Source organism: Luteimonas abyssi, assembly GCF_001482195.1.
Classification (GTDB): Bacteria; Pseudomonadota; Gammaproteobacteria; order Xanthomonadales; family Xanthomonadaceae; genus Luteimonas; species Luteimonas abyssi.
The window spans coordinates 2,093,451-2,185,100 of record NZ_KQ759763.1; the positions used below are offsets into that span (position 1 = coordinate 2,093,451).

At 68.8% G+C, this 91,650-nt stretch carries 89 protein-coding genes, 5 tRNA genes and 2 pseudogenes (1 of these 96 cut by a window edge); 36 read left to right on the forward strand and 60 right to left on the reverse strand.

The genetic code is table 11. From position 1 onward, the window contains the following. From nuoE to tpiA, 8 genes are all read right to left on the reverse strand, one after another. Positions 1-181: the start of an NADH-quinone oxidoreductase subunit NuoE gene (gene nuoE / locus RG19_RS08730; RefSeq protein ID WP_058834940.1), read on the reverse strand. It extends 347 nt beyond the left edge of the window; 181 of the gene's 528 nt are visible here — the first part of the coding sequence; the start codon lies at positions 179-181; the stop codon falls past the left edge of the window. Next, on the reverse strand, positions 178-1,485 hold the full coding sequence (locus RG19_RS08735) for an NADH-quinone oxidoreductase subunit D (RefSeq protein WP_058834941.1): 1,308 nt from the start codon (positions 1,483-1,485) through the stop codon (positions 178-180). The genes nuoE and RG19_RS08735 overlap by 4 nt, the downstream gene beginning before the upstream one ends. Next, positions 1,482-2,237 (reverse strand): NADH-quinone oxidoreductase subunit C, encoded by a 756-nt coding sequence (locus tag RG19_RS08740; protein ID WP_058834942.1) that lies wholly within the window; start codon positions 2,235-2,237, stop codon positions 1,482-1,484. The genes RG19_RS08735 and RG19_RS08740 overlap by 4 nt, the downstream gene beginning before the upstream one ends. Beyond that, on the reverse strand, positions 2,234-2,818 hold the full coding sequence (locus RG19_RS08745) for a NuoB/complex I 20 kDa subunit family protein (protein WP_058834943.1): 585 nt from the start codon (positions 2,816-2,818) through the stop codon (positions 2,234-2,236). Before RG19_RS08745 ends, RG19_RS08740 begins: the two co-directional genes overlap by 4 nt. Further along, positions 2,809-3,165, reverse strand: a complete 357-nt coding sequence (locus tag RG19_RS08750) for an NADH-quinone oxidoreductase subunit A (RefSeq protein WP_058834944.1) — start codon at positions 3,163-3,165, stop codon at positions 2,809-2,811. Before RG19_RS08750 ends, RG19_RS08745 begins: the two co-directional genes overlap by 10 nt. Positions 3,166-3,488: 323 nt before the next feature. Further along, positions 3,489-3,574: transfer RNA gene (locus RG19_RS08755), tRNA-Leu, on the reverse strand. A gap of 55 nt (positions 3,575-3,629) precedes the next feature. Then, positions 3,630-4,103 (reverse strand): preprotein translocase subunit SecG, encoded by a 474-nt coding sequence (secG, locus tag RG19_RS08760; protein WP_058834945.1) that lies wholly within the window; start codon positions 4,101-4,103, stop codon positions 3,630-3,632. A 14-nt stretch (positions 4,104-4,117) separates the two neighbouring features. Next, on the reverse strand, positions 4,118-4,870 hold the full coding sequence (gene tpiA, locus RG19_RS08765; protein ID WP_058834946.1) for a triose-phosphate isomerase: 753 nt from the start codon (positions 4,868-4,870) through the stop codon (positions 4,118-4,120). Positions 4,871-5,009: 139 nt separating this feature from the next. Between tpiA and RG19_RS08770 the strand changes: the two genes are divergently transcribed. Next, positions 5,010-5,813, forward strand: coding sequence for an SDR family NAD(P)-dependent oxidoreductase (locus tag RG19_RS08770; protein WP_058834947.1), 804 nt, complete (start codon positions 5,010-5,012; stop codon positions 5,811-5,813). A 469-nt stretch (positions 5,814-6,282) separates the two neighbouring features. Here RG19_RS08770 and RG19_RS08775 read toward each other — a convergent pair whose 3' ends face one another. From RG19_RS08775 to prmB, 13 genes and pseudogenes are all read right to left on the reverse strand, one after another. Further along, positions 6,283-7,236: an isopenicillin N synthase family dioxygenase gene (locus tag RG19_RS08775; protein ID WP_058834948.1), complete on the reverse strand. Its 954-nt coding sequence runs from the start codon at positions 7,234-7,236 to the stop codon at positions 6,283-6,285. 11 nt (positions 7,237-7,247) lie between these two features. Further along, a complete protein-coding gene (glmM, locus tag RG19_RS08780) occupies positions 7,248-8,597 on the reverse strand; it encodes a phosphoglucosamine mutase (protein WP_058834949.1) in 1,350 nt (449 codons plus the stop codon). Beyond that, positions 8,594-9,472, reverse strand: coding sequence for an acetyl-CoA carboxylase, carboxyltransferase subunit beta (accD, locus tag RG19_RS08785; RefSeq protein WP_058834950.1), 879 nt, complete (start codon positions 9,470-9,472; stop codon positions 8,594-8,596). The genes glmM and accD overlap by 4 nt, the downstream gene beginning before the upstream one ends. Before the next feature lie 159 nt (positions 9,473-9,631). After that, the gene (gene trpA, locus RG19_RS08790) at positions 9,632-10,444 is read right to left on the reverse strand and encodes a tryptophan synthase subunit alpha (protein ID WP_058834951.1); all 813 of its coding nucleotides are present in this window, start codon (positions 10,442-10,444) and stop codon (positions 9,632-9,634) included. Then, complete coding sequence (locus RG19_RS08795) at positions 10,441-10,767, reverse strand: hypothetical protein (protein ID WP_058834952.1); 327 nt, start codon at positions 10,765-10,767, stop codon at positions 10,441-10,443. The genes trpA and RG19_RS08795 overlap by 4 nt, the downstream gene beginning before the upstream one ends. A 5-nt stretch (positions 10,768-10,772) precedes the next feature. Next, entirely contained in the window at positions 10,773-12,002 is a 1,230-nt protein-coding gene (gene trpB / locus RG19_RS08800) for a tryptophan synthase subunit beta (protein ID WP_058834953.1), read from the reverse strand. After that, entirely contained in the window at positions 11,999-12,676 is a 678-nt protein-coding gene (locus RG19_RS08805; protein ID WP_058834954.1) for a phosphoribosylanthranilate isomerase, read from the reverse strand. The genes trpB and RG19_RS08805 overlap by 4 nt, the downstream gene beginning before the upstream one ends. Next, a complete protein-coding gene (gene truA / locus RG19_RS08810; protein ID WP_058834955.1) occupies positions 12,673-13,455 on the reverse strand; it encodes a tRNA pseudouridine(38-40) synthase TruA in 783 nt (260 codons plus the stop codon). Before truA ends, RG19_RS08805 begins: the two co-directional genes overlap by 4 nt. A gap of 248 nt (positions 13,456-13,703) precedes the next feature. Then, complete coding sequence (locus tag RG19_RS08815; RefSeq protein ID WP_058834956.1) at positions 13,704-15,734, reverse strand: FimV/HubP family polar landmark protein; 2,031 nt, start codon at positions 15,732-15,734, stop codon at positions 13,704-13,706. A 136-nt stretch (positions 15,735-15,870) separates the two neighbouring features. Continuing rightward, positions 15,871-16,896: an aspartate-semialdehyde dehydrogenase gene (locus tag RG19_RS08820; RefSeq protein ID WP_058834957.1), complete on the reverse strand. Its 1,026-nt coding sequence runs from the start codon at positions 16,894-16,896 to the stop codon at positions 15,871-15,873. Between the two features lie 96 nt (positions 16,897-16,992). After that, a complete protein-coding gene (locus RG19_RS08825; protein ID WP_058834958.1) occupies positions 16,993-18,021 on the reverse strand; it encodes a 2-hydroxyacid dehydrogenase in 1,029 nt (342 codons plus the stop codon). After that, the gene (aroC, locus tag RG19_RS08830; RefSeq protein WP_058834959.1) at positions 18,014-19,114 is read right to left on the reverse strand and encodes a chorismate synthase; all 1,101 of its coding nucleotides are present in this window, start codon (positions 19,112-19,114) and stop codon (positions 18,014-18,016) included. Before aroC ends, RG19_RS08825 begins: the two co-directional genes overlap by 8 nt. A gap of 82 nt (positions 19,115-19,196) precedes the next feature. Beyond that, a pseudogene (prmB, locus tag RG19_RS08835) lies at positions 19,197-20,108 on the reverse strand (50S ribosomal protein L3 N(5)-glutamine methyltransferase); the annotation flags it as partial. Positions 20,109-20,209: 101 nt separating this feature from the next. On the opposite strand from prmB, the gene RG19_RS08840 reads away from it, so the two are divergent. Further along, positions 20,210-20,848 (forward strand): SCO family protein, encoded by a 639-nt coding sequence (locus tag RG19_RS08840; protein WP_058836510.1) that lies wholly within the window; start codon positions 20,210-20,212, stop codon positions 20,846-20,848. 10 nt (positions 20,849-20,858) lie between these two features. After that, positions 20,859-21,725 carry an archaetidylserine decarboxylase gene (gene asd, locus RG19_RS08845; protein WP_058834960.1) on the forward strand — a complete coding sequence of 289 codons (867 nt, stop codon included), beginning with the start codon at positions 20,859-20,861 and terminating at the stop codon, positions 21,723-21,725. Positions 21,726-21,792: 67 nt separating this feature from the next. Here asd and RG19_RS08850 read toward each other — a convergent pair whose 3' ends face one another. After that, on the reverse strand, positions 21,793-23,328 hold the full coding sequence (locus RG19_RS08850; protein ID WP_058834961.1) for a transglycosylase SLT domain-containing protein: 1,536 nt from the start codon (positions 23,326-23,328) through the stop codon (positions 21,793-21,795). A 136-nt stretch (positions 23,329-23,464) separates the two neighbouring features. Here RG19_RS08850 and RG19_RS08855 point away from each other — a divergent pair, with 136 nt between their 5' ends. The 3 genes from RG19_RS08855 to greB are packed head-to-tail and all read left to right on the forward strand — an operon-like array spanning position 23,465 to position 26,057. Then, positions 23,465-24,988 carry a helicase HerA-like domain-containing protein gene (locus tag RG19_RS08855; RefSeq protein WP_058834962.1) on the forward strand — a complete coding sequence of 508 codons (1,524 nt, stop codon included), beginning with the start codon at positions 23,465-23,467 and terminating at the stop codon, positions 24,986-24,988. Next, the gene (locus tag RG19_RS08860; RefSeq protein ID WP_082672571.1) at positions 24,988-25,539 is read left to right on the forward strand and encodes a copper resistance protein NlpE N-terminal domain-containing protein; all 552 of its coding nucleotides are present in this window, start codon (positions 24,988-24,990) and stop codon (positions 25,537-25,539) included. Before RG19_RS08855 ends, RG19_RS08860 begins: the two co-directional genes overlap by 1 nt. Further along, positions 25,539-26,057: a transcription elongation factor GreB gene (greB, locus tag RG19_RS08865; RefSeq protein WP_058834964.1), complete on the forward strand. Its 519-nt coding sequence runs from the start codon at positions 25,539-25,541 to the stop codon at positions 26,055-26,057. The genes RG19_RS08860 and greB overlap by 1 nt, the downstream gene beginning before the upstream one ends. Positions 26,058-26,207: 150 nt before the next feature. Here greB and RG19_RS08870 read toward each other — a convergent pair whose 3' ends face one another. Together RG19_RS08870 and rimO are read right to left on the reverse strand one after the other, a co-directional pair. Continuing rightward, a complete protein-coding gene (locus tag RG19_RS08870; RefSeq protein ID WP_058834965.1) occupies positions 26,208-26,729 on the reverse strand; it encodes a type 1 glutamine amidotransferase domain-containing protein in 522 nt (173 codons plus the stop codon). A gap of 64 nt (positions 26,730-26,793) precedes the next feature. Beyond that, the gene (gene rimO, locus RG19_RS08875) at positions 26,794-28,179 is read right to left on the reverse strand and encodes a 30S ribosomal protein S12 methylthiotransferase RimO (RefSeq protein ID WP_058836511.1); all 1,386 of its coding nucleotides are present in this window, start codon (positions 28,177-28,179) and stop codon (positions 26,794-26,796) included. A 256-nt stretch (positions 28,180-28,435) separates the two neighbouring features. Between rimO and RG19_RS08880 the strand changes: the two genes are divergently transcribed. The 7 genes from RG19_RS08880 to RG19_RS08910 are packed head-to-tail and all read left to right on the forward strand — an operon-like array spanning position 28,436 to position 33,653. After that, positions 28,436-29,107, forward strand: a complete 672-nt coding sequence (locus tag RG19_RS08880; protein WP_058834966.1) for a dienelactone hydrolase family protein — start codon at positions 28,436-28,438, stop codon at positions 29,105-29,107. A gap of 2 nt (positions 29,108-29,109) precedes the next feature. Beyond that, positions 29,110-29,526, forward strand: a complete 417-nt coding sequence (locus tag RG19_RS08885; RefSeq protein WP_058834967.1) for an HIT domain-containing protein — start codon at positions 29,110-29,112, stop codon at positions 29,524-29,526. 14 nt (positions 29,527-29,540) lie between these two features. Beyond that, positions 29,541-30,251 (forward strand): 5-oxoprolinase subunit PxpB, encoded by a 711-nt coding sequence (gene pxpB, locus RG19_RS08890; protein WP_238376613.1) that lies wholly within the window; start codon positions 29,541-29,543, stop codon positions 30,249-30,251. Further along, positions 30,244-31,224 carry a 5-oxoprolinase subunit C family protein gene (locus RG19_RS08895; RefSeq protein WP_058834969.1) on the forward strand — a complete coding sequence of 327 codons (981 nt, stop codon included), beginning with the start codon at positions 30,244-30,246 and terminating at the stop codon, positions 31,222-31,224. Before pxpB ends, RG19_RS08895 begins: the two co-directional genes overlap by 8 nt. A 10-nt stretch (positions 31,225-31,234) precedes the next feature. After that, the gene (locus RG19_RS08900) at positions 31,235-31,999 is read left to right on the forward strand and encodes a 5-oxoprolinase subunit PxpA (protein ID WP_058834970.1); all 765 of its coding nucleotides are present in this window, start codon (positions 31,235-31,237) and stop codon (positions 31,997-31,999) included. Then, positions 31,996-32,703: a DUF969 domain-containing protein gene (locus RG19_RS08905; protein WP_058834971.1), complete on the forward strand. Its 708-nt coding sequence runs from the start codon at positions 31,996-31,998 to the stop codon at positions 32,701-32,703. The genes RG19_RS08900 and RG19_RS08905 overlap by 4 nt, the downstream gene beginning before the upstream one ends. Further along, complete coding sequence (locus RG19_RS08910; RefSeq protein ID WP_058834972.1) at positions 32,700-33,653, forward strand: DUF979 domain-containing protein; 954 nt, start codon at positions 32,700-32,702, stop codon at positions 33,651-33,653. The genes RG19_RS08905 and RG19_RS08910 overlap by 4 nt, the downstream gene beginning before the upstream one ends. Positions 33,654-33,716: 63 nt before the next feature. On the opposite strand, the gene dcd is transcribed toward RG19_RS08910, so the two are convergent. Further along, entirely contained in the window at positions 33,717-34,292 is a 576-nt protein-coding gene (gene dcd, locus RG19_RS08915; RefSeq protein WP_058834973.1) for a dCTP deaminase, read from the reverse strand. A 109-nt stretch (positions 34,293-34,401) separates the two neighbouring features. Then, on the reverse strand, positions 34,402-35,250 hold the full coding sequence (gene apbC / locus RG19_RS08920; protein ID WP_058836512.1) for an iron-sulfur cluster carrier protein ApbC: 849 nt from the start codon (positions 35,248-35,250) through the stop codon (positions 34,402-34,404). A gap of 179 nt (positions 35,251-35,429) precedes the next feature. On the opposite strand from apbC, the gene RG19_RS08925 reads away from it, so the two are divergent. The 6 genes from RG19_RS08925 to rnfB all read left to right on the forward strand — a co-directional run bounded on the left by RG19_RS08925 (position 35,430) and on the right by rnfB (position 42,686). Continuing rightward, positions 35,430-38,255: a TonB-dependent receptor plug domain-containing protein gene (locus RG19_RS08925; RefSeq protein WP_058834974.1), complete on the forward strand. Its 2,826-nt coding sequence runs from the start codon at positions 35,430-35,432 to the stop codon at positions 38,253-38,255. A gap of 178 nt (positions 38,256-38,433) precedes the next feature. After that, a complete protein-coding gene (locus RG19_RS08930; RefSeq protein WP_058834975.1) occupies positions 38,434-38,865 on the forward strand; it encodes a DUF2147 domain-containing protein in 432 nt (143 codons plus the stop codon). A gap of 204 nt (positions 38,866-39,069) precedes the next feature. Further along, a complete protein-coding gene (gene metG / locus RG19_RS08935; protein ID WP_058834976.1) occupies positions 39,070-41,163 on the forward strand; it encodes a methionine--tRNA ligase in 2,094 nt (697 codons plus the stop codon). 13 nt (positions 41,164-41,176) lie between these two features. Further along, on the forward strand, positions 41,177-41,473 hold the full coding sequence (locus tag RG19_RS08940; protein WP_058834977.1) for a hypothetical protein: 297 nt from the start codon (positions 41,177-41,179) through the stop codon (positions 41,471-41,473). Positions 41,474-41,482: 9 nt separating this feature from the next. Next, positions 41,483-42,073 carry an HAD-IB family hydrolase gene (locus tag RG19_RS08945; RefSeq protein ID WP_058834978.1) on the forward strand — a complete coding sequence of 197 codons (591 nt, stop codon included), beginning with the start codon at positions 41,483-41,485 and terminating at the stop codon, positions 42,071-42,073. A 196-nt stretch (positions 42,074-42,269) separates the two neighbouring features. Continuing rightward, positions 42,270-42,686: an Rnf electron transport complex subunit RnfB gene (rnfB, locus tag RG19_RS08950; protein WP_082672572.1), complete on the forward strand. Its 417-nt coding sequence runs from the start codon at positions 42,270-42,272 to the stop codon at positions 42,684-42,686. Between the two features lie 120 nt (positions 42,687-42,806). Here the strand turns inward: rnfB and RG19_RS08955 are convergent, their stop codons facing one another. The 6 genes from RG19_RS08955 to RG19_RS08980 all read right to left on the reverse strand — a co-directional run bounded on the left by RG19_RS08955 (position 42,807) and on the right by RG19_RS08980 (position 50,411). Beyond that, positions 42,807-43,805 (reverse strand): TraB/GumN family protein, encoded by a 999-nt coding sequence (locus RG19_RS08955; RefSeq protein ID WP_058834979.1) that lies wholly within the window; start codon positions 43,803-43,805, stop codon positions 42,807-42,809. A gap of 46 nt (positions 43,806-43,851) precedes the next feature. Then, positions 43,852-44,784 (reverse strand): DUF1684 domain-containing protein, encoded by a 933-nt coding sequence (locus RG19_RS08960; protein ID WP_157515213.1) that lies wholly within the window; start codon positions 44,782-44,784, stop codon positions 43,852-43,854. Positions 44,785-44,798: 14 nt separating this feature from the next. Continuing rightward, positions 44,799-46,670 (reverse strand): DNA mismatch repair endonuclease MutL, encoded by a 1,872-nt coding sequence (gene mutL / locus RG19_RS08965; protein WP_058834981.1) that lies wholly within the window; start codon positions 46,668-46,670, stop codon positions 44,799-44,801. A 68-nt stretch (positions 46,671-46,738) separates the two neighbouring features. Beyond that, positions 46,739-48,328: an N-acetylmuramoyl-L-alanine amidase gene (locus tag RG19_RS08970; protein WP_058834982.1), complete on the reverse strand. Its 1,590-nt coding sequence runs from the start codon at positions 48,326-48,328 to the stop codon at positions 46,739-46,741. A 107-nt stretch (positions 48,329-48,435) separates the two neighbouring features. After that, the gene (gene tsaE / locus RG19_RS08975; protein WP_058834983.1) at positions 48,436-48,906 is read right to left on the reverse strand and encodes a tRNA (adenosine(37)-N6)-threonylcarbamoyltransferase complex ATPase subunit type 1 TsaE; all 471 of its coding nucleotides are present in this window, start codon (positions 48,904-48,906) and stop codon (positions 48,436-48,438) included. After that, complete coding sequence (locus RG19_RS08980; RefSeq protein WP_058834984.1) at positions 48,903-50,411, reverse strand: bifunctional ADP-dependent NAD(P)H-hydrate dehydratase/NAD(P)H-hydrate epimerase; 1,509 nt, start codon at positions 50,409-50,411, stop codon at positions 48,903-48,905. Before RG19_RS08980 ends, tsaE begins: the two co-directional genes overlap by 4 nt. 134 nt (positions 50,412-50,545) lie before the next feature. Between RG19_RS08980 and queG the strand changes: the two genes are divergently transcribed. Continuing rightward, the gene (gene queG / locus RG19_RS08985) at positions 50,546-51,637 is read left to right on the forward strand and encodes a tRNA epoxyqueuosine(34) reductase QueG (RefSeq protein WP_082672573.1); all 1,092 of its coding nucleotides are present in this window, start codon (positions 50,546-50,548) and stop codon (positions 51,635-51,637) included. Between the two features lie 154 nt (positions 51,638-51,791). Here queG and RG19_RS08990 read toward each other — a convergent pair whose 3' ends face one another. From RG19_RS08990 to pcnB, 7 genes are all read right to left on the reverse strand, one after another. Next, the gene (locus RG19_RS08990) at positions 51,792-52,304 is read right to left on the reverse strand and encodes a GNAT family N-acetyltransferase (protein WP_058834985.1); all 513 of its coding nucleotides are present in this window, start codon (positions 52,302-52,304) and stop codon (positions 51,792-51,794) included. Next, complete coding sequence (pgi, locus tag RG19_RS08995; protein ID WP_058834986.1) at positions 52,301-53,848, reverse strand: glucose-6-phosphate isomerase; 1,548 nt, start codon at positions 53,846-53,848, stop codon at positions 52,301-52,303. Before pgi ends, RG19_RS08990 begins: the two co-directional genes overlap by 4 nt. After that, entirely contained in the window at positions 53,848-54,228 is a 381-nt protein-coding gene (gene panD, locus RG19_RS09000; protein WP_058834987.1) for an aspartate 1-decarboxylase, read from the reverse strand. The genes pgi and panD overlap by 1 nt, the downstream gene beginning before the upstream one ends. 113 nt (positions 54,229-54,341) lie before the next feature. Next, entirely contained in the window at positions 54,342-55,199 is an 858-nt protein-coding gene (gene panC, locus RG19_RS09005; RefSeq protein ID WP_058836514.1) for a pantoate--beta-alanine ligase, read from the reverse strand. A 215-nt stretch (positions 55,200-55,414) separates the two neighbouring features. Continuing rightward, complete coding sequence (panB, locus tag RG19_RS09010) at positions 55,415-56,224, reverse strand: 3-methyl-2-oxobutanoate hydroxymethyltransferase (protein ID WP_058834988.1); 810 nt, start codon at positions 56,222-56,224, stop codon at positions 55,415-55,417. 91 nt (positions 56,225-56,315) lie between these two features. Beyond that, on the reverse strand, positions 56,316-56,843 hold the full coding sequence (folK, locus tag RG19_RS09015; RefSeq protein WP_058834989.1) for a 2-amino-4-hydroxy-6-hydroxymethyldihydropteridine diphosphokinase: 528 nt from the start codon (positions 56,841-56,843) through the stop codon (positions 56,316-56,318). 9 nt (positions 56,844-56,852) lie between these two features. Then, positions 56,853-58,163, reverse strand: a complete 1,311-nt coding sequence (gene pcnB, locus RG19_RS09020; RefSeq protein WP_058834990.1) for a polynucleotide adenylyltransferase PcnB — start codon at positions 58,161-58,163, stop codon at positions 56,853-56,855. Positions 58,164-58,326: 163 nt separating this feature from the next. Here pcnB and RG19_RS09025 point away from each other — a divergent pair. Together RG19_RS09025 and fdxA are read left to right on the forward strand one after the other, a co-directional pair. Next, positions 58,327-58,402: transfer RNA gene (locus tag RG19_RS09025), tRNA-Glu, on the forward strand. A 208-nt stretch (positions 58,403-58,610) separates the two neighbouring features. Then, positions 58,611-58,934, forward strand: coding sequence for a ferredoxin FdxA (gene fdxA, locus RG19_RS09030; RefSeq protein ID WP_058834991.1), 324 nt, complete (start codon positions 58,611-58,613; stop codon positions 58,932-58,934). A 144-nt stretch (positions 58,935-59,078) separates the two neighbouring features. Here fdxA and RG19_RS09035 read toward each other — a convergent pair whose 3' ends face one another. After that, positions 59,079-59,600, reverse strand: coding sequence for a hypothetical protein (locus RG19_RS09035; protein ID WP_058834992.1), 522 nt, complete (start codon positions 59,598-59,600; stop codon positions 59,079-59,081). Positions 59,601-59,616: 16 nt separating this feature from the next. Next, positions 59,617-60,522 carry a 4-hydroxy-tetrahydrodipicolinate synthase gene (gene dapA, locus RG19_RS09040; protein WP_058836515.1) on the reverse strand — a complete coding sequence of 302 codons (906 nt, stop codon included), beginning with the start codon at positions 60,520-60,522 and terminating at the stop codon, positions 59,617-59,619. A gap of 168 nt (positions 60,523-60,690) precedes the next feature. On the opposite strand from dapA, the gene RG19_RS09045 reads away from it, so the two are divergent. The 3 genes from RG19_RS09045 to RG19_RS09055 all read left to right on the forward strand — a co-directional run bounded on the left by RG19_RS09045 (position 60,691) and on the right by RG19_RS09055 (position 63,291). After that, positions 60,691-61,257 (forward strand): glycine cleavage system transcriptional repressor, encoded by a 567-nt coding sequence (locus RG19_RS09045; RefSeq protein WP_058834993.1) that lies wholly within the window; start codon positions 60,691-60,693, stop codon positions 61,255-61,257. A 47-nt stretch (positions 61,258-61,304) separates the two neighbouring features. Then, the gene (locus RG19_RS09050) at positions 61,305-61,784 is read left to right on the forward strand and encodes a peroxiredoxin (RefSeq protein ID WP_058834994.1); all 480 of its coding nucleotides are present in this window, start codon (positions 61,305-61,307) and stop codon (positions 61,782-61,784) included. Positions 61,785-61,890: 106 nt separating this feature from the next. Continuing rightward, entirely contained in the window at positions 61,891-63,291 is a 1,401-nt protein-coding gene (locus tag RG19_RS09055; protein ID WP_058836516.1) for a PhoH family protein, read from the forward strand. A gap of 558 nt (positions 63,292-63,849) precedes the next feature. On the opposite strand, the gene RG19_RS09065 is transcribed toward RG19_RS09055, so the two are convergent. The 4 genes from RG19_RS09065 to RG19_RS09080 all read right to left on the reverse strand — a co-directional run bounded on the left by RG19_RS09065 (position 63,850) and on the right by RG19_RS09080 (position 68,147). Beyond that, positions 63,850-65,472, reverse strand: a complete 1,623-nt coding sequence (locus RG19_RS09065) for an FMN-binding glutamate synthase family protein (protein WP_058834996.1) — start codon at positions 65,470-65,472, stop codon at positions 63,850-63,852. A 138-nt stretch (positions 65,473-65,610) separates the two neighbouring features. Continuing rightward, the gene (locus RG19_RS09070) at positions 65,611-66,894 is read right to left on the reverse strand and encodes a nucleotide sugar dehydrogenase (RefSeq protein ID WP_058836517.1); all 1,284 of its coding nucleotides are present in this window, start codon (positions 66,892-66,894) and stop codon (positions 65,611-65,613) included. Positions 66,895-66,944: 50 nt separating this feature from the next. Beyond that, a tRNA-Leu gene (locus tag RG19_RS09075) sits at positions 66,945-67,031 on the reverse strand. A gap of 207 nt (positions 67,032-67,238) precedes the next feature. Next, the gene (locus RG19_RS09080; protein WP_058834997.1) at positions 67,239-68,147 is read right to left on the reverse strand and encodes a LysR substrate-binding domain-containing protein; all 909 of its coding nucleotides are present in this window, start codon (positions 68,145-68,147) and stop codon (positions 67,239-67,241) included. A gap of 144 nt (positions 68,148-68,291) precedes the next feature. Here RG19_RS09080 and RG19_RS09085 point away from each other — a divergent pair, with 144 nt between their 5' ends. Further along, positions 68,292-68,990, forward strand: coding sequence for a pirin family protein (locus RG19_RS09085; protein WP_058834998.1), 699 nt, complete (start codon positions 68,292-68,294; stop codon positions 68,988-68,990). A 143-nt stretch (positions 68,991-69,133) separates the two neighbouring features. Next, entirely contained in the window at positions 69,134-69,394 is a 261-nt protein-coding gene (locus RG19_RS09090) for a hypothetical protein (protein WP_058834999.1), read from the forward strand. Positions 69,395-69,632: 238 nt separating this feature from the next. Here the strand turns inward: RG19_RS09090 and RG19_RS09095 are convergent. The 13 genes from RG19_RS09095 to RG19_RS09155 all read right to left on the reverse strand — a co-directional run bounded on the left by RG19_RS09095 (position 69,633) and on the right by RG19_RS09155 (position 82,857). After that, positions 69,633-69,706, reverse strand: a tRNA-Cys gene (locus RG19_RS09095). An 82-nt stretch (positions 69,707-69,788) separates the two neighbouring features. Next, positions 69,789-69,864 (reverse strand) — tRNA-Gly (locus RG19_RS09100). Between the two features lie 36 nt (positions 69,865-69,900). Beyond that, a complete protein-coding gene (pgsA, locus tag RG19_RS09105) occupies positions 69,901-70,509 on the reverse strand; it encodes a CDP-diacylglycerol--glycerol-3-phosphate 3-phosphatidyltransferase (RefSeq protein ID WP_058835000.1) in 609 nt (202 codons plus the stop codon). 24 nt (positions 70,510-70,533) lie between these two features. Further along, a complete protein-coding gene (gene uvrC / locus RG19_RS09110) occupies positions 70,534-72,666 on the reverse strand; it encodes an excinuclease ABC subunit UvrC (RefSeq protein WP_058835001.1) in 2,133 nt (710 codons plus the stop codon). 7 nt (positions 72,667-72,673) lie between these two features. Beyond that, the gene (locus RG19_RS09115) at positions 72,674-74,098 is read right to left on the reverse strand and encodes a redoxin domain-containing protein (protein ID WP_058835002.1); all 1,425 of its coding nucleotides are present in this window, start codon (positions 74,096-74,098) and stop codon (positions 72,674-72,676) included. Between the two features lie 46 nt (positions 74,099-74,144). Further along, the gene (locus RG19_RS09120; protein ID WP_058836518.1) at positions 74,145-74,627 is read right to left on the reverse strand and encodes a low molecular weight protein-tyrosine-phosphatase; all 483 of its coding nucleotides are present in this window, start codon (positions 74,625-74,627) and stop codon (positions 74,145-74,147) included. After that, positions 74,620-75,408, reverse strand: a complete 789-nt coding sequence (gene kdsB, locus RG19_RS09125) for a 3-deoxy-manno-octulosonate cytidylyltransferase (protein WP_058835003.1) — start codon at positions 75,406-75,408, stop codon at positions 74,620-74,622. Before kdsB ends, RG19_RS09120 begins: the two co-directional genes overlap by 8 nt. A 50-nt stretch (positions 75,409-75,458) precedes the next feature. Beyond that, positions 75,459-76,472: a tetraacyldisaccharide 4'-kinase gene (lpxK, locus tag RG19_RS09130; protein WP_058835004.1), complete on the reverse strand. Its 1,014-nt coding sequence runs from the start codon at positions 76,470-76,472 to the stop codon at positions 75,459-75,461. Continuing rightward, positions 76,469-78,238, reverse strand: a complete 1,770-nt coding sequence (msbA, locus tag RG19_RS09135; protein ID WP_058835005.1) for a lipid A export permease/ATP-binding protein MsbA — start codon at positions 78,236-78,238, stop codon at positions 76,469-76,471. The genes lpxK and msbA overlap by 4 nt, the downstream gene beginning before the upstream one ends. Further along, complete coding sequence (locus RG19_RS09140) at positions 78,238-78,675, reverse strand: ExbD/TolR family protein (RefSeq protein WP_058835006.1); 438 nt, start codon at positions 78,673-78,675, stop codon at positions 78,238-78,240. The genes msbA and RG19_RS09140 overlap by 1 nt, the downstream gene beginning before the upstream one ends. Positions 78,676-78,682: 7 nt before the next feature. Beyond that, positions 78,683-79,354 (reverse strand): MotA/TolQ/ExbB proton channel family protein, encoded by a 672-nt coding sequence (locus tag RG19_RS09145; RefSeq protein WP_058835007.1) that lies wholly within the window; start codon positions 79,352-79,354, stop codon positions 78,683-78,685. Positions 79,355-79,546: 192 nt separating this feature from the next. Beyond that, on the reverse strand, positions 79,547-81,910 hold the full coding sequence (locus RG19_RS09150) for a DNA internalization-related competence protein ComEC/Rec2 (RefSeq protein WP_338037915.1): 2,364 nt from the start codon (positions 81,908-81,910) through the stop codon (positions 79,547-79,549). Beyond that, entirely contained in the window at positions 81,907-82,857 is a 951-nt protein-coding gene (locus RG19_RS09155; protein ID WP_082672576.1) for an integron integrase, read from the reverse strand. Before RG19_RS09155 ends, RG19_RS09150 begins: the two co-directional genes overlap by 4 nt. 247 nt (positions 82,858-83,104) lie before the next feature. On the opposite strand from RG19_RS09155, the gene RG19_RS17590 reads away from it, so the two are divergent. From RG19_RS17590 to RG19_RS17615, 7 genes are all read left to right on the forward strand, one after another. Continuing rightward, positions 83,105-83,365, forward strand: a complete 261-nt coding sequence (locus RG19_RS17590; RefSeq protein ID WP_157515215.1) for a hypothetical protein — start codon at positions 83,105-83,107, stop codon at positions 83,363-83,365. Between the two features lie 157 nt (positions 83,366-83,522). After that, positions 83,523-83,810 (forward strand): hypothetical protein, encoded by a 288-nt coding sequence (locus RG19_RS17595; protein ID WP_157515216.1) that lies wholly within the window; start codon positions 83,523-83,525, stop codon positions 83,808-83,810. Positions 83,811-84,280: 470 nt separating this feature from the next. Continuing rightward, complete coding sequence (locus tag RG19_RS17600; RefSeq protein ID WP_157515217.1) at positions 84,281-84,607, forward strand: hypothetical protein; 327 nt, start codon at positions 84,281-84,283, stop codon at positions 84,605-84,607. Between the two features lie 980 nt (positions 84,608-85,587). Continuing rightward, positions 85,588-86,328: a hypothetical protein gene (locus tag RG19_RS17605; protein ID WP_157515218.1), complete on the forward strand. Its 741-nt coding sequence runs from the start codon at positions 85,588-85,590 to the stop codon at positions 86,326-86,328. A 291-nt stretch (positions 86,329-86,619) separates the two neighbouring features. Further along, complete coding sequence (locus RG19_RS09160; protein ID WP_058835008.1) at positions 86,620-87,081, forward strand: DUF4265 domain-containing protein; 462 nt, start codon at positions 86,620-86,622, stop codon at positions 87,079-87,081. A gap of 69 nt (positions 87,082-87,150) precedes the next feature. Beyond that, entirely contained in the window at positions 87,151-87,369 is a 219-nt protein-coding gene (locus tag RG19_RS17610; RefSeq protein ID WP_157515219.1) for a hypothetical protein, read from the forward strand. Positions 87,370-87,423: 54 nt separating this feature from the next. Next, positions 87,424-88,020, forward strand: a complete 597-nt coding sequence (locus RG19_RS17615; protein WP_157515220.1) for a hypothetical protein — start codon at positions 87,424-87,426, stop codon at positions 88,018-88,020. 662 nt (positions 88,021-88,682) lie between these two features. Here RG19_RS17615 and RG19_RS09165 read toward each other — a convergent pair. Then, positions 88,683-89,612, reverse strand: coding sequence for an IS110 family transposase (locus RG19_RS09165; RefSeq protein WP_058835009.1), 930 nt, complete (start codon positions 89,610-89,612; stop codon positions 88,683-88,685). A gap of 236 nt (positions 89,613-89,848) precedes the next feature. Here RG19_RS09165 and RG19_RS17620 point away from each other — a divergent pair, with 236 nt between their 5' ends. Beyond that, complete coding sequence (locus RG19_RS17620) at positions 89,849-90,094, forward strand: hypothetical protein (protein ID WP_157515221.1); 246 nt, start codon at positions 89,849-89,851, stop codon at positions 90,092-90,094. A 68-nt stretch (positions 90,095-90,162) separates the two neighbouring features. Here the strand turns inward: RG19_RS17620 and RG19_RS18210 are convergent. Next, positions 90,163-90,294: pseudogene (locus RG19_RS18210) on the reverse strand (IS110 family transposase); the annotation flags it as partial. Positions 90,295-90,895: 601 nt separating this feature from the next. Between RG19_RS18210 and RG19_RS09170 the strand changes: the two are divergent. Then, positions 90,896-91,576 (forward strand): XAC0095 family protein, encoded by a 681-nt coding sequence (locus RG19_RS09170; protein ID WP_157515222.1) that lies wholly within the window; start codon positions 90,896-90,898, stop codon positions 91,574-91,576. Positions 91,577-91,650: the final 74 nt, after the last annotated feature.

Here is a 91,650-nt window from a genome sequence, read left to right on the forward strand (position 1 = left end):
CGTCGGTCAGGAAGCCCTGGTTCTGCTCCTGCGCGGCATGCAGGCCCTGCAACACCGCCGACCGCTTGCGGTCGGGCGGGAACTTGGTCAACCAGTGGTCGATGTGCGCACGCGTGTCGTCGCTGAGGACGACCATCGGATCAACGCTGCGGGCGTTCTCGAAATTACCGGTGGCCTTCATCGATCCACCTCACCAAACACAAGATCATAGGTACCGATCATCGCCACGACGTCGGCCAGCATGTGGCCGCGCACGAAGGCGTCCATCGACGACAGGTGCGCGAACCCCGGCGCACGCAGGTGCACGCGGAACGGCTTGTTGGCGCCGTCGGAGACCAGGTAGCAGCCGAACTCGCCCTTCGGCGCCTCGACCGCGGCGTAGGTCTCGCCGGCGGGGACGGAATAGCCTTCCGAGAACAGCTTGAAGTGATGGATCAACGCTTCCATGTCGTCCTTCATCTCCTCGCGGGACGGCGGCGCGACCTTGTAGTTGTCCACCATCACCGGGCCGGGGTTGGCCTTCAGCCAGCGCACGCACTGCTCGATGATGCGCGTCGACTGGCGCATCTCGGCGATGCGAACGAGATAGCGGTCGTAGCAATCGCCTTCCACGCCGACCGGGATGTCGAAGTCGACCTCGGCGTACTTCGCGTACGGCTGCTTCTTGCGCAGGTCCCAGGCCACGCCCGAGCCGCGCAGCATCGCGCCGGTCATGCCCCACGCCTTCGCGTCGTCCGGGCTGATCACGCCGATGCCGACCGTCCGCTGCTTCCAGATGCGGTTGTCGGTGAGCAGGGTCTCGTACTCGTCGACGCGCTTGGGGAAATCGCGGGTGAAGTGCTCGAGGTAGTCCAGCAGCGAACCCTCGCGCGCCTCGTTGAAGCGCTTGAGCGTCTTGCCCTTGTGCCAGGGACTTTCCTTGTACTTCGGCATCTGCCCGGGCAGGTCCCGGTACACGCCGCCGGGCCGGTAGTAGGTCGCGTGCATGCGCGCGCCGCTGACCGCCTCGTAGACGTCCATCAGCTCTTCGCGCTCGCGGAAGGCGTACAGGAACACTGCCATCGCACCGAGATCAAGCGCGTTCGAACCGACCCACATCAGATGGTTCAGGATCCGGGTCACCTCGTCGAGCATGGTGCGGATCCACTGCGCGCGCTCCGGCGCCTCGATCCCCATCAGGGTCTCGATCGCACGCACGTAGGCATGCTCGTTGCACATCATCGACACGTAGTCGAGACGATCCATGTAGCCGATCGACTGGTTGAACGGCTTGGACTCGGCGAGCTTCTCGGTGCCCCGGTGCAGCAATCCGACGTGCGGATCGGCGCGCACGATGGTCTCGCCATCCATCTCCAGGATCAGGCGCAACACGCCGTGCGCGGCCGGATGCTGCGGGCCGAAGTTCATCGTGTAGTTGCGGATCTCCTGACGCAGCTCCGCCGGGCTGCTGGCGAACGCCTCGGTCGCCTGGTGCACGGTGCTCATTTCCGGGTCTCCGCCTGGCGCGTCTGCGACTCGCCGGCTGCGGTCTGGTAACGGGCGTCGTCGCGCACGACGCGCGGCACGCCCACGCGCGGCTCCACCGACGTCACCGGCTCGTACACCACGCGCTTCTTCTCGGCGTCGTAGCGGACTTCGACGTTGCCGATCAGCGGGAAATCCTTGCGGAACGGATGGCCGACGAAGCCGTAGTCGGTGAGGATGCGACGGAGGTCCGGGTGGCCGGCATAGACGATGCCGAACAGGTCGAACGCCTCGCGCTCGAACCAGTTCACGCCCGGCCAGATCGACGTCACCGAATCGATCATCGGGAGGTCGTCGTTGTCGGCCCACACGGTGACCCGCAGCCGGCGGTTGTGCTCGACCGAAAGCAGCTGCGCGACCGATGCGAAGCGGCGGCCCGGGTTCACGAGCGCGCCCTCGCCTTCCGGCTGGTCGAGCTGGCGGCTCGGCGCCTCGCCATAGCCGAAGCGGCCGGGGCCACGCCCCTCAACGCCACGGCTGAAGCCTTCGGACGACACGTCGGTGTCCCACTCGTCGCTGCCGTAGCTGAGGTAGTCGACGCCGCACAGGTCGATCAGCGATTCGAAACCGTACTCGTCGCGCAGCGCGCGACATCCGGCGAGATACTCGCGGGCGTCGAACACGATGCCCACCTCGCCGCGCGGCGCGGCGACGGTCACTTCGGCCTGGGGAAAACGTTCGCGCAGGCGGTCGACGAATTCGACGCCGCTCATCCGCGCATCCCCGTCTTGTGCTCGCCGAAGTTGGTGCTGCGGCGGATCTTGCGCTGCAACTGCAGGATGCCGTAGACCAGCGCCTCGGCGGTGGGCGGACAGCCCGGCACGTAGACGTCGACCGGCACGATGCGATCGCAGCCGCGCACGACGGAATAGGAGTAATGGTAGTAGCCGCCGCCATTGGCGCAGCTGCCCATCGAGATCACCCACTTCGGGTCGGGCATCTGGTCGTAGACCTTGCGCAACGCCGGCGCCATCTTGTTGACCAGGGTGCCGGCGACGATCATCACGTCAGACTGGCGCGGCGACGGACGGAACACGACGCCGTAGCGGTCGAGATCCAGACGCGCGGCACCGGCGTGCATCATTTCCACGGCGCAACACGCCAGGCCGAACGTCATCGGCCACATCGAGCCGGTGCGCGCCCAATTGAGCAGGATGTCGGCGCTGGTGGTGACGAAGCCGCGCTCGAGCAGCGGGTTCTCGCCTTCCGGACGCAGGATGTCGTCGACGCGGCCTTCGGGCAGCGGATTGCTGGCGGCGTCGGCGACGCGCTGGATGGACTGGATCACTCCCATTCCAGGGCTCCCCTCTTCCACACGTAGATGAAGCCGAGCAGGAGCATGCCGGCGAAGATGGCCATCTCGACCAGGCCGACGACACCGAGGTCGCGGAACACGGTGGCCCAGGGCACGATGAAGATGATTTCCAGATCGAAGATGATGAACTGGATGGCGATGAGGTAGTAGCGCACGTCGAACTGCATGCGCGCGTCCTCGAACGCGTTGAAGCCGCACTCGTAGGGAGACAGCTTTTCAGCCCCCGGTCGCTTGGGTCCCAACACGTTGCCGACGATCAGCAGGGCGATGCCGATGCCGGTGGCAACGATCAGGAACAGCAGGGTCGGCAGATATTCGGCCAGCACGTGATGTTCTCTCGGCTACTTGCCACCCGGAGGCGGCCGTTGCTCGGCGCTTGCGCGCCGCCTGTACGCGACGCCAGGAAGCGCGCGTCGGATGGATGGGAGAGCGCGGTGGCGGCCGCCCGTCCGGTTGGCCCCGCGAGGCCTGCTTCGACAGGTCCCGCTCGCACGGCGCCTGCATCTCGAAACCCGGTAATTGTACCGTTTCGTAAACTGGGGAGTAAACGATTTATCGACATGTGCATGTCGTTGCCGACGCGCCTCGAAAAACGCCGACGCCCCGCTCGGAAAGCGGGGCGTCGGAGGTGCGGCGGACCGCCGCGTGTTGGTGCCCAAGAGGGGACTCGAACCCCTACGACCATAAGTCGCTACCACCTCAAGGTAGTGCGTCTACCAATTCCGCCACCTGGGCAAAGCTTGCTCGCCGGCACGCACGGGCGCCGGCGGGGGTGCGCATTGTACGCGCTTTACTGCTGGTTTTGCTGCTCTTCCGTCGCAGGAGGCGCCGGCGGCTGCGCGGCCGACTCGTCGACGGGCGGCGCCGGCACGGCGGCATCGCCACCGCCTTCGGCAGCGGGGGCAGCAGGCACCGAAGCACCGTCCTGCGCAGGCGCCTGCGGCACGCTGCCGTCCTGGGCCGAGGGCTGGACCGGCGCCTGCGGCACCGCGGACATCACGCCGAGATCCTGCTGCACCGTCGGCTGCGCCTGGCGGGTGGCGTACCACGCCATGAACAGGGTGATGGCGAAGAACGTGATCGCCAGCCACTTGGTGCTCTTGGACAGGAAATTCGAGGAGCCACGCGAGCCGAACACGGTCGACGACGCGCCGCCACCGAAGCCGGAACCGGCCTGGGCGCCCGCGCCGCGCTGCATGAGGATCAACGCGACCATCGAGATGGCGACGATGACGAACAGGATATTGAGGACGATCAGCAGCATCGGATCTTTGACCGCTATTGCGCCGCGGCGGCCGCGACGATGGCGAGGAAATCGGCGGCCACCAACGAGGCGCCGCCGATCAGGCCGCCATCGACGTCGGGCTGCGAAAACAGCTCGGCGGCGTTGGCGGGCTTCACACTGCCCCCGTACAGGAGGGGCAGCGAATCAGCGATCTTAGCATCCCGGGCGGCGATTTCGCTACGGATGAACGCATGAACCGCCTGCGCCTGCTCCGGACTGGCGGTCTGCCCGGTCCCGATCGCCCAGACAGGCTCGTAAGCCACCACGGCATTGGCGAACGCCGCCGCGGTCACCAGGTCCAGCACCGGCCGCAATTGCGAGGCGATGGTGTCCTCGGTCCGCCCCGCTTCGCGCTGCTGCAGGGACTCGCCCACGCACAGGATCGGGCGCAGGCCCGCGTTGACCGCGGCCAGGAACTTGCGCGCGATGTGTTCGCTGCTTTCGTTGTGGTACTGGCGGCGCTCCGAATGGCCGACCAGGCCGAAGCGCGCCCCGACATCGACCAGCATCTTCGCCGACACCTCGCCGGTCCATGCGCCTTCCTGGTTGCAGCTCACGTCCTGGGCACCGAACGCGACCGGCTGCCCCTCGAAATCCTCGACCAGATCGCCCAGGTACGGCAGTGGCGGCAGGATCACCACCTCGACGCCCGCGGACGGCGCCTGCGCGATGCGGGACACCAGATCGGTGGCGAAGACGCGGCTGCCGTGCAGCTTCCAGTTGCCGGCGACGATGCGTGGGCGCATGGGATTCCTCGAAGAAGCGAAGCGGATGTCGATTCTAGGGGCTGCCAGCCGGCGCCGGTAGGCCGCGTCCGTGGCGACGCCGGAAACGACCGCGTCGGGCGCGCTACCCTGCCCTGCACACTTCCGGGAGCGAAAGACGATGGCGCACGAGGCCGCACAGGGCGTCGCACTGGTCACCGGCGCATCCAGCGGCATCGGTGCCGCCATCGCCCGCGAGTATGCGCGACGCGGCGTACCGCTGGCGCTCACCGCGCGTCGCGGGCAACGCCTGCAGGCGCTGGCCGCCGAACTGCAGGCCCAGGTCCCGGTGACGGTGATCGTCGCCGACCTCGCCGAGCCCGGCGCGCCGTCGGCGATCGCCGACGCGCTGGAAGCGCGCGCCCTGCAGGTGCGCATCCTGGTCAACAATGCCGGCTATGGCGTGCCGGGGCGATACCCGGCCAGCGACTGGGCCACCCATGCCGCCTTCGTCCAGGTGATGGTCGCCGCGGTCTCGGAGCTGACCTGGCGCCTGCTTCCCGCGATTCGCGCCAGCGGCACCGGCAGGATCCTCAACGTCGCCTCGTTCGCGGCGCTGATGCCGGCGGCGGACGGCCAGACGCTGTACGCGCCGGCCAAGGCATTCCTGGTGAAGTTCAGCGAGGCCCTGGCGCTGGAAAACGCCGACGCCGGCGTACATGCCACGGCGCTGTGCCCCGGCTTCACCCGATCCGAGTTCCACGACGTCACCGGCACCCGCTCCCGGATGCGGGTACCGGCGCGGATGTGGCTGGACGCCGATGCCGTGGCCCGGTTCGGCATCGAGGCCTGCGAGCGCGGCCGGGTGCTGGCGATTCCGGGCTGGCGCTACCGCCTGCTGCACGGGCTGGCCAGACACCTGCCCCACCCGATGGCGCTCGGGCTGATGGCGCGCAACTCGCGCAAGGTGCGGCCGCTGGATTGAGTGGGTCCGGGGGCTGGAGCCGGGAGAAAGGGTCTTCTCCCCAACGCAGTGAGTCGGCTGCGAGAGGCCTCGCTTCGTTTCGCCACGCGGCGGCCCGATGGCAACGGCCCCCTGCAATCCGCAAGCCGATCCCCGCCGTGGCCGGTAGGCCGTTGCGCGAAACCAAGGAGGCCGCCGCCGCATGGCGGTGGCCGGGGGGACATTCGCGGCAAGGGCCTGCCGGCCACGGCGGGGCCTGTCGGATCGCAGCGAAAAGGAGCGAAGCACGACACCCGACGGTTCCGCCATCAGGCGAGGCAGCGAACAGCGTCCTCATCCGCCCCTTCAGGGCACCTTCTTCCACGGGCGGGAGAAAGGAGCCCGCCGCAGCATGCCGGTGGGACTGGCGAACGAAAACGCCCCTACCTGCCCTTCGGGACCCCTTCTTCCGCAGGCAGGAGAAAGGGGTTTGCTGCGGCATGTCGGAGAACTAGCGCAGCTTGATCTCGCGCAGGCGCTCTTCCAGATAGCCCTGCGCGGTGATCGGCTCCGGGTAGCGGCTGGGGTTGTCCGCGGTCACCGTGGACGGCAGCACGTCGATCAGGAAATCCGGGTTCGGGTGCAGGAAGAACGGGACCGAGTAACGCGGCTTGCGCGCCTCGTCGCCGGGCGGATTGGTGACCCGGTGCGTGGTCGACGGATACACATGGTTGGTCAGGCGCTGCAGCATGTCGCCGATGTTGACCACGATGGTGTCCGCGTCCGAGGTGAACGGCACCCACTCACCCTTCTTCGACAGCACTTCCAGGCCCGCCGCGCTCGCGCCGACCAGCAGCGTGATCAGGTTGATGTCCTCGTGGGCGCCGGCGCGCACGTTGGGAATGTCGTCGGCGGTGATCGGCGGGGAGTGGATCGGGCGCAGGATCGAATTGCCCGAGTCGGTCTTGTCGGCGAAGTAGTCCTCCGGCAGGTCGATGTGCAACGCCAGCGCGGACAGGACGCTCGCACCGAGCCTGTCGAGCGTCCGGTAAAGCCCATATCCGTGCTCGCGGAATCCGGGGACCTCGTCCGGCCACAGGTTCGGCGGCATCACGTCGCGGTACGCCGAATCGTCCGGAATTTCGCGGCCGATGTGCCAGAACTCCTTGAGATCGAAGTGCTTCGCGCCCTTGGCGGTCTCCACGCCGAACGCGGTATAGCCGCGCGCGCCGCCGCCGCCCGGCACGTGGTACTGCCGCTTGGTCGCTTCCGGCAGGGCGAAGAACGCCTTGAACACATCGTAGGCGCCGTCGATCTGCGCCTGCGCGATGCCATGACCGTTGATGCCGGCGAACCCCCACTCGCGGTAGGCGGCGCCGAGTTCGGCCACGAACGCGGCGCGGTCGCGGTCGTCGACCGGATCGGTGAACCGGCGGATATCGAGAGTCGGAATGCGGGCGCTCATGGCGAGTTCCTTCAGGCTGCGGCCGCGCGCACCGCGTCGGCCAAAGAGTCGAGGGTGGATTGCATCAGGCCGGCATCGTCGGCCTCGACGGTGACGCGCACCACCGGCTCGGTGCCCGACGGACGCAGGAATGCACGCCCGTGGCCCTTGACCGTGGCCTGCGCCTGCGCCAGCGCGGCCTGCACGGCCGGCGCTTCGGCCGGCTTGGCGCCTGCGACGTAGCGCACGTTCACTGTCTTCTGCGGATAGCGCTTCAGGCCCTCCAGGGCCTGGGCCAGGCCGATGCCCCGCCGCTGCAGCACTTCCAGCACCTGCAATGCGCTGACGATGCCGTCGCCGGTGCTGGTGCGATCCAGGCACAGCAGGTGGCCCGAGGCCTCGCCGCCGAGCACGCCGCCGTGTTCGGTGAGCGCCTGATGCACGTAGCGATCGCCTACCTTGGCACGCAGGAACCCGATGCCGCGCTGTTCGAACGCCTGCTCCAGACCGTAATTGGTCATCAACGTGCCGACCACCGGCCCCTGCAGGCGACCGCTGGCCTGCCAATCGAGCGCCAGGATGTAGAGCAGGTCGTCGCCGTCGACGACACGGCCGTCGGCGGTGACCAGCAGCACACGGTCGCCGTCGCCGTCGAACGCGATGCCGAGTTCCGCGCCCGTGGCCCGGACATGCGCGGCCAGGGTCTCCGGATGCGTGGACCCCACCCCGTCGTTGATGTTGACGCCGTTGGGCGCGGTACCGATGGCGTCCACGCGCGCGCCGAGTTCGCGCAGCACCAGCGGCCCGATCTGGTAGGTGGCACCGTTGGCGCAATCCATTGCGATCCGCATGCCGCGCAGGTCGAAACCTCGCGGCAGCGAGTTCTTGCACGCCTCCAGATAACGCCCCACCGCATCGCGCGTGCGCACCGCCTTGCCGAGCTTGTCGGACTCGACGGTGCGGAACGGCGCGTCGAGCGCGGCCTCGATGGCCAGCTCGGTCGCATCGTCGAGCTTCTCGCCATCGGCCGAAAAGAACTTGATGCCGTTGTCGTGGTGCGGGTTGTGGGAGGCGGAGATGACGATGCCGCCATCGGCCCGCAGCGAACGGGTCAGGTGCGCGACGGCCGGTGTGGGCATCGGCCCCATCAGCTCGACGTCCACGCCCGCCGCGACCAGTCCGGCCTCCAGCGCGGCTTCGAACATGTAGTTCGAGATCCGGGTGTCCTTGCCGATCACCACGAACGGCTTGCGCCACGCGGCCTCGCCGGCACGCAGCGCATGGCCGTAGGCATTGCCAAGGCGCAGCACGAAATCCGCCGAGATGGGGCCTTCGCCGACACGGCCACGGATGCCGTCGGTGCCGAAGTACCTGCGGCTCACGCAGCGACTCCGGGCTCCGGCTGACGCATGAGCATCGCCACCAGGGTGGCGATGCGGTCGCGCAGCTCGCGCCGGTCGCAGATCTGGTCGATCGCCCCGTGCTCGAGCAGGAACTCGGACCGCTGGAAACCTTCCGGCAGCGTCTCGCGCACGGTCTGCTCGATCACCCGCGGACCGGCGAAACCGATCAGCGCTTCGGGCTCTGCCAGATTGATATCGCCCAGCATCGCGAACGACGCCGAAACACCACCGGTCGTCGGGTGCGTCATCACCGAAATGTACGGCAGTCCCGCCTCGCGCAAGCGCCCCAGTGCCGCCGAGGTCTTGGCCATCTGCATCAACGAGAACAGGCTCTCCTGCATGCGCGCGCCACCACTGGCGGCGAAGCACACGAACGGCGAGCCGATCTCCAGCGCGCGTTCGGCCCCCAGCGCGAAGCGCTCGCCGACCACCGAGCCCATCGAGCCGCCCATGAAGGCGAAATCGAATGCGGCGGCCACGATCGGCCGGGTCTTGAGCGTGCCTTCCAGCGCGACCAGGGCATCACGCTCGCCGGTGGTCTTCTGGACCGCCTTGATGCGATCGCCGTAGCGCTTCTGGTCGCGGAACTTCAGCACGTCGGTCGGGCCGAGCGCGGCGCCGATCTCGGTCCCGGTGTGCGGATCGAGAAAGCCACGCAGGCGCGCACGGGCCCGGATCGGCCGGTGGAACGCGCACTTCGGGCAGACCTCGAGGTTTTCCTCGAGCTCGGGCCGGTACAGCACGGCGCCGCACCGGTCGCACTTTTCCCACAGCCCCTCGGGCACGCTGCGCTTGCGGCGGGTGTTGGGTTCGGTCCGGATGCTCGACGGCATCACTTTCTTGAGCCAGCTCAAATCGGTTCACTCCATCGTGGCCCGGGCGCCCTTGCGGATGCCGGGCCGGGACAAGAGCGCGATTCTATCAGGCCCGGGCCACGTGCAGGCCTGCCGCCTCACGCGCAAACCGTTGATTCGAAAGGGGGTCGGCCGTACGCCGGCGCATCGCGGGCGGGTTCAGGCCGCCGTGTTGTCGAGCCCGCTGCGCAGCGGCGACAGGAAGGCCGAGGCGCGCTCGACGGCCGCAGCCACGTCATCCGCCTCGGCCAACGCCGCCACCAGCGCGCTGCCGACCACCACGCCATCGGCGGATGCAGCCATCGCCGCAGCGCCCGCGGCGTCGCGGATGCCGAAGCCGGCGACCACCGGGACCGATGCGCCTTCGCGGATCGTGCGCAGGCGCGCGCCGGCCGCGCCGGTGTCGAGACGGTCGGACGCGCCGGTGACGCCGGCGAAGCTGACGTAGTAGAGATACCCCTGCGCATCGGCGAGCAAGCGCGCCAGGCGTGCGCTGTCGGTGGTGGGCGACGCCAACAGGATCAGCGCCACGCCGTGCGCGACGAAGGCCTCCCGGAACTCGGCGGCCTCTTCCGGCGGCAGGTCGACCAGCAGGACGCCGTCCACGCCCGCGGCCGCGGCATCGGCGGCGAAGCGCGCCGCCCCACGAATCTCGACTGGGTTCAGGTAGCCCATCAGCACCACCGGCGTGGCCGCGTCGTCGTCCCGGAAGGCGCGCACGCTCTCCAGCACGTGACGCAGGCCACCGCCGCGCGCCAGCGCGCGCTCGGAACTGCGCTGGATCGTCGGCCCGTCCGCCATCGGATCGGAGAACGGCACGCCGAGCTCGATCACGTCGGCACCGGCGGCGACCAGCGCATGCATCACCGGCACCGTCGCCTCCAGCGAAGGGTCGCCCGCGGTGATGAAAGGAATCAGCGCCTTGCGACCGGCGGCCTGGAGCGATGCGAAACGGGTCTCGATACGGTTCATTTTTTTCGTGTGTGCATAAAGTGGCGAAGCCGGGCCGCCAGCGGAAACCGCTCGGTCGGCGGCGGATCGAACGACGCGTTGGGCGCCGCATCGGGTGGAGGAGGATCGCTCCAGTCGCCGCCCCCGAGCAGATGACCGGGAAGCTCCGCCAGCGCGTCGTCGGGTGCGGCCACCTCGAAGATGTCCACGCAGCACCCGCAGCCGAGGTTGTCCGAACGATGCGACAGCTCCGCCTCCCAACGCGCGAACCATGCGTCGAGCCGCGCGCGGCCGTCGGGGTCGCGGTGGACATCGACGATGAGCGTGGCGCGCCGGTCCACCATGCCGGTCAGACTTCCACGCCTTCCCGGGCCGCGATGGTGTGCACGTCCTTGTCGCCGCGGCCGGACAGGTTGGCCAGCACCAGCGCGTCCCTGGGCAGATCCCGGGCGAGCTTGATCGCCTGGGCGATGGCGTGACTGGATTCGAGCGCGGCGAGAATGCCCTCGGTACGCGCCAGCAGATGGAACGCCGCCAGCGCTTCGTCGTCGGTCACGCCGACATACTCGGCACGCCCCTTCTCGGCGAGGAAGGCATGCTCCGGGCCGACGCCGGGGTAATCGAGACCGGCAGAGACCGAGTGCGTTTCGGTGATCTGGCCGTCGTCGTCGCAGATCACGTAGGTGCGGTTGCCGTGCAGCACGCCCGGGCGCCCGGCGGCGATCGACGCCGCGTGACGCCCGCTGTCGATGCCGTCTCCGGCCGCCTCGGCGCCGACGATGCGCACGTCGGCGTCGTTGAGGAAGGCATGGAACAGACCGATCGCGTTGCTGCCACCGCCCACGCAGGCTGTGATCGCATCGGGCAGCCGGCCGTATTCGGCCAGCATCTGCGCACGCGCCTCGCGGCCGGTCACCGCGTTGAAGTCGCGCACCATGCGCGGGTACGGATCCGGGCCGGCCACCGTGCCGATGATGTAGAAGGTGTCGGCGACGTTCGTCACCCAGTCGCGCATCGCCTCGTTGAGCGCATCCTTCAGCGTCGCCGAGCCGCTGGTCACCGGCACCACCCTGGCGCCGAGCAGACGCATGCGGTAGACGTTGATCTTCTGCCGCTCGATGTCGGTCGCGCCCATGTAGACCACGCACTCCAGGCCCAGCCGTGCGGCCACGGTCGCGCTGGCCACGCCGTGCTGGCCGGCGCCGGTCTCGGCGATGATGCGCGGCTTGCCCATCCGGCTGGCGAGCAGCGCCTGGCCGATGGTGTTGTTGATCTTGTGCGCGCCGGTGTGGTTCAGGTCCTCGCGCTTGAGCAGGATCCGCGCACCGCCGATCTCGCGGCTCAGTCGCTCGGCTTCGTAGATCGGGCTCGGGCGACCGACGTAGTGCTTGAGGTCGCGGTCGAACGCGGCGATGAAGTCCGGGTCGGCACGCGCGGTATCGTAGGCCTCCGCCAGCGCCTGCAACGGCCCGATCAGGGTCTCGGCGACGAAACGGCCGCCGAATCGGCCGAAGTGGCCGCTGGCGTCCGGCCAGGCATGGAAATCGAAACGGCTGTCGGCTCGAGGGTCCGTACTCACTCCCCCTCCTCCTTCAGCTCCTTGCAATCGGCGCGACGCACCTCTTCGACGAAGCGGCGCATCAGGTCGCCATCCTTCAGTCCCGGCGCGCTCTCGATGCCGCTGCTGACGTCCACGCCCCACGGCAAGGTGCCGTAGGCCGCATCGAAGGCGTTGTCCGGCGTCAGCCCTCCGGACACGAAGAACGGTGTCTCGATGCTGGGCCGCAACCGCTTCCAGTCGAAGGTACGGCCCTCGCCCGGCGCCTCGCCCGCGCCGTGGCTGTCGAACAGGAATCCCGACGCACCCGCGTAGCGCACGCGCAACGCGATCAGGTCGACCACTCCGTCCCCGCTGCCGGCGCCCATCGCCACCGCCTTGATGTAGGGCAGCCCGAAACTGCGGCAGAACGCGTCTTCCTCGCCGCCGTGGAACTGCAGCAACGTCGGCCGCACCCGGCGCACCACGTCGCGCACCTCGTCGCCGTCGTTGTTGCGGAACACCGCCACCGGGCTCACCAGCGGCGACAACGCGGTCCGCATGGCGCGCGCCTCCTCCGGATCGATCCGGCGCGGACTGCCGTGCGCGAAGACGAAACCCACGGCATCGACGCCGAGCTCGCCGGCCAGACGGACGTCGCCGGGTCGGGTCATCCCGCAGAACTTGATGCGGGTACGGAACAGGGTGCGCTTCACTCGGTGACCTCGTCGGGCAGCCCCCAGTCGGGGGAGTACAGGGGACCGACGAAGACCAGGCCCGCCGATGGAGCGGTGGGACCGGCCAAGGTACGGTCGCGCGCGGCCAGCAGATCGGCGATCCAGTGCTCGGGCCGCTCGCCGGCGCCGACTTCCATCAGCGATCCGACGATGTTGCGCACCATATGATGCAGGAAAGCATTCGCCTGCACATCGATGGCGATGGCCTCGCCATCACGCGAGACCCGGATCCGCTGCAGATTGCGGCGCGCGTGCGGGGCCTGGCAGTGCACGGTGCGGAAACTGGTGAAATCCCGCTCCCCGACCAGCGCCTGCGCCGCGCGATCCATCGCCCCGTCGTCCAGGCGACGACGGGACCAGGCCAGATACTGGCGCTCCAGCGCGGGCCGGACGTCGCGATCGAGCAGACGGTAACGATACCGGCGGGCGTGCGCGCTGAAGCGCGCGTGGAAGGTCTCCGCCACCGGCACGCACCAGCGTATCGCGACCGACGGCGGCAACCGCCCGGTCGCGCCGAGCATCCAGCCGCGCGGATCGCGCACCACATCCGTCTCGAAATGCACGACCTGGCAGCGTCCGTGCACGCCGGCGTCGGTCCGGCCTGCGCACGCGGTCTCGACCGGCGCATCGGCGACGCTCGAAAGCGCTGCTTCGAGCGCCGCCTGAACGGTTGGCGGACCGGGCTCGCCGGGCTGGCTCAGGCGCTGCCAGCCCTGGAAGGACGAACCGTCGTACTCGACGCCGAGGGCGAAACGCATGCAGATCTTCCGACAGCGGGGACCGGCATCCTAGGCCGAGGCGGCCCCCACGTCACCACGGCATTCCTAGCTTGCGCCCGTGCGCACGCGGTTTCGTCGGCGACCACGACCTGCCGCCGCATCGGCGAGCACCCCGCACCGGCGGGTGCCCGCGGGGCATGCGCATCAGATCCGCGGCACGTCGAGTCCACCCGAACGCGGCCGGCTCGACTCGGCCGATCCAAGCCGACCGGTTCAACCCGGCCCGTTCAGTCCAGGCTGTCCAGCAGCCGTGCGGCATCGCCGCGCACGGCGGGAGAATCGCTGTGCAAGGCTTCGCGCAGAAGGTCCCGCGCCGTTTCCGTGTCACCGAGCTCGACGTAGGCCTGTGCGAGTTCGATCCGTTCGCGCCCCTGCGCGTCGCGCTCGGGGGCGTCGGGCGCCCGGGCATCCGGCACCCCGGCGGCCGCCGCGCCGGGGGCCGCCACGTGGGCGTCCGGCACGTGTCGAGCCTCCAGCGGATCGTGTCCGTACCGGCCCTGAACATCGCCCTGAGGTTCCGCAGGACGCGCCGTCCCGTCGTCCGCCGGAGTGGCCGTCCCGCGCATTGCGGCGTCTGCGAAGTCGTCTGCGAATCCGGACGTCGTGCGCTCGTCCGGCACCCCCGATTCGTCAGGGGGCGAAGGCGGCACATCTCGATCGGAGACCACCACCACGGGCGCGACCAGCGCAGCGGCACCGGCAGCGACGCCGGCGTCGGCCACGGTTCCCGTCGGCACCGCGGATGGCGCGGCCCCCGGCGTCGACGCGCCGCCGCTGGCATGCCAGGTCGGCCGACCACCCGCCGGCGCAGGCGCCGGCGGCGGCACGGCCGGCGGTGCGGGCGGCACATGCCCTGCCGGTGCCCGGAAAACCGGACGCGCGGCGTCGCGGCGCGCCAGCCACCAGACGAGCAGCCCGGCTGCCAGCAGGCCGAGCAGCAGCCCGCCCACCCAGGGCAGCGCACTGCCGCCGCCGGATTCGCGCTGGTTGCTGTCGGCCAACCGCGCCTGCGCAGCGGCCAGCTCGCTGTCCTTGAGCTCGATGAGTTCCTGTTGCTGGCGCTGCAGCGCCTCCAGCTCGGTCAACCGGGCCTTCAGTTCGTCGAGCTCGGCGTCGCGCGCGGCCAGAGTCTCCTGCGCCTGTTGGAATTCCTGTCGAAGCATGTCGCCCTCGCCGCCGGCCGCAATGCCCGACCGTGTGCCTGCCTGGTTGGTACCGCCCTGTCCGGGTGGCACGATTTCCAGCCGCGCGCCGCGCGCGGCCGCGGTGGTGGCCGGTGCCGCGGCACCGGCGTCGTCCGTCCCTGCGTCGGCAGCGGCGACGGCGTCGGGCGTCGCGACCGGCTGGGTCATGTCGCGCCAGCGCGCGACCTGGGTCCGGACTTCGGCGGTCGCCTCGCGGACGCCGACGCTCAGCGCTTCGTCGCGCCCCGGCACCCGCAGCACCGCCCCCTGGCGGATCCGGTTGATGTTGCCGCCGATGAACGCTTCAGGATTGCTGCGCAACAGGGCCAGCATCATCTGGTTGACGGTGACATCGTCGTCGGGCGCGATCCGTTGCACGATCTGGCTGAGGGTGTCGCCGGCTTGCACGGGACCGTACTCGCCAGGCGTCGAGCGCAAGGCCGTGGCGGGCGCCGGCGGCGGCGACGCCTGCACCGGCACCGCATCGCCCGCGGCCGCATCCGCCGTGGGAGTCGACGACGCGATCGGCGGCGCCGGGGCGCGCTCGTCGTCCGGACGCGCTTCGTTCCTGGATGCCGTCCGCGGCGGCGCCTCGCGTGCGATCGTGCCTGCCGTCGTCGCCGATGCCGCGGGCTGCGGCGCCTGGATCGGGGGCTGTGCGGGGGCTGCGACGGTATCCGGCGCATCCAGCAGCGCCGAGTACTCGCGCACCAACCGCCCCTGCCCCCAGTCGACCTCCACCAGGAAGGTCAGCAGGGGCTCGGCCACCGGCCGCAGGGTCGTGACCCGGATCACCGGGCGCCCCTGCGCGTCCAGCGCCACATTGAACTGCAGATCGGCGACCGCGCCCTGCGGTGCCTGCAGCCCGACGCGAGTGAACGTGTCCGGCGAGGCCAGACGTGCGCGCAGTTGCTGCAGTTCGCGCGGGTCGCTGGAAACGACCGGAATCTCCGCCAGCAGCGGCTCCCCGGCCTGCGACCGGACCTGGAGCTGGCCGAGACCCAGCGCGAACGCCGGCGCACTGACGCACAGCGCCAGCCACAGCACCAGGATGGTCCGCCAGATCGTTCGCATCGTGCCTCCCCTCGGGGTCACGACTCTAGCCGCCGCATGACGGGTCCGCAACGCTGCACGCCACGGATCGCGCGTCTCGCGGGCGCGTCTTCGCACCCGCGACAACCTGCAATCCCGGCGGCGATCCCCGCGGCGATCAGCGCTCGGCCGCGACCAGCTCCGCCAGTTGCACCGCATTGAGCGCGGCGCCCTTGCGGATGTTGTCGGAGACGATCCACAGGTTGAGCCCACGCGGGTGCGAGAGATCCTCGCGGATCCGGCCGACATAGACCGCATCCTTGCCCGAGGCGTGGGTGACCGGCGTCGGATAGCCGCCGGCGCGGCGCTCGTCGACCACTTCGACACCCGGCGCGGCTTCGAGCAACGCACGCGCCTCGTCGGCGCCGAGCTTGTCGCGGGTCTCGATCGTCACCGCTTCGGAGTGGCCGTAGAACACCGGCACCCGCACCGCGGTGGGATTCACCAGGATGCTGTCGTCGCCGAGGATCTTCTGCGTTTCCCAGACCAGCTTCATCTCTTCCTTGGTGAAGCCGTTGTCCTGGAAGTCGTCGATGTGCGGGATCAGGTTGAAGGCGATCTGCACCGGGAAGCGCTCGGGCTCGGGCGACTGGAAGTTCAGCAGCGCGCCGGTCTGGCGCCCCAGTTCCTCCATCGCCGAGCGCCCTGCACCGGACACCGATTGGTAGGTGGCGACGTTGATCCGCTCGATGTGCGCCTTGCGGTGCAGCGGCGCCAGCGCGACCAGCATCTGCATCGTCGAGCAGTTCGGATTGGCGACGATCCCGCGCGGACGCCGCTTCAGCGCCTCCGGATTGACCTCGGCCACCACCAGCGGGACATCGTCGTCGTAGCGGAACGCCGAGGAGTTGTCGATCACCACCGCACCGGCGGCGGCGAACTTCGGGCCGTAGGCCTTGGACACGTCGCCGCCAGCGGAAAACAGCGCGATGTCGATCCCGGCCGGATCGAAGCTCGCTAGATCCTGGACCAGGATCTCGTCGTCGCCGAAGGCGACGTGACCGCCGGCCGAGCGCTCCGAGGCCAGGGCGACGAGACGGCCGATGGGGAAGTTCCGCTCGATGAGGATGGACAGCATGGTTTCGCCGACCGCGCCGGTGGCACCGACGACCGCGACGTTGAAACGACGGGATTCCTGGGACATGGATGAAGTCTCGAAAAGTGGGACACGTAGTGGGAACAAGGCGATGCGGACCGGATTCGGGGAGCCTCCCCGCGAATCGACCGCGCGCGGGGCTCCCTACCGTTTCCGGTCGGTGGCTTTGCGGGTTTTCACGACGGCGTCGGCGTTGATCGGGCTGGGCGGATCGTCCGCGTGCGGACCGGCACCCAGCGCGGCGATCAGATTGTCCACGGCCAGCGACACCATCGCCCGGCGGGTCGCCAGGCTGGCGCTGCCGATGTGCGGGGTCAGCACGACATTGTCGAGCGCGAGCAACTCGGGGCGCACCGCGGGCTCGCCTTCGAACACGTCCAGGCCCGCGGCGGCCAGACGGCCCGACGACAGCGCCTCGGCGAGCGCCTGCTCGTCGACGATGCCGCCGCGTGCGACATTGACCAGGGTCGCGGTCGGCTTCATCCGCGCGAGCGCGGCGGCGTCGACGATGTGATGCGTCTGTTCCGAGTAAGGCAGCACCAGCACCAGGTGGTCCGCTTCGGTCAGCAGCCCATCGAAATCGAGCCAGGTGGCACCGAGGTCGGCTTCCACATCGTCCGGCAGACGGCTGCGGTTGTGGTAGACCACGCGCATGCCGAAGCCGTGGGCACCGCGCCGGGCGATGCCCCGTCCGATCCGGCCCATGCCGAGGATGCCCAGCGTGCTGCCGTGGATGTCGGCGCCGAGCATGGTCGAGAACGACCACTGGCCCCATCGGCCGTCGCGCAGCCAGCGCTCGGATTCGCCGAGCCGGCGCGCCGCGGCCATCAACAGCGCGAAGCCGAGGTCGGCCGTGGTGTCGGTCAGCACGTCGGGCGTGTTGGTCGCGAGCACGCCGGCAGCGGACAACGCGTCGAGATCGAGATTGTTGTGGCCGACCGCGACATTGGCGACCGCGCGCAGGCGCGGCGCGCCCGCAACCGCCCCGGCGTCGATGCGCTCGTTGAGGGTGACCAGCGCGCCATCGACCTCCGCCAGCCGACGCGCGATCTCGGCAGGCGCGTACTCGGTGATCGCGGACGCGGCGTCGACATCGAAATGCGCCTCCAGCCGGGCGACGATGTCGTCGAACAGCGGTTGGCTCACCCAGACGCGCGGCCGCGGTTCAGCCATCGCGGGCGGCCGGGATGCGCGGCGTCATCGTGCCGACGTCGCCGCATTGCGCACGGTGGCGCAGGGCCTGGTCCATCAGCACCAGTGCCAGCATCGCCTCGCAGATCGGCGTGGCGCGGATGCCCACACAGGGATCGTGGCGGCCGGTGGTGACGATGTCGACCACGCGGCCTTCGGTATCCAGCCCTTCCACCGGCAGGCGCAGACTCGACGTCGGCTTGAACGCCACCGACACCACCACCTGCTGTCCGGTCGAGATACCGCCGAGCACGCCACCCGCATGATTGGAGGCGAACCCGTCCGGGGTCATCACGTCGCGATGTTCGGTGCCCTTCTGGGCGACGGATGCGAAGCCATCGCCGATCGCGACGCCCTTGACCGCATTGATCGACATCATGGCCGCGGCGAGTTCGGCATCGAGCTTGCCGTAGATCGGCTCGCCCCAGCCCGGGGGCACGCCATCGGCGACCGCGGTCACTTCCGCACCCACGGAATCGCCGGACTTGCGCAGCGCGTCCATGTAGGCCTCGAGCTCGGGCACCTGCGCGGCATCCGGCCAGAAGAACGGGTTGTCCTCGACCACCGACCAGTCGTGCGCGGCCGGTACCAGGGTGCCCAGCTGCGACAGGTGCGCGCGCACCTGCACGCCGTGGCGCTCGGCCAGCCACTTCTTCGCGATCACCGCCGCGGCGACGCGCATCGTGGTCTCGCGCGCCGACGAGCGCCCGCCACCACGCGGATCGCGGATGCCGTACTTCTGCCAATAGGCGTAGTCGGCGTGGCCGGGACGGAACTGCGCGGCGATGGCGGTGTAGTCCTTGCTGCGCTGATCGGTGTTGCGGATCAGCAGCGCGATCGGTGTGCCGGTGGTGACGCCCTCGTACACGCCGGACAGGATCTCCACGACGTCGGCCTCGCGGCGCGCCGAGGTGTGTCGGCTCTTGCCGGTGGCGCGGCGCTCGAGATCACGGGTGAAATCGTCCGGCGCGATGGCGATACCGGGCGGGCACCCGTCGATCACGCACCCGATCGCCGGGCCGTGCGACTCGCCGAACGTGGTGACGCGGAACAGGTAGCCGTGGGTATTCGACATGACTCGGGAGCCGGCCTCAGAACAGCCCGCCCGGCGCGACCTCCGCGGCAGGCGCCGGTGCCGGCGTGGCGCCGCCCGCCTCGCGCTCGGCGGCCAGTGCGCTGATCCGCGCGTTGTGCACGACCAGATCGCGGCGTTCGACCACGAACACGCCCATCTGCCCCACCTTGAACTCCACCCAGGCCAGCGGCAGTTCCGGCAGCAGGGCGTTCACCGCGCGCTCGGAATCGCCGACCTCGCAGATCAGCAGACCGTGCTCGGTCAGGTGCAGCGGGGCGTCGCGCAGGATCTTCAGCACCAGATCCAGGCCGTCGTCGCCGGCGCGCAGGCCGAGTTCGGGCTCGTAGCCGTACTCCCGCGGCAGCGCATCGGTCTCGTCGTTGGTGACATAGGGCGGATTGGTGACGATCAGGTCGTAATGCTCGCCCTGCAGGCCGGCGAACAGGTCCGAATGCACCAGTCGCAGGTTGTCGGCGAGCAGGCGCGCCTGGTTCTCCTCGGCCAGCGACAGCGCCTCGATGCTCAGATCGGCGGCGTCGACCTGCCAGTCGGGGTTGTAGTGCGCCATCGCGATGCCGATGCAGCCCGACCCCGTGCACAGATCCAGCGCACGCCGCACGTCGCGCCCGCCCCGCCAGGGCTCGAAGCCGGACAGGATGAGCTCGGCGATCGGCGAACGCGGCACCAGCGCGCGGCCGTCGGACTTGAAGCTCAGGCCGGCGAACCAGGCCTCGCCGGTCAGATAGGCGGCCGGCACGCGCTCTTCGATGCGGCGCAGGAACAGCCCCAGCACGTCTTCCTTCTCGGCCATCGTGACCCGGGCCTGGCCGTACACCGGGCTCAGGTCGTGCGGCAGGTGCAGCGCGTGCAGGGTGAGCTGGGTGGCCTCGTCCAGCGCGTTGTCGTAGCTGTGTCCGAAGGTCAGACCGGCCGCGTTGAAGCGGCTGGCGCCGTAGCGGATCAGGTCGATGATCGTGTGCAGTTCGTCGGTCATGCGGGGCGCGGCCCGCCGGTGCGGGCGGCTGGGGAAGCCGGGTGACCGGCAAGTATATGGGGCGCGCGGGTATCATGGCGAAAACGAAGCGGAAGATCGTCTTGTTCAATCGCACCAGCCTCATCGTCCTGATCCTCGCCATCGCCAGCGGTCTCGGCCTGCTGGCCGCGCAGAAATTCTTCACCGATCCGGCCACCGCACGGATCGAAACCCGGGCCATCACCCTGTTCCCGCAGGCCCGTGCGCTGCCGCCGTTCTCGCTGCAGCAGTCCGATGGCACCCAACTGGTGCCCGGCGAGCTGCAGGGCCACTGGACCGTGGTGTTCATCGGCTTCACCCATTGCCCGGACGTGTGCCCGACCACCCTGGCCGAACTGGGTCAGGCGCAGCGGCAATGGGACGACCTGCCCGAAGGCGTGCGGCCGCGCGTGCTGTTCGTGTCGGTCGACCCCGAGCGCGACAGTCCCGAGCGCACCGGCGAGTACGCCGCAGCCTTCCATCCGGACATCCTGGCCGCCACTGCGGACGTGCCGGCACTGGAAGCGTTCGCCCGCTCGCTGTCGCTGGTGTTCATGAAAGTGGCGCCGCCCGACGGCTTCCCGGACAGCCAGTACACCATCGACCACTCGGCCGCGCTGGCGGTGCTCGACCCGCAGGCACGCATGGCCGGCGTGATCCAGCCGCCGTTCGATCCGGCGGCGATCGCCGAGGATCTGCGCCTGCTCACCGAACGCCGCTGAGCGTACGCCCATGTCCCGCGATCCCATCACCGCGCTGACCTACGTCCTGCCCCACCGCGTGCTGTCCGGGCTCGCCCGACGGCTGGCGTACTCCGAACATCCCGCCGTCAGCCGCTGGCTGATCGACACCGTGGTCCGCCGTTTCGACGTCGACCTCGCCGAGGCCGCCGCCAGCGATCCGCGCGCCTATGCCAGCTTCAACGCCTTCTTCACCCGCGCGCTGCGCGAAGGCGTGCACGTCGCCGATCCCGCGCCCGACGCGCTGCTGATGCCGGCCGATGGTCGCATCAGCCAGTGCGGACCCATCGGGCATCCGGACGAACGCGGCCGCATCTTCCAGGCCAAGGGCCGTTCGTTCACCACCACCGAGCTGCTGGGCGACGCCGCAGCCGCTGAAGCGTTCGACGAAGGCACGTTCGCGACCGTCTACCTGTCGCCGCGCGATTACCATCGCGTGCACATGCCCTGGACCGGTCGCCTGCGCGAGACCGTCCACATCCCCGGCCGCTTGTTCAGCGTCGGTACCTCGGCGGTCGCGGCGGTGCCCCGCCTGTTCGCCCGTAACGAACGTCTGGTCTGTCATTTCGACACCGACTTCGGGCCGATGGCGATGGTGATGGTCGGCGCGTTGCTGGTGTCCGGCGTGGAGACGGTCTGGAGCGGCGTGGAAATCCCGAAGTACGCGCGCTCGATCACCCGCAAGGATTATCGCGGGCGCGACATCGTGGTGGAACGTTTCGCCGAAATGGCACGCTTCAACTACGGCTCGACGGTGATCGTGCTGTTGCCGCCGGGTGTCGCCGACCTGGTGCCCGGCCTGGCCCCCGAGCAGGTCACGCGCGTCGGCCAGCGTCTGGCGACGATGCGGCCACGCTAGTCCTCGTCGCGCGGCGACGCCGCGTGACCCGGCCGTCCGGTGGGGACGCCTGCACCGCGGGCCGGCGTTATCGGCTGCAGCCGCTCAGCTCGAGATCCTGCCCCGGGTGGATCGCATAACCCGGCGCGCGCAGATTGTTACCGCGCGCCAGGGCACCGAGATCGCAGCCGTAGCGTGCGGCGATGCGCCCGAGCGACTCCCCGCGGGCGACGCGATGGCGTCGCGCGGGCGCGGCAGCAGCCGGCACCGCCGATGCCGCGACCGCGGTGGCCGGACCGGCGGTCACCAGCGCGTGCGCCGGATCGGTCCGCACCAGCTCGTGCGCCAGTTCGGCGCGCGGGCCACGGGTGCACCAGCGGTTGTACTGGGTGACCATCCGCGTCGTGGCATTGAGCTGGGTCCCTGCCGGAATCCACTCGTCGGCGCGATAACGCGGATTGAGGTTCCGCAGCACGCGCATGTAGCCGGGCGCCGATCCGCTGCTGCCGAGGCAGATCGTGAGTTCGTAGATCGACGCCTGCCGCTGCAGGGTCAAGGTGGCCGGACGCGCATCCACCCGCGGGAAGTCCAGGCCGTAACGCTTGGGATGGAGGAACAACCAGGCCGCGGCGATCACCATCGGCACGTAATCGCGGGTTTCCGGCGGAAACTGGCTGTAGACCGACTCGTCCCAGAAGTTGCCGCTGGCACTGGCGCCGAAGATCCGGCGCGCACGGCCTTCACCGCCGTTGTAACCGGCCAGCGCGAGCTCGATGTTGTTGTTGAGCTCGGCCAGCCGCTCGTTGAGGTAGGCCGCACTGGCCTGCGACGAGGCGTACGCGTCGTAGCGGGTATCGAAACCGGTGGCATCCGGACCGAGGCCGAACCGGCGCCCGGTCGCGTACATGAACTGCATCGGCCCCGCGGCGCCGGCGCGCGAGGTGGAATGCACGCGGCCCGTGGATTCCTTGGCGAGGATGCCGAACAGCAGGGCCTCGGGCAGGCCGGCGCGCTCGAAGTTCGGCCACATCAGGTGGCGCATGTACTGGTAATTTTCGTGACTGACCAGCAGCGAGACGCGCATGTCGGTCAGCCAGCGACGGATGCCTTCCTGCACCGCCGGGTTGAACTGGACCATGTCGGCGAACCGCTGGCCGTCGGTCAGCAGCGCGGCCGCACGCGCCGCCTCCGGCACGTCGGCGGCCAGCAGCGTCCCCATGCCGTCGGGATCGGCGTCGAACGGGTCCGAACCGTCCTCGTCCTCCGGGGTGGCGGCCGAATCCGCACCGGCCTTGAGCAGACGCTTGAAGCTGGTCACGAACCGGACCGGATCGCAACCGCGCTGGCGACCGCATGCCACCATCACGTCCTCCATGTCCTCCAGCGCGGCATCGCCTTCCGCGGTCGCGCCGGGCTCTTCGTTGCGCACTTTCACCATCGCCTCGCGGTAGCGCAGCTCCGCCTGCTCCATGCGCTGGTCCAGCGCCTCGATGGCCGCGGCATCGCGACGCGACTGGGCATCGGCCGGCAACGCGGCCACGCCGAGCAGGACGACCAGAACGGCCAGCACCGGGCGCGATGCACGCAGCCGGGACGGAAGGGACGGAACGGCGCGAGCGGTCATGCGGCATCGATTGGCGGTCGGAGCGGCAGGGTAGCGGTGCCGTCACCGGCCTGGCAACGCCGGCGCGACGGGCGGGCACGCACACCCGCTCAGGTAGGCTCACGTAGAATCCGTCCGAACGATCGTGGGAGCGTCCATGGAACCGGCCATCGCGGGCAATGTCCTCGTCGGCAAGTCGATCACCCGGGCCGACAGCGGCGGGGCCGTCGTGCTCGACGCGCGCTACGGCAATCGCCATGGCCTGGTCGCCGGCGCGACGGGCACCGGCAAGACGGTCACCTTGATGACCCTGGCCGAGGGGTTTTCGCGTCTGGGGGTGCCTGTCTTCCTGGCCGACGTCAAAGGCGATGTGGCCGGCCTGGCCGTGCCCGGCACGGACAACCCGAAGCTGCAGGCACGGGTCGACGAGATCGGGATCGCCGATTACCGCACCGAGGCCTGTCCCACCATCTTCTGGGATCTCTACGGCAAGCTCGGCCATCCGGTGCGCACCACGGTCAGCGAGATGGGGCCGCTGCTGCTGGCCCGCATCCTCGAACTCAACGAGACCCAGTCCGGCGTGCTGGACATCGTGTTCAAGCTGGCCGACGACCGCGGCCTGCTGCTGCTCGACCTGGACGACCTGCGCGCCCTGCTCGCCCTGGTCGCCGAGGAGCGCAAGGCGGTCTCGGCCGAGTACGGGCTGGTCAGCGCGCAGACCGTTGCCGCCATCCAGCGTGCGCTGCTGCGCCTGTCGCAGGACGGCGGCGAGGCGTTCTTCGGCGAGCCCGCCCTGGAACTGCAGGACATCATGCGCGTCGACCACGGCGGCCGCGGCGTGATCGGCATCCTCGCCGCCGACCAGTTGATCCTCAGGCCGCGCCTCTACACCACCTTCCTGCTGTGGCTGCTGTCGGAACTGTTCGAGACCCTGCCCGAGGTCGGCGATCTCGACAAGCCGAAGCTGGTGTTCGTGTTCGACGAGGCCCATCTGCTGTTCAAGGACGTGCCGCCGGCGTTGCGCCAGCGCATCGAACAAGTGGTCCGCCTGATCCGCTCCAAGGGCGTGGGCGTGTACTTCTGTTCCCAGTTTCCCGACGATGTGCCCGGCGAGATCCTGGGCCAGCTGGGCAACCGTGTGCAGCACGCGTTGCGCGCATTCACCCCGCGCGACCAGAAAGCGGTGCGCACCGCGGCCGACACCTTCGTCGCCAATCCCGGACTGGATGTCGCGCAAACCATCGCCCAGCTCGGGACGGGCGAAGCCCTGGTGTCCACCCTGCGCGACACCGAGACCGGCAAAGGCGTACCGACGCCCGTCGAACGCACCCTGGTGGCCCCACCGCGGTGCCGAATGGGCGCGATCGGCGATGACGAGCGCGCACGGGTGCGGGCCGGCAGCCCGGTCGGCGCGAAGTACGACACGGCCGTCAACCGCGAATCCGCCGCCGAGCGGCTCGCGCAGCGCGCGCAGCAGCAGAGCGCGGCGAACGAGGCGCCACCCGCCCGCCGCGACACCGACACCCGAGCAGGCGTGGGCGGACGCATCAACGACTGGCTGCTCGGCACCAAGCGCCGGCAAGGCATCCTCGAGGCGTCCGGCAAACAGGCCGCCCGCACGATCACCAACCGGATCGTACGCGGCGTGCTGGGCAACATCTTCAACGGGCGGGGACGCTGATGCGCCGACGGGATATCGAACGTCACGCGCCCTCTTTGCTGCTGGCTCTGGTCCTGGCCTCCGCCGCCGCATGCCAGCGACAACCCAGCGCGGTCGCGCCGGACGACGATCCGGCCGCCGCGCCGCTGCGCGACCCCGCGTCCGCCAGTGCCGACCTCTACGCCCCCGACGACGACGCGGATCTGCGTGCGGATGAGGGCGGGGTCGATCGCGACGGCACCGACCCGGATCTCGAAGCAGTCCCCCACACCGAAGGGGTGTTCACCGGCGTCATGCCCTGCGAAACCTGCCCCGGCCTCGAGACCACGCTGTACCTCCATGCCGACGGCGGCTACGAACTGGTCGAGCGCGAAGGGGACCATGCGCCGGCGTCCCGCCGCCAGGGCGTCTGGTACGCCAGCGCGGACGGCAATGCGATCCTGATCGCCGACGACGAGAACGGCGCCGGACATCACATCTTCGAGTGGTACGGCGAAGATGCGTTGCGCCTGCTGCCGGACGCGTCGGATCCCGACTGGGAGGATGCCTTCCTGCTGGTGCGCGCGAACTGATGGCGCGCTGGCGGCCGCCACCGGAAAAGAGCACCGCCCTGATCACGCGCGGCGGTCACACGCGCCTCAAGCACGAACTGGACGACCTCTGGCGCGTCCGCAGACCGGACGTCGTGCGCGCCCTCGCGGCGGCGGCGGCCGAAGGCGACCGCTCGGAGAACGCCGAGTACACCTACCGCAAGAAACAACTGGCCGAGATCGATCGGCGGGTGCGCTATCTGTCCAAACGGCTGGAACAGTTGCGCGTGGTGGATGCGCCGCCGAGCGATCCGGAGGCGGTGTTCTTCGGCGCGCACGTCGAGCTCGAGCACGCGCAGAGCGGAGAATTGCACGCCTACCGCATCGTCGGCCCGGACGAAACCGACGCTCGCGAGGGCCTGATCAGCATCGACTCCCCCCTCGCGCGCGCCTTGTTGCGCAAACGCCTCGACGACGAAGTGGACGCCGTGCTGCCCGCCGGCCCGGCCACGTTCGTCATCGTCGACGTGCGTTACGAGGACGACGGCGGGACCTCCTGACCGCCCCCCGCCTCGCGGGCGGAGGATCCACCGCCGGCGTCGTCCAACGCCACCCGTCCTGCCGCCAGCGCTCCCGTTGCCGCATGCCGCATGCCGGCGATGGCATGGGACGGTCGCGGTGGCGATGGCGATGAGGTCGGGGCGACGGGATCAGCCCAGCGCGTCGATGACCGCCTGGGTGAACGCGGGAATATCGTCGGGCTTGCGGCTGGTGATGATGTGACCGTCGACGACGACCTCGTCGTCCTGCCATTGTCCTCCGGCGTTTTCCAGATCGGTACGCACCGACGGCCATGACGTCACCTTGCGGCCCTTCGCCGCGCCGGACTCGACCAGCAGCCAGGGTCCATGGCAGATCGCCGCGAGCGGTTTGCCTGCGCGGTCGAACGCCTGCACGAAGGCGACCGCCCCGGCCTCGGCGCGCAGTGCGTCCGGGTTGATCACACCACCCGGCAGCACCAGGGCGTCGTACTTCGCCGGATCGGCGTTCTCGAGTACCACGTCGACGGGGACCGAATCGCCCCAGTTCTTCTCGTCCCAGCCGCGGATCTCGCCCGGCTTCAGGGATACGACGTCGACCTCGAAGCCGGCGTCCTTCAACCGCTTGTGCGGTCCGGTCAGTTCGGACTGTTCGAAACCATCGGTGGCGAGGATGGCGACACGCTTGGCCATGGGACTGCTCCGGCATTCGGGGGGAGCCCGAAGCCTGTGGCAGACCCGGTCGCCTTGCCGTGAATCACCTCGTCTCGACGATCGGGAATGCGCCGGCGTCCACTTCGCCGTAGAGATCGTGCTCGTCGCTGCCGAGGATGCGCACATCGGCGAAATCGCCGGGGCGCAGCCCTGCGGCGGCGCCGTCCTGGATCTGCACGAGGCCGTCGATTTCCGGCGCGTCCGCACGCGAACGGGCGATCGCCAGTTCGCCGTCCACCGCATCCACCAGGCAACGCTGCACGGTCCCGACCTTGGCCTCCAGGCGCGCCGCCGAAATCGCGGCCTGACGCTCCATGAAGCGCGCGAGACGCGCCTGCTTGACGTCCTCGTCGACCGGGTCCGGCAAGGCGTTGGCGGACGCGCCTTCGACCGGCGAGTAGGCGAATGCGCCCACGCGGTCGAGCTGGGCGGCGTCGAGGAAATCCAGCAATGCCTCGAACTCCGCCTCGGTCTCGCCCGGGAAGCCGACGATGAAAGTCGAACGGATGGTGAGCTCGGGACTGATCGCACGCCAGCGCTGGATGCGTTCGAGCGTACGGTCGACCGCCCCCGGGCGCTTCATCAGCTTGAGGATGCGCGGACTGGCGTGCTGGAACGGGATGTCCAGATAAGGCAGCAGATGGCCCTCGGCCATCAACGGAATGATGTCGTCGACATGCGGATAGGGATACACGTAGTGCAGGCGCGTCCACACGCCGAGCTCGGACAGGCCCTCGCACAGCGCCTTCATCCGGGTGGCGTACGTACGCCCCCGCCACTCCCGCTCGGCGTAGCGCAGGTCGACGCCATAGGCCGAGGTGTCCTGCGAGATCACCAGCAACTCGCGCACGCCGCCGCGCACCAGGCGCTCGGCTTCGCGCAACACATCGTCGACCGGCCGCGAGACCAGGTCCCCGCGCATCGACGGGATGATGCAGAAGCTGCAACGGTGGTTGCAGCCCTCGGAAATCTTCAGATAGGCGTAATGGCCCGGGGTGAGCTTGATGCCCACGTCGTCGACCGCCGCCCGTCGCGGCAGCAGGTCCACGAACGGGTCGTGCCGGGTGGGCGCGGCCGCGTGCACCGCCGACATCACGCTGGCGTAGTCCTGCGGGCCGCTGATCGACAGCACGTCCGGGTGACTCTCGCGGATCAGCGCCTCGCGCTTGCCCAGACACCCGGTCACGATGACCTTGCCGTTTTCCGCCAGCGCCTCGCCGATGGCGTCGAGCGACTCGTCCACCGCCGCGTCGATGAAGCCGCAGGTATTGACCACCACCACGTCGGCGTCGTCGTAGGTCTGCACGATGTCGTATCCCTCCACCCGCAGCTGGGTGAGGATGCGCTCAGAATCGACCAGGGCCTTGGGGCAGCCGAGGCTGACGAAGCCGACCTTGGGGCCGGCGTTGCGGGGAGAAGTGGCGGGCATGGGGACTGTGCTGGCGACGCGACCGCGCATTGTATCGCTCCGGCCCGGCCGTCGCCGGATGCGGCCGCCAGGCGTTCAGCCATGCGGCCCGTCGGCGCCCGGTCCCGGCCCCGCGCAGGCTGGCGGTGGCTCCACATGGACCCGCGCCCCGCCCGGCCGTCGTTCATCGACGGGACGTGACGCCCTCGCATTGTGTCGGGCCACGTTGTGTCTAGAATCGACCGACACGCCGCACACCGACGCCCGGGAGACCCGCATGGCGCGCGACATCGCGATCCAGACCATCCACGGCACGATCGACGGCTGGCGTGCCGATCCGCCGCACGTCCCCCCGCGCGCCGGCCTGGTCGTGGTGCAGGAGATCTTCGGCGTCAACGCCCACATGCGCAGCGTGGTCGAGCGCTACGCGGCGGAAGGGTTCGCCGCGATCGCGCCGGCGATGTTCGATCCGGTGGCGAGGCACGTCGAACTCGACTACGACGAGGCCGGCTTCACCCGCGGTCGCGAACTCGCGGGCGAACTCGGCTTCGATCGCGCCGTCACCCTGGTGGACGCCGCCGCCCGCATTCTCGCCGGCGACGGATTGAAGGTGGGCGTGGTCGGGTTCTGCTGGGGCGGCAGCGTGGCCTATCTCGCCAACACCCGGCTCGGGCTGCCGGCCGTGAGCTACTACGGCGCACGCACCGTCCCCTTCCTGGCCGAAAGCCTCCGGGCGCCGATGCAGTTTCATTTCGGCGCCCTGGACACCAGCATCCCGGCCGAGGACATCGACCGTCATCGCAGTGCGCACCCCGACAGCGAGCTGTTCGTCTACGACGACGCCGGCCATGCCTTCAATCGCGATGTCGATTCCGATCACTACGCACCGGCCGCGGCGACGCTCGCCCACCGCCGCGCGCTGACGTTCCTGCGCAAGGCCCTGGCCTGACCATGTCATCCCACGCGTACCGTCTCGACGACCGGCTCGCCGCCGACAGCCACCCCGTCGCCACGCTCGCCCTGAGCGAGCTGCGGCTGATGGACGACAGCAACTATCCCTGGCTGGTGCTGGTGCCGCGCATTGCCGGCGCACGGGAACTGATCGACCTCGAACGCGCGCAACGCATCGCATTGACCGACGAGATCGATCTGGCCGCACGCCTGCTGCGGGACCTCGTCCGCCCCGACAAGCTCAACGTCGCCGCGCTCGGCAACCTGGTGCCGCAGTTGCACGTCCATGTCATCGCACGCTTTCACGACGATCCCGCATGGCCCGCACCGGTGTGGGGCCGCGTCGCCGCCCGCCCCTACACGCCCGACGCGCTGGTCGAACGGGTCTCCCGCCTCGCAGCGTCGCTGCAGGCCTGAGACGCATGCGCTGGATGCTGGAGCCTCTCGGCGAGGACGCGGTGCTGCTGCGGCTGGGCGATGCGATCTCGCCGGAGATCAATCGCCGCGTCCATGCGCTGGCCGCACGGCTCGACGCCTGCCGGCCGGCCTGGCTGCGGGAGATCGTGCCCGCCTACGCGTCGCTGGCCCTCATCGTCGAGCCCGGCCATCCGGAGATACGCGACGCACCGCCGCTGGACCGCCTGCACGAATGGCTAGCCGCACAGGCCCTCGATGCGACGGCACCACGCCCGGACGACGACGGACCTGCCGCCATCGTGGACATTCCGACCTGTTACGACGGCGACTGCGCGCCCGATCTCGACGATGTGGCCGCGCATGCGGGCCTGAAACGGGAGGACGTGGTGGCCCGTCATACCGGCACGGTCTACATCGTCGGCATGCTCGGCTTCGCGCCCGGCTTCCCTTACCTGATCGGCCTCGCCCCGGCCCTGGCCATGCCACGCCGCGCGACCCCGCGGGTCCGCGTGCCGGCCGGCAGCGTCGCCATCGGTGGCGCCCAGACCGGGCTGTATCCACGCGAAAGCCCCGGCGGCTGGCATGTGATCGGACGCACGCCGCTGCAGTTGTTCGACCCGGAACGCCCGCAGCCCAGTCTGCTGGCTCCCGGGCAACGCGTGCGCTTCGCGGCGATCGATCGCGCCCAGTGGGACGCGACAGTGGGCGCCGCCCGGCATGTCTGACGCCACGCCCGGCATCGAGGTGCTGGCGCCCGGGCTGGCCAGCACGCTCCAGGATCTCGGCCGCTTCGGTCGGCGTCACCTGGGGGTGGCCTGGTCGGGTGCCGCCGACCCGTGGTCGCACACGCTCGCCAACCTGCTGGTCGGCAATCCGGGCGACGCCGCCTCGCTGGAGATCACCCTCACCGGCCCGACCCTGCGCTTCGCGGCACCGACCCGCATCGCATTGTGCGGCGCGAAGATCGACGCCCGGGCGGGCGGCCTGGCGATCCCGGGCGACCGCCCGGTGATGCTGCCGGCCGGTACGGTCCTGAGGCTCGGTCGATGCCGCGGCGGCGCCCGCGCCTATCTGGCCGTCGCCGGCGGCTTCCGGGCCGCCTCCCGGCTCGGGAGCCTGGCCACCGACGTGCGCGGCGGCTTCGGCGGGCACGAGGGGCGACCGCTGCACAAGGGCGACCGCTTGTCCGGCGGGCACCCGCTGGAGTCGGCGACGGACACGCCCGTCGCCGCGCGCTGGTGGATCGACGCCTCGCCCGGCCCGGCCCCCACGCCTTCGGACGCGCCGTGCCGCGTCCGCCTGTTGCCCGGTCGCGATGCCTGCCCGGACCTGTTCGCGTCGGCATGGCAGATCGACGCGGGAAGCAACCGGCAGGGTCTGCGCCTGCAGGGACCGGCATTGCGCATCGACGATCGCCGCGAGCGGGTTTCCGAGCCGGTGGCCCCCGGCACCGTGCAACTGCCGCCCGACGGCCAGCCGATCGTCTTGCTCGCGGATGCTCAGACCCATGGCGGCTACCCACGCATCGGCCATGCGATCCGCGCCGACTGGCCGCTGCTGGCCCAGGCCGGCCCCGGCGACCGCATTCGCTTCGTGCCCTGTTCGCCGCACGAGGCGCATGCCGCCGGCCTGGAACAACGGCAGCGCCTGTACCGCATCGCCCTGGCCATCCGCGCACGCCAGGACCGACACGCATGAACAGACACGCATGAACGACGCGATCGACTTCAACTGCGATCTCGGCGAAGGCTGCGGCGACGATGCCGCGATCGTGCCCTGCATCAGTTCGGCCAGCATCGCCTGCGGCGGCCATGCCGGCGACCCGGCGAGCATGCGCGAGGCGATCGCGCTGTGCCTGCGTCACGGCGTGGCGATCGGCGCGCATCCCGCGTTCGAGGATCGCGCGCATTTCGGCCGTCGCGAGCTGCCGCTGACACCCGCGCAGGCCCATGCACTGATCGGCCGACAGCTGGCGCCGATGGCAGCCGCGTGCGCGGAGGCCGGCACCCGCCTGGCACACGTGAAGCCTCACGGCGCGCTGTACAACCTGGCCGCCCGCGAGACCGCCATCGCCGATGCCGTCGCCACGGCGGTCCACGCGTTCGATCCGGACCTGTGGCTGTACGCGCTGGCCGGCTCCGCGCTGGCCGCGGCCGGTCGCCGCCATGGCCTCGCGGTGGCCGAGGAGGTCTTCGCCGAACGTGGCTACACCGCCGCCGGCCAGTTGGTCGCACGCGGGCAGCCGGGCGCGATCGTCGACACCCTGCCCGACGCCCTCGCCCAGGTGCGTTCGATGCTGCGCGACGGCACCGTCACCGCTGTCGACGGCCAACGCGTCGCCTTGCGCGCCGACACGCTGTGTCTGCACGGGGACCGCCCGGACGCCGCCGTCTTCGCCGCCGCGCTGCGCGAGGCGCTCCTCGCCGACGGCCATCGCATCGTCGCCCCCACCCGCCCGGATCACCCCGCATGAACTACTGGCCGCTGATCGGTATCGCCCTGGTCGTGATCGGCTTCGCTTTGCGGCTCAATCCGGCGTTGACGGTGGTCGGCGCCGGCCTGGTGACCGGGCTGGTCGCCGGCAAGACGCCCCTGGCCGTGCTGGAACTGCTGGGCGAGGCGTTCACCAAGCAGCGCTATCTCGCCGTCTTCCTGCTGACGCTGCCGGTCATCGGCCTGCTCGAACGTCATGGCCTGAAGGAGCACGCGCAGGCCTGGATCCGCCGGCTGCGCGGCGCCACGAGCAGCCGCCTGCTGGTGGCTTACCTCGCTGCACGCCAGATCGCGGCGATGCTGGGCCTGACCAGCCTCGGCGGCCATCCGCAGACCGTCCGCCCCCTGTTGGCGCCCATGGCCGAAGCCGCTGCGGAGGCGCGCCACGGCCCGCTGCCCGAACACAGCCGCGAGCGCCTCAAGGCGCTGTCGGCGGCGACCGACAACGTCGGCCTGTTCTTCGGCGAAGACATCTTCATCGCCTTCGGCGCCGTGCTGCTGATGCAGGGCTTCTACGCCGAGAACGGGATCCTGCTCGAACCCCTGCATATCGCCTTGTGGGGCATCCCCACCGCGATCTGCGCGTTCGCCATCCACAGCGCAAGGTTGTCGCGGCTCGAGCACCGCCTGGCACGCGATGTCGCAGCGCTGCATGCCGCCGCGCCCAGGGAGCGGCAGCCTTGATTTCGCTGCAATGGATCTACTGGCTGACCGGCGGCTACCTGCTGTGGGTCGCGTGGCAGGCCGTGCGCGACCGCGCCAACCCGCGCCGCCTGGCGAATGCCGCGTTCTGGGGCCTGCTCGCGCTGGCGCTGCTGGCCGCCGACCGGCTGCCCCCGGCCGCGGTCGGCGGCATCGTCGTCGCGCTGGCGTGCCTGGCCGGGTTCGGTGGACTCGGCCGCGGGCGCTCCGACGAGGGCACGGCCGAGGGCCGCCTCGCGGACGCCGTGCGCCTGGGCAACCGGCTGTTCGTGCCGGCCTTGCTGATCCCGCTGATCGCAGTGCTGGTGGCGGTGCCGTTCGCCGATCTCTCGATCGCCGGACGGCGGGTCTTCGACGCCCAGCTCACGACGCTGATCGGGCTCGGCCTGGCCTGTGTCGTGGCCACCCTGGTGGCATGCCGGCTGACCCGCAGCAGCCCGGGCATGGCTGTCGAACAATCGAGACGATTGATCGATGCCATCGGCTGGGCCGCAGTCCTGCCGTTGTTGCTGGCCACCCTGGGCAGCGTCTTCGCCGCCACCGGCGTCGGCGAGGCGATCGCCGGGCTGATCCGGCAGGTGATCCCGGTCGAGAACCGCTTCGTCGTGGTGCTCGCGTACGCCCTGGGGATGGCGCTGTTCACGATGGTCATGGGCAACGCGTTCGCCGCGTTCCCGGTCATGACCGCAGGCATCGGCCTGCCGCTGCTGGTGCAACTGCACGGGGCCGACGCCGCATCGCTGGCCGCCATCGGCATGCTGTCGGGCTACTGCGGCACCCTGCTCACGCCGATGGCCGCCAACTTCAACCTGGTGCCCGCGGCGCTGCTGGAGCTGAAGGATCCGAACGGGGTGATCCGGCAACAGGTCGCGACCGCCTTGCCGCTGCTGGCCTGCAACATCGTGCTGATGTACGTCATCGTGTTCCGCTGACGGCAGCTCGCCGGCACCGAGCACCGTGGCGCCGTATGCCTTCCGGCCCCCTGGAGCCGCGGATCAGGTCCGCGGCAGCGTGACGCCGGTCTGGCCCTGGTACTTGCCGCCCCGGTCGCGGTACGAGGTCTCGCACACGTCGTCGGCATCGGACTGGAAGAACAACATCTGCGCGACGCCTTCGTTGGCGTAGATACGTGCCGGCAACGGCGTCGTGTTGCTGAACTCCAGCGTCACATGCCCTTCCCACTCCGGTTCCAGCGGGGTGACGTTGACGATGATCCCGCAACGCGCGTAGGTGCTCTTGCCGAGGCAGACCACCAGCACATCCCGCGGGATGCGGAAGTACTCCACCGTCCGCGCCAGCGCGAACGAATTCGGCGGGATGATGCACTCGTCCGCGGTCACGTCGACGAAGCTCTTCGGATCGAAGTGCTTGGGGTCGACGATCGTCGAGTTGATGTTGGTGAACACCTTGAACTCGCGCGAGCAGCGCACGTCGTAACCGTAGCTGGAGGTGCCGTGGCTGACGATCCGCTCGCCCGCCGCATCGTGCTTGACCTGGCCGGGCTCGAACGGCTCGATCATGCCGTGCTGCTCGGCCATGCGGCGAATCCAGCGGTCGCTCTTGATGCTCATTGCGGGGGGCGTCCTCGGGCGGGGTTTGACCGCGCATTGTAGGCCCTCGCGCCTCGACCCGGCAGCCTGGCGGACCCGCCGGGCCGGCATACGGAATCCTGAAGGGCGATTACACCAGCGACGCCGAAATCGGCATCGCCGCGCGCGGGCGCGCCTCCAGCGCTTCGACCAGGCGCGAGGCGACCGTCCGGTAGGCATGGGCGGCAGCCGAATCGGGCGCCGACGCCACGATCGGCATCCCCAGGTCACCCTGCTCGCGGATGCCGCGCTCCAGCGGCAGCGACCCCAGCAGCGGCACGCCGTACTCGGCGGCCATCCGCTCGCCGCCGCCTTCTCCGAACAGATGCTCGACATGCCCGCAGTTGGAGCACACGTGCTGTGCCATGTTCTCGACCAGCCCGAGCACCGCGATCTCCACCTTCTCGAACATCCGCAACGCCTTGCGCGCATCCAGCGTGGCGACCTCCTGCGGCGTCGTCACCACCACCGCCCCGGCCACGGGGATCTTCTGCGCCAGCGTGAGCTGGATGTCGCCGGTCCCCGGCGGCAGGTCGACGAGCAAATAGTCGAGCCCCTCGTCGCCACCCCAGCGGGTGTCGTTGAGCAGTTGCTGCACCGCGGACGTCGCCATCGGACCGCGCCAGATCATCGGCGTGTCCGCCTCCACCAGCAGGCCGATCGACATCGCCTCGATGCCGTGCGTCCGCATCGGCTCGATGGTCTTGCCGTCCGGGCTGTCGGGCTTGCCGGACAGCCCGAGCATGGTCGGGATGCTCGGGCCGTACACGTCGGCATCGAGCACGCCCACCCGTGCGCCGGTGGCGGCCAGCGCCAGGGCGAGATTGACGGTGGTCGTGGACTTTCCCACCCCGCCCTTGCCGGACCCGACGGCGATCAGGTTGCGGATGCGGGGAAGCGGGGACATCTCCCGCTGGGGGGCGCGAGGGGTGACGGTCATCGAGGTCTGCAGCGGTTCGAGGCACAGAATTCTTTCATACACCCCGAACCCATCGCGATGTTTCAGCATCATTAAGGCTGTGTTAACGTCGTTCGCCCGAACGGAAAACTCTGTTCGAAGCTCGATGATCCTCAGGAATAAACCTGTTGGATCAATACCTTAGAGACAAGGGGAAATGAATGTCCGTTCATGATTCGAAACGATCCGCGCTGTATGTCGCCCTGTTCGCCGCGCTCGTCACGCCATGTTCATTCGCGCTCGCCCAGAGCAGCGACTCCGACGAGGCGCGTACACTCGACCGGGTGACGGTGACCGGCTCGCTGATCCCGCGCACCGAGATCGAGACCGCGACGCCGGTGACGGTGATCTCCGCCGAGTCGATCCAGGCGCGCGGTTTCCAGAGCGTGTCGGACGTGCTGCAGCAGTCCACCTTCGCCACCGGCGGCTTCCAGGGCGGGCAGACCTCCGCCTCATTCACCCAGGGTGCCGAAGCCGCCGGCATGTTCGGCCTCGATCCCGGTTACACCAAGTACCTGATCAACGGCCGGCCGATGAGCAACTATCCGGCGCTGTACAACGGCTCGGACGTCTTCAACAACATCAGCGGCATCCCGGTGTCGCTGGTCGAGCGCATCGAGATCCTGCCGGGCGGCCAGTCGTCGCTCTACGGCTCCGATGCCATCGCCGGCGTGGTCAACGTGATCCTGAAAAAGGACTTGGACGCGGCCGAGATGAGCGTGCGCGGCGGCTGGTTCACCGAAGGCGGCGGCAGCAGCTTCCGCTTCACCTTCGCCGACACCTTCTCCGGCGCGGACGGGCGATTCAACTCGCTGTTCGGCATCCAGCTCGACCAGCGCAATCCGATCTGGGGCTACCAGCGCGACCTGACCCGGCAGTACAACGTTGACGGCTACACGGACGCCTTCGCCAGCCGCGATTTCGTCGTGCTCGACGCACTGAACAACACCTACCTCTTCACCGATCCGAACAACTGCGCCAACACCACCGGCCAGTTCGGCGGCTCGACGTCGCTGTGGGACCGTCCGGGGTTCGGGCAGTACTGCGGCTCGTTCATCTCGCCCGGCTATCGCACTCTGCGCAACGGCAAGGAAGGCGGACAGCTGTACTCGTACTCGACCTTCGACTTCACGCCCACCACCCAGGGCTACGTGGAGATCATGGGCAACTACGAGGAGGTCGAGTACGCCACCGGCTCCAGCTACACCTGGTGGGGCACCGGGGTGAAATGGGGCGCCTACTACGACCCGAACCTCGAGCGGCTGGTCAACCTGCAGCGCAGCTTCGCGCCCGAGGACATCGGCGGCGCGGGTTACCAGGACATCATGAACACCGACCGCAACAAGGCCTACACGCTGACCATCGGCCTCAACGGCCAGATCGGCGACTGGGACTACGACGTCTACGCGAGCCGCAACGAGTACAGGCTCACCGAGCGCAACTGGGTGCGCTGGGCCGACCCGATCAACGACTACTTCGAGCGCACCGTGCTCGGGCCGCAGCTGGGCGTGGACCCGATCTACGACTTCTACCCGATCTTCTCGCCGGACTACGCCGCGTTCTACTCGCCGATGTCGCCGACGGACTTCGCCAGCTTCACCGGCTTCCTCAACACCGAGTCGCGGACGTGGGCCAACCTGGCACGCGCGCAGGCGACCAACACCGCGCTGTTCTCGCTGCCGGGCGGCGAAGCCGGCCTGGCCCTGGCGGTGGAGGCCGGCAACGAAGGCTGGGACTACAGCCCCGACGAGCGCATGCTCGCCGACCCCGACACCTTGGAATCCGCAGTGTGGGGCCAGACCTCGGTCAACGGCGCCGGGCGCCGCTCGCGCTACGCGTTGACCAGCGAGCTGCGACTGCCGCTGTTCGATCCCCTCACGGTGACGCTGTCGGGCCGCTACGATGCGTTCGACGTCGCCGGCAACACCGTCGACAGCCCGACCTACAGCATCGGCCTCGAGTACCGCCCGGTCGAATCGCTGCTGCTGCGCGGCAAGTACGGCACCGCCTTCCGCGCGCCGTCGCTGGCCGACACCTTCCAGGGCCTGAGCGGCTTCTACTCGCGCAACACCGATTTCTATCGCTGCTCGCTGGAAGGCTACGACCCGGTCGACACCGACGGTTGCACTTGGGACAGTACGCAGTTCTTCGGCCAGCAGTCGGGTAACACCGAACTCGAGGCCATCGAGGCGGACGTGTGGAGCGCCGGCGTGGTGTTCGCGCCCTCGGCCAACCTCTCGATCGCGGTGGACTACTACAACTGGGACATCACCAACGAGGTCGACCAGCTCAGCGCACGCCAGCTGCTGCTGACCGAGTACGTGTGCCGGACCGGCCAGCCGGGCAGCGTGACCACCAGCTGCGAGAACGCCCTCGAGTGGGTGCAACGCAGCGCCAACGGCGAGCTGGTGTCGGTCTACACGCCGAAGGTCAACATCGCGCAGCAGAAGCTGGAGGCGATGACGGTCTCGGCGAACTACCTGCTCGACATCGGCGCCGCCGGCAGTCTCGCCTTCGCCGCCAACTACACGAACCGGCTGTCGCACGAGATCACGCCGTCCCCGGGCGACGAGGCGATCGACCTGCTCCGCGATCCGTACTACATGTGGATCTACGACACCTACGCCAAGACCCGCACCGATGCCTCGGTGGCCTGGAGCCTGGGCGACTGGACGACGACCGTCTACGCCAACCGGCAGGGCTCCACGCCGAACTACCTGGCCTACAACTCGATGAGCTGGGACTACGAGCATCCGTCCGGCGAGCGCGCTGGCCGCTGGGGTTCGTACACCACCTACAACATCAGCGCGACCTGGCGCGCACTGGACAACCTGACGTTCTCGGCGATGGTCAACAACGCCTTCAACAAGATGCCCGACAACCAGGCGCGCAACCACCCGGGCACCACCACCACGCCCTACAACAACTACTTCTACGACGTCTTCGGCCGCGCCGTGTACCTGGAGGCCAAGTACCAGTTCAACTGACCCGGACGATCCGGTCCTCCGACGCCCCACCCCGACGGGTGGGGCGTCTGCGTTGCGGTCCCCGAAAAATGCCGGTGCCCGGCCTGAATGGCGGCGCCGGCGACGGCGCCCGATGCACGACTTCCGCCGCCGTCCGGTCCGCGCTATGTTGCGCACACAAAATGGGAGGAACCACCGAATGCGCAGCTTTCTTTTCGCTCTCTGTATCGCCCTGGCGGCACCGTCGCTCGCGCTCGCCCAGTCCGACCCCACCGGCCGCTGGAAGACCATCGACGACGAGACCGGCCAGGCGAAGTCCATCGTCGAGATCCGGCGGCTCGACAACGGCACGCTGTCGGGCACGGTGGTCGAGATCCTGCAATCCGACCGCGGGCCGAACCCCACCTGCGATCGCTGCAGCGGTGCGAACAAGGACAAGCCGATCCAGGGCATGACCATCCTGTGGGGGCTACGCTCCGACGGCGACAACAGTTGGGCCGGCGGTACCATCCTCGACCCCGCCAAGGGCAAGACCTACCGCTCGAAGGCCCAGCTGATCGACGACAACCGGTTGGGCGTCTCCGGCTGCGTGGCGTTCATCTGCCGCGAACAGGTCTGGCAGCGGGAGTGATCCCGTCGCCCACCGTGCGCCCGGACGACGGGGCGCACGGCGGGCGCGATGCGCAACCTGCGAGACCGGTCACCCCGACGGCTCGATCCACGGATCGGGCCGTCGCGCGTTTCGGCCTGAAGGTTCTGCCGGCCGCCTCGGACCGTCCAGGGCGCATGCGATAATCCGCGACCGTTCCGCCCGATCAGAAAGTCGATCCAGCCCATGACCCGCACCGCGCTCGTCACCACCGCCCTGCCCTACGCCAATGGCCCGCTGCATCTGGGCCACCTGGTCGGCTACATCCAGGCCGACATCTGGGTGCGCGCGCGGCGCATGGCCGGCGACACGACGCGGTTCGTCTGCGCCGACGACACCCACGGCACGCCGATCATGCTCGCCGCAGAGAAGGCGGGAGTGACGCCGGAGGCGTTCATCGCCGGCATCCAGGCAGGCCACGAGCGCGATTTCGCGGCGTTCGGCGTCGCCTTCGATCATTACGATTCCACCAACTCGCAGGCCAACCGGGTCCTGACCGAACGCTTCTACGCCCGCCTGGACGCCGCCGGCCATATCAGCCGGCGCTCGGTGGCGCAGTTCTACGATCCGGACAAGGGCATGTTTCTGCCCGACCGCTACGTCAAGGGGATCTGCCCCAACTGCGGCACGCCCGATCAGTACGGCGACAACTGCGAAGCTTGCGGCGCCACCTACGCGCCGACCGATCTGAAGGAGCCGCGCTCGGTGATTTCCGGCGCGACGCCGGAGCTGCGCGATTCGGAGCATTTCTTCTTCGAAGTCGGGCACTTCGACGGGTTCCTGCGCGACTGGCTGGCCGGCGATGTCGCCCTGCCCGGGGTCAAGGCCAAACTGAAGGAATGGCTGGACGCCGAGGGCGGCCTGCGCGCCTGGGACATCTCACGCGATGCGCCTTACTTCGGCTTCGAGATTCCCGGCCATCCGGGCAAGTATTTCTACGTATGGCTGGACGCGCCGATCGGCTACCTGTCCAGTTTCCAGACCCTGTGCGCACGTACGGGAGACGATTTCGAGGCCTGGCTGTCGCCGGACAGCGAGGTCGAGCTGCACCACTTCCTGGGCAAGGACATCGTCAACTTCCACGGCCTGTTCTGGCCCGCCGTACTGCATGGCGCCGGCCAGCGCGCGCCCACCCGGCTGCACGTCAACGGCTACCTGACGGTGGACGGCGCGAAGATGTCGAAGTCCCGCGGCACCTTCGTGATGGCGCGAACCTATCTCGACGTCGGCCTGGATCCCGAGGCGGTGCGTTACTACTTCGCCGCCAAGTCGTCCGGCGGTGTCGACGATCTCGACCTCAACCTCGGCGACTTCGTCGCGCGGGTGAACTCGGACATCGTCGGCAAGTTCGTCAACCTGGCCAGCCGCTGCGCGGGTTTCATCGGCAAGCGCTTCGATGGTCGTCTGGCCGATGCGCTCCCGGATCCGGAACAGTACGCACGCTTCGTCGCCGCGCTGGCGTCGGTCCGTGCCGCCTACGAGCGCAACGATCCGGCCGCCGCGATTCGCCAGACCATGGCGCTGGCCGACGACGCCAACCGCTACATCGACGAGCGCAAGCCGTGGGTGATCGCGAAGGTGTCCGTCGAAAGCGGGGACCGCGCCGACGCCGAATTGCAGGCGGTGTGCACCCAGGGCCTGAACCTGTTCCGCGTGCTCGCCGCCGCGCTGCGCCCGATCCTGCCACGTACCACCGGCCAGGCCGAGGCCTTTCTGGCCGCGCCGCTGGACGGCTGGGACGCGCTCGCCACGCCGCTGCTCGCACACACGATCCAGACCTACGTGCCCCTGTTCACCCGTATCGACCCGAAGCTGATCGACGCCATGACCGACGCATCCAAGGACACTCTCGCCCCCGCACAGCCCGCAGCCGCGGCCAAGCCTGCACCCGCATCCGCCCCGGCGGCGGTACCTGCGCCCAAGGACGTTGCCGCACAGGAGACGCCAGCGACGATCGGCATCGACGACTTCGCCAAGCTCGATCTGCGCATCGGCAAGGTCGTCGCCTGCGCATTCGTGGAAGGCTCGGACAAGCTGCTGCGCTTCGAACTGGACGCAGGCGATCTCGGCACCCGGCAGATCTTCTCCGGCATCCGTGCCAGCTACGGCGACCCCAGCGCGCTGGTCGGCCGCAACGTGGTGTTCATCGCCAACCTGGCCCCGCGCAAGATGCGCTTCGGCCTGAGCGAGGGAATGATCCTGTCGGCCGGTTTCGACGCCGGTGCGCTGGCGCTGCTGGCGGCCGACGACGGCGCCGCACCCGGCATGCCGGTACGTTGACCCGGGCCGACCGATGAGTATCTGGGGATTGATCGCCGGAGTGTTCGCGCAATGCACGCTGGCCGGCATCCAGGGGATGCTGGGCATCTTCGCCATCGCGAGTATCGTCGACCGACGTACGCTCAACGCCGTCGAGCAGGCGGTGCTTCCGCATTGCTTCTGGCTGCTGCCGGCGGTGCCGCTGGCCGTCGCCGGCCTGCTTGTGGTCGCCTGGTTCGTGCGCCCGGGCCTGCTGTCCTACTGGTGGCATGCGTTGCCGCTGCTCACGTCCGGTCTGTTCCTGGTGTACGCGATGGTGAAGATGGACTAGGCCGACCGCATGCAGATCGCCCTGTTCGACTTCGACCATACGATCACCACCTGCGACACCTACGCCCGCTTCCTGCGCCGTGTCGCGACGCCGGACCAACTGGCGCGTGCGCGCTGGGCGGTCGGGCCCTGGCTGCTGGGTTACCGCGCGGGCATGATCTCGGCGGCGGGCATCCGCGCGCGCGTGACCCGCTTCGCGTTCACCGGTCGCGACGCGTCCGAGATCGCCGCACACGGCGACGCCTACGCCCGCGACGTGCTGCCCGGCCTGCTGCGGCCGGAGGTCATGCGTCGGATCGAGTGGCACCGCGCGCGCGAGCACACACTGGTCCTGGTGTCGGGTTCGTTGGACCTCTATCTGGCGCCCTGGAGCCGGGCCCACGGCATGGAGCTGATCTGCAATCGTCTCGAGCAGGCCGACGGCCGCCTGACCGGCCGCTATGCAGGCGGAGATCGCGGACCGCACAAGGCGCGCGAGATCGCGGCGCGCTTCGACATCGCCCGTTTCGAACGCATCCACGCCTACGGCGACAGCCGCGAGGACCGCTCGATGCTGGCGCTCGCGCACGAGCGCTGGTATCGCGGGAAGCGGATCGCCTGAACCGCACCGACCGGGCGCCAGGCTCGGCTCGTCGTCCAGCCTCCCGCCGGATCCGGCATGGCCGGCGCTCGCCCGACACGTCGCCCGACAGGTCCTGCGAGGTGGTGAACCGACCGCCGCACGGCATCGATCCGTGCAGGAGGCCATAATGTCCACGATCCCGCCGCCGCGACACGGCCCTGGCCCTCCGTTTCCGATGAACGCCCCCCTGCCATCGCTCGTCGAGCGCCTCGACCGCCTCCTGCCGCAGACCCAATGCGGCCAGTGCGGCTACGACGGCTGTCGTCCGTACGCGGATGCGATGGCGCGCGGCGAGGCCGGCGTGGATCACTGCCCGCCCGGCGGGGATGCCGGCGCACGTGCCTTGGCCCGGCTGCTGCAGGTTCCGGCTCGGCCCTACGACAGGCGCCGTGGCCAGCACAAGGCGCCGCAGGTCGCGGTGATCGTCGAGGCCGACTGCATCGGCTGCACCAAATGCATCAAGGCCTGCCCGGTCGATGCCATCGTCGGCGGCGCCAAGCGGATGCACGTCGTGCTGGAGCCGCTGTGCACCGGTTGCGAGCTCTGCGTACCCGCCTGCCCGGTCGACTGCATCGCCCTGCTGGACGTGTAGATACCGCTTCAGGCGTGCGCGACATCCATCGCGGTCGCGCACGCTGGTCGACCGCTCGAGCAGCGCCGCAGGAGCGCCGCCCGGGTGACCGCCCGCCTCGGCGCCCCGCGAAGACGCCGCTTACGGCGTGGACGGCTCGACAGCGGTCACGCGCTCGACCTCGAAACCCCGCTGCTGCAGCTTGTGGACCACGCCGTCCTCGCCGAGCAGGTGCAACGCGCCGACGGCGACCAGGCTGTCGCCCGGCTGCTCGAACAGGCCTTCGATCTTCGGCAGCCAGGCGTCGTTGCGGGCGACGTTGATGCGGTGGTAGAGCGCCGGATACTCCATGCGCATGCGCACCGCCATCTCGTTCCACAGCAGGCGTTCGTCACCGGTGCGCCAGGCATCGTGCAACTTGTCCAGCTCCTGCGCGCCTGCTTCGCCAGTGGTGTCGAGCGCTTCGCGCAGGAACTGCAATTGCTCCGGCCGATGCATGCCGGCCAGGAAAGCAATCTGCTGATCGCCGGTCTCGAGGCCCTGGGTCGCCTTCCCCGCCTCGCCCGCACGCTTCGACAGGTGCGCGTCCAGGCCCAGCGACGGGTCGAGGCCATGGGCGGTCATTTCCACCAGGGTCACGGTCAGGGCGACGAACCAGGGCTCGAACATCTGCACGGCCTGGGCGTTGAGCCCCATGGGCTGCAGAGTCGCCGCATTGGCGGTCAGCCAGGCCTCCAGCGCTTGCGCGGTCTCCGGCGGCAGTTCGCTCGCCAATTGGGTGCCGTCCGTGCGCATGCCGGCCTGGGCCATGCGGAAGCCGAGCGCCGGCGATGCCAGTTCCTCCGGCGGCAGCTCGAAGACCACGCGCTGCGCGGCATCGAACGCGGCATCCACCTCGGGCGCCAACGGATAGTCGTTGGGCCGCAGCAGATGGAACGTGCCGAGCAGATAGACCGACGTGTCCCCACGCGAGGCACGCCACAGCAACGGAACCGGAGGTGCCGTCGCGGGCACGGACGCGTCGGCGGGCACCGATGCCGGTTCGACGGTGGCGGCCTGGCGCTCGGCGAGAACGCCTCCCGCAGCGAGCAACAGGCCGGCGGCCACGCAAAGCGATACGAGCGGAGTCTTCAAGGGCATGGCGCGTCCTTACGTTGGGAATTTCATGGTGAAACGGGCCGCCGTCTCAGAGAGCGACCCCAGGGTAGGCCTGTTCTCCGGCATCGATCGCGAGCCCCAGGCGATTGTCCAGCGGAGGCAAGGGACAGGTCGCGTGACGGGAATAGGCGCAGGGCGGGTTGTAGGCGCGATTGAAGTCCAGCACCAGATCGCCGTCGGGGCCGGGCGTGGGCAGATCCAGGTAGCGCCCGGCACCGTAGCTGCCATGGCCGCTGGTGCCATCGGCGAACATCAGCATCAGATGGCCATCGCCCGCGTCGACCGCTTCCAGCTCCCAGGTCCGGCCCTCGCGCTCGAAGGCCAGCCGCCCCGGATTCGCCATCATCTGAAGATGCCCCTGGATGTCGACGATCTCCAGCGCACGCGCCTCGGGATGGGCGATGAAGCGCGCGGGCAGCCGCCACGTCGGCGCGGCGGGCCAGAAGCGCAAGCCCGCGAACCGGAGACGGGCCGGTGCGTCGAGATGGCGCACGCGCAACGCACGCCGGTCGCCACGCTCGATCAGGCTCAATCGGCCACGCCCGTCGTCGAAGCCGAGCACCGTCGGTCCGGGCGTCCGATCGGAATGCATGCGCACGCGTCCACGCAACGGGTTCCCGTCGAGCGTGACCGCGACACCGGGTTCGGGCGTGAACGTCACGCCCTGCGCGTCCTGCTGGACCAGGCCGAGCCGCGGCGGACCGATGCCGAGGTCGAGCCCGACACGGTCGCCGTTGCCCAGATGATGCGCCCTGAGCTCCAGCCAGTGCAGCCCGGCCAGCGTGGTCCAGCCATCGTCGGCCAACAGGGCGCGCTCGCGCTCCAGGCGCCACACATGCTCGCCCCGCACGTACGCGGCGGCATCGAGATCGGGCGCGGCGGGCGCGGCCGCTTCGCGCTGGCAACCCGGCAGGAACGCGATCAGCGCGACCAGCCACATCAGCCCCCGCCAACTGCGCATTCCCTGCCCGTCCATCAACGCCCCCGCAGGAACCAGCGATCGATCTCCGACAATCCGAAGCGCGTCCATGTGGGACGCCCGTGATTGCACTGTCCGGAGCGCTCGGTCTCCTCCATCTGCCGCAGCAGGGCGTTCATCTCCGGCACGGTCAGGCGGCGGTTGGCGCGCACGGAGCCGTGACAGGCCATCGTCGACAGCAATTCGTCGCGGGCGCCGCGCACCCGGCGGCTCTGCCCGTGCTCGCGAAGATCCGCCAGCACGTCGCGCAACAGCGACTCCGTGTCGCCTTGCGCCAGCAGCGCCGGCACGCCGCGCAGCAACAGCGACTGCGGGCCGGCCCGGCTCACGTCGAACCCGAGTTCCGCCAGGGTCGCAGCCTCGCGCTCGGCGACATCCGCCTCGCGTTCGGCCACCGCCACCGTCTGCGGCACCAGCAACGGCTGCATCCGCAGACCTTCGCTGTCGTGCGCGGTCTTCAGGCGCTCGTAGCCGATGCGCTCGTGCGCGGCATGCATGTCGACCACGATCAGGCCGTCGGCGGCCTGGCTGAGGATGTAGATGCCGTGCAACTGGGCCAAGGCGAATCCGAGCGGCGGAATGCCGGCCTCGTCGGTGGCGGGCAGGACCGCCGGCGCGGGTCCACCGTGCCACACCGCAGCATGCGTCGTCGCCTGGGATTGCGGATCGCCCGTCCCGGCCGCGGCGTCCGTCGGGACCGGGCTGCCGTACAGCGCCGCATAACCCGCCCGCATGTCGTCCACTCGCAGGGGAAGGTGCGACTGCTGCCGCGGCGCCCCGCCCCAGCCGCCGGGCGGCGACGTCCCCTGCGACCCATCCGACGACGGCATCGGCCCGCCGCCGGCCTCCTCCACGACGGCAGCACCGAGCCCGGCACGCGTCTGCGCGAGCGCTTCGTGCAGGGTGCGATAGACGAATTCGTGGATCAGCCGGCCGTCGCGGAATCGCACCTCGTGCTTGGCCGGGTGTACGTTGACGTCGACGCGGGTCGGATCGAGTGCCAGGAACAGCACGTACGCAGGCTGACGCCCGTGATAGAGCACGTCGGCGTACGCCTGCTTCACCGCATGGGCCACGCTGCGGTCGCGCACCGCACGCCCGTTGACGTAGAGATACTGCTGGTCCGCACTGGCGCGCGAGTACGCGGGCTGCGCGATCCAGCCCGACAGCGCCAGGCCGGCGGCGGCGTGCTCGATCCGCAGCGCATGACGCGCGAACTCGGCGCCGAGGGTTTCTTCCAGGCGCCCGTCGGAAAACAGCGCCTCACCGCCCCGGTAGCGCCGCAACGGTTTGCCGTTGTGGCTCACCCGCAGCTCCACATCCGGGCGCGCCAGCGCCAGCGAGCGCAGCCATTCCTCGATATGCCCGAGTTCGGTCCGCTCCGCCCGCAGGAACTTGCGTCGCGCCGGCACGTTGAAGAACAGGTCGCGCACTTCGACCGTGGTTCCCGGCGGATGCTGCTTCGGCTCCACCGTGCCCACCCGGCCGCCATCCACGTGCAGGGCACTCGCATGGTCGGCATCGGGCGTGCGCGAGGCGAGCATGAAGCGGCTCACCGAGCCGATCGAAGGCAGCGCCTCGCCGCGGAACCCCAGCGTGGCGACGGCCTCGAGATCGTCCAGCGATGCGATCTTGCTGGTGGCGTGGCGGGAGATCGCCAGCGGCAGGTCGTCGGGCGGAATGCCGCGGCCGTCGTCGCGGATGCGGATCAGGCGGACCCCGCCTTCCTCCAGATCGATGTCGACCCGCGCCGCGCCCGCATCGAGCGCGTTCTCCACCAGCTCCTTGACCACGGAAGCCGGCCGTTCGACGACTTCGCCGGCGGCGATCTGGTTGACGAGGGTGTCGGGAAGTTGACGGATGCGCACGGGAGTCGCGATGGGAAATCAGCCGCGATGATAGCGCCTGCCACCGTGGGTGGACCCGCTACGGCGGATCAGGGCGGGCTGCCGCCCTGTCCATTGCCTGCCGCGGCGGCGGCGGCGCGCGCGGCGTACAGCGTGCCGGGCGGCGGCTGCGCCGAGAAATAGGTGTTCACGCCATCGAGCACGGCACGTGCGACGGTGGCCTGAAAACGCGGATCGATCAGCCGCTGCTCTTCTTCCGCATTCGAGATGAACGCGGTTTCGACCAGCATCGCCGGCATGTCGGAGGTCCGCAGCACGGCGAAGTTGGCGCGCTCGATATGCGGCTTGTGGTTGTTGCCGATCCGCTTCAGGCCGGCGAGCACGTGCTGACCTGCATCCTCCGACGCCTTCATCTGCCCGCTCTGGGTGAGATCGAGCAGCACCGATGCGAGGGTGTCGTCGGCCTCCTGCAGGCGCACGCCACCGATCAGGTCGGCGGCGTTTTCCTTGTCCGCCAGCCAGCGGGCACGCTGCGAGGAGGCGCCGCGCAGCGACAGCACGTAGACCGACGACCCCTGCGCATTGCGATTGGGCGCGGCGTCGGCGTGGATCGAGATGAACATGTCCGCACCGGCCCGGCGCGCCCGCTGGCTGCGCTGGTTGAGCGCGACGAACTCGTCCCGGTCGCGGGTGAGGAAGGACTGCAGGCCCGGCGTGGCGTCGACCTGACGCGCGAGCTCGCGCGCGATCGCGAGGGTGATGTCCTTCTCCCGGCGGCCGGTCGGTCCGACCGCGCCCGGATCCTGGCCGCCATGGCCGGCATCGATGGCGATGATCAATGGGCGCGTGCCGGCCGCGCTGACCTGCGGCCGCACCGTCGGCGCAGGCTCTGCAGCGGCGGCATCCGCTTGCACGGTCCGCGGCTCGGATGTGGCCGGCGCGGGCGCAGGTACCTGCGGTGCAGGCGCGGGTGCAGGTGCTGCCGGTGCCGGTACCGCCCGCGAGGCGGCGATCTCGGAAATCAGCCGCGAGGTCGCGGCGCTGGACGCGGCGAAGTCCGGCAGCGCCGCATCGCCCTGTGGCGTCGCGGCCGCGGGATTGGCGCTGGTATTGGCGGATGCCCCCGCGTTGCCGGACATGTCCGCGACGAGCCTGCGGGTGGCATCGTTGGATGCGGCAACCGCACTGGCCGACGATCGCGGCGCGGACGCGTCGGAAGATGCCGCTGCACCGCCGGTCACGGCGGCCACACGCGCTTCGGCGCCGCTCTCGCCATCGCCCGGCCATTCCAGGATCAACTTGACGCCGTCGGCGCCAGGCTCGAAACGCGGATTGAGCGCAACCACCGGCGCATGCAGATCGAACACGATACGCGTCGTGCCCGGCTCCGGCTGGCCGCTCCGGACCGCCTTCACCAGGCCGGCCGGGGTCGGCAGGCGCAGGCCGTTGCCCAGCTTGGTGCCCGGCAAATCCACCACCAGACGGTGCGGATCGGCGAGCGTCAGGACCTTGAACTCGACTTCGGCCGGAAAACCCAGCTCGGCGCGGGTCCCGGTGGCGCCCGCCGCGAGATCCACCTGACGGACCTCGCCGGCCTTCGCCGCCATGCTCCAGACGAGGCCGGCCAGAAGGGCCAGTCCCAACACGACTTCCTGGATTCGGGTTCCCCGGATACGCATGGCACGTAGTCAAGCACCAGCAAGGAATGTTTGCAATACGTTTTCCCTTAGAAATCCGTCACCTGGAGGGCCTTCCTGCTACCCCGGTTCAGGAAACCGTCACAACTTCATCCCAGGCCGGCATCGGCCAGCCATCGCCGACCGCGCGCCGAGCGGGCCTGCAGCCGCACCGACCGCCCCTGCTCCGCGATGTCCAGGTCGATGTCCAGATCGGGTGCGGGCAACGCGCCCTGCCCGCGCTGTGGCCACTCCACGAGCCACAGGACGGCCTGCGCGTCGTCGAGGCCCAGGAACTCCAGCTCGCCCGGATCGCCGATCCTGTACAGATCCAGGTGCAGGGCCTCGCCGCCTGTCGCCAGCGGATAGCGCTCGACGAGGGTGTAGGTCGGGCTGCGAACGGTTCCGGTCACGCCGAGATGGCGCAGCCAGGCCCGCGCCAGGGTGGATTTGCCGGCGCCGAGATCGCCGTGCAGATGCACCACGGCCCCCACAGGCTGACGCGCGGCCAGACGGCCCGCCAGTGCGGCGGTCGCCTCGGCATCGTCGAGCATGAGCTCGTGTCCGGCATCCAGGGTCATGGATTCGCCTCCCGGCGCAGATAGAACAGCAGGTCCGAGGGCAACAGCCCACGCGCTCCGTCGGCGACGGCGGCCAGATCGCCGGCGCAGGCATGCAGCAATGCACCCGTGGTCGCCGCCTCCAGCGCCGCATGTCCCTGCGCGCGCAGCGCGGCGATGCAGCCGGTCAGGACGTCGCCCATGCCGCCGACCGCCATGCCGGGATTGCCCGCGGCGATCACCCGCATCGACACGCCCGGCGCAGCCACCAGCGTACCCGCGCCCTTGAGCACCACCACGCAGCCGTAGCGCTGGACCAGTGCGGCGAGCGCCGCCGGACGATCGGCCTGCACCCGAGCGGCGCTGCACCCGAGCAGGCGCCCCGCTTCACCCGGATGCGGGGTCAGTACGGCGTCCGGCGGCAGGATGTCGCCACCGACGGCGAGCAGGTTCAAGGCGTCGGCATCCAGCACCAGTGGGCGCGCACATGCCAGGGCCTGGCGATACAGCGCCGAACCCCAGGGTGCTGTGCCCAGTCCAGGTCCCAGCGCCACGACATCCGCCCGTTCCAGGAGGCCGGCGAACGCCTCCTTGTCCGCCTCGCTGTCTCCGACCGCCACCGGCATCGCCTCCGGACGGCGGCTCAGCAACGGCCCGACATGCGCCTGTCGCGTGGCGACACCGACCAGCCCCGCACCACTGCGCAGGGCCGCCTCCGCGGCCAGCATGATCGCGCCGCCGTGACCGTGATCGCCGCCGACGCACAGCACGTACCCGGCGTCGCCCTTGTGGCTGTTGCGCGCACGCGGCGACAGGCGGGCACGCAGCGCGGCGGCGCGCAAGCGGATCGCGGTGGGGGACACGCCGTCCAATACCGCGTCCGCCACCTCGAGCGCATCGAGTTCGCATTCGCCCGCATGTTCGAGACCCGCCCCCGTGGCCAGCCCCAGATGCGCGGCGAGAAACTGCACGGTCACCGTGGCGCGGATCGCCTCGTCCGACACGTACCCGGTGCCGGCGTCCACGCCGCTCGGCGTGTCCAATGCGAGCACGGGGGTGCCGGCCGCGTTGACCCGTCGCATCAACGCGGCCAACGCAGCGTCGGGCGGCCGGTCGAGGCCGATACCGAGCAATGCATCGACGATCACATCGGCGACCGGCAACGCATCGTCGCCGACGACCCGCGTCTCGCCACCGGCCGCGTGATAGGCCTCCGCGGCGCGGCGGGCCGGCGCACTGCGCGGCATGTGCTCGATCAGGTGCGCCACCGTCACCACGCAGCCGGCATCGCGTGCGTGGCTCGCCAGCACGTATCCGTCGCCCCCGTTGTTGCCGGGGCCGCACAGCACCAGCACGCGCTGCGCATCCGGCCAATGCGCGCGCAACGCGGCCCAGGCGGACGCGCCGGCGCGCGCCATCAGCACGTCATCGTCGCCCGCCGCATCGATCGCCGCCGCCTCGAGCGTCCGCAGCGCGGTGTTGTCGTACAGACGGTCGACGTGGGTGTCGGGCAGGCGATCGGTCATGCCGGGATTCTATGGGCTCGGTCTGCCGGCGCGACAGCGCCAGGCCGAACCCACGCCGTTTCCCTGCAATCGCCACGTCCCCCGTCGCCCTGCATGGCGATCCGGGCCGAGGCCCGGTTTCCTATAATTTGGGCATGCCATCCTGTTTCGCCCCGCCACCCGCCACGCGGCGAGCGCCCCCGCAGCAGGCCGCGCTCGCCGACCGCATCCGCGCGCTGGCGCACGAGGCCGGCTTTCAGCGCGTTGGCTTCAGCGACATCGAGCTCGGAGCGGATGCGGAGCACCTGCGCTCGTGGCTGGCCGAAGGCCTGTACGGCACGATGGAATGGATGGCCCGCCACGGCGACCTGCGCGCACGTCCGGCGGAGCTCGTGCCCGGCACCGTACGGGTGATCTCGGTGGGGCTGGATTACGGCCCCGACGATCACGACGACAGCTGGCGCACGCTGGCCGATGGCCGGCGCGCCTATGTCGCCCGTTACGCGCTGGGCCGCGACTACCACAAACTCATGCGCCAACGCCTGCAGAAGCTGGCCGACCGCATCGCCGCGCTGGTGGGACCGTTCGGCCATCGCGTGTTCGTCGATTCCGCACCGGTGCTGGAGCGTGCGCTCGCACGCAATGCGGGGCTTGGCTGGATCGGCAAGCACACCTGTCTGATCGACCGACGCGGCGGCTCCTGGTTCTTCCTCGGCGAGATCTACGTCGATCTGCCGCTTCCGATCGACACGCCCGCCACCGCGCACTGCGGCACCTGCACGCGCTGCATCGACATCTGCCCGACCGAGGCGATCGTCGCGCCCTACCGGCTCGATGCGCGCCGCTGCATCAGCTATCTCACCATCGAGCACGACGGCGCGATCCCCGAGCCGCTGCGCGCGCCGATCGGCAACCGCATCTTCGGCTGCGACGACTGCCAACTGGTCTGCCCCTGGAACAAGTTCGCCCGTCGCACCGACGAGCCCGATTTCCGGGTCCGCAACGACCTCGATACCGCCACCCTGCCCGCCCTGTTCGCATGGACGGAAGAGGAGTTCCTGCATCGCACCGAAGGCTCGGCGATCCGTCGCAGCGGCCACCGCCGCTGGCTGCGCAACATCGCCGTCGCGCTGGGCAACGCCCCGTCCACACCGGAGGTGGTCGCCGCGCTGCGCGCGCGACGCGATTCGGGCGATGTCCTCGTCGACGAGCATGTGGACTGGGCGCTGCGCCGGCACGACGCGTGAGCCCTCTGCGCAGTGTCCGACCCCGAAACGCGGATGCGGAGGCGCGGCAGCCCTCAGTGGCCGCGCGTGCGCTCCGCGGACCGGAGCGGGAGGATGTTCATGCACGGCGAAGCAATCCGCGACGTTGCGGAAACCTGAAGAGCCCTCGCGACGATCAACCCGGCGCCAGACGCGCCATCAACACCACATCGACGTAGACGCCGTCGCGCAACGCGTAACCGCACGCCAGACCTTCGCGCGCGAACCCGTGCCGCTCGTACAGCGCAATAGCGGCCGTGTTGTCGGCATAGACCTCCAGCTCCAGCCGGCGCACGCCGTGCCAGCGTTCGGCGGTATCGATCGCCGCCTGCAACAGCTGCGTCCCGATCCCCTGCCGCCAGCGATCGCGCGCGACCGCCATGCCGATGTTGGCGACATGGCGCCGGCGCGGGTTCTGGAAGACCTCGAAGCCGGCCGCGCCGACGATATCCGGTGTCCCGGACGGATCGGCTTCGGCGACCAGTTGCACCACATGTCTCGGCGGATCCGCGAGTTGTTTCGCCCAGGCGGCCTGCGACGGGAACGGCGGCTGCAGCGTAGCGCCGTACGCCTCGGCCTGCGAGAACAGCGCATGCAGGCCGGCCGCATCGGTCGGCTCCGCATGGCGGACCCGCAGCCGGACGCTCACCCGGCCGCGCGCCGCGCGGCGATCTCGGCCAGCAGCGCCCGGGTCACCGGGTCCTCGACCCGGGCCGGCTCGCCCTTCACCGCCGGCAGCAACTCGCCGGCGATGCGCTTGCCCAGCTCCACGCCCCACTGGTCGAACGCGTTGATGCCCCACAACACCGACTGCAGGTACACGCTGTGCTCGTAGAGCGCGATCAGCGCACCGAGGCTGTGCGGGGTGAGCGCGTCGAGCAGCAGCAGGGTCGAGGGGCGGTTGCCGGGATAGCGCTTCTGCGGATCCTCGGCGGCGTGGCCGTTGGCCAACGCTTCGGTCTGGGCCAGCAGATTCGACAGCAGCGCGGCATGGTTGTCCGCGTACGGATGGGCCGGACGGACCACCCCGATGAAATCGGCCGGCACGGTCTGCGTGCCCTGGTGCAGCGCCTGGAAGAAGCTGTGCTGCGAATTGGTGCCCGGCCCGCCCCACAGTACGGGCACGGTGTCCAGACCGGCCGGCTCGCCCTGCGGCGTCACCGATTTGCCCAGGCTTTCCATCACCAACTGCTGCAGGTACGCCGGCAGCAACGCCAGGCGCTCGTCGTAGGGCAGCACCGCATGCGTGGACAGGCCCAGCGCATTTCGGTTCCAGACCACGGTCAGCGCATGCAGCAGCGGCAGGTTGGCATCGTCCGGCGCCTGCAGCGCGTGCGCATCCATCTCCGCCGCGCCGGCCAGCAGCGCGTCGAAACCGTCCAGGCCGATCGCCAACGCGATCGAGAAACCGCCCGCCGACCACAGCGAGTAGCGCCCGCCGACCCAGTCCCACATCGGCAGCACGCGCTCGGGCGCGACGCCGAAGGCTTCGGCCTTTTCCACGTTCGCACTGACCGCGTACAGACGTTCGCCGCCACCCAGCCAATCGCGCAGGATGCCGCCGTTGAGCAGTGTCTCCTGCGTACCGAAACTCTTGGAGACCAGGATCGCGGCGGTCTTCGCCGGGTCCAGCCCGCGCAGGATGTGCTGCGCATCGCTGCCGTCGACGTTGGTGAGGAAATGCACCCGGAAACGGCCGGTGTGCGCGTCCTTCAACGCGTCGGCCACCAGCCGCGGCCCGAGATCCGAGCCGCCGATGCCGACGTTGACGATGTCGGTGACCGGCGAGGCTTCGAGCGCGGCGATCAGTTCGGCCATGCGCTCGCGCGCCGCGCCGGCCTGGGCATGCGCATCGCGCGCGGTGTCGGTCGCGCCGAGCGCGGAACGCAGCGCGACGTGCAACGCCGGCCGGTGTTCGGAGGTGTTGACGATCTCGCCGTCGAACAGCGCCTGCATCGCCTGCGCCAGGCGCGCCTCGCGCGCGAGCGCATGCAGGGCGTCGAGCGCTTCGGCGTCCACCCGCTGGCGGGCGAAGTTGGCGTAGAGCCCGCCCACGCGCATCGCGAAGGCGTCGGCACGACCGGCGTCGCCGGCCACCAGGTCGGTGATCCTCGCCTCGCCCAGTCGGCGCGCGTGCGGCGCCAGGTGGTGATGGAGGCGCTGCGCGGCGTTCGACTGGGGTGCGTTGGACATCAGGCTGCCTGTGCCGGGATCGATTCGTTGGTGTGGGTCATGCGGTTCTGCCGGTCCACGTAGACCAGGCTCGGCTTGAACGTGGCCGCCTCGGCCTCGTCGCAGGCGCCGTAGGCGCAGATGATGACCAGATCGCCCGGCTCGGCCTGGTGCGCCGCGGCGCCGTTGACCGAAATGGTACCGCTGCCGGCCTCGGCGCGGATCGCATAGGTCGCGAAGCGCTTGCCGTTGTTGATGTTGTAGATCTCCACCCGCTCGTACTCGCGGATGCCGGCCAGATCGAGCAGGCGGCTGTCGATCGCGCACGAGCCTTCGTAGTGCAGCTCGGCGTGGGTCACGGTGGCGCGGTGGATCTTGGCTTTGAGAAGGGTCAGTTGCATGGCATCGGCCCGCGGTGGCGGGGAGCAGTGGCGGGAGTCGCGGCGCGTGGGCGGCGCGGAAGGCGCCAGTATAGGCGCCGGCTGCGGCATCGCAACAAACAACCGCCTGCGATTCAGCCGCCGCTGCCGAACTCGAGATTGTCGATCAGCCGGGTCGTGCCGAGTCGGGCCGCCATCAGCGCCACACGCGGACCACGGCCATGGTCGTCGTCCGGGATGCCCAACGCCCGGGTGCGGATCGCGGCATAGTCGACGACGAAACCCGCCGCCTCCAGCGCCTGGATCGCTTCGGCCTCCACGCCGGTCCGCGCCTGGCCGGCGTCCCAGGCATCGCGCATGCGCTGCAGGGTGGCATGCAGCAGCGGCGCGACCCGTCGCTCGGCCGGACTCAGGTACTGGTTGCGCGAACTCAGCGCAAGCCCGTCGTCGGCGCGCACGATGTCGCCGGCCAGCAACGTCACCGGGAACGCCAGATCGGTCACCAGGTGGCGGATCACGGCCAGTTGCTGATAGTCCTTGCGACCGAAGACGGCCACATCCGGCTGCACCTGCAGCAACAGCCGCGACACCACCGTCGCCACCCCGTCGAAGTGTCCGGGACGGCGCGCGCCCTCCAGCACCTCGGTCACGCCCGGCACGCTGATCTTCACCGCCGCCGCGATCCCCAGCGGATACATCGTGTCCACCGACGGCGCCCACATGAGATCGCACCCGGCGGCGTCGAGTCCCTGCGCATCCGCCTCGGGCGTACGCGGATAGCGCGCGAAATCCTCGTTCGGCCCGAACTGGGTGGGATTGACGAAAACGCTCGCCACCCCGCGATCGGCCTGCGTGCGCGCCAGCCGCACCAGCGAGTGATGGCCTGCGTGCAGGTTGCCCATGGTCGGCACCAGACCGACACGCAATCCCTCGCGTTTCCACCCGGCCACGCGCGCGCGCAAGGTCTGGAGATCGTGGACGATGTCGATCACGTCGGTGCCTTCGGCAAAGCGGGGATTCTCGCAGATCGGGGCGCCCTGCCGACAGCCGTCGGGCGATCGGCGCCCTGCCCGGCGCCAGGCCGACACCCCACCGCATGCACGCCGCCCGGCCGCCGGCATGGACGCACATCGTGCGCCCACGATGGACGCGAGCTGACGCACCGCGCAGCGGTTCGGCGCGGCGCGCCGGGCCGCCTTCGGCGCGGTTACCGGTAGGCGTGCTCCTGCGCCGGGAAGCTGCCGTCGCGCACGGCCGCGACATAGGCCTGCACCGCACCCGCCACCGAACCGCCCTCGGCGAGGAAGTCCTTCACGAAGCGCGGCCGCCGATGGCCGCTGTCCAGGCCCAGCATGTCGTGCAGCACCAGCACCTGGCCGTCGCAGTCGGCACCGGCGCCGATGCCGATCGTCGGCACCGGACTGGCGGCGGTGATCTCGGCGGCCAGCGCCGCCGGCACCCCCTCGAGCACGATCAGCGCCGCGCCGGCCTCGGCCACCGCGCGCGCCTCCTCGCGCAGGCGCTGCGCGGCCGCGGCCTCGCGCCCCTGGACCTTGAACCCGCCCATGCGCAGCACCGACTGCGGCGTCAGCCCGAGGTGCGAACACACCGGGATCTCGCGCTCGACGAGGAACCGAATGATCTCGAGCTTCGGCCCGGCGCCTTCCAGCTTCGCCATGCCCGCCCCCGCCTGCAACAAGCGGGTCGCGGCATCGAGCGCGCGCTCGCAGGTCGCGTCGGCCTGGAACGGGAGGTCGGCCACCAGCAGTGCCCGCCGGACCGCCCGTGCCACGCAAGCGGTGTGGTAGACCATGTCGTCCACGCTGACCGGCAGCGTCGAGCCATGCCCCTGCACCACCATGCCCAGCGAATCGCCGACCAGCAGCAGGTCGACCCCGTTGGCGTCGAGCACACGGGCGAAACCGGCGTCGTAGGCGGTGAGCATGGCCAGCCGGCGCCCTTCAGCGCGTGCGGCGAGGAGGTCGGGAACGGTGAGCGGCTTGATCGGTGCGTTCATGCGCCAAGTCTAAGCGCGTCGATGCGGCCGTGCGCGCGCGTGCCGGGCGCATCGGAGTGCACCGCGTTCCGTTGCCGGTGCTCCCGACGCATCACCCGGTCTCGCCATCCACCCTGCGTAGCGGCGCCTCCCCCAGCGCACGGAGTGCATCGACGGCGCGCCCGACGCCGGGGATCTCGGCGTCCGGCCAGACATCGAGCAACGGCTGCAGGGCGAACGCACGCAGGTGCAGGCGCGGATGCGGAACCTGCAGGTCGGGCAGCGCGATCGTCCGTCGTGCGTACAGCAGCAGATCGAGATCGAGCGTCCGCGGCCCCCAGCGGTCGCGTCCGTCCGCCGCCCGCAGGCGTCCACAGCGCGCCTCGATCCGCAGCAACGCGTCGAGCAGCCCCGAGGGCGATGCGGTCGTGCGCAAGCGCGCCACCGCGTTGACGAAATCCGGCTGGTCGGTCCGGCCCCAGGCTGGCGTCCGGTACAACGGCGACGGCGTGCACGCCACCGTCCCGGGCAAGGCGGCCAGCGCATCGAACGCCGCACGCACCTGCGTGGCCGCATCGCCGAGGTTCGCGCCGATGCCGACCGCGACATCCGTCGCGATCGACGCGGCCGGAGCGCTCATCGGCGTGGCCTAGGCGCGCCGGCGACGCCGGCGGCGGCGCGGCGCGGCCTCGGTGTCCTCGCTGGCGTCCTGGGACTGCTGCACGGCGAGCGCGTGGTCGGGATCGTCCTGCGCGTCGCGCCAGAACGTCACGTCCTCGGCATGACTGCCCGAGGCCGCATCGCGCAGCACCAGGAAATCGAAGGCCGCCCGGAACCGCGGGTGCGAGAGCGTACGCACCACGCGCTTGCGCTGACGCATCGGGAACCGGGTCTGCAGCAACCAGATCTCCTGCATCGGCACCGAGAAGCGACGCGGCAGGGCGATCGTGGTCAGCTGGTGCAACGTGACCCGATCGGCGGCACGGCGCTGCGCCTCGGCCGCATGGGTCCCCGACGCCTGCAGCCCCATCAGCGCGTGGCAATACGCCGGCCACAGCAGCAGGGCGAACAGGAACGCCGGCGACACCGGCTCGTCGGCCGCCACCCGGGCATCGGTATTGCGCAGGCCGGCCAGCACCACGCGGCGCAGGGCACCGCTGCGGTTGTTGGCCATCGCCGCGGCGCTTTCGGGGAACATCACAGCCAACAGACCCTGCTGCTCGAGGCCCAGGAAACTGGCTTCGCCGTGCCCGGACAGGAACAGCTTCAGGCACTCCTCGAACAGCCGCGCCGGCGCGGCCTCGTGCAGCAACGGCGCCAGCCGCGGGATCGGCGTGGCGGTCTCGGGCGCGATGCTGAAATCGAGCTTCGCGGCCAGGCGCACCGCGCGCAGCATCCGCACCGGATCCTCGCGGTACCGCTGCTCGGGATCGCCGATGAGTTTGAGCACGCGGTTCTGCACGTCCTCGAAACCGCCCACGTAATCGCGGACCGAGAAATCCTCGATCGCGTAGTAGAGCGCGTTCGCGGTGAAGTCGCGGCGGATCGCGTCCTCCTCGATCGAGCCGTAGACGTTGTCGCGCAGCAACCGTCCGCCCTCGTGGGTCTCGCGATCGCCGCTGCCGTCGTCCGCGTTGGAGCGGAAAGTCGCGACCTCCACGATCTCGCGGCCGAACACCACGTGCGCCAGCCGGAACCGGCGACCGATCAGACGCGAGTTGCGGAACAGCGCCTTGACCTCTTCGGGCGTGGCGTCGGTGGCGATGTCGAAGTCTTTCGGGGCCAGGCCGATCAGCAGGTCGCGGACAGCACCGCCGACGAGGAACGCGCCGTGCCCCGCCTCGCGCAGGCGATAGAGCACGCGCAAGGCGCCGGGGCTGATCGATTTGCGCGAGATCGGATGATCTTCCCGGGCGATGCTGCGCGGAGTCGGGATGAGGGTATGAGAAGTCTGGGTCATCAAGCGTGTCTGGGAGCGGCGCGCCGGGCGACTGAATCGTTCTCGTCGCGGCGCATTCGGACGACACAACGGCGTCCATGTGCTGCTATACTAGCAAGCTGCACGGGGCCAGCGCCTCCTGCAGGCCGGACGTCCAACCGGCGGCCCGCTCGGGCCGATCCCAGCTCCCTTCGTCTAGAGGCCTAGGACGTGGCCCTCTCAAGGCTAAAACACGGGTTCGAATCCCGTAGGGAGCGCCATCTTCCGGAAGCCCGCGTCGCATGACGCGGGCTTTCTTCGTTTACGGCGCCGGACGGGACGCCGGCCCTGCATGCGCATGCAGGGCAAGGCCCCTACGGGAGGCTATCCGGCCCTGGCGGCACCTTGCGCGATGCGAACCGCTCGCACCCACGCCCGGCACCTGCATTAAACTTGCGCGCTGCCCGCGCCGTACCGTCCGAGGATCCCATGCCCTTCGTCGTCACCGAGAACTGCATCAAGTGCAAGTACACCGACTGCGTCGAGGTGTGCCCGGTCGACTGCTTCCACGAGGGTCCGAACTTCCTGGTGATCGATCCGGACGAGTGCATCGACTGCACCCTGTGCGAGCCGGAGTGTCCGATCAACGCGATCTATCCCGAGGACGATGTGCCTGCGGGCCAGGAGTCGTTCGTGGCGCTGAATGCCGAGCTGTCGCAGGCCTGGCCGGTCATCACCACCCGCAAGGAACCGGCACCCGACGCCAAGGACTGGGAAGGCAAGCCGGACAAGCTGCCACTGCTCGAGCGCTGACCGGGCGCGGGTCGGCACCCGCCGCCGACCCAAGACGGGACAGAAAAAAAGGGCGCCCGAGGGCGCCCTTTTTCGATCGACCGTATCGCCGGACCGGCACTGCCGGGGTCGCTCGCGTGAGCGCCCCGGCGCGGCACCGATCGCTCAGTTGCCCAGTCGGGCCCGCAACGCGGCCATGAGCTCCGTCGGCGCCTGGCCGGACGCCGGCACGCCGCGCGGATCGACCGCGGATACGTAGGCGCCCTCGCCGGTCGCCGCGACGCGGATCAGGAAGCTGTCGCCCCCGTAGACGACATCGTAGGTGCCCAACAGCTGCGCGCGGCTGGACACGGTCACGCCATCGATGGCGTCGAGCGCCTCGCCGACACGGGCGAAGGCCTGCTCGCGATCGCCGGACACGGCGAAGCCGCCGGTGCCCGCGGCCGGTGCGCCGCGCGATGCGCCCGCGCCGACTTCGGAGCGGCTCACCGACTGCGCCCCCTGGGGCTGCGCCAGCGCGCCATCGGTGTTCGGGCGGTCCAGATCCGGCGGCACTTCCAGCGGACGCGGATCCTGCACGTACAGCGCATTCTCCTTGCGGAACCAGCCGCAGCCGGAGGTGCCCAGCACCGCAACGGCCAATCCGGCCAGGACAGCGGTGCGAACGCGGGAATGGGTGAGCGACATCGGGATCTCCTGCAGGTCAGGCCGCGAGTGTATCGCGGCTGGTACGTTCGAGTGCCTGCGCGAGCGCCTGCGCCCGATCGGCGGCAGCGGCATGTTCGGCGGACAGTGCGGTCAGTGGCAGCCTCAACCCATGGCCGATGCCCTGGCGTGCGAGCACGGCCTTGACCGGAATCGGGTTCGGTTCGATACCGGCGAAGGTGTACAGCGGCTGCAATTCGGCATCGAGCGCCTGGACCTCCGCCTCGCGTCCGTCGGCAGCCAGCGCGGCCAAGCGCCGGAACGTCGCCGGCACGATGTTGGACACCACCGAGATCACTCCGTCGGCACCGGCCAGCATCGCCCGGGCGGCGGTGGGGTCGTCGCCGCTGAACACGAGGAACGCCTCCGAGCGCAATGCCAGCAGCGCCTGCATGCGCTCGGGTTCACCGCGCGCTTCCTTGACGCCGAGGATCGCCGGGTGCACCGCCAGTTCGGCCACCGCCTCGGGCAGCATGTCGCAACCGGTCCGGGGCGGCACGTTGTAGAGCACCAGCGGCAACGCACCATCGTCGGCCACGGCGCGGAAATGCGCGACCAGGCCGGCCTGGGTCGGCCGCACGTACGGCGGCGTGACCACCAGCGCGGCATCCGCGCCGAGATCCGCGGCGCGGCGCGTCTGTTCGATGGTGCGCGCGGTGCTGGAAGCGCCGGTCCCGACCAACACCGGCACCCGCCCGGCCGACCGTTGCACGGCGGAGCGCACCAGCAAGTCGAATTCAGGGTTGTACAGCGCGGCCGCCTCGCCGGTGGAGCCCGCGACCACCAGGGCATTCGTGCCGGCGTCGAGCTGCTGGTCGAGCAGGGTCTGCCAGGCGTCGAGATCGAGTTCGCCGGACACCGAGAACGGGGTCGCCAGGGCGGTGATGCTGCCAGAAAGTCGCAAGATGCCGTCGTCCAGGGTCGATGCGGAAAAAACCGCGGAAAAACCGCGGCGCAACGCCGCGAACGGACACGATGTTACTTGCGGCCCGGAAGCACCGGCAAGTATGCTGGCGACGGTGACGGGCCTCTGCCCGGCCACCGTTCAGACCCGACTGCCGCGGACGCCGCCTTGACCGATCCAGATACCGCCTCCCGGCCTGCGCCGAACGAGAACCACCTGCTCATCAACGCCTATACGACGCATCCGAGCTCGCCGCTGCTGTCGGTCAGCCGCCGGATCGCCGACAGCGGCTGCAACCTCGTCGATGCGCGCCTGTCCACGGTGGGCCGCGATGTCTCCGTGACCGCACTGGCCACGGGCTCCTGGGATGCGGTCGCCAAGCTGGAGGCGATGCTGTCGCGCCTCGACCGCGAGGACGGCCTCAAGCTGATCTGGGCACGCACCGGACCCAAGCCGCTGCAGTCCAACCTGCTGCCGTACGTGGTCGAGGTCGTGGCCGCGGACAAGCCCGGGATCCTGTTCCAGTTGGCGGATTTCTTCGACCGCCAGAGCATCACCATCGAAAGCCTGCACTCCTCGCGCTACCGCGCGATGCAGACCGGCGCCGACATGTTTTCGGCCCAGGTCACCATCGGCGTGCCGGCCGACATGCACATCGCCGCGCTGCGCGACGATTTCCTCGAGTTCTGCGACCATCTGAACCTGGACGCGATCATGGACCCGATGAAGTTCTGACGGTCCACCCCACCGTTTCAACGACGCGCTTCAACGACGGAAGACGGATGACCCCAGGCGACACGCTCGACCGCACCACCCTCAAGCTGCCCCTGGCCCTGTCCGGCGGCGTCCACACCACCCTCGGCGATTTCGCCGGCCGCTGGCTGGTGCTGTATTTCTACCCGAAGGACGCCACCCCGGGCTGCACGACCGAAGGCATCGACTTCAACGCCCTGCTGCCCGAGTTCGAAGCGCTCGATGCCACGGTCCTCGGCGTCTCGCGCGACTCGGTGAAGTCGCACGACAATTTCTGCGCCAAGCAGGGGTTCCGCTTCCCGCTGGTCAGCGACGCCGACGAGGCCCTGTGCCGCGCGTTTGACGTGATCAAGGAAAAGAACATGTACGGCCGCAAGGTGCTCGGCATCGAGCGCAGCACGTTCCTGATCGGCCCCGACGGCCGCATCGTCGAGGCCTGGCGCAAGGTTCGCGTCCCCGGCCACGCGCAGGCGGTGCTCGACGCCCTGAAGGCGGCCCGCTCCCAGTGATCCACCCCGCACCGGCTCATGGTCGCCACCCCGCTCCGCGGGTCGCGGCGATCTGCGGCCGTGCGCCTGTCGTTCCCTCCCACCCACACGGATCTCACATTCGATGATGACCAAGGGCAAGCGGATCTACGTGCTGGACACCAACGTGCTGATGCACGACCCGACCGCACTGTTCAAGTTCGAGGAGCACGACGTCTACCTGCCGATGCAGGTGATCGAGGAGCTCGACAACGGCAAGAAGGGCACATCCGAGGCGAGCCGCAACGCCCGCCAGGTCAGCCGTTTCATCAACGAGCTGATCGAGGAACAGGGCACCGACCGCATCGCATCGGGCCTCACCCTCAACCGCCCGGGCAGCATCCAGCTGCGGGGCGCGCACAGCACCGGCAACCTCTACTTCCAGACCACCGCGCCCAGCGAGGACGCGACCTCGTTCGGCGCGGCCGCCCCGGACAACCGCATCCTCGGCGCCATTCTCGCGCTGCGCCGCGAATCGCCGGACTACCCGGTGGTGTTCGTGTCCAAGGACATCAACCTGCGGATCAAGGCGGCGATCGCCGGCATTCCGAATGAGGACTACGAGAACGACCGCGCGCTCGACGATTTCAGCCTGCTCTACACCGGCGCGACCGCGCTGCCGGAGGACTTCTGGCAGCGCTCGGGCAAGGACCTGAAGTCGTGGACCGATCGCGGCCGCACCTATTACGAGGTCATCGCCGGTCCCGAAGACGACTGGTATCCGAACCAGTTCCTGTACCTGCCCGGGGACGACGCGTCCGAGTTCCGCGTCGCCAGCGTGGACGGCGAGCGCGCGGTGCTGCAGATCGTCGACGACTTCCGTGCCAGCCAGCACGCGGTGTGGGGCATCAACGCGCGCAATCGCGAGCAGAACTTCGCCCTCAACGCGCTGATGGACCCGGAGATCGACTTCGTCACCCTGCTCGGCACGGCCGGCACCGGCAAGACCCTGCTGGCGCTGGCCGCGGGCCTGGCGCAGACGATGGACCAGCAGCGCTACCGCGAGATCATCATGACCCGCGCGACGGTGAGCGTCGGCGAGGACATCGGTTTCCTGCCCGGCACCGAGGAGGAAAAGATGACGCCGTGGATGGGCGCGCTGACCGACAACCTTGAAGTGCTCACCCACAACCAGGAAGGCGGCAGCTGGGGCCGGCAGGCGACCAACGACCTGCTCGCCAGCCGGATCAAGATCCGCTCCATGAACTTCATGCGCGGGCGGACCTTCCTGTCGCGCTGGCTGATCCTGGACGAGGCGCAGAACCTGACGCCGAAGCAGATGAAGACCCTGATCACCCGCGCCGGCCCGGGGACCAAGATCGTCTGCCTGGGCAACGTCGAGCAGATCGACACGCCCTACCTGACCGAGACCACGTCCGGCCTGACCTACGCCGTCGACCGCTTCAAGGGCTGGGCGCACAGCGCGCACGTGACCCTGCGCCGCGGCGAGCGGTCGCGCCTGGCCGACTACGCGTCCGAGGTGCTCTGATCCCGGCCGACCCTGCCCCGCCAATCGCGCGGGGCGGAGGTGATGCGTTGCCGGAACTGGTTGGTCGAGCGTCTCGGCTGCGCCGCTTCGCCCAGTGGACTCGCGACCTGAAAGGCCCCGCCGGAACCGATGGCCTCCTCGCGCGAATGTCCCTCGGCCACCGCCATGCGGCGGTGGCCTCCTCCTTGATTTCGCCGAGAAGGCCACCGGTTCCGACGGGGTTCGGCTTGCGGAACGTGCGAACCGCTACCGTGCTGTGATGGGTGTGCTTCTCGAACGACCGCAAACGTCGAAGCACCGGGTGTGCCTGCCCTCCGAGTGAGAAATCAAGGAGGAGGCGGCGGCCGTATGGCCGTCGCCGGGGGACATTCGCACTCGGAGGGCAGGCGCATCCGGTGCCACCGCGGCCGAACCGGTCGCCACAGAAAACCCCAGCCGCAGCAGCGGCCATCCGTCACCGAGAACCGATCGCTCTTCAGCCTGGAAGGCACCCTCCATACCACGCGGATAATGACGACCCTCGCCCGTCACAGACCGGCGATGCGACGGCGCTGCGTCTCAGGCCGCGGCTTCGCCGGGGCCGGGGCGCACGCGTTCCGGCGGGGCGAACGTGTCGGCGCGCGCGCCCGGCCAGAATTGCTGGAACACGGCGTGGCGGGGCTTGTCGTGCAGCAGTTCGCCAGGTTCCAGGAAACGGTACAGCGTGGCCAACGAGCGGATCTCGGTCGGCGACACGCGCCGCAGGATGTGCTCGGGGCCGATCTCGCGCGGGTGCGACAGGCCCGACGCGGCGATCAGATCGCGCAGCGCGCGCAAGGTGTTCTCGTGGAACTGGTGCACGCGCGACGTCTTGTCCGCGACGTCCAGATGCTTCCAGCGCGACGGGTCCTGGGTGGCGATGCCGGTCGGGCACAGATCGTTGTGGCAGCTCTGCGCCTGGATGCAGCCCAGCGCGAACATGAAGCCGCGGCCGGCGTTGCACCAGTCCGCGCCCATCGCCATCGTCCGGGCGATGTCGAAGGCGCTGACGATGCGCCCCGCCGCGCCGATGCTCACCCGCTCGCGGATGCCCAGGCCGACCAGGGTGTTGTGCACCAGCATCAGCGCCTCGTGCATGGGCACGCCGACGTGGTCGATGAACTCCGCCGGCGCCGCACCGGTACCGCCCTCTGCACCGTCGACGACGATGAAGTCGGGGGCGATGCCGGTGACCTGCATCGCCTTGGCGATGTTGAACCACTCCCACGGATGGCCGATGGCCAGCTTGAACCCGGTGGGCTTGCCGCCGGACAGTTCGCGCAGGTGGGCGATGAACTCCAGCAGGCCGATCGGCGTATCGAAGGCGGAATGCCCGGACGGCGAAATGCAGTCCGCACCTTCGAGCACGCCGCGTGCGGCGGCGATCTCGGCGGTCACCTTGGCGCCCGGCAGCATGCCGCCCTTGCCGGGCTTGGCGCCTTGCGAGAGCTTGAGCTCGATCATCTTCACCTGCGGATCGTGCGCATTGGCGACGAAGCGCTCGGGATCGAACAGGCCCGACGGGCTGCGACAGCCGAAATAGCCCGAACCGATCTCCCACACCAGGTCGCCACCGTGTTCGCGGTGATAGCGCGAGATCGAACCCTCGCCGGTGTCGTGGAAGAAATTGCCGGCCTCGGCGCCCGCATTGAGCGCGAGGATCGCGTTGGCCGACAGCGAGCCGAAGCTCATCGCCGAGATGTTGAACACGCTGGCCGAATACGGCTGCGCGCAATCGCGGCCGACCTGGGTACGGAAGTCGTGTTCTTCCAGGTGCAACGGCCGCATCGAGTGGTTGATCCACTCGTAGTCCACCGCGTACACCCCCTGCTGCGAACCGAACGGCCGCACGTCGCTGACCGACTTCGAACGCTGGTACACCAATGCGCGCTGTTGGCGCGAGAACGGCACCTCGGCGGTATCGCCCTCGATGAAGTACTGCCGCATCTCCGGCCCGATCGACTCGAGCCCGTAGCGGAAGTGCGCGAGCAGCGGATAGTTGCGGCGCAGCGTGCTGCGCGTCTGCAGCAGATCGACCAGACCCAGCACCGCGAGCGCTCCGAACACCGCCGCCGCCCAACCCCACATCGGCCAGCGCAGGGTCAGCGCGAGCGAAACCAGACACAGGGCGATGGACGCCCACCAGGCGTAGTAACGGCTCAAGCCGGACAGCGTGGATTGACTCATGGTCCCGAGTCTAACGGCTCGGCCGGGCGACATCGCTGACGCGGCTTCCACGCCACCGCCGCGCGTGCATCCGTCCTCGAGGGTGCCGCCGGACTCGCCGGCGCGTTGCGCGTCTCAGAGGCGGTCGTCCACCGCGTCGCGGGGCCATACCGATTTGACGTCGTAGATCACCGCGTCCTCGCGCCCCAGCGCGCGGATCGCGTCGGCGTCCCAGTCGCGGAACGCGGCGTGCGCCACGGCCAGCACGATCGCATCGTAGTGACCGGCGCGCGGCGCCTGCACGGTGTCGAAACCGAACATCGCCCGCGCTTCGTCCGCATCGGCCCAGGGATCGTGCACGTCGACCTCGGCACCCGCGGTGCGCAGACCGTCGATCACATCCACCACCCTGCTGTTGCGCAGATCCGGACAGTTCTCCTTGAACGTCAATCCGAGCACCAGCACCCGCGCGCCGGCCGCCGGCTTGCCGCGTTCGCCGAGCAGGCGCACCACCCGCAGCGCGACGTGCGCACCGACGCGATTGTTGATGCCGCGTGCGGCCAGGATCAGCTCGGGGTGATAGCCCACCGACTCCGACTTGTGGGTGAGGTAATAGGGGTCGACGCCGATGCAATGCCCGCCGACCAGCCCCGGCCGGAACGGCAGGAAGTTCCATTTGGTGCCGGCGGCCTCCAGCACGTCGAGCGTGTCGATGCCCAGGCGCTCGAACATCATCGCCAGTTCGTTGATCAGACCGATGTTGACGTCGCGCTGGATGTTCTCGATCACCTTGGCCGCTTCGGCCACGCGGATCGACGGCGCGCGATGCGTGCCTGCCGTGACGATCCCGGCGTACAGCGCATCGACGACCGCCGCGACGTCGGGCGTGGAGCCCGACGTCACCTTCGGGATGTCGGCCAGGCGGCGCCGCCGATCGCCGGGATTGATGCGCTCGGGGCTGTAGCCGCAGAAGAAATCCACGTTGAAGCGCAGACCCGAGCGCTCCAGGATCGGCACGCAGACCTCTTCGGTCGTCCCCGGATAGACCGTGGATTCGTAGATCACCAGATCGCCCGGCGCGATCAGGCCGGCCAGGGTCTCGCTGGCGGCCTGCAACGGACGCAGGTCGGGACGCTGTTGTGCGTCGATCGGCGTGGGCACCGTCACGATGTAGACGTTGCAGGGGGACAGGTCGGACGCATCGGCCGTGAAGCGCAGGTGCGTGGCGGCAGTCAGTTCCGAGGCCTCGGTTTCCCGGGTGCGGTCGACGCCGCGGCGCAGTTCGTCCACGCGTACGGGATCGATGTCGAATCCCAGCGTGTCCCGTTCCCGACCGAACGCGACCGCGAGCGGCAGGCCGACATAGCCGAGGCCGATGATGCCGATGCGGACGTGGACTGGATCGGGGGGTGCGTGCACGGCGGGTCCGGTAGCGGAGGGACGGAACGCGGCCATGGCGGTCGCGCGATTGGTGCCCGGAGCCGGAATCGAACCGGCACGATGTTGCCATCGGCAGATTTTAAGTCTGCTGCGTCTACCAGTTTCGCCATCCGGGCAGGCGGCATAGGGTGCCCGAGCCGGGGCGGCAGGGAAAGTGATCGTCGGGGCGGCGCCGCACGGGACAGGCGCAACGGCATGCCCGCGCCTGCAGAAGGGCGCGCTCGAGCGGGACGCCCGGCCGGGCGCGCGCGATGCGGCGGCGTGTCCTGCTCACGGTCGGAAAGCGCCGGCGCTACACGCAAGTGGCGCGCCGGCGCCCCCGATCACCCGCGCAACAGCAGCCGCGCGAGCGTACCGGGCGCGCGCAGGCGCCGGCGCCACCAGTCCAGCCCGGCGCCGGTCTCTTCGGTGCGCCAGACCAGGTGCAGCGGCTCCGGCGCGCGCGGCTCGTCGACGTCCAGCGCCACCAGCGTGCCCGCGTCCAGGCACGGCCGCGCCAAGGGCTCCGGCAGGAAACCGAAGCCCAGCCCGGCGAGCTGGAAGCGCAGTTTCTGCCGCATGTCCGGCACCGCCAGCACGTCCTGCCCGCTGAGCAGGCCCACGGTGCGCGGCAGCAGCTTGCGCGCCGAATCGGACACGATCACCGCCCGGTGCGGCTGCAGGTCCGCCCTGCCCAACGGGCGGTCGATCGCGGCCAGCGGATGCGACGGCGCCACCGCGAACACGAAGCTCAGCGCGCCCATCGGTTCGGCGACGTAGCCACCGCCGGACGGCCCCTCCCCCGCCGCCCCCACCAGCAGATCCACCCGCCGCTCCAGCAGGGCCTCCCAGGTGCCGGTCAGTGCCTCGGTCGCGATCCGCAGCCGCGTGCCCAGGGCCGTCGCGCAGAAGGCGGCGATGTCGTCGACCAGCGCACCGGGATCGAGCAGCGAGTCGAGCCCCAGCGCGACCTCCGTTTCCCAGCCCGAGGCCACCCGGCGCACCCGCAGTTCCAGGTCCTGCGCGGCACGCAGCAGATGACGGCCCTCGCGCAGCAACTCCTGGCCCGGGCCGGTCAGCCGGACCCTCGGACCGGCGCGCTCGAACACCTGCACGCCGAGGCCTTCTTCTAGCTGTCCGACGGCGTACGAGATCGTCGACGGCACCCGATGCAGTTCGCGCGCGGCGGCCGAAAACGAGCCGCCGCGGTCGATGGCGTCGAGAATCTGCAAGGCGTCGAGGCTCAGGCGCATTGTTCGAAAATTTCGATCATTTCACGGCAAAACGTTCGCTTCTGTTTCCAAGCATCCACCAGCAGACTACTTCACATCGCTTCGGCCTGCGAACACGCCGACCCTGGTCTGAACATCGACTTTTTCGAATGATAGGAGACACCCATGTACGAGATCCGTAAGAGCGAAGACCGTGGGCCTGCCGAACACGGCTGGCTGTCGTCGCGTCACAGCTTTTCGTTCGGGCAGTACCACGATCCGCGGCACATGGGGTTCGGGCCGCTGCGGGTGATCAACGAGGACAAGGTGCAGCCGGGCATGGGCTTCGGTGCCCACGGGCATGCGGACATGGAAATCATCTCCTACGTGCTCGACGGCGCACTGGCGCACAAGGACAGTCTGGGCAACGGCTCCAGCATCGGCTACGGCGACGTCCAGCGCATGAGCGCCGGCACCGGCGTGCGCCACAGCGAGTTCAACGGCTCCGACCGCGAGATGGTGCACTTCCTGCAGATATGGATCATGCCGGATACCAACGGCGTCGAGCCCGGCTACGAGGAAAAGCGTTTCGAGCGCGCCGACAAGCTCGGCAAGGCCCGCCTGATCGCCTCCCCGGACGGCCGCGAGGGCTCGGTGCGCATCCACCAGGACGCGGCGCTGTACGCCACGATCCTGCGCAGCGACGACCGCGTGGACATCCCGCTCGCGCCGGGCCGGCTCGGCTACGTCCACGTGGCCACCGGCACCGCCACCGTCAATGGCCAGCCGTTGAAGGCCGGCGATGCGCTGAAGCTGATGGACGAGGCGCACATCGTGCTGGAAGGCGGCGACGGCGAGGTGCTGAGCTTCGACCTGCCGCGCTGACGGGGCCGCCCCGCTCCGAACGACCGGTGTCCTCGCGACCCGGTCGCTTCGGTCCAGGCGCTTCGACCTGGTCGCCCTCACCATTTTGGCGTGCGACGGCTGCGTAAGCTAAGGTCACCGGCCATCCCGAGCGGAGATTTCCGTTGCGCGCACCTGCACCACGCACTCCCGGCAACTTCGACCGCGTCCTCGCCGTGGTCATGGCGCTGGTGGCCCTGCTCTACTTCTCCCGCTTCTTCACCGACCAGGCGCCAGAGGATCTCTCCAAGGCGGTCGGTTTCTCGCTCTGCGTCGCCGCACTCGTCGTACGCCTGCGCACGCCGCCCGGCGAGCGCATCGGCACCATCCTGGGCATGCAGCTGGCCGGCTTCGCGTTGGTGCTTTACGGACTTTTCGGCTTCTGAGCCCACGTCCCGCATCGCATGCCGCGTGCCCGCGTCGCGCACCGATCACGAAAGCCCCGCCGATGCGGGGCTTTTTTTCGGCGCGTCATCGCACTGCGGGGAGCGGTGGCTGCGACGCCTACCGGTGTCGCGCGTCGCGTCTTGTCGTCACGAGCCGATGCGCCCGCCGTCACCGGCAAGCCCTTCCGGCGCCCGTCGGCCAGACAAGAAAAAACCCCGGATATACCGGGGTCTGATCTGGAGGCCTGGGTCGGAATCGAACCGGCGTACGCGGATTTGCAGTCCGCTGCATGACCACTCTGCCACCAGGCCGGTGACGCTGCGGGATTCTACCGGAAAACCGATCGATCCCCCTGATACGACAAGACCCCGCGGACGGGGTCTTGTCTGAATCTGGAGCGGGAAAAGGGGCTCGAACCCTCGACCTCAACCTTGGCAAGGTTGCGCTCTACCAACTGAGCTATTCCCGCGGTGGAGGCGAAATTCTAACGTCACTTACGGTGGTGTCAACCACTTTTTTTCTCGCCCTTCATCAGGGCCGGCCAGGCGGCCCGCAGGTACTGCAGACCCGACCACAACGTGAGCAGCGCCGCGACCGCCAACAGCCAGTCGCCGATGTGGAACACGAACTCGCCCATCCACGGCTGCGCACGCGTGGCGGCATACGGCGTCTCCGGCGTGACCGAGTACAGCAGGCACAGCAGCGCGATCATCTGCACCACCGTCTTGAACTTGCCGATCGCCTGCACCCGCACCGTGGCGCGTTGCCCGAGCTCGGCCATCCACTCGCGCAACGCCGACACCGCGATCTCGCGGCCGACGATCACCGCCGCCCAGAACGCCATCCACGGCGTGGGATGCCCCTGCACGATCAGGAACAGCGCCACCGCCACCATCAACTTGTCGGCGACCGGATCCAGGAACGCGCCGAACGCGGAGTACTGGTGGTACCGCCGCGCGATCCAGCCGTCGAGCCAGTCGGTGATCGCGGCCAGGCCGAAGATCGCGGCGGTGGCGAAGTTGGTCCACGCGAACGGGAGGTAGAACACCACCACCAGCAACGGGATCATCAGGATCCGCGCGAGGGTGAGCCAGGTGGGAATGGTGAGCGTCATGGGGGATCGCGATGGGGGAAGGCGTCAGGAAGCGGAATCGAGGCCGTGCAGGCTGTCGTAGATGCGTCGCGCCAGCGCGGCGTTGACGCCGTCGACCTGGGCGATCTCCTCGGCGCCGGCGGCCTTGAGGCCGGCGAGTCCGCCGAAATGCCGCAACAGGTTAGCGCGTCTGCGCGGTCCGATGCCGGGAATGTCTTCCAGCCGGCTCACGCTGCGTGCCTTCTGGCGGCGGCCGCGGTGCCCGGTGATCGCGAAGCGGTGGGCTTCGTCGCGCACCTGCTGGACCAGCTGCAGCCCCGCCGAATCCGGACCGGGACGAATCTCGCGCCCGTCGGGCAGCAGCAGCGCCTCGTGCCCGGCGCGGCGCGCTTCGCCCTTGGCCACGCCGACCAGCATCACGCCGCTGATGCCCAGCGCCTGCAGCACATCGCGCGCCTGCGCGACCTGGCCGGCACCGCCGTCGATCAGCAGCACATCGGGCAGGATCGCATCGGCGCGCGCCACCCGCGGCGACTTGCCGGCGCCGCGAGCCCGCGCGCGGGCGGATCGATCGGGACGGCCGCCCGTGACGGCCGTCTCGCCCTGTTGCGCGTCCGCATCACCCGCCCCTCCCGTCCCGTCCGAGCCGGCCGGCGCACCGGTGTCGTCCGCACCCGATCCGGCAGCGGCGCCGGAGCCGACCGCCGCCGCGCCCGCAGCGTTGCCGGCGGCGTCGCCCGCCGCCGCACCCTTGTCGGCGTCCGCGTCCGACGGCACCAGGCCGAGGGCGATCGCCGCACGCCGGAACCGTCGCGTCAGCGCCTGGTGCATGGCCGCGTAATCGTCGCCGGGGGTGACGTCGGTGATGTTGTAGCGCCGGTACTGCCCGCGCACCGGGCCTTCGCCGTCGAACACCACGCACGAGGCCACCGTGGCCTCGCCCATGGTGTGGCTGATGTCGAAGCATTCGATACGCTGCGGCGCGGTGTCGAGCCCCAGCAGTTCGCGCAACGCTTCCAGGCGCGCGGCCTGCGCGGACTGGCTGTCGATCCGCGCGGCCAGCGCCATGCCCGCATTGCGACGCGCCAGGTCCACGTAACCGGCGCGCTCGCTGCGCACGCTGGTCTTGATCTGCACGCGACGACCGGCGGCCAGCGAGAACGCCTCCTGCAGCAGCGGAACATCCTCGATCGCCCGGTCGAGCACGATCTCGCGCGGCGGCGTCTGCTCGGCGTAGTACTGCGAGACGAACGCGGCCAGCACCTCGGCCGGATCGTCGCTGCCGGCGGTCTTGGGGAAGAACGCGCGGGTGCCGAGATTGCGGCCGTCGCGGAAGGCCAGCAGCAGCACGCAGGCCTGGGTGCCCTGCATCGCCACCGCCAGCACGTCGAGATCGGCGATGTTGCCGTCGACGTACTGCCGCGCCTGCAGTCCGCGGATGGTGGCGAGCAGATCGCGCAGCGCGGCGGCGCGCTCGAATTCGAGGTCGGCCGAGGCCTGCTCCATCGCCTGGGCGAGCTCCTCGTTGAGCTCGCCGCTGCGGCCGTCCAGAAACAGCGTCGCCCGGCGCACCGCCTGTGCGTAGTCGTCGGCATCCACCATGCCCACGCACGGCGCGCTGCACCGGCCGATCTGGAACTGCAGGCAGGGGCGCGAACGGTTGCGGAACACGCTGTCCTCGCAGCTGCGCAGGCGGAACAGCTTGTGCATCACGTTGAGCGTTTCGCGCACGCTGCTGGCGCTGGGGTACGGACCGAAGTAGCGGCCGGGAATCCCGCGCGGCCCGCGGTGGAAGGCGAGGCGCGGCCAGTCCTGCTGGGTCAGCAACACGTACGGGTAGCTCTTGTCGTCGCGCAGCATCACGTTGTAGCGCGGCTTGAGCGACTTGATCAGCTGGTTCTCGAGCAGCAGCGCCTCGGCTTCGGTGCGCGTCGCGGTGACCTCGATGTCCGCGATCTGCGCCACCATCGCCATGATCCGCGTCGGCTTGGGCGTGGCGCTGAAGTAGTTGGCCACGCGCTTGCGCAGCGACGCCGCCTTGCCCACATACAGCACCGCGCCGTCGGCGGCGAGCATGCGGTAGACGCCGGGCGCCGTGCTCAGCGTGGCGACGAACGCCTTGCCGTCGAAGCCGTCGTCGCCGCGACCGCCCTCGGAACCGGACCTGCGCGGACTCATCCGCCGCTCATTCCCCGATCGGGATGTGGCTCATCCCGCCGTTGGCCGTGTCCAGGCGCAGGACCGCGTGCGCATCGGTGTCGGCGATCCAGACGATGCCGTTGCCGACCGCCAGGCCCGAAGGCGCGTGCAGCGGCCGCGGCAACTCGAACGTCCCCAGTTCGCCGCCGCCCAGGCGCAGCACGCGCAGCGCGTCGTTGCCGCTGTCGGCGATCCACAGGCGTGGCGCATCCGGATCCAGCGCGATGGCCTGCGGCTGCTGCAGGCGCGCATCGGCCCGCTGGCCGTCGGCACGGCCGAAGTCCCACACGCCCTGCCCGATCAGGGTCTGCACCTGACGCGTGCGCACATTGATGCTGCGGACCGCCGACCCGGCCGCATCGCACACGTAGACCATCTGCTGCACGGCCGCCAGCGACACCGGCTCGGCGAAGCCGGCCGCCTCGCCGATGCCGTCGGTCACCTCCAACGCTCCGGAGCCCGCCAGCAGCGAGAGTTCGCGACGGCCCAGGTCGATGTCCCAGATCCGGTTGTCGCCGGCGGTGGCGACGAACAGACGCCCCGCGGCCAGGGCGATCGAGCGCGGCTGGTCGAGCACGATCGCGCGCGCGTCCTGGATCGCACCCGCGGCGGGTGTGCCGGGCCGGCCGGCACCGCACACGGTGTCCACGTCGCCGGTCCGCAGCTGGATCCTGCGCACGGCGTGATTGCCGCTGTCGGCCACGTACAGCGTGTCGCGCTCGACCGCGATGCCGTGCGGGCGGTTGAATGCGGCCAGTTCCATCGGCCCATCGATGAACCCGGGGCCGCCGCTGCCGAACTGGCGCAGCACACGGCCGCCGAGATCGCATTCCAGCACCCGGTGATGATTGCTGTCGACCACGTAGAGATAACGGCCCAGCAAGGCGATGCCGACCGGGAAGCGCAGCGGCAGGCCGGGCTCGTTGCCGCGCCGCAGGGCGATCGGGCGTGCGTTGTGCGACCGCGGCACCCGGGCCGCGATCAGCGCCGCCACCCGCGCGTCGAGGTCGCGGATCGGGCCGTCGCCGACGACGCGCTCGCAGATCCTGCCCTCGCCGTCGATCAGCAGGACAGTCGGCCAGGCGTCGACGCCGAACTGCTGCCAGGCGGCCCAGTCGCTGTCGTGGGCGATCGGGAAATCGAACTTCTGTCGGCGCAGGCGCCGGCCCGCGCGACGCGCATCGCGCTCGTGGTCGAACTTGGGCACGTGTACCGCGACCACGTTCAGGCGCTCGCCGTGGCGCGCATGCAGATGCGCCAGATCGTTGAGCCGCTGGGTGCTCCACGCCGAGCCCGCGTTGATGAACGCCAGCGCGCACACCTTGCCGCGCAACTGCGCCATGCGCACCGGCTCGGTGGTGTTCAGCCAGTCGAGACTGGCCGGAAACTCTGGGGCGAGAGGGGCGTCCATGGACGATCCGGGGCGACGGTGTCGGGATTATGCGGCAAAGCCGCACTCAATCCCGGCCGCCGCGCAGCCGCCGCACGGCCCCGAGCGCGGCGGCGTCCACCACCTGCCAGACCGCCTCGAAATGGGTGTCGTCACCGGTGTAGGGATCGGGGATGGCGCCGTCGCCCAAGCGCGTGCCCGCCCAGTCGGTCAACAGGGCGATGCCCGCCGTGGCCGCGGCCGGACGGCGTGCGCGCACGTCGGCGAGATTCTGCAGGTCGGCGCACAGCAGCCAGTCGAAATCGGTGTAGTCGGCCGGCGCCAGCTGGCGTCCACGCAACGTCTCGAGGTCGACGCCGTATCGCGCCGCGGTGGCGATCGCACGGGCGTCCGGCGCCTGCCCGACATGCCAGTCGCCGGTGCCCGCCGAGTCCACATCGACGTGATCGAGACCGGCCTCGGCCAGCCGGTGGCGCAGCGCGCCCTCGGCCATCGGCGAACGGCAGATGTTGCCCAGACAGACCACCAGCAGGCGTACCGGCTCAGCCATCGGCATGGCCCGCGGCCAGAATGCGTTCCGCCCGGGCGAGATCGTCCGGGGTGTCGATGCCGGGCGGGAACGGCGCCGGCGTCAGGCCGACCGCGATGCGATGCCCGGCCTCCAGCACCCGCAGCTGTTCCAGCGCCTCGACCTGTTCCAGCGCGCCCGGCGCCAGCGTGGTGAACGTGCGCAGGAAGCCGGCGCGGTAGCCGTAGATGCCGATGTGCCGCAACCAGGCATGGCCCGTGGGCAACGCGTTGCGGTCGCGTATGAAGGCATCGCGCGGCCAGGGCACCGGCGCGCGGCTGAAATACAGCGCATCGCCGTTGGCGGCACGCACGAGCTTCACCGCGTTGGCGTCGAACAGGGTTTCGACATCGTCGAACGGCGCCGCGAGCGTGCTCATCGGCGCCCCGCTGTCGGCCACCAGCGCGGCGACGGCGCGGATGCCGTCGGCGGGTGCGAACGGCTCGTCGCCCTGCAGGTTCACCACGATAGTGTCGTCGGACCAGCCGGCGATGTCGGCGCATTCGGCCAGGCGATCGGTGCCGGACGCGTGGTCGGCCCGGGTCATGGCGACCTTCACCGGGGCGTCGGTCAGGACATCGGCCAGTATCTCCGCAATCCGCGTGTCGTCGGTCGCCACCCACACCGCGTCGGCGCCGGCCGCGAGCGCACGCCGCGCGACGTGGGCCACCAACGGATCGCCGCCGAGCGGCTGCAGCGGCTTGCCGGGCAGACGGGTGGACGCGTAGCGGGCGGGAATGGCGACGACGAAAGAAGGCGACATGCCCGCATTCTGACATGCACGACATGAGCCCGCGCCGACGCCCATCCCAGTCAGCGCGCGTCGCCTCCGGGGTGGCGCAACCGGTCCAGCAGCGCGACCCAGAACGCTTCCGGCAGCTGCGCATCCGCGGGCACGCTGAAATGGCGCTCGGTGGCGAAGGCGGCGCACTTCACCGCATCCTTCTCGGTCATCAGCACCGGCAGGTCGCTGCCGAACTGCAGGTCCTCGGTCACGAACCGGTGATGGTCCGGAAACGCATGCGGCACCACCGCGATCCCGTGCGCGCGCAGCGAGGCGAAGAAGCGCTCCGGATCGCCGATGCCGGCGACCGCATGCACGCGACGTCCGGAAAACGCGGACAACCCGATCGCCCGCACGCCGACCAGCGGCAGCGCACGCTGCGTGCTCAGGCGCATCGGCCATTGGCCGAAGCCGGCATCGTCCGGCGCATCCGCACCGGTGTTGAGCACCCGGAAATCGACCTCCGCAGCACGTGTCTCCGGCTCGCGCAGCGGACCCGCCGGGATCAGCCGGCCATTGCCGTAGCCGCGACGGCCGTCGATCACCTCGATCTCCAGATCGCGGCGCAGCCGGTAGTGCTGCAGGCCGTCGTCGCAGACCACGACATCGCAGCCCGCGGCCGCCAGCGCGCGGGCGGCCGCGGCTCGGTCGCGGTCCACGCGCACCCGCACACCGGTGCGGCGTGCGATCAGCAGCGGCTCGTCGCCGGCGCGGGCCACCGGCGTGCCGGCGTCCACCCACTGCGCGCCATCGCCCTGCTCGCGTCCGTAGCCGCGGCTGGCCACGCCGGGTGTGAAGCCGGCCTCGCGCAGCCGCTCGACCAGGGCGATCGTCAGCGGCGTCTTGCCGCTGCCGCCGGCGATGAGATTGCCGATCACGATCACCGGCACATCCACCGCGATCCGCCGCCGCAGGCCGCGCCGGTACAGACCGCGACGCAGCGCGATCGCCGCACCGTAGACGCGGGCCAGCAGACGCGCCCACCACGGCGATGCGGCGCCGTCGAACCACCAGCGCGGGGGCGTGCGGGCGGCGCGGCTCATGCGTCGCCGTCGCGGAACTGCATGCGGTGCAGGTGCGCGTACAGGCCGCCCTGTTCCAGCAACTCGGCGTGGGTGCCCTGCTCCACCAGCTTGCCGTGGTCGAGCACCAGCACCTGGTCGGCGTGTTCGATGGTCGACAGGCGATGCGCGATGACCAGCGTGGTGCGGTCGGGCATCAAACGCTCCAGCGCGTCCTGCACCAGGCGTTCGGACTCGGTGTCGAGCGCGGCGGTAGCCTCGTCGAGAATCAGGATCGGGGCATCGCGCAGGATCGCGCGTGCGATCGCCAGGCGCTGGCGCTGGCCGCCCGACAGCCGCGAACCGTTCTCGCCGATGGTCGCTTCCATCTTCTGCGGCAAGCGCTCGATGAACTCCCAGGCGTTCGCGCTCTCGGCCGCGGCGCGCAGCTGCTCCGGCGTCGCCTCGGCCGCATAGGCGATGTTGGCGCCGACGCTGTCGTCGAACAGCATCACCCGCTGCCCGACCAGGGCGATCTGCCGGCGCAGGTCGGCCAGGTGGAAGTCGTCGAGCGGTACGCCATCGAGGGTGATGCGGCCGCTGGTGGGCTCGTAGAAACGCGGCACCAGCCGCACCAGGCTGGTCTTGCCGCTGCCGGAGCGGCCGACGATGGCCGTCACCGTGCCCGGCTTCGCCGAGAAGCTGATGTCCTCCAGCGCGACGTGCCCGCCGTCGCGCTCGTAGCGCAGGCCGACGCCTTCGAAGCGCAGTTCGCCGCGGGCGCGGTCGAGCCGGCGCTGGCCGGCGTCGCGTTCCTCCTCGGCATCGAGGATCGCGAAGATGCGCTCGGCCGCCGCCACGCCGCGGCCGATCACGCTCTGCACGTTGGTGATCCGCCGCAACGACGGGATGATGCCCATCATCGCGGTCATCAGCTGCACGAACTGGCCGGGCGTGAGCGCATCGTCGAGCGCCTCGCGGGTGGCGACCCAGATGATCGCCGCGAGCGCGCACGCGGCGAAGATCTGCACCAGCGCCGAGGCGACGGCACGGGTCGTCTCGACTTTCATGTTCAGGCGCAGCACGCGGTTGGTCAGCGTGGAGTAGCGCGCCTGCTCGAAGCCCTGCGCGCCGTAGACCTTGACGTCCTGCTGCGCAGCCAGGGATTGCTCCGCACTCTGCGCCAGATCGCCCATGCCGGTCTGGATGCCGGAACTGATGCGCCGGTAACGGCGGCCCACCGTCCACACCAGCACGCCGATCAGCGGCACCACGACGATCATCGCCATGGTCACCTTGGCGCTGGTGTAGAGCATCAGGCCGAGCAGGAACAGGATGGTCAAGCCATCGGCCACCAGCACCTTGAGCGCATCGGTGCTGGCCTGGGCGACCTGCTCGGTGTCGAAGTTCAGCCGGCTGACCATCGCCGGCACGGCTTCGTCGTCGAAGCGTGCGCTCGGCAGGCGCAGGTACTTGCCCAGCACCAGTTCGCGCAGGTCGCGCACCACGCTGCGGCCGGTGCGGGCCATGCCGTAGTCGGTGCAGAACGTCGCCGCACCGCGCATCAGGAACAGGCCGACGATGGCCAGCGGCAGCCACACCGCCGCCCACGGCTGCGGATCCACGAAGCCGTCGTCGGTCAACGGGCCCATCAGGTAGACGAAGGCGCCGCCGGCGATGGCCTCGATGACCATGCCGATCATGGCGATGACCAGCAGCGGCCAGTAACGCATCGCGTAGCCGAGCAGGCGCTTGTAGATCGGCCACGCCGCCGGCGTGTCGTTCGGGGTCGGGGTCGGGGCGGCCATCAGCGGGCGGCGGCCACGGTGCCGGCGTCGGGCGCCGTCGCCACCGAGATCTGGCGGAAGCCGAGCTGGCCCAGCGCGTCCATCGCGGTCACCACCGCCTGGTGTGGCGTCCGCGCATCGGCGCGCAGCAACACCGGGCGCGCGCGGTCGTCGCCGGCCACCTCGTGGATGGTGCGCTTGAGCGATTCGACATCGGTGCGCAGCGCCTCGCGGTCGTCGATGAAGTAGCGGCCGTCGGCATTGACCAGCACGCTCAGCGCGTGGGTCTGGCTCTCGGACGGGGCGGCGCTGGCCTGCGGCAGCTCCAGTTGCATCACCGAGCGCGCATCGAAGGTGGTGGTGATCACGAAGAAGATGATGAGCACCAGGATGACGTCGATCAACGGCACCAGGTTCAGCTCCGGCTCGTCGGACGCGCGGCGGTCGCGGATGCGCACGGCCGGATCAGCCCTGCACCGCGAACTCGGCGTCGCCCGACGGCGCGCCGGGCGCCTGCGGCGCCACGCCGCGACGGCCGCGCGGGTCGATCACGTCCATCAGCCGGATCGCCTCGCGCTCCATCTCGATCACGTAGCCGTCGATGCGGGCTCGGAAATGACGGTGGAACATCAGCGCCGGCACCGCCACGATCATGCCGGTGGCCGCGCACACCAGCGCCTTGCCGATGCCGCCGGCCAGCTGGTTCACGTCGCCCACGCCGTAGTCCATCACCCCCAAAAACATCTGGATCATGCCGACCACGGTGCCGAACAGGCCCAGCAGCGGACCGGCGGCGGCGATCGTGCCCAACGCGTTCAGATAGCGCTCCATGTCGTGCACCTGGTGGCGGCCGACATCCTCGACCCGCTCGCGGATCTCCTCGCGCGGCCGGTTGCGCACATCCAGCGCGGCGGCCAGCAGCGCGCCCAGCGGCGCGGTGCGGCGCAGCGATTCGATGTGCGCGGGATCCAACCGGCCCCGGGCCGCCCAGGCGCGGACCTCGTCGCCCAGGCCCTGCGGCAGCACCGCCTTGCGGCGCAGCGCCCAGCAGCGCTCGACGATGATCGCCAGGCCCACCGCCGACATCAGCAACAGCGGAATCATCGGCCAACCGCCGGCCTTGACCAGTTCCAGCACGCGCGTTCCCCCGGCCCCGGCCGGGCCGCCTTCGAAAACAGGGCGCTAGGATAGCCGCAGCGGCCCGCAGACGCATGAGGTCGCGTGAAGAGTGGACGCCCCACACCGCTGCGGCCACGCGGTGCCCGGCCACCCGCGCAGGCCGGTTTCACACGCGACTCGCAAGCGACGAAGTATCCGCGCCCGTCGCGGTCAGTCCGGCGCCCCTGAGGCCGCCGCCACCCGGCGCCGCGCGGCATCCCAGATCCTCGGATGGGTCTCCCGCCGCCCGGTCACCTGCACGCCCTCGTTCCCCAACCGCACCCGCACCGCGCCGCCGGCCGCGGTGCCGTGCACCCGCGCGCCGGCGCCTTCCCAGCGCACCACCACGGCCGGCTGCGGATGCTGGAACCGGTTGCCGTACCCGGCCGACACCAGCGCATGCGCGGCCCCCGTGGCCGCGACGAAGACCGGGTCCGACGACGACCCGCTGCCGTGGTGCGCCGCGACCACCACCTCGGCCCGCACGCCCTGCGGATGCGCGCGCGCCAGCTCCCGCTCGACCACAGCCCCGATGTCCCCGGTCAGCAACGCGGCGCCATGCGCCCCCGCGACGCGCAGCACGCAGCTGGCGTCGTTGCGGAAATCCGGAAAATGCGCCGCCGGATGCAGGAACTCGAACGCGACGCCATCGATCTGCCAGGCATCGCCGGCCAGACACGGCAAGGCGCCCTCGAGCCCCGCATGCTCCGGCGCGAACACCGGCACACCGGGAAACCGCCGCTGCAGCGCCGGGAAACCGCCGGCGTGGTCGAGATCGGCGTGGCTGACCACCATCGCGTCCAGCCGCCGCACGCCCAGCGCGTGCAGCGCCGGCACCACCACCCGCTCGCCCGCGTCGTAGCCGTCGGGCACGGCCGGCCCCATGTCGTACAGCACCGCATGCGTCCGGGTGCGCACGAGCACCGACAGGCCCTGCCCCACGTCCAGCATCACCAGTTCCGCCTCGCCCTCACCGGGCAACTGCCGGTCCGGCCACAGCAGCGGCAACCACAGCAGCAGGGCCAACGGCTTGCCGGGCAGCCCGCGCGGCAGCAGACACCAGACCGCCGCCGTCACCGCCAGCGGCAGCGCGAACCACCGCGATTCCGGCAACCACCACAAGGCCAGCGGGCTGTCGGCCAGGCGCCCGAACAGCGACCAGCTCAGGTCGAAACACCACGCCGCCAGACGCCAGGCCGGATCGCCCCATCCCGTGTGCGCCGCCTCCAGGCCGGTGCCGATCAGCGCCAGCGGCACCACCACCAGGCTCCACCACGGGATCGCGACCAGGTTCGCCAACGGCCCGGCCAGCGACGCCTGCCCGAACAGCACCACCGTCAGCGGCAGCAGCCCCAACGTCGCCACCCACTGCGCACGCAGAAACCCGCCGACCAGGCCGACCTCGCGCGCGTCCGGCAGGCACCACACCAGCCAGGCCACACCGGCGAAACTCAGCCAGAACCCCGCCGTGAGCAGCGACAGCGGATCCACCAGCACCACCGCGATCGCGGCCAGCCCGAGCGCGCCGCCCACGTCCAGCGGACGCCGCCCCAGGCGTGCCGCCATCGCCACGCCGATCATCAACACCGTGCGCACCGTCGGCAGTTCCCACCCCGCCACCGCGGCGTAGAACAGCGCCCCGGCGAACGCCACCACCGCCGCCGCCTGCGGCCGCGGCAGCCAGCGCCCGAGCGGCGGCCACAGCCGCCAGACGCCTGCGGCCAGCAACGCGAAAAAACCCGCCACCAGCCCGACATGAAAGCCGGAGATCGCGATCAGGTGCGTCAGCCCGGTGGCGCGCAGCGCCTCCCAGTCGCGCTCGTCCAGCCCGCGCGTATCGCCCAGCGCCAACGCCCGCACATAACGCGACGACGCCCCGGGCACCATCGCCTCGATGCGCCCCGCCACCCGCGCGCGCCACGCATCGATGCCGCGACCGTCGGCCGTTCGCACAAAGGCCTCCCCGTCGCGGACATAGCCGATCGCCGAGAGCCGCCCCGCGAACGCGGACTTCTCGCCATCGAACCAGCCCGGATTGCGCAGCCCACGCGGCGCCCGCACCCGCGCAGTGAACGTCCAGCGCGTCCCGGCCTCGATCGCATGCCGCTCGGACGCCTCGCCGCCCCAGCCGTCGTACCACGCCAGCCGCAGCAACCGGCCGCGCAGCGGCTCAGGCACGGCGGCGTCGCGGTCGACCCGGAACAGGAACCGGCTCCGCGCGTCCTCATGATCGGGCAGCCCCACTACGCGGCCGGACAGCGGCACGTCGGTGCGCTCCAGGGCGAGCGGCAGTTGCAACGCCAGCACCAGCGTCGCATGCAGCCCCGCCACCGCCATGCCGACCAACCCGGCACCCACCACCCGGACGAGACCGCCCCGCCACCCCAGCAGCAGGCCGAGCGCGAGGCATGCCACCCACACCGGCCACGGCGGCAAGCCCGGTAACAGCAGCGTCGCCATCGCCCCCGCCACCAGCGCCGCGGCGACCGCGATGCCCAGCGGCGCCACCTCGATCCGTGTCCGCCGGGAACTCACGGCACGGCGTCCAGAGGACTCACGACCCCACGCCCGCCGCGATTCAATACATGGGTGTAGATCTGCGTCGTCGCGACATCCTGATGGCCGAGCAACTCCTGGATCGTGCGCAGGTCGTAGCCCGCTTCCAGCAGGTGCGTAGCGAACGAATGCCGCAAGGTGTGGCAGGTCGCCGGCTTAACCACCCCGGCCCGCACGCGCGCCGCACGCACCGCCCGCTGCACCACCGCTTCGTCGAGATGATGACGGCGAACGGCACCATCGCGTGGATCGCGAGAACGACGCCGGGCCGGAAACACGTACTGCCACCCTCGTTCCGTTGCCGCGCCGGGATACTTGCGCGCCAACGCCGCGGGCAACCAGACCGCGCCGAAGCCGGCCTCCAGATCCAACGCGTGCAGTCCGGCTGCATGGGCGATGGCATCCTGCAGCGGCACGGTCAGGCGCCCCGGCAACGGCACGCGCCGGTCCTTCCCGCCCTTCCCCTCCCGCACCAGAATCTCGTGCGCGGCAAAGTCCACATCCTTCACCCGCACGCGCATCGCCTCCATCACCCGCATGCCGGTGCCGTACATCAGCGCCGCCGCCAGCCAGGTGCGTCCGTCCATCATCGCCAGCACCCGGGCGACCTCGTCGCGCGTCAGCACCACTGGCAGCCGCCGCGGCCGTTTCGCGCGCACGACCTCGGCCATCCACGGCAACTCGACGCCCAGCACCTCGCGATACAGAAACAACAGCGCCGCCAGCGCCTGGTTCTGCGTACCGGCGGCGACCCGTCCCTCGACCGCCAGACGGGTGAGAAATACCGCGACCTCGGCCTCACCCATTTCGCGCGGGTGCCGTTTGCCGTTGGCCAGAATGAAGCGGCGGATCCAGCCGACGTACGCCCGCTCCGTCCGCAGGCTGTAATGCCTGACCCGCAGTCGCGCCCGCACCTCGTCCAGCAACCGCGGTGCACGGGCTCTGCCTTGGATAGAAGCCGTTACCGCCCCATCGTCGCCTGATAACACGTCGCGCCTCCATGCGCCTGATAACGCATGCAGCCTGCGGGCGACCAACCGCCCTGCGCCAGCCGGCAACCCACTGATTCGGTGTAGGAATTTCCCTATAGCGCGAGCACCGGGACACCGGCATACTCCGGCTCAACACCCCATTTTTGGGGGCTAATAGTAGTTAGATCTTCTGGGAGAATTCATGGCGAGTTCTGAAAACCATGGTGCTAAAGGGCGGCTTGATCTTCAGCGCCACTGGACTGAAACAAGTAGCACTCACGTTGAGACGTTCAATGACATCTGGCTTGAACCGGGGAGCGATGGAAAGAGCGTTGTTCTTGTACACGCCCACGGACAAAAGAACTTCATCAAGAGCTCGGACACGGACTATCGTGAGGACAGGTTCTCCCTGTCGGCTGAGAAGCTAAGCTCGCTTATTCAGCAGCACGGCAAGAAGATCTAACAATTCATTCAAGCCGAACCCGCTTCGCGGGTCGGCTTAATTCAGGCGTTAGCACTCAAGAATGGGGTTCACGGCATTCAAAAGAGAGCGGCGGGTAAGGCGGGTGCTTCGCTCCCTCGCCGGGCAGCGCGTTGTCGCTGTTCTTCAACCAGGAAGCGTGTGGCTCATCGAGAATGCACCAGAGCTCCCCGGCAAAGAGGAGGCGATCACCACTTGCCTTATGCGCGGCTGGGTTGAGGTGCTTCAGGACGCAGTGCCAAAAGGCCAGTTGGGCCCGGACGGTCTGCCAGATCGCAACGATCCGTTCAAAGGACACGGCACCATCTATCGCATCACGGACTCTGGGTGGGCTGTGATCAATCGCACCCATACTTGGGTCATGGCTACATTCGCAGTGTCTTTGCTTGCACTTGTAGCAGTTGTTCTGCAAATGTGGCAGCAATGAGTGCTAACAATTCATTCAAGCCGAACCCGCTTCGCGGGTCGGCTTAATTCAAGCGTTAGGCTGTGAAGAAATATCGGGCAACCATAGACGAGCAAGTGATAGAGGCATGGGCCGCCAAGACCGCGCGCTTCAATCGAAGCTATGGTCGCGCTCAGGTGATTCTTTTCATCGCGCTCCTAGGAGCCGTTGTTTGCCTGCTTTATGCGCCCTCTTCTTTGCTCACAGTACTGGCATTCTTTCTTGGATTCGCCCTGGTTGTCCTACAACTGCATGCAAAAGCAAATCTCTTGTGCCCAAACTGCAATAGGCCTCCGGATGGGCACTTTGCGCGTGGCACCGCCGAAGATTCGGACATGTGCGTTCACTGTTATTACTGGTTGCGTCGGCCTTGGCCCAAGAGTGAGAGTTAGGCCTAACAATTCATTCAAGCCGACACCGCTTCGCGGCGCGGCTTAATTCAGGCGTTAGACATGTTCAGGACACATCTTCGCTGCCCGCACTGCCGTAGCGAAATCTCGCTTGAAGAGGCGAGATCTACTATTCCTGCTATCCCTTTACCGGGGCAAAGCACCACACTCAAGAAGGTTTCTCTGGTGTATACCGTTTGCCCGAAGTGCAGGCGTGACTTCCAGGTCAAAGGAGAGCGACTAGCAGCCTTCGTCATTCTTGTTGTTGTGTTCCTGCTCCTTGGAGTCAGCTTCTTTGTAGATTCTTTGATTCCGCTCGCACTTGCCGCAGCCACATTGATCTTCCAGAAAAAGATCATGCAGACTCTTATCCGGGCAGCACATGCCTAACAATTCATTCAAGCCGACGCCGCTTCGCGGCGCGGCTTAATTCAGGCGTTAGGCCGCAGAACCATGTCCGATCAACTTCGCCATCTCAACCGCGCCCACTTGGACGGCCAGTCTAAGTACACCTACTTTCTTCTTGCGGCCACAGGTGCGGCACTTGGCTACGCGCTACAGAAAATTGACGGTTCCACTTTCCACTGGACAGTATATTTCGGCCTTACGGCGGTGGGCTGTTGGCTATTTAGCTTCCTGCTCGGTTGCATGCATCTCACAAGCATACAGTCCGCTATTGGAAAGAACTTTGAGTACGTGCAGTTTCGGGAAGGATCGCATCCTATTCAACGAATGCAGCCTCAAGTTACTGCAATGGCCTGCGAAGCGCTTCTCGAGGGAATGCATCGCGCAAACAGCCGGGCTCATAGAGCATACCAATGGCAATTTAGGTTTCTCGCTTTAGGGGTTCTCTCATTTGTCGCGTGGCGCGTATTGGTTCTTCTTGGGCATGGCGCGTCAGCGGCCTAACAATTCATTCAAGCCGACGCCGCTTCGCGGCGCGGCTTAATTCAGGCGTTAGGCTTGCAGAGAAACAACGATGCGACTGCCAGTTCAAATAGCCCTTGTTGCTGCTTTATCGCTTACTGCCGGCTGCTCCGACGTCGATAAAGACTATTTTCCTTACAAAATGACAGGGTTAGATTCGTGGCTTCACGATCCTGCTACTGGCGAAGATTATTTGACAGGGTTTACCGCTGCCAGCTATAGGGACCGACAGAGCGCCCTCAACTCATGCGCCGCTCAAGCAGCTACAGCTGCGGCTGCACGGCGACTTGATGATTGGGGCTATATTTGCTGCACAGTAACGGAGAAGTCTCAATGTGCAACAAAGGTTCGCTAGTCATAGGCAGCAAGCCTAACAATTCATTCAAGCCGATGCCGCTTCGCGGCACGGCTTAATTCAGGCGTTAGCTGCCTCAGGGGGATTCATGCCAGCTTTTGCAGTCGGGGATAGGGTCTATGTGCCATGCCTACTTGTGCCAGAGCTTGAAAATCAGGATACCGCTCTCTACAAGACAAAAATTTCATCTGTCAACGCGAATTCCGCGACTGTAGAGCTGCCAGGCGGCGCTGTTTCAAAGGCCATTGGAGTAAGCCGACTTCACTCAGACGTTGGTATTCTCATCATCAACATCGGCGACTTCGTAAGCGAGTCTGCGCTACTTGATCCACTATCAAAATCGGTCTTGCAGTTCTGTCGCCTGCTCGTTCCGGACGATCAGGTTGCTGCCGTAAAAGTCCGCAGCGTTGCTGAGCTGAAAGCCTACTGGAGTAAGAACCACAAAGCTTACACACACATTATCCTTGTCGGACATGGAGACAAGGACGGGCTCGGCTTTGGCGTGGATGGTGACGTTGATCTTCCAGCTCTAGATGACACCTTCAAAGACCGTGGCGCAAAGTCAAAATCATTCATATCTTTATGTTGCAAAACAGGTCGCGCAGACTTCGGAAAAAAATTCTCCCAATTCACAATATGTAAAAGTTTGGCGGCGCCATTTCATTCGGTGCATGGTGCGACAGCTTCGCAATTTTGCCAAACCATGCTCACTTGGATGCTGCTTGAGGGAAGAACCACAAAAGTTGCATTCAAGAGCGCACGTGAATCGGTTACCGGCGCTGTCAGTTTTCGCCTCTGGCAAAACGGAACGCTGTCGGCAGGCAGCTAACAATTGATTCAAGCCGACGCCGCTTCGCGGCGCGGCTTAATTCTGGCGTAAGGCGGCAGGCATCTTTTTCGGTGTGGTCATGCGATTGCTTTGGGCACATTGGCTGACGGACACTTGGTTGGGGCTCGATCGGAGAGATCAATTGGCAAGCGCTGCATCGGACGCACTACGTGACATTCAATTGGCTGGCTTGCCAGTAAGGTCGGCGACTTGCTTTGGGCATCGCTGGCCTAACAACTCAATCAAGCCTAACTGGCTTCGCCAGTCGGCTTATTTCGGGCGTTATGCCTCATGAGCAATGACCCGACAGCCAAAGTTCTGTTTCGCGTCCCGGATGATGAGGGCGAAGCGACGGTTGAGACTCTTTGGGCTGTTCCGCTCGGCGGTGACCGATACACGTTGGACAACTCGCCCTTTTATGCTTACGGCGTCTCTTGGCGGGATACAGTCTTTGCGCCCGTTGACCCGCAAGAGGGCTTGCCCACATTCCAGTCGGTTGTTTCAAAGTCTGGCAATCGCACCGTGCGGGTCATCTTTGACCCGCCTGTTGCTCCCGGCAATCACTCAGATCAAGTACTCCAAGGTCTGGTAGCGCTCGGCTGCAGCTATGAGGGCGCCAATCCTAAGTATCTATCGGTCAACATACCGCCCGACGTCGAGTTACAAGAGGTGCGCTCATACCTTGTCCAGCAAGACGCGCAGTGGGAGCATGCAGATCCAACTTATGTGTCGCTATTCCCGGATGAGGTATAACCACTCGTCCAAACCGACGCCGCTTCGCGGCGCGGCTTAACTCAAGCGTTGGGTCGGAGGAGATTATTCATGAGTGACTGGGACGCCACGCTTCAAGACCATCAGGCTGTCGAAGCGGCAGGCTTACATCGAACCTACAAATTAGCTGCATCGACCACCCTTGCTTCTTTGCGCTACCTCCAGCATCTCGGCGCTGAGCTTGAGAAGCCTGTGGATGAGATCACTCGCGAAGAGATTATCGCCGCCTTCAAAGCAGAGGATGTGCGGTTCCGTGGGCCAGCGGCCTAACAATTCATTCAAGCCGATACCGCTTCGCGGCATAGCTTAATTCAAGCGTTAGACATGCCAAGAAAAACTCCTGCGTTGCGAGCTTTGGAAAAGAACATCCTGAAGTTTAGAGCGCTTCAGATTGTCCTGCTGCTGCACCACGTCGAAGCACTTAAATCCTATGTGTTTGGTTCGATTGAGGTGACGGAAAGCATCTTTACAAAGAGCAAGCTTGATTCGCCGCGCCATCAACCCGCGAGTAAGCGAGGTTGGAAAAAGCTGGTGGAGATCGGAATACTCACAGTCGATGAAAGTAATGACATACAAAGTATCATTAGCATCCGGAACGATATAGGGCATCGCGCCCATAACCTCTTCTGTGACATATCTGGCCCGGAGTTCGTACTTGATTCGGACCCTGCGTATGACTATCGCGCACTGCAAAGGCTCAGCGCTTACCGGACCAAGATTGAGTCTGGTATGCGCACGCATTTCGTACAGGAAATCGGCTTTAGAGAGCTGTCCTTTGAACAGGCAGAACTAACACTGCTAGAGGAGTTGCGGCGTCTAGACCGCCGCATTAACAGGCAAATGGAGGCACGCCGCCGACAGATCACGGAGGGCATGCCTAACAACTCATTCAAGCCGACGCCGCTTCGCGGCGCGGCTTAATTCAAGCGTTAGGCCGCACGCCAAATGGATCAGTTAATTCAACTCCTTAGTGCGAACAACGGCGCAGCAGCGGCGGCAGGCGCGATCGCCAGTGCGGTCGCCGCAGCTCTAGCCGCACTGGTTTCTGCCATCTCTGTAGCCATATCAATCTGGGCGGTAATAACCCAAAGAAAACACAATCGCCTCTCAGTGCGGCCCTTGGCGGAAGTTACCGTAGCCGATTACGAGGATTGCTTACGCGTAAAGCTAAGAAACCACGGCGTCGGACCAATGCTAGTCAAGTCGCTTGACGTTACCCATGCAGTAACTACGAAGCAGAGTATCCTGGAGTGGATGCCAGATCTTCCAGGCGGGATATGCTGGAGAAACTTTGCCGGTGCTATTGGCGGAAGGTCATTGGCGCCGGGCGGGGAGATTGTGCTTCTCGAGCTCTGTGGGGACGAGGGGGATCATAGTTTTGCTTCCGCCAGAGACATCATTCGTAGTTCGCTAGCGCCTCTCTCGCTGACGGTGTCTTACACTGATATCTACGATAGAGACATGCCATCTTATGTAAAAGCATTGTCATGGTTCGGTCGCGCAAGTGCGGCCTAACAATTCATTCAAGCCGATGCCGCTTCACGGCACGGCTTAACTCAGCAACTGTCTTGCGCTCCGCCTGTTCAGGCCGCTATCGACGATCCTCCTGCGACGCGCAGTTCGTCCCGTCGCCTGGCATTGACGATCGTCAGTAGCTTCCGCATGCAGGCAATCAGCGCGACCTTTCCGAGTTTTCCGCGCGCTCTGAGTTGCTGGTAGTGCGCACGTATCGTCGGATCCCAGCGCACGGCCGAAAGCGTCGCCATGTAGAGCGCGACGCGGACGGGCGCACGCCCGCCGCGGATGCGGCGTTTGCCGTGCATCTGGCCGCTGTCGCGATTCATCGGTGCGACGCCGACCAGCTTGGCGATCTGGTGCCGCGTGAGCGTGCCGAGTTCGGGCAACAGCGCGAGACTCGTGGCCTGGAAGATCGGCCCCATGCCTTTCGACGACTGCAGTGCTGGCGTCGCGTGCACCTTGAGCAGCGCGCGCATCTCGCGATCGATGGCCGCGAGTTCACGGGTAAGCGCCGCGACCGTACGAGTGATCAGCTTGCGCACCGCAGGCGACGCCAACGCACTCTGCTGCTTCTGCGCCTGCAGCGTGGTCACCACCTGGCCGCGTCGGCGCAGCCAATCCCGCAGCTCGCGCTGCCAGACCGCAGGTGCTTCGTAGCGACGCAAACGATCCGCGAACAGACGCGCGAACAGGCACAAGAGCCGTGCGTCGATCGCGTCCGTCTTCGCCAGCTCGCCGGTCGCACGTGCGAAGTCGCGTGACTGCCGCGGATTGATGCGCGAGATCCAGACGCCGGCGTCGGCACAGGCTTCGAGCAATGCGTCCTCGTAACCGCCGGTCGCCTCGACGGCGATGCGCGCATCACCCACCTCTGCCAAGCGGCGAACCAACCTGCGGATGCCCACGGCGTTATTGGCGAACCGGGCCACGCCGGCCACGCCCTCGATGGCGACATCCAGCGCCGCCTTGCCCACGTCGATGCCTACTGCCGTCATCCCGATTCTCCGCTAGAGTTGGACGGTCGAGAGCATCGCGCCCGGGCCCACGCTTATCGGTACGAGGTTCGCCTCGTGCAACTGTCCGGGCGCAGGGCGCGAGATCCGGCGTGTGGCCCCTGCTGAGTTACGGTGCTGCTACACCGGGGCGTTATCGGGCGCACACGCCGGGCTCTCGGCACCTACAGTAGGGAAACTGGAAGACATGAGGCGTTAGGCATCACAAGGAATAGCTCATGGAACTTATAGATCTACTTAAGGCGTCGCAGAGCGGAGTTTGTGCTTATAAGGAAGGGGATAAGGACTTTAACGACGTAATCCGAATTCTTGACAGTGAAGGAAATGGGCTGTTCAAGAACCCAATCAGAACAATCACCACTGAAAGGGACGGAGAGCTTGGCCGTTGCACAGCAGTCGAGCTAAAAGGCGGTCTCAACACCTTCGGTTTAATGGCACTTGAGAAGCTAACAGGTGATGCCTAACAATTCATTCAAGCCGACGCCGCTTCGCGGCGCGGTTTAACTCAGCAACTGTCTTGCGCTCCGCCTGTTCAGACCGCTATCGACGATCCTGCCGCGACGCGCAGTTCGTCCCGTCGCCTGGCATTGACGATCGTCAGTAGCCTCCGCATGCAGGCAACCAACGCGACCTTTCCGAGTTTTCCGCGCGCCCTGAGTTGCTGCTAGTGCGAACGCATCGTCGGATCCCGCCGCGCCGCCAGATTGGTGTCATGGCGTTGCGCATGCGGCTGGCGTACGGGTTGCATGCCGAGGCGCTGACGGACGTGCTTGCGAGCGGCGATGAAGCGCCCGCGGCGTCTTCGATATGAGAGCGCAATGAGCGTGCGAGGAATTACCGAGCGACGGTGATCGGTGATGGTGCGGATGCGACGCACACCATGCGACCCTCATTGCGTCGGCCTGTACGACCGAAGGGGGGTTCCGGAAGCGAGGTCTTCCGCCTGACCCGCATCTCAGAAAAGTCCTACACGTCGTCGTCCTAAACGTGCCGTTTCCGTGCTTGACGCTCCCGCGCACTCCGTAGCAGACTCGATCCCAAGGAGCGTAGAAACTCCTCTAAGAGCGGTCCCCACCTCCGTCAAACCGGTGGGTTTTTTGTGCCCGTGTACCTGCGGGCATGAACCGACGCGATGTCTGCGTCGGGAGGGCGGCTAATACAACACCCCTCGGGGAAATACGCCCGCCGACTCTTAGCGGTTTCTAACCTCCCGACTTCCCGTCCACACTCGTGGACGGGCACTTCATGGAATGAGGGAGACGACGATGTCGAAGTTCGAGACGGAAGATCGCGGTACGCAGGGTTACTTCCTGCCGGAGGAGAGCCGTGCCCATTTGCACACGCTGCAGCAGCACCTCGCGTCACTGTCGCGCCTGTCGCCGCCGCGTGTGGACGACGAGGCGAACGGCCCGGAGATCGAGGCGCTGACGCTTGCCGGTCGCATGAAGCGGCTCGCCGAGCAGGCGCAGGAGGTGCTGGACGCGATGGTCGGGCCGGTGCGGTTGCAGGCGGACGGGCGAGCGGTGGTGGTCGAGACGGCGAGCGGCCCTGGTGACGATCCAGATGGGGACGCGCTCACCCGGCACGCCGAATCCGAGGCTGCCCAGGCCGACGACTTCAGGTTCGGCATGACGATGGATCAGCTGGACGAAGCCAACCGGCTGCTCGATCTGCTGGGGGCGCAAGGGGATCTGCTGATGGCCAGTGGCGGCGGCGATCTCGCGGACGGCACCGTCGTCGTGATCGGCGCGGCGATCTTCGACGGCGCGGACGCCATGAAGGACATGATCCATGAGATCGAATCGCAGCGGCTCGCAGCGAAGGCAGGCACCGGCAAGCGGGTACGGGAGGTGCCGGCCGGGTACGACCTCAACGCTGTGGCCTCGCCTGTGCAGCGGGAGCGGGTGCGGGCCGTCGTGGAACCTGGCGCGGCAAGCGTGCATTGAGCCCGGCGTCAGGCGCAGCGCGGCACGGTCGCGTTGCGCCTGCGCCTCAACTTGCGCCGTTGAGGCCGGCCGCC

Excerpts from the sequence above, each read along its gene's own strand:
- RG19_RS08795 (WP_058834952.1), bottom strand. The coding sequence starts at position 10,767 with ATGGTGGACCGGCGCGCCACGCTCATCGTCGATGTCCACCGCGACCCC.
- lpxK (WP_058835004.1), bottom strand. The coding sequence starts at position 76,472 with ATGAGCCGCGCCGCCCGCACGCCCCCGCGCTGGTGGTTCGACGGCGCC.
- pxpB (WP_238376613.1), top strand. The coding sequence starts at position 29,541 with ATGCTGGAGCCTCTCGGCGAGGACGCGGTGCTGCTGCGGCTGGGCGAT.
- RG19_RS17600 (WP_157515217.1), top strand. The coding sequence starts at position 84,281 with ATGTTCAGGACACATCTTCGCTGCCCGCACTGCCGTAGCGAAATCTCG.
- RG19_RS08855 (WP_058834962.1), top strand. The coding sequence starts at position 23,465 with ATGGAACCGGCCATCGCGGGCAATGTCCTCGTCGGCAAGTCGATCACC.
- RG19_RS08885 (WP_058834967.1), top strand. The coding sequence starts at position 29,110 with ATGTCATCCCACGCGTACCGTCTCGACGACCGGCTCGCCGCCGACAGC.
- RG19_RS08745 (WP_058834943.1), bottom strand. The coding sequence starts at position 2,818 with ATGGGAGTGATCCAGTCCATCCAGCGCGTCGCCGACGCCGCCAGCAAT.
- pgi (WP_058834986.1), bottom strand. The coding sequence starts at position 53,848 with ATGTCCAACGCACCCCAGTCGAACGCCGCGCAGCGCCTCCATCACCAC.
- panD (WP_058834987.1), bottom strand. The coding sequence starts at position 54,228 with ATGCAACTGACCCTTCTCAAAGCCAAGATCCACCGCGCCACCGTGACC.
- RG19_RS08940 (WP_058834977.1), top strand. The coding sequence starts at position 41,177 with ATGAGTATCTGGGGATTGATCGCCGGAGTGTTCGCGCAATGCACGCTG.
- pcnB (WP_058834990.1), bottom strand. The coding sequence starts at position 58,163 with ATGACCCAGACTTCTCATACCCTCATCCCGACTCCGCGCAGCATCGCC.
- greB (WP_058834964.1), top strand. The coding sequence starts at position 25,539 with ATGGCGCGCTGGCGGCCGCCACCGGAAAAGAGCACCGCCCTGATCACG.
- RG19_RS09080 (WP_058834997.1), bottom strand. The coding sequence starts at position 68,147 with ATGCGCCTGAGCCTCGACGCCTTGCAGATTCTCGACGCCATCGACCGC.
- secG (WP_058834945.1), bottom strand. The coding sequence starts at position 4,103 with ATGCTGCTGATCGTCCTCAATATCCTGTTCGTCATCGTCGCCATCTCG.
- RG19_RS09055 (WP_058836516.1), top strand. The coding sequence starts at position 61,891 with ATGACCAAGGGCAAGCGGATCTACGTGCTGGACACCAACGTGCTGATG.
- truA (WP_058834955.1), bottom strand. The coding sequence starts at position 13,455 with ATGCGTTTCGCCCTCGGCGTCGAGTACGACGGTTCGTCCTTCCAGGGC.
- RG19_RS09165 (WP_058835009.1), bottom strand. The coding sequence starts at position 89,612 with ATGACGGCAGTAGGCATCGACGTGGGCAAGGCGGCGCTGGATGTCGCC.
- queG (WP_082672573.1), top strand. The coding sequence starts at position 50,546 with ATGCCATCCTGTTTCGCCCCGCCACCCGCCACGCGGCGAGCGCCCCCG.
- RG19_RS17605 (WP_157515218.1), top strand. The coding sequence starts at position 85,588 with ATGCCAGCTTTTGCAGTCGGGGATAGGGTCTATGTGCCATGCCTACTT.
- aroC (WP_058834959.1), bottom strand. The coding sequence starts at position 19,114 with ATGTCGAATACCCACGGCTACCTGTTCCGCGTCACCACGTTCGGCGAG.
- fdxA (WP_058834991.1), top strand. The coding sequence starts at position 58,611 with ATGCCCTTCGTCGTCACCGAGAACTGCATCAAGTGCAAGTACACCGAC.
- RG19_RS08900 (WP_058834970.1), top strand. The coding sequence starts at position 31,235 with ATGAACGACGCGATCGACTTCAACTGCGATCTCGGCGAAGGCTGCGGC.
- RG19_RS17590 (WP_157515215.1), top strand. The coding sequence starts at position 83,105 with ATGGCGAGTTCTGAAAACCATGGTGCTAAAGGGCGGCTTGATCTTCAG.
- RG19_RS08880 (WP_058834966.1), top strand. The coding sequence starts at position 28,436 with ATGGCGCGCGACATCGCGATCCAGACCATCCACGGCACGATCGACGGC.
- kdsB (WP_058835003.1), bottom strand. The coding sequence starts at position 75,408 with ATGTCGCCTTCTTTCGTCGTCGCCATTCCCGCCCGCTACGCGTCCACC.
- RG19_RS08945 (WP_058834978.1), top strand. The coding sequence starts at position 41,483 with ATGCAGATCGCCCTGTTCGACTTCGACCATACGATCACCACCTGCGAC.
- RG19_RS09120 (WP_058836518.1), bottom strand. The coding sequence starts at position 74,627 with ATGGCTGAGCCGGTACGCCTGCTGGTGGTCTGTCTGGGCAACATCTGC.
- RG19_RS08960 (WP_157515213.1), bottom strand. The coding sequence starts at position 44,784 with ATGCGCAGTTGGCGGGGGCTGATGTGGCTGGTCGCGCTGATCGCGTTC.
- RG19_RS08955 (WP_058834979.1), bottom strand. The coding sequence starts at position 43,805 with ATGCCCTTGAAGACTCCGCTCGTATCGCTTTGCGTGGCCGCCGGCCTG.
- metG (WP_058834976.1), top strand. The coding sequence starts at position 39,070 with ATGACCCGCACCGCGCTCGTCACCACCGCCCTGCCCTACGCCAATGGC.
- uvrC (WP_058835001.1), bottom strand. The coding sequence starts at position 72,666 with ATGAGTCCGCGCAGGTCCGGTTCCGAGGGCGGTCGCGGCGACGACGGC.
- RG19_RS08870 (WP_058834965.1), bottom strand. The coding sequence starts at position 26,729 with ATGGCCAAGCGTGTCGCCATCCTCGCCACCGATGGTTTCGAACAGTCC.
- RG19_RS08735 (WP_058834941.1), bottom strand. The coding sequence starts at position 1,485 with ATGAGCACCGTGCACCAGGCGACCGAGGCGTTCGCCAGCAGCCCGGCG.
- RG19_RS08775 (WP_058834948.1), bottom strand. The coding sequence starts at position 7,236 with ATGAGCGCCCGCATTCCGACTCTCGATATCCGCCGGTTCACCGATCCG.
- panB (WP_058834988.1), bottom strand. The coding sequence starts at position 56,224 with ATGAACGCACCGATCAAGCCGCTCACCGTTCCCGACCTCCTCGCCGCA.
- RG19_RS08930 (WP_058834975.1), top strand. The coding sequence starts at position 38,434 with ATGCGCAGCTTTCTTTTCGCTCTCTGTATCGCCCTGGCGGCACCGTCG.
- dcd (WP_058834973.1), bottom strand. The coding sequence starts at position 34,292 with ATGAGCATCAAGAGCGACCGCTGGATTCGCCGCATGGCCGAGCAGCAC.
- RG19_RS08825 (WP_058834958.1), bottom strand. The coding sequence starts at position 18,021 with ATGGCTGAACCGCGGCCGCGCGTCTGGGTGAGCCAACCGCTGTTCGAC.
- RG19_RS09160 (WP_058835008.1), top strand. The coding sequence starts at position 86,620 with ATGAGCAATGACCCGACAGCCAAAGTTCTGTTTCGCGTCCCGGATGAT.
- asd (WP_058834960.1), top strand. The coding sequence starts at position 20,859 with ATGTCCCGCGATCCCATCACCGCGCTGACCTACGTCCTGCCCCACCGC.
- trpA (WP_058834951.1), bottom strand. The coding sequence starts at position 10,444 with ATGAACCGTATCGAGACCCGTTTCGCATCGCTCCAGGCCGCCGGTCGC.
- RG19_RS08980 (WP_058834984.1), bottom strand. The coding sequence starts at position 50,411 with ATGACCGATCGCCTGCCCGACACCCACGTCGACCGTCTGTACGACAAC.
- rimO (WP_058836511.1), bottom strand. The coding sequence starts at position 28,179 with ATGCCCGCCACTTCTCCCCGCAACGCCGGCCCCAAGGTCGGCTTCGTC.
- rnfB (WP_082672572.1), top strand. The coding sequence starts at position 42,270 with ATGAACGCCCCCCTGCCATCGCTCGTCGAGCGCCTCGACCGCCTCCTG.
- RG19_RS08850 (WP_058834961.1), bottom strand. The coding sequence starts at position 23,328 with ATGACCGCTCGCGCCGTTCCGTCCCTTCCGTCCCGGCTGCGTGCATCG.
- RG19_RS09170 (WP_157515222.1), top strand. The coding sequence starts at position 90,896 with ATGTCGAAGTTCGAGACGGAAGATCGCGGTACGCAGGGTTACTTCCTG.
- RG19_RS17610 (WP_157515219.1), top strand. The coding sequence starts at position 87,151 with ATGAGTGACTGGGACGCCACGCTTCAAGACCATCAGGCTGTCGAAGCG.
- RG19_RS08925 (WP_058834974.1), top strand. The coding sequence starts at position 35,430 with ATGTCCGTTCATGATTCGAAACGATCCGCGCTGTATGTCGCCCTGTTC.
- RG19_RS08820 (WP_058834957.1), bottom strand. The coding sequence starts at position 16,896 with ATGTCCCAGGAATCCCGTCGTTTCAACGTCGCGGTCGTCGGTGCCACC.
- RG19_RS17615 (WP_157515220.1), top strand. The coding sequence starts at position 87,424 with ATGCCAAGAAAAACTCCTGCGTTGCGAGCTTTGGAAAAGAACATCCTG.
- RG19_RS09035 (WP_058834992.1), bottom strand. The coding sequence starts at position 59,600 with ATGTCGCTCACCCATTCCCGCGTTCGCACCGCTGTCCTGGCCGGATTG.
- RG19_RS08815 (WP_058834956.1), bottom strand. The coding sequence starts at position 15,734 with ATGCGAACGATCTGGCGGACCATCCTGGTGCTGTGGCTGGCGCTGTGC.
- RG19_RS08770 (WP_058834947.1), top strand. The coding sequence starts at position 5,010 with ATGGCGCACGAGGCCGCACAGGGCGTCGCACTGGTCACCGGCGCATCC.
- RG19_RS17620 (WP_157515221.1), top strand. The coding sequence starts at position 89,849 with ATGGAACTTATAGATCTACTTAAGGCGTCGCAGAGCGGAGTTTGTGCT.
- RG19_RS09050 (WP_058834994.1), top strand. The coding sequence starts at position 61,305 with ATGACCCCAGGCGACACGCTCGACCGCACCACCCTCAAGCTGCCCCTG.
- RG19_RS08970 (WP_058834982.1), bottom strand. The coding sequence starts at position 48,328 with ATGCGTATCCGGGGAACCCGAATCCAGGAAGTCGTGTTGGGACTGGCC.
- pgsA (WP_058835000.1), bottom strand. The coding sequence starts at position 70,509 with ATGACGCTCACCATTCCCACCTGGCTCACCCTCGCGCGGATCCTGATG.
- RG19_RS08905 (WP_058834971.1), top strand. The coding sequence starts at position 31,996 with ATGAACTACTGGCCGCTGATCGGTATCGCCCTGGTCGTGATCGGCTTC.
- RG19_RS08860 (WP_082672571.1), top strand. The coding sequence starts at position 24,988 with ATGCGCCGACGGGATATCGAACGTCACGCGCCCTCTTTGCTGCTGGCT.
- folK (WP_058834989.1), bottom strand. The coding sequence starts at position 56,843 with ATGAGCGCTCCGGCCGCGTCGATCGCGACGGATGTCGCGGTCGGCATC.
- RG19_RS08895 (WP_058834969.1), top strand. The coding sequence starts at position 30,244 with ATGTCTGACGCCACGCCCGGCATCGAGGTGCTGGCGCCCGGGCTGGCC.
- RG19_RS08740 (WP_058834942.1), bottom strand. The coding sequence starts at position 2,237 with ATGAGCGGCGTCGAATTCGTCGACCGCCTGCGCGAACGTTTTCCCCAG.
- tsaE (WP_058834983.1), bottom strand. The coding sequence starts at position 48,906 with ATGACCCTGGATGCCGGACACGAGCTCATGCTCGACGATGCCGAGGCG.
- msbA (WP_058835005.1), bottom strand. The coding sequence starts at position 78,238 with ATGGCCGCCCCGACCCCGACCCCGAACGACACGCCGGCGGCGTGGCCG.
- RG19_RS09115 (WP_058835002.1), bottom strand. The coding sequence starts at position 74,098 with ATGGACGCCCCTCTCGCCCCAGAGTTTCCGGCCAGTCTCGACTGGCTG.
- apbC (WP_058836512.1), bottom strand. The coding sequence starts at position 35,250 with ATGACCGTCACCCCTCGCGCCCCCCAGCGGGAGATGTCCCCGCTTCCC.
- RG19_RS09085 (WP_058834998.1), top strand. The coding sequence starts at position 68,292 with ATGTACGAGATCCGTAAGAGCGAAGACCGTGGGCCTGCCGAACACGGC.
- tpiA (WP_058834946.1), bottom strand. The coding sequence starts at position 4,870 with ATGCGCCCACGCATCGTCGCCGGCAACTGGAAGCTGCACGGCAGCCGC.